We start from the raw sequence: 115,343 nt of genomic DNA, 5'->3' as shown, positions 1-115,343 counted from the left end.
AACCAGCTGGGCTCGGCCATCGTTTGGATCCGAAGTACGTGTAATGAGCCCCATGGTCTCAAGCTGCTTGACCATTCGAGAAATGGTGGCCTTGTCCAGTTCGAGGTGTTCGGCGAGGACACCTTGCTGCTGTGCATCGTGGTGAATCAAGAAGGACAGAATCCGGTAGCCCGGTGCCTGCAGCTCCGGATGGATCGCTCTGGCGCGTTCGCGGATTGTCTGGCGGGCGCGAAGCAGGGTGGTGGTGAACTCTTTTTCCACCTCGGAAAGCAGCTTTTCATCGTGCATGGTTACCATTCTAGGTATCTCCAGCCCGGTCATCGACTTTTAGCTCGCAAATAAGACCATGGTGCGGTTGCAGACACCGTGCGCAGGATGCGTTTCGCGGCGGGTGGTGCCATGGATAACAACGCTAATTACTTGAAGCTTCAATAAACTTGAGTGTATCCTTGTCTCATGACGCAGCCAGCAGAACTCCCTCCAGTCCTCTTCCTTAGCCACGGCGCACCGCCATTGGCCGATGATGCCCGATGGACCAGCGAATTAGCTGACTGGTCAGGCGCCATCGAAAAGCCCAAGGACATTCTGATGATCTCCGCGCACTGGGAAAATGCTCCGGTGACGCTGAGTGCCACGCAGCAGAAAAACGAACTTGTCTATGACTTCTGGGGCTTTCCGCGGAAGTACTATGACGTACGCTATGACGCGCCTATGGCACCAGAGCTGGCTGCCGAGGTTGAGCGGCTGACCGCAATACATGGCCACCATGTGGAACGCGATGAGACTCGCGGGCTCGACCATGGAGCCTATGTGCCGTTGAAGGAAATGTTTCCGGAGGCCGACGTTCCGGTGGTGCAAATGTCGATGCCGACCTTGGATCCAGCTGGCTTGTTCGAACTCGGAAAGTCACTGGCCCCGTTGCGCGACCGCGGAACGTTGATTGTCGGGTCGGGGTTCACCACCCACAATCTGCGTTGGTTCAATCCTGCTGCGGGAGCCGATTCCACTCCGCCGGCGGCCTCTAGCGAATTCGACCACTGGGCCGAAGAGGCGATGGCGCGCGGAGATGTGGACTCTATCCTAGATTTCATGCACAAGGCGCCGGCGGCACGCGAGGCTCATCCTCGCTCCGAGCACTGGGCGCCGCTGTACGTATCCCTCGGTGCCGCCTATGCATCCGGCGGTATCGACGCGAAGACGGCAATCGACGGCTTCTGGTACGGGCTGTCCAAGCGCTCCTGGACGCTGACCTAAGACTCTGCAAGGCCCCAAGCAGCAAAATAACGATCCCGCGGCCCCCTTGGGCCGCGGGATCGTTTTTGGTGCCAGATCAAAGGTGGCGTGACGAGCGGTTTGTGCGCCGTTTCTGTGACGGCAGGCCTATTCGGCTGGAAATATCGAGGCTAAATGTAACTGGATCCAGAGAGGCGGAGCTTGGGGTCCGCAGGTTTTCTGGTGAGGTCAGAACTTCAATGCCCCTTCCCCTCGCGGTCCTCTCGGCGGCTGTGGCACAATCCATTGCGTGACTACCCTCACAATTTATGTGAGAATAGGTTATGCTCTTATGGTCAGACCATAGTGGTCTGACCATAAGGTGATTGGTTTCTCGCACTAAGTGAAGCTGCCTGGACGCAGACTGGAACTCTGCGGAAGTATGGTCAGAGAGGATCAGAAATATGGACAACTTAGCTGTGCTCGCGTTGCTCGCGCTGGCGCCGATATTAGTGGTTGGAGTGTTGCTCGCAGGCTTCCGCTGGCCCGCGAAATTCGCGATGCCGGTCGGATATGTCGTTGCGGTGCTGGTAGCACTGTTCGTCTGGAAAATGGACTTCAGCGGTGTGCTTGCAGCCTCGATTGAGGGGCTCGTCGTCGCGGCAACCATGCTCTACATTGTGTTCGGCGCTCTGCTGTTGCTCGCGACGCTTACAGTTGGTGGCGCAATGTCCACCATCAGGGCTGGCTTCAACAACATTTCTCCTGACCGTCGCGTCCAAGCGGTGATCATCGGCTGGCTATTTGGCAGCTTCATCGAAGGGGCCTCGGGCTTCGGTACTCCCGCCGCCGTGGTCGCACCGTTGCTGCTGGCCTTGGGCTTCCCGGCTATGGCCGCGGTGATGGTGGGCCTGATCATCCAGAGCACGCCGGTGAGTTTCGGCGCGGTGGGCACCCCGATCCTGATTGGTGTCCAGCAGGGGCTCGGTGGCGATCCTGCGGTGGCAGAACGCATCAGCGTGCTGGGCGTGACCATGCCGGAGTTCGTGGGCTCAATCGGACTGCAAGTCGCAATAATCCACGCCATCGTCGGCTTGCTCATTCCCTTGATCATGGTCTGCATGCTCACCGGATTCTTCGGACCGGAACGCCGCTTCCGGGACGGTCTGGCCGTATGGCCCTTCGCCATCTACGCATCCCTCGCCATGACGGTCCCCTCCGTACTTACTGCCCGCTTCCTCGGTCCTGAATTCCCTTCGCTATTCGGCGGGCTGATCGGCCTCGCACTGGTCATGTTTACCTCCAGCCGTGGATTCCTGATGCCCAAGGAAGTCTTCGACTTCGGGCCCAAGGAGACCTGGTCCGAGCGTTGGATGGGCTCCCTCGAATCGGCCAAGGCCGTTGACCTTACCGGGCGCATGGGCGTGCTGCGCGCCTGGGCGCCCTATATTCTGATGGGCACTCTATTGGTCGCGACTCGAGTGATCCCGGATCTTAAAGCATTCCTGACGGGACTGGCGATTCCAGTAGCGGACATTCTCGGCACCGGAATCAGCACCAGTATCCAACCGTTCTACCTTCCCGGCTTCGTGCTTATCCTCGCTTCCGTCTTTGCCTTCGTCTTGCATAAGATGAACGGCGCCCAAATTGCGCGCGCATTCAAGGTGTCGGCAGGGCAGCTCTTTGGCACCGCCGTTGCATTGCTCTTCGCCGTTCCGCTGGTGCGCATCCTGATCCAATCGGGACCGGAACTGAATAATTCGGGGCTCTCCAGCATTCCGGTGACGTTGGCCGAAGGGGCCGCGGCGATTTCCGGGGGCTTCTGGCCGCTTATCGCGCCGTGGATCGGTGCGCTGGGAGCATTCGTGGCAGGCTCCAATACGATTTCGAACCTGACCTTCTCGCAGTTCCAATTTTCCACAGGGGCTCAGATCGGGGTTCCTCCGGAGTCCATTGTGGCGGCACAGGCCATCGGTGGTGCTGGTGGAAATCCAATTTCCATCCATAACATCGTGGCCGCCTCGGCGACTGTTGGATTGCTAGGGCGCGAAGGTGACTTGCTTCGCAAGACGATCCTCGTCACGATCTACTATTGCTTGGCTGGCGGCACACTTTCCTTCCTGTTCATTCACGGGTTGGGGCTGAATGCTGGCACAATCATGTTGGCGGTGCTGCTGATAGCCATCGCGCTGATTGTCCGGTGGATGCTCAAGCAAAAGCCATATGCCGCAGGCAAGCATCCCGGCGCCCATTCGCCGAAGTTCTCAGAATAGAAAAAGCGGAGCCCAGGCAAGCCGGCAATCATGCGGGCTTGCCTGGGCTCGCTCGTGTGCTCTGGGTTTTGCGAATCGACCGCGAACGGCGAGGCAGGAGGCTGCACGCTTTGTCGCTCCCCTTGGACAGGCATGAAAACGGCTGAAGCGCACTTTTCATCCGTGTCCAGCCCAGCCCAGCCCAGCCCAGCCTAGCCCAGCAGGAACGTTGCCAGCAGTACTACCGGGATGGTGAGCAAGGTGCTGGTCAGCACCACTTCTCGGGGCACAGCAACTGGCAGTTTGAACTGCTGGGAGAATAGCAGGACGTTTTGCGCGGTGGGCAGCGCCGCCATGATCACCACGCCGAGAAGCTCGATTCCAGCCAGGCCAAAGACGAATCGGGCCACGAGCCAGGCGAGCACCGGCATGAAAATCACCTTGAACGCGGTCGCCAGATAGATTTCGCCTCGCAGGTCCTTATCGGACAGCGGACGCTGGCCGTACAACGCCATGCCGAAGGCCATTAGCAAGAGGGGGATCGACGCGTCGCCGAGCATTTGCACCGGAGCGTGAATGACTTCGGGCAGCCGCAAGCCAAAGAACGAGAAGACCGCGCCGAGCAAGGTAGCAATGGTGACCGGATTGGCGATGGATTTGAGGATCGTCTTCGCGAGCGGCATATTGCCTGTGTCGCCGCGCGGAGCTCGGGAGACCACCGCAAACATGCACAGGTAGACCGGTGCAATGATGAGCAGCTGCGCAATGAGCACCGAGACCACAGGGTTGGTGCTCCCCACCGCGTACAGGGCCAGCGGCACCCCGATATTTCCGGCGTTTACGTAGCTCGTGGACATGGCCGCGGCGGGCAGGCGATGGGCCGGAGTCTTAAAAACCAGCCTTGCGACCATCGCATACAGCGCACCGGTCAGTACCGCGGTGATCAATGCTATCGGGGTGAATACTCCGATAACCGCATGCAGGTCCGTGCTTGCCAGCAGGGTGAACATCAGCGCGGGGTTGGTGATGTAGAAGATGAGTGGGGTCAGCCCCTGGGCAATTGCCACGCGTTTTCGCGGCAAGGCTATCGAGGTCACCAGGCCGATACCGATGAGGATCAGGACAATGGCAAATCCTTGCAATACTCCTTGCATGTTGCCCTTTCTCGCCCAAAGATGGTGCTGCCAGGTCCGAGGTTATTCACGGCCATGGACGGTAGGGATAAGTATGAAATTATCCCCACCGTCCATGGCACATTATTCAGATTCTACTGCTGCCCGCTAGCGAACCAGGGCGGGACTCTTCGCATCGAAGGTCCAGCCGGGGATCAGATATTGCATGGAGACCGCATCATCGCGTGAGCCCAGTCCGTGTTCGAGATACAGCTCGTGAGCTTCTTGCACCCGATCCATATTCAGCGCGACACCTAAACCTGCGCGCTGCGGAACCTTGATTTCGCCATCTCGAATCAGCAGCGAATCCTCGGTGAGTCCCTGGCCATCCTGCCAAATCCAGTGCGTATCCAGGGCAGTGATCTCGCCCGGCGCCGCGGCGCCGACCTGAGTGAACATGGCTAACGAAATATCGAAGTGGTTATTCGAATGCGACCCCCAAGTCAATCCGAATTCGTCGCAGAGCTGGGCGACGCGCACCGAACCGGACATGGTCCAGAAATGCGGGTCGGCTAGCGGGATATCCACCGCGTTGGTGCGCACCGCGTGAGCCATTTCCCGCCAGTCGGTGGCGATCATGTTCGTGGCGGTTTGCAGTCCGGTGGCCCGGCGGAACTCGCTCATCACCTCGCGTCCCGAGAAGCGCCCCTCCGGACCGCATGGGTCCTCGGCGTAGGCCACGACGCCGGCCATGCGCTTGCCCAAGCGGATCGCGTCCTTCAACAGCCATCCGCCATTGGGATCCAAGGTGATTCGAGCCTCGGGGAAACGCTGCTTCAGAGCGATGACGGCATCGACTTCGGCGTCACCATCCTGAACTCCTCCCTTCAGCTTGAAGTCCTTGAAACCGTAGCGTTGCTGGGCCGCCTCGGCCAAGCGGACAATGGCTTCGGGAGTCATGGCCTCTTCCCGGCGCACGCGCCCCCAGGCATCTGCGCCCTGTGGTTCGCGCAGGTACGGAAGGTCGGTCTGATCCGGGTTGCCCACATAGAACAGGTAGCCAAGCATTGGTACCGCATCGCGCTGCTGCCCGTCCCCTAGCAGCTCGGCCACCGGCACACCGAGGAACTGGCCATGCAGATCCAGCAAAGCGGATTCGAGGGCCGTCACCGCGTGCACGGTGGTGCGCAGGTCAAAGGTCTGCGCACCGCGTCCGCCGGAATCCCGGTCCGCGAAACGGGCAGCGACCTGGCGCAGCAGCGTACGGTATTTCGCGACCGGAGCACCGGTAAGCAGTACCCCGGCTTCCTCGATGGTTGACCGGATCGCTTCGCCGCCGGGAACCTCGCCCAGGCCGGTGCGGCCCTCGGAGTCGGTGATGATGGCGATATTGCGGGTAAAGAACGGGCCATGGGCGCCGGAGAGATTCAACAGCATCGAATCATGTCCGGCGACAGGAATGACCTGAATCGAGGCGATAGTTGGCTGGCTGCTCATCGACTACTCTCCGGTGGTTGTCAGGGTGCCGTCAATGCGTCGGGTCAGGTTCCAAGGGTTGTCCTTGGCGATCGGCCGTGGCAGCAGGGCATTGGGGAAATTCTGGTAGGCGACCGGGCGCAAGAAACGTTCGATGGCCAGCGTACCTACCGAGGTGGTCTGCGGATCGGAGGTGGCTGGGAACGGCCCGCCGTGCACCATTGCGTGGCCCACCTCAACGCCCGTTGGCCAGCCGTTGACCAGGATACGGCCAACCTTGGTTTCCAAGGTCGGGAGTACCGCGGCAGCGGTCTCGTGGTCAGCATCGGTGAGCTGCAAGGTCGCGGTGAGCTGGCCTTCCAACTTTGACAGCGCGGTGACCAGTTCGGCAGCAGAATCGTAGCGAATCACTAGCGAAGCCGCACCAAAGATTTCATCCTGAAGCACCGGATTTTCCAGCAGCTGTTCTACCGAGGAGGAGTAGATGGCAGGTGCCGGTGCATTCTGACCGGCTCCTTCGGTACCGCGACCCAACAGCTCGACGCCCGGCTGGCCGCCTAAGGCCTCGACACCCTGTATCCAGGAGTTGTAGATGCCCTCGGTCAGCATTGTCTGCCCCGCGGTATTCGGAGCCTGGCTGCTGATGGCCTGCGCAAAGGCGTCACCGCCAGCGCCGGTAGGCACGAAGACCAATCCAGGTGCGGTGCACAGCTGACCCGAGGAACCGGAGACAGAACCCAGGTAGGCTTTTGCCTGCGCGGCTGGATCTTCGGACAGCGCACCGGCAAAGAAGATCACTGGGTTGATGGAGCTCATCTCGGCGTAGACCGGAATCGGCTCTGGACGTGCGGCCGCGGTAGCCATTAGTGCCGTGCCGCCCGAACGCGAACCGGTAAATCCAACTGCCTTGATCACCGGATCCGCTACGAGGGCCTGGCCGATGGTCGCGCCCGGACCATAAACCAGCGAGAAGACGCCCGGGTGCAGGCCGAAGTCCGCAACGGCCTTGCTGATTGCCCGACCGACAATCTCGCTAGTGCCAGGATGAGCGTTGTGTGCCTTGAAAATAACCGGGCAGCCAGCGGCCAGCGCCGAGGCGGTGTCTCCGCCCGCGGTGGAGAATGCCAGCGGGAAGTTGGAGGCGCCGAAGACCGCAACCGGTCCCACGGCAATCTTGCGCTGGCGAATGTCAACGCGCGGGAGCGGGGCGCGATCGGGCAGTGCCGGATCAACGCGGACCCCATGCTGGTCGCCTTGGCGGATCACCTTAGCGAACAGCCGCAGCTGCCCGGTGGTGCGCCCGCGCTCGCCGGTCAGGCGCGCCTCGGGAAGCCCGGTTTCCGCCATGGCGCGTGCCGCCAGCTCGGCACCCACGGCTTCGATGTTCTCGGCAATCGCATCCAGAAAATCCGCGTGCTTCGCGGGCTCCAGCGAGCGGAAGGATTCGAAAGCCTCGGCCGCCGCCGCGGTGGCGATCTTCAGCTGATCCAGATCGATAAGCGAGTAAGCCGGCTCCAGCGGTTCATTGGTGGCAGGGTTGTAGCCGTGTACGGCGCGGCCGTTGCCGGTGGTAGCAGCACCCGCAAGGATTGATTGCCCGCTCAAATTCTGAGTATTGGTGGTCATGTTTACTCCTGATTCGACGTGTTGATTTGCCGGTGATGTACGCGGCTTGGCTTAGTGGGTGGCCTCGGCGGGCACAATGCCTGCCTGCTGGATCAGTGCGCTCAGATCCGCAAGGTCCTGCTCGGTGAGGTTCTGCAGCGGTGGGCGGACCGAACCCGAGTCGCGGCCGATGGCCTTCAACCCGCCCTTGACGATGGAGACACCGTAGCCCTTGACGCGGTCGCGGATATCCAGGTACGGCAATACGAATCGGTTGAGCTTTTCATTGACGGCCACGCGATCCTGGGCGCGCACGTCCTTGTAGAAGTCCAGGGCGAATTCCGGGACGAAGTTGTACATCGCCGAGGAGTAGGTGCTCATGCCCAGCTGCAGCAGTGGCAGCGCAAAAGTCTCGGCGGTGGGCAGGCCGCCGAGGTAGAACAAGCGGTCACCGTTCTTGGCATAGACCTTGGTCAGGTGCTCAATGTCCCCGTTGGCGTCCTTGAAGCCGATGAAGTTCTCGTGGTTCTCTGCCAGTCGGGCCACGGTGTCCGCCGAGTAGACGGCGTTGGCGCGGTTGTACACGATCACGCCGGTTTTGGTTGCGGAGCAGATCGAGGAGACATGCTGGTACAGGCCTTCCTGGTCGCACTCGGTCAGGTATGGAGGCAGCAGCAGCAACCCCTCGGCGCCTGCAGCTTCGGCGTCCTGGGCGTTCTGGATGGCTTGCTTGGTCGAACCGCCGGCCGAGGCGAGCACCGGAACTCGTGAGCCCGCTTCTTCCACAGCCATGCGAACAACCCTGGCCGCTTCCTCTGAGGTCAGGGCAAAGCCTTCGCCGGTGCCGCCGGCCGCGAACAGGCCTGCGACCTCGAAGCTCGACTGCCAATCCAGATGGCGGCGGTAGGTTGGCTCGTCGATTTCAAGGTCAGCATCAAACGCGGTGACCGGGAAGGAAAGCAGTCCGTCTTTGAGCTTGTCGGCGAGTTCGGCGGGAGTGTACTGAGCCATGGGGGATGGTCCTTTTCTTGATCCGTCGCAAGGTGCATCGACGGAAGGTGGGTGGATTGAATCCGTTGTCCCCAGCGTATGGAGCAAGCATGATGCCTGTCCAAGCCCATATTTATATTGTTTGATACCCTACGAGCATCATTAGCCGTGGAGTGATCCGCGCACAATCTCCACCAGGCGTTCGAGGGCCGGGTTGCGGGAGGTCTTGCTCCAGATGGCGTGCAATTGCACGGGATCGTCGGTGACCTCTCCTAGCCGCAGGTAGCTGACCCCGTGCACGCCCAGCAGCTTGGCGCTTTCCGGAACAATCGCGATACCGCGCCCGGCGGAGACCAAGGCGATCATGGTGAGGATCTGGCTGACGGTATGGCGCACGTTCTTGTGCTCGACATCCAGCCGGCGGACCACCAGATCGTAGAAGTAGCGCGCCTTGGTCGAAGAGTGCATGATCAATGGTTCTTCGCGGAGGTCATCAAAAATGAGTTCTCGCTGCAGCAGGTCAAGCCGATGCCCCGTAGGCACCGCGGCGAACAGGCCTTCGGAGAAGAGCAAGGTGGATTCGAAGAGCTTCTCGTCAAAGGGCGGCCGGGCGAGCCCCAGGTCCAGATCCCCGTCGAGCAGGGCGCCTACCTGCTCGCTAGTAACCATTTCCACGAGATCCAGATGGACCTCGGGCATTTGTTCGGTGATTTCGGCCAGCAGCGGACCTAAGAGGCTAAAGCCCGATGCGGCGGTAAACCCGATGCGAAGTTCACCGAGCTGGCCCGCTGCAATGCGCCGCGCGTTATCCGGCGCCCGTTCGGCGGCAACCACAAGCCGCCGGGCATCGGCGAGGAATGCGTGGCCGGCAGCGGTGAGTGACACTCGGCGGTTATCTCGTTCGAGCAGCTCAACTCCGACGGATCTTTCCAGTTTTTGAATCTGCCGACTCAGCGGAGGTTGCGTCATATTGAGACGTTCAGCGGCCCGTCCGAAATGCAGCTCTTCTGCTACCGCAACGAAGCTGCGGGCCTGATCCAGAGTGAACACTTGATACCTTTCGGGAATCATTCCATGCATAGTTGACCTTGGACATGCATCATATCTGTTTTCTAGGCTGTACCGGAGACCTAAATGGTGAGCTGACTCACGAGATCGGCTTTATTAGGACTCATACACTCGAAACCATAGGAGATCTTCCCGTGAAAAATCGCATGACCCGACGCACTCTCCTCTCAATCTCCGCAGCCGGCGCGGCTCTGGCTCTGACCGCATGTGGCGGCAACGTGGGCGGCGGCAGCTCTTCATCCGCTGAGTTCCCAAGCGGACCGGTAACGCTCACCGTGGGCCAGGCTCCTGGCGGTTCCACCGACCTGATTGCCCGCGCCGCCGCCGAAGGCATGGCCGAATCACTAGGCGTTGCTATGCCCGTCGTGAATAAGCCCGGTGCCAACGGCGCCTTGGCTACTCAGGAAGTAGCGGCCTTGGATGCCGATGGCCAGAACCTGATCCTGCTCAACGCGTCGCTGATCACCATCACTCCGCTGGCGGTTTCGGAAGAAGAAGCGGTCTCCCTCGACGACTTGGATGTCCTCATGGGGCTTTCCCAGGACGACTATGTGATGGTCGCCAGCACCGACTCGGGCGTGAAGAATCTGGATGATATTAAGAACAGCGACAAGAAGCTCTCCTTCGGCACCACGGGCGTTGGCACCGGTTCGCAGCTGGCCCAGGCGCTGCTCTTGGCACAGGCCGGCATCGAGGGAACCACGGTTCCCTTTGATTCGGGCTCCCCGGCTTTGACAGCAGTTATGGGCGATCAAGTTCAGGTTTCCACAGTTCAGCTCGGCGAAGCCAAGCCGCAGATCGACGCAGGTACCGTCACTCCAATCGTGGTCTTTTCCAAGGAGCGCAACGAATTCCTTCCGGATGTACCAACCGCCATCGAATCAGGTTATGAGGTGCCGGTGTCCCAGTACCGCGCCATCGCGGCACCGAAGGGCCTGGACGATGAGGCGAAGGAAACGCTCGTCGCCTCGATCAAGGACGCAGTGGGCACCGATAGCTACAAGAGTTTCAACGAACAGAACATGCTCTCCCCTCACGAGATTTCGGGCGAAGAGGTTGTCTCCGAATGGAACGAACTGGCTACCAAGTACAAGGATCTGACCGAAGAGCACGGCATCTCGCTGGCAGGTAAGTAGCCAAAAGCTACCGGCCCCAATCCGAAAGTGAGTACCAAAGGATGAAAGTAATGGACGCGAAAAAGGTCGCACAGGATCCAACGGATCTGCCGGCGAACGTCGAAGCAATGCAGCATGCCGATGAAGCAGATGCCCTCACGCCCGAGGAACTTGCGGCGCAGTGGGAAGCGGAAGCTCCGGAGCCGGCTGGACCAATCGCAAACCTGGTTTCCTCCCTGGTGGTTCTCGGACTGAGCCTTGCTGGACTGGGGCTGTCAATCGGGTTGGGGCTGGGCACCCCTGCGGCGCCGGCGGCAGGCATGTGGCCATTTATCATCACACTGATCGCAGCGGTGATGGCAATCGCGCAGATCATTGTCGGACGCTCCGGAGGCAAGGACGGCGAGAAATTCAGCGGTATGAGCTGGTATGCGGTCATCGGTTTCGGAACACTGATTCTGATGGTGGTGCTGATGCCGCTGATCGGCTTTGAAGTTCCGGCACTGCTGTTGTGCTTCGTCTGGATGCGTTGGCTAGGTGGTGAACGCTGGAGGTCGGCCACGATCTACTCGATCTTGATTGTCGCCGCCTTCTACGCGATCTTCATCGCCGCACTCGGCACCACCATTCCCCGACTGTTTTAAGTCGCAAGTAAAGGTATATGCGCATGGAATTCTTCGGACCGGTCCTCGACGGCTTCACCGTCGTCTTGGATCCCACAAACCTTCTCTACTGCCTGCTCGGTGTCGTCGTCGGTATGCTCATCGGCGTGCTGCCGGGCCTCGGCCCCGCCGCGACGATCGCGATTCTGCTGCCGATGACCTATGGCGTCGAGCCGGTCACTGCGATCATTATGCTCGCAGGAATTTTCTACGGTGCCCAGTACGGTGGCACCATCACCTCGGTACTGCTTCGCCTGCCCGGTGAAGCAAGCAGCGTGGTCACCGTCTTCGACGGATATGTCATGGCCAAGCAAGGTCGGGCAGGTACCGCACTGGGAATCGCGGCCATCGGCTCTTTCTTTGGCGCCACGGTCTCTATTATCGGGTTGACCTTCTTGGCCCCTCTGGTTGCAAGCTTTGCCTTGGACTTCGGACCACCGGAATACACCGCGCTGGCAATGCTCGGCATCCTGCTGGTTGCCACCATCTCCGGGGGCACGAAGATCAAGGCGATCATCGCCGCCGCGGTAGGCCTGTTCCTTGCCACCGTAGGCCGTGATGGATTCACCGGTGCCGAACGTTTCACCTTTGGAAACCTGTCGCTGGCCGACGGAATCGATTTCGTACCCATCGCCATGGGACTCTTCGGCGTCGGCGAGATCCTCTACAACCTTGAAGAACGCCACCGTGCAGCCACGGCTCCGATGAAGGTCTCTAATGTCTGGCCCAAGGCCAAAGACATCAAAGAGGCTTCGGGCGCTATTGGCCGCGGTTCGGTGCTCGGGTTCTTCCTGGGAATTCTGCCAGGCGGCGGTGCGACTATCTCTTCGCTTGCCTCCTACGCCATGGAAAAGAAAACCGCGAAGGACCCCTCGCGATTTGGCAAGGGAGCCATTGAAGGAGTTGCGGGCCCTGAAACGGCAAACAACGCCGCGGCGACCAGCTCGTTCATCCCCTTGCTGACCCTGGGCATCCCGGCGAACGCCACCATGGCAATCATCTTCGGTGCCCTGCTAATCCAGGGAATCACCCCTGGCCCGCAGCTGATTAGCAACGACCCCGAACTTTTCTGGGGCGTGGTGAACTCGATGTATATCGGAAATATCCTGCTGCTGATCATGTCCATTCCCCTGATCGGGGTGTTCGTCAGGATCCTGCGCATCCGTGCAGCGATCCTCGCTCCGATTACCGCATTGATCACCCTGCTGGGGGCCTACACGATTCGAAACTCGATGTTCGACGTGCTGCTGGTGGTGCTCTTCGGCGCCCTTGGCTACCTGATGAAGAAGTTCGGTTTTGAACCAGGCCCACTGGTCTTGGCCTTCGTCCTGGGAAGCCTGCTGGAATCCAACCTGCGCCGCTCACTGCTGGTGCTGGAAGGAGATCCCGCGGGGTTCTTCACCCGCCCAATCTCTGCAACGCTGCTGGCTCTGTTCATCTTCGTTGCGGTATGGCCAATGATTAAGTCAGCTATCGACAGGCGCAAAAACGGCTCGCTAGCCGACGCGGCCGCGAAGGAAAAGGAAAACACATGAGTATCATCGTCGGATACGTCCCCAGCAATGTCGGAGAGGCCGCGGTAGCCGCGGCAATCAAAGAATCGAAGTTGCGCCAGGAGGAGTTGCTGATCGTAAATTCCTCGCGCGAAGGTTCTTTGGTGGACAAGAACACCGCATCATCAGAAGATCTGGACAGAGTCCTGGAAGCCGCTACACAGGCGGGCATCGATGCTCGGGTGCTCGAATCGACATACCGTGATGATCTCACCGAAGAGTTCCTGGGATTGGCAGATGAGCACCAAGTGTCACTCATTGTCATTGGGCTTCGCCAGCGCTCGCAGGTGGGGAAGTTCATCATGGGTTCCCAAGCGCAACGCATCTTGCTCCAGGCCCAGCACCCGGTGCTAGCGGTGAAGGTAGAACAAGCGTAGCAAGCGCTTCTCCGCAGATAAATCAAGGCCGTAGTTACCCCGGAATATCCGGGGTAGCTACGGCCTTGATGCTGTTGCAGTGAGCACCTGTGCTGCCTAAATGCCAGTTAGTTGCCCTCGGGAATGCCAGATTCAAGGTCCAATCGGTGCAAGGAGTTCGCGAGGTGCAAGCGCATGGCGGCGCTGGCAGACAATTGGTTTCCCGAGGCAATGGCAGCTCGGATTGCTTCGTGTTCCTCGGCTACGCGTTCCAGGCGCGGGGCAAGCTTGCCATCAGGGATCTCGAACCGCTGACGCGGCATGGCGATCATTGCCGGTCCGAAGAGCTCTACGGCTTGCACGAAGTATGGGTTCGCGCTGGCGCGAGAGACCGCCAGATGGAATTCATAGTCACAGCTCATGGCTTGGGCAGCGTTGGGGCCGGCGGCGCGGAAAGCGGCCAGTGCCGAGTCCATGTCGGTGAGATTCGCTGAGGCAGACCGGCTTGCGGCACGAGCCGCCGCCTCGGATTCAATGCCCATGCGGAACTCGATCAGCTGACGGCGTTCGGCCAGGGTGCGCGGTACACGCGCCTGCGTCGAGGCATCCTCTGCCGGGGGAGTCAACGCGAAGCTGCCTGCGCCCCGGCGAGTATGCACCAGTCCCTCGGCCTGCAGCCGGGTGATGGCTTCACGGACCACTGTGCGCGAGACCCCGTGGTCGGCAATGAGCGTATTCTCGCTGGGAAGCTTGTCGCCGGGGGCGATTGCCCCAGAACTTATCCGCTCACGAAGGTGTTCGACCAGCGTGGTGGTCAGATTCGGTTTCATGCTCTCCATAGTTCAACAATAAGCGCCGGGACACCTCAACGAGGTGTCCCGGCGCTTATTAATGCTTCCTTAGGCCCGGCCGAACTCAACCGATTCGGTGGTCCAGGCGCGTGCCTGATCGCTGAAGCTGAATCCCAGACCTGGTCGATCTGGCACGATCATGCGGCCATCCTTGGTTTCCAGGCGTTCATTGAACAGCGGATCCAACCAGTCGAAATGCTCCACCCAGGGTTCGCGTGGGTAGGCGGCGGCCAGATGCAGATGGATTTCCATGGCGAAGTGCGGCGCCAGATCCAGTCCAGCCTGATCGGCTAGCGTCGCCAGACGCAGGAACTGGGTGATGCCGCCGACGCGTGGAGCGTCAGGCTGAATGATGTCGCACGCACGGGCGGAGATCAGCCGCTCGTGTTCGGCGACCGAGGCAAGCATCTCGCCGGTGGCGATGGGGGTATCCAGAGCAGCGGTCAACGCCGCATGGCCCTCGGCATCGTAGGCGTCCAGCGGCTCTTCGATCCATACCAGGTCGAACTCTTCGAGCTTGCGGCCCATGCGCAAGGCGGTAGCGCGGTCCCACTGCTGATTTGCATCCACCATCAGCGGGAAGTCCGCCCCGATGTGCTCGCGCACGGCGGCGACGCGGCGCAGGTCTTCGGCGCTGTCGGGCAGGCCGACCTTGATCTTGATGCCGCCGATGCCCTCGGCAATGGATTGGGTCGCGCGGTCCTTGACCTCTTCGATACTGGCGTTCAGGAATCCGCCGGAGGTGTTGTAGGTGCGAACCGAATCGCGGTGGGAGCCAAGGAACTTGGCCAAGGGAAGCCCCGCGCGCTTGGACTTCAGGTCGTAGAGCGCAATGTCCAAGGCGGCTAGTGCCTGGGTGGCCACCCCCGAACGTCCCACCGAGGCACCGGCCCACAGCAGCTTGGTATAGAGCTTGGCGATGTCGTTGGGGTCCTCGCCGATCATTGTCTGCGCGACTTCCTTGGCGTGTGCGTACTGCGCGGGGCCTCCGGCTCGCTTGGAGTAGGAGAAGCCAAGGCCCTGGTGGCCCTGTTCGGTGGTGATTTCCGCGAAGAGGAAGACCACTTCGGTCATCGGCTTCTGGCGTCCGGTGAACACCTTGGCATCCGAGATCGGCGTGGCTAGGGGGAGCCGTGCGGTGGAGAGTTTGACGTGGCGAATGGCATCGGGTGTGTAGCTCATGGGGTTTCGAACTCCTGCAGTGGATGTGCCCTGTGCGGGCCCTTCATGCAACTTATGCTACAAGTTCAAAACTTGTAACACAAGTAGTTTATCGGGGAATCCGAAACCGATTCTCACGGCACACCGAATCGCCTTCGCCGTGGTTAATGTGAAAGACCGCCCGGAAAATCCGAGCGGTCTTTCGTGGGGGAGGCCTGAACTAGCTGATGGCCTCGGGGATGGGGGTCGAGCCGTCGTAGAAATTAACTGTTCCGCGAGTCGCCGCTCCCGTAGCCAGCACGTGTGTGATGACCTCAGCGACGTTCTCACGAGAGGTGTTGGCTTGGTCATCTTGCGCGGCTTGACCCTGAATCTTGCCTTCTGCATCGGCCAAGACGATCTGCCCGGTTGCCGGGTCGAGGGTCAACACGCCCGGGCCGAGGATCGTGTAGTCCAGATCGGTGCCGCGCAGGTACTCATCCGCGTCATGCTTGGCCTTCGCGTAGCCAAAGAATGAATTCTCCGGATCGAGGGTATCCACGTCCACCGCGGCGCGTGAGTACGAAACCATCACAAAGCGCTTCACCCCGGCCTGCTGTGCCGCTTGCATGGTGCGCACGGCAGCCTGGTAATCCACCGCGAGCGTGCGTTCGGGATTGCCGCCGCCGGCACCGGCGGAGAAAACAACGGCCTTGGCGCCGGCAAACTGCCGAGCGAGGCTGTCCACGTCGGCCTGCTCGATGTCGAGCACGACCGGAGTCGCGCCAAGCGCGGTGATTTCTTCTGCATGGTCCGGATTGCGGATCACGGACTCGACGTCCATTCCCTGACGTGCGAGTTTGGGGGCAGCAAGAAGTGCGATCTTCCCGTGTCCGCCAATAATGACTACTCGATTTGTTTCGGCCATATTCTGCTCATTTCTCCTCGGTTGTCCTCTTTGGCACAACACCAAGTAGTGGCGCGATATTCCATACCCCGGTCTTCAGCTGCTGGCTTTGTGTCCTCGGCCGCTGGAGAGCATGTGGCCGAAAGCCATTTCCCGTGGCTGATCCCTCCGAAGCGGGACTAATTCCTGCAGGTTAAACCGGCACTTGATGCACCTAGCTGGCGGCCTTGCCGGCGCTGCATTACACGGCCTCCAGCAAGCCAGCGCGTAGCAGGCCAGATTGCGTTGCCTCATAGTGGCCTGCCAGATAGGTGAGTGGCGGGCGAAAGTGACAAGATGGTTCCAGACGTGTTCAACAACAAGGAGTCATCGTGAGCTACCAAGTCGGTCCCGCAGAACAGATTGCCAGAGGAGACGCATTGCTGGTCCCCGCCAGTGACAGCGGCGCCAGCGAAGACATTGCGATTTTCCATGCAGCAGACGGCAATTTTTATGCGTTGCAGGACGAATGCCCCCATGAGATCGCTTCGCTCTCCGACGGCTGGGTCGAAGGGTGCGAGGTTGAATGCCCCTTGCACGCATCCACCTTCGATTTGAAGAGCGGAAAGGTGCAGTGCCTTCCCGCCACCGATGACGCGCGCACCTACAAGGTTGCGGTAGTTGACGGGAATTTGGAGCTAGATATCTAAATGCCGTCCGTTCATATTGTCGGCGGTGGCGTTGCCGGATTTACCCTTGCGCGCGAATTGGTCAACAAGGGATATTCCGGAAGCATTAAGATCAGTGACCCCGAGGGGCTTCCCTATGACCGGCCACCGCTAAGCAAGTCGCTGCAGCGTGAGCACTTCGTTCCGCTTGCTTGGTTCGAGGAACATGGTGTGGGCCTTGTCCAGGAATCGGTCACCGAACTGAGCCTACCCACGGAGCCGGACGATTGGGTGGTGCTCGCCACGGGCACCACTCCCAACAAACTTCAGGTGCCAGGCGCAGAATACGCGCGCAGCCTGCACACCGGAGACGACGCCGCTTACCTGTCGTCGATGCTGGAAGAGGGAATATTCGGCCAACGAGTCCTCGTCATCGGCGCCGGGCTGGTCGGTGCGGAGTTCGCCGCCACCGCAAAAATGCTCGGTGCGCAGGTGACCCTCGTGTCCAGCTCTTCGGCACCACTGTCCAAAGTCTTGGGCACAGACATGGCAACGGCGTTGCATGCCGAGCATTCCCGCCGAGGGATTACCTCGATGACCGGTGCGGTGACCGAGCTCGGTCCGACGCACGCGATGGTTTCCGGTCGGCGGATCGACGCAGAAGTCATCGTTGCAGCAATCGGTGTCACCGCCGAAACCAAGCTCGCAGCAGAGCTGGGGCTGGAAATCAACGACGGGATTCTCGTCGATGAATCCCTGCGTGCCACCGGTCAGCGGCAAGTCCTTGCCATCGGGGACGCCGCGCGCATGGTTCAGCGGCCACGCGCGGTGCACTGGGAAGCAGCCATGGAAGACGCAGCCATCGCTGCCGCAACCATCATGGGCACCGAAGCAACCGCACACTCGGTTCCCTGGTTCTGGTCTGACCGCCACGACAGCCACGTCGAAACGGTGGGGGACTTCGGCAAGGCAAGTCGAACCATCTCGCGGTTCAACCGGAGAGGCCAGCTGCAAGTACTCTTTGGTTTGGACGAGTCTGGAAGCCTGATCGCCGCATCAATGGTCGATGGCGGGCTGATGTCCAAGGCAGTTAAACGACTTATAGCCCGAGGCGTCACCCCGAGCATTGAAGAACTACGAGACCCACTGGTCGGTCCTCGCGACCTTGGACGGCAGGACCGAGCATGATCACAGAACGTAGTTCGCAGTTGCCCGAAGCTCTTCGCGTTCCGACGAAGCGCGTAGGAGCCGGCTGGATAGCGGCGGTCGTCATTGTCCATATCGGCATCAATGTCGGCTTCTTCGCGCCGATTCAGGTGCTGCTCGGCCTGCACGCCGAACAGCTGGACGCCAGCCAGAAAAACGCCATTCTTTCGCTGGTCACCGGCGTGGGCGCAGCGGTATCGCTGGTTGCCAACCCGTTATTCGGTGCTTTGAGTGACCGGAGTACCTCGAAGTTTGGTCGACGCGTCCCGTGGGTGATGTGTGGAACCGTCTTTGCCGCGCTGGCATTGCTCTTGATGTCCACCGCGCAGACGGTGACCATGCTGGTGATCGGCTGGGCGTTGATGCAGGCCGCCGGCAACGCGGCACTGGCCGCGATCTTCGCGGCCATCCCGGATAAGGTGCCGGTGGAACAGCGTGGACTGGTCGGTGGACTGGTAGCACTGGGCCAGACCTGCGGTTCGCTTATTGGCGCGGTCATCGGCATGGTGGCCGCCTCGAACCTGGTTTTCGGCTATGCCATGGTCGCTACCGCGGTGGCGATCTGCGCCATCCCGTTCGTATTAATGCGCCAGGACGTGCCATTGCCCAAGGGCACGCTGGAACCGTTGAAACTCTTGGAATTCATCAAAAGCTTCTGGATCAATCCGGTGCGGTACACCGATTTCGGGTGGGCTTGGCTGACTCGATTCCTGCTGTATCTGGGCAGCCAACTGTGTTTGGTCTACCTGCTTTTCTTCCTGCAAGACGAACTGCATCATCCGGAGCCGGCTACCGGGGTGCTGGTGCTGACCGCCATCTACGCCTTCTGCGTAATCTTCTCCTCGGTGATCTCCGGACGGTTGTCAGATCGGGATGGGAAGCGCAAGAAGTATGTAATCATTTCCTCGGTCATCGTGGCCATTGCTGCCCTCACGCTGGCTTTCGCCTCGTCCTTCGGCACAGCAATCATTGCCGCGGTACTGCTGGGCATTGGTTTCGGAGCCTACCTGGCGGTGGATTTTGCCCTGCTGACCCAAGTGCTTCCGCATGAAGACTCGCGGGGCAAGGATCTGGGCATGATCAATATTGCGAACTCCCTGCCTCAGGTCGTAGCCCCGCTTGTCGCTTGGCTGTCGGTGACTTGGTTCGGCGGGTATTCAACCTTGTTCATCTGCTCCGCGGTGATCAGCCTCGTTGGTGCCGTACTGGTCACGAAGATTAAAAGTGTTCCGTAGTGGTAAATGACAATTGATTGGCTGGTGCATGACGCACCTTTCCTGGTGACCTTCACTTTCTTCTTTTGCACAGCGTTGCTTCGCGGCAACGCGACCTATTGGGTAGGCCGCGCAGTGGCACGCGGAGTGGAAAATACCCGGTATCAAAGAATCATGCACGGAATTATGTACCGGCGTGCCCAAAGATTCATTGCCCGGTGGGGAATGCTTGCGGTTCCATTGTGCTTCCTCACCGTCGGAATTCAGTCTGCGGTCAATGCCTCGGCCGGGGCTAGCCGGATGCCACTACGGCGCTACCTGCCTGCGGTGACAGTAGGAGCGCTGGCCTGGGCCTTGATCTATTCGACCATTGGCATGGCGGTGTTCTACGCCTGGCTCTTGCTGGATTGGCCGTTTATTGTTGCTGCACTATTGGTCATCGCGGTGATCGTGTATTTTTTCCTCCGCTACCACAAGCGCAATTCGGAACGGATTAGAGATGCCGCTTGCGATGAGACCATGCCTGATCAAGCATGAACTCACTATGATGTTGTTCTAGAGAATGCAAAGACGTCCAAGACAGCAAGGCCCGCAAATTTGGTAGTGAAAGCTGGTGCAAATAGATGCTCAATACCCCCGCGTCTGGCGAAAAAAGAACTGCCCAGCTCGATGAGCTAGACCGGCGGTTGTTGGCGCTGCTCTCGGAGAATTCGAGGAGAACCAACAACTCGTTGGCCGAGGAATTGGGAATCGCGGCATCCACCTGCTTGGCTCGACTCAATGCGCTACGCGACTCCGGAGTCATCTCCCGATTCACCATCGAGGTCGACCCGCAAGTACTTGGTCGGGAGCTCGAGGCGCTGATCTTCGTCAAAATACGCCCGGGTGCACGTCACCTCATGTCCAGCTTCGCTTCGGACATGCGCGCTAAGCCCGGAGTCCGCCAGCTGTTCTTCCTCGGCGGCGCCGACGACTTCGTCCTGCACGTTGCGGTCCGAAACTCTTCAGATGTGCGGCAGTTCGTCTTGGACAACCTGTCGGCAAATCCCGCGGTGGCCACCACCCAAACTTCTCTTGTCTTTGAACACAGCCACGGTACCGACGAATATTAGCGAACGGTTGCAACCAGGTTGGTACCCCGCGACGATACTGACGCGTGGAAAAGTGCGTATCGCCAGCTGTAGAACACAACAGAAGCGAAGCCATCCCACGAGCGCAGACTGATTCGTACTTCCTGACTATTATGTTTTGCATCGTTCGAATAAAAATGCTAAAATAATCGTTCACTTCTTAGGTGAGATGTGTTGAAGTCGCGAACGATCGCTGACGACACCTCAAATGAGGTGGGCCGCATCCGCAATTGAGTTTTGAGGAGGCCGAGAACTTAATGGGTATTGAGGTAACTGTACTGACCGCATTAGTCACACTTACGGTGCTTGCTGGTGCCAGTATCTATCTGGTCGCGAAATATAGGCGAACTCACGCGGCAAAGATTCGCGAGTCGCTGATTCGGCAGGCAAATAAGCATGGCGTCGCATCCCCGGAGAGCCTGGCGAATCAGGAGCTCATGGCACGCATTCACGAGGCCAAGCGCGACCGCAAGCAAGCGCAGATGAAGACCGCCTAGCGAGTCTGCGGAATCTGCGCTAAGCGATGGCGGTGAGAGGAACTTTTCGAGTTCGCTCACCGTCATCATTAATTTTCCCACTAGGGCGATTCGGATAACCCGTCGCTTTCGCCACCTGAGCGATGTTGAGTTAGACCATCGGGTAATAATTAGTTAAAGAATAAAGAACTTTCTGAATCAGGTTTACGCGTTGATTTATGGGCCTTTTGATAAATGGCGCAAGTCACCATCTCCGTGGCAACTTCGATCTATTTATGCGTATTGAATCACAGGGGACTGTGACGTTGTGAACGAATTAGACTGTTCCGTAAAAAGGGGAAAAATTATGGGCTTTACTGGAATTAAGATGTTGGCAAAAATATAGGAGCAGAACATGGGTGCGATCCCTCTTGGTGAAGACATACTCTTGGCCCGTCATGGCGCGAGTATCGTCAAATTTCGTCAGGATCGCAAAAACCGTGCAACCGTTGCCTATTTGCGTGGTGGCACGACGGATTCGGCGTCGAATCTGCTCAGTGCTCGAGCGCTTAGCCCGGCGGAATCGATTAGTCGCGGAGCGGTTTCCTACCTGGAAGATGAATCGGTTGTCAGTCGTCAGGAAGTTCGCTCGCTAGTAAAGATATCTCTCGGATTCAGTGCGGTGACGGGAATCGTCTTCGGCGGATTGCTGCTGGCCCTGTACAAGGTTGGAGGCAACGAGGCGATCGCATCGCTGTCGACCATGGGCGCCATGCCGTAACTCTATAATTTTCACGCAGCAAGGGCGAGAAACCTATTGGTTTCGCCCTTGCTGCGTCTGTGCTGCTGGTACCTCGCAAGTGCACGCATTTCGGTGCGCGCCTGACAAGTCTCGTAATTAAGAATTTCAGGGCATAAGATGGCGACAATCCCAGGGATTGGAGCACGACATGCGTTTCGTAATGGAAGTAAACTTCGACTCCGAGAGTATGAAGCTCAAGCCGCTCGAGGAGTTGCAGAAGATACTCGCGGACTGGTCGAGGAATATCGCCATCTACCCGATTGAGCCTGGCGCTCAGGGGGACATTCTCGACGCCGAGGGTGAAGAAGTTGGCGAGTGGGCGTTCCTTGACGACTAATCCCGATTCTTAGAGAAGCGTCCAATCACATAGCCTATGGCCAAGGTTGCGGAGAGTACGGCCCACAGCGGAGCGGCGGTATGGAAGAGCAGTAGTTCCACGCGCACGAATTGAAGGTTCTGCAGGATAAAGATCAGCGCAATGATTCCCAGAGCGATGGCTGCCCACTGTTTGAGCGAAAGCCGTGAACCCCCAGCAGGCGTTGGGTTTTGCCTCATAGCTGGTCTCGCGAAGCCAGCAAGCCGAGTACCAGCGCGCGGATTCCGCGTCTAAAGGAATCGTCGCTGGTATTGATTCCAGTCTCGCGCTGCGCGGCAACGGACTGAGTGAAGTTGGGGGTGGTGTCTTGGCGATTGCTCGTGTCAAAAATGTCATGTGGCGCTGCGGTATCCATGGCTGAGCCAAAGATGAATGACTCCAGGGCGACGATCGTCGGAATGATCTCGGATTCGGCGAGCCCGTGGTTTTTCAACGTCTTTGCCACATGCTCATACATGCCCAAGGTGCGTGGCGAATCGGCCACCGGGAGCACCGCGATAATCGGGATCAGCGGAATGTGCTTTGCGAAAATATCGCGATAGCTGGTTGCCCAGTGGATCAGCGCCTCGTGGATTTCTAGTTTTTCGAAGGCCGAAGTGTCCACCTCTGCCATCACCAATTCCTGGATCCATTGCAGCAGGTCTTGTTTGGAATCCACGTGGTTGTACAGCGCCGAAGGTGAAACCCCCAAGGACCTGGCCAGCTGCTGCATGGTCAGTGCGTCATAGCCATCCTGCGATACGAGACCCAGCGCGTGCTCGGTGATTCGGTCTCGGTTGAGTATCGCTGTGCGTGGTCGACCCGCCCGTCGGGCACCTTCGGTGGTCATTCCAATTTCCCCCTGACGTGGCATGCTTCACAAGCGCATGTTCGTACTCTATGCTATACGCAGAGGTAAATGAACCAAATTCATTTAGCGTTGAGGAGAATTACCATGAAACAACTTGAACGTGACGTCGTTGTGATCGGCGCTGGGCCATCCGGTCTCACGGCAGCCTTCGAACTGCAAAAATGCGGAAAGACGGTGGCGGTGCTCGAAGCGCGTGACCGCGTAGGCGGGCGCACCTGGAGCGAAGAAATGGACGGCGCCACCATTGAAATCGGTGGCCAGTGGATCAGCCCGGATCAGACCGGACTGTATTCGCTGATCGACGAGTTGGGCATCGAAACCTTCGAACGCTACAAAGCGGGCAAGAGCGTCTATCGAACCACCGATGGCGAGAGCATCGTCTATGAAGGCGCGGATTTCCCGGTCGCGGCAAGCACCGTAGTCGAAATGAACAAACTCATTGAGCTGATGAATGAGCTTGCGGCACAGATGAATCCAGACAAGCCATGGGAGCACCCGCGCGCCAAGGAGCTGGACATGGTCTCCTTCCATCATTTCTTGCGCGAACATTCGGCAGACAATCTCGCCTGCGAAAACGTGGGTCTATTTATCGCCGGTGGCATGCTGACCAAACCGGCGCATACCTTCTCGGCATTGCAAGCGGTGCTGATGGCATCCTCGGCAGGATCTTTCGACAACCTTGTTGATGAGGATTTCATCCTTGACCGACGCATCGTGGGCACCATGCAGGGAGTTTCCAAAACGGTGGCCGCGCGCCTCGGCGACGACGTGTTCCTGGAAAACCCGGTGTTGAAGCTCGAATGGTCTGAAGATGGGGTCATCGCCCACGGAGCCAACATCAGCGTGAAGGCCAAGAAGGCTGTCATTGCTGTTCCGCCGAACCTGTATTCGCGCATCAGCTATGTGCCGGCGCTTCCCCGCAAGCAGCTGATCACCCACCAGCACCACTCCATGGGTCTAGTGATCAAGGTCCATGCCGTGTACGAGACGCCCTTCTGGCGAGAAGCCGGACTATCCGGAACCTGTTTCGGCCCAAGCTCCTTGGTGCAGGAACTCTACGACAATACCTACACCGGAGAAAGCACCGGCACCCTGGTCGGCTTCATCTCGGACGTCAATGCCGATGCCATGTGGGAACTGAACGAAGAAGACCGCAAGGAGCAGATCCTGCAGGGGATCTGCGAATTCCTCGGCGAGAAAGCCTTGGAGCCAAAGGTCTTCTACCTTTCGGATTTCGGCGCCGAAGAATGGACCCGCGGGGCCTATGCCACCAGCTACGACCTGGGCGGGCTCTCGCGATTCGGCGCAACCCAAAATGACAACGTCGGACCGCTCTACTTCTCCTCCTCAGACCTCGCCGGAGAAGGATTCCAGCACGTGGATGGCGCGGTGCGAATGGGACGCCGCTCGGCCGCCCGAATCATCGCCGAGCTCGACGGGGCCAGCTACGACGAAAACTATGACGGCGTGGCTCCACTGAACAAGGTCACCGCCTAGCCATGAATTTGCTCGTAGGATACACCGCAGATCAACGCGGTGCCGAAGCCATAGAACTGGCCGCTGCCCTGGTGCAGGGCACCATGTCACCCAGCTTGGTGATCGGAATAGTGCTCCCTGCCAGTACCCCGTTTAGCGCGGTCTATCCCGGCGGGGACCACGGATTCGACTCGATTCTCTCGGCCAAGGTCGATGAATGGGCCGCCCACGCACTGAACCAGGTGCCGGCGGGAGTCACGGTTCGCGTGGTAGCCCGCTCGGTGCCCTCGGTGGCCGAAGGACTGATGGAGCTGGCCGAAGAAACCGGAGCCCACGGGATCGTTTTGGGCGGACGCAAACGCCACCGGGCGGGTTTCTTCATGCCCGGTGCCGTGGCGAACGCGCTCTTGCACGCCTCGAGCGTTTCGGTGATCATGTCCAGCCCGCAAGCGCTAGCATCGCTGCGCGCGGCCCAAGGAAGGATCACCCGCATGACAGCATTCGTGGGGGACCGACCCGGGGCACGCGAGGTGATCGCCAGCGCAGCTAAATTCGCCACAGCACGTGGCGTGGGATTGCGTGTGGCCACCCTCGTGGCGGACTCTGATGTGTCTGACCCGGCCACCGAGCTGAACCAACATCTGGTGCTCACCCGGAAGTTCCTCACCGAACTGACCGACTCCATGGGACTGCAGGCATCCGTTGAAGTCGTTTCAGGCCAAAGCCTGGATGCGGCCATCGAGTCACTGGAATGGATTGATGGCGAATTCGCAATTCTTGGCTCGGCGCGGCTTGCCACCACCCGGCGCCTATTCATAGGCCCCAAGGCACAACGAATTCTGCGCCAGCTCAATGTCCCCATGGCCGTGGTGCCTAACTAAAAATCCTTGGAGCGGGCCGTTGCCCGCGCCCTGGTCAGACGACGATGCCTGCCCAGAATGAACCCCAGAAGGTAATCACTATGTCGCAAGATCTCAGACGGGAAACCGTCCAGCAACCTGACACCGGCCTGCACTCCAAGGGCCTGTCCACCGGCACCGTAGGCGTACTGGGACTGGTCGTGATCGGTATTTCCTGTATTGCCCCGGCCTACACGTTGACCGCTGGACTAGGGGCTACGGTGGCCGAGGTCGGCACGCAACTTCCGGCCATCTTGCTGGCGGGTTTCATTCCGATGCTGCTGGTCGCATTGGGCTACCGCGAGCTCAACAACGCGATGCCGGACTCGGGGACTTCATTCACCTGGGCCACCCGCGCATTTGGACCGATGATCGGTTGGATGGGCGGCTGGGGACTGATCGCGGCCACGGTGATCGTCTTGTCGAATCTGGCGGCCGTAGCCGTGGATTTCTTCTATATCCTCGTCGCCCAGCTCACCGGCAATCAAGCGATTGCCGAGCTGACGGAGAACTTATGGATCAACATTCCCACCACACTGTTATTTATCGCCGCGGCAGCATACATTTCCTATCGCGGACTGAATGCAACCAAGGTGTTCCAGTACGTTTTGGTGGGTTTCCAAGTATCGGTGCTACTGCTCTTTGCCGTCATGGCCTTCACCAACAGCACGCCCTTTGACCGCACTCCAATAACCTTGGATATGTTCAACCCGGCGAGCGTGGATTCATTCTCGGCCTTTGCCGCGGGCATCTCGCTATCCATCTTCGTGTTCTGGGGATGGGATGTCACGCTGACCATGAACGAGGAAACCACCGATCCGAATAAGGTTCCCGGACGTGGCGCGACCTGGACAGTGCTCCTGATCATCGCCTTGTATCTAGCAGTTTCCTTGGGGGTCCTCTACTGGGCAGGTGTGGGTGAAACCGGGCTCGGGGCGGGCAATGAAGCGAACCAAGAATCGATTTTTGCGGTGCTTTCGGGGCCGATCATGGGGCCACTGGCCATCCTGATGTCATTGGCGATTCTCTCTTCCTCGGCGGCTTCGCTGCAGTCAACTATGGTGTCTCCGGCACGTACCTTGCTCGCCATGGGCTATTACAAGGCCTTGCCGCCGAGCTTCGCCAAGATTTCGCCACGCTTCATGTCACCCTCGGTAGCTACCATCGTCTCGGCAGCTGCCGCCGCGGTGTTCTATGTCGTGACCCGGCTGATCTCCGAAAATGCGTTGTGGGACACCATCACGGCGCTCGGGCTGATGATCTGCTTCTACTACGGTCTGACGGCACTGGCCTGCGTCTGGTATTTCCGCGGTGAGCTATTTAGCACCATGCGGAATTTCTTCTTCAAATTCTTGGCTCCTTTGGTCGGCGGCGTGGTGCTGCTGGTGATGTTCTTCAGCACCGCCGTCGAATCAATGAACCCCGATTACGGTTCCGGATCCGCGATCGGAAACTTGGGAATGGTCTTCATCCTCGGCGTTGGCGTGCTGCTGCTTGGCGTAGCAATCATGCTCTTCACCAGGATGCGGCATCCCGCTTTCTTCAAGGGAGAAACAATCAAAATGCGTTGAGCGCAGCCAAATTGTGCGCTCAACAAATATCATTGAACCACCCGCGAATGCCTTGTGGGTGGTTCAATGAGTTCATGGCTACTTCGGTTCTATTTATCTGCTCGCGCAATGCAGGCAAGTCGCAAATGGCTGCGGCCTTGATGGATCTTGTTTCTGGCGGCACAGTCACCAGCTATTCGGCAGGTACGAATCCTGGCACCGTGATCAATCACGAGGCGGTCGATTCTTTGGCCGAAACCGGTGCAGACATGTCCGCCGGAACTCCTAAGGCTATTGATGCGTCGGTCGTGGAGAAGGTGGACCGCGTAGTCATCTTAGGGAGCGAAGCCAACCCGAGCATTGACGAAGCGATCCCCACCGAACGCTGGATCACCTATGAACCGAGTGAAGACGGGGTCACCGGTGCGGAACGGATGAATATGATCCGTGACGAAATCGCAGATCGCGTTCGCGAACTGTTCCATGAACTGGAGAAGTAAGATCGCCACGAGCAAGACCAAGCAGAGCAAAAATTCGTGGTGGCTTCCGGGCATCTGTCTGGTCCTCACTGGCTGGTGCGCCAACCAGTACGTATCGCTTATCAGCTGGTACCAGCAGCACCGCGAGTTGAACGAAATTGAAGCGATGCTGGTGATGGGCAGCTATCTGCTCGGCATGATCCCCACTTTGCTCTTGGGTGGGCCTCTGGCCGACAAATTTGGCCGCAAGCCGTTCACGCTGCTGGCACTGACCGCGTCCACGCTGGGTTCGGTTGCCATGATGTTCGGCATGGTGAACGACTCCGGGTTGTATCTCGGACGTGTCTTCACTGGAATGGGGATGGGCCTGGCGATGGTCGCGGTGACCAGCTGGGTTAAAGTACTGAGCGTCGGTCCGGCAGGAGCCACTCGTGCGGCACTGTGCACCTCGGCCGGCTTTGCCTTGGGACCGATAATTTCCGGGGCAATAGTTGGCGCGAGCGCTAGTCCCGAACTGGCTTATGGAATTCACGCCGTAGCTGCTGTGTCTTGGCTGCTGCTGATCACGAGAGTCAAGGAAGAAAAAGCTCCCAAACTTCGAACTGCTGGAGGCAGCACCACGGCGGAGAATCTCGCCCGCTTCAGATTCGTAGTACTTCCAGCGGCTCCGTGGGTCTTTGGGCTGGCCGCTAGTGGCTTTGCCATAGTTCCCGCATTGAGCGCGGACGCTGGCCAGTCATCGCTGTTCTACACCACCGCCGCGGTTGCCATCACCATGGGCATGGGAGTGCTCATCCAGCCACTGGCCAAACGATACAACAACACCAGCAAGGTGAACCTCTTGCTTGCCGGGCTCACCCTGGCGGTCCTGGCTTTTCTCTTGATGATCGTGGTTTACATGACCGGCTCCGAGGCCTTGGGCGTCATTGCCTTTATTCTCTCGGGTTCGGCTAATGGCGTCTTGTTGGTGGCTGGATTGAGCCAGGTGCTTGACCTTGCCGGATCGGCGGAAATGGGCAAGCTCACCGGACGGTTCTATGCGGTGTGCTTTATCGGATTCAGCTTCCCGACGCTCTTCGCCATGTGGCGTCCGTTCGCGGACCCCATCTGGTTTATCGCGTTGCTGATCGGGCTTTGCGTGCTGAGCATGGTGTGCGTATTTGCCGCGCGTAGATATCTTCCGGCAAGGACATTGGATCTGGTGGCTAGCTAGTTCTTGGTTCCGCTGAGTTTCTTGAGCAATTCGGTGGTGCGGTAGGGGATCACGTCGCGCAGAATCATCGAGGTAGATGTGCGCGTGATGCCCGGGCATAGGCGGATCTCTTCGGAGACTCGATATAGATCATCTGGATCGGTGGCCGAGACGCGGATCATCAAGTCGGTTTCTCCGGCAGGAGCAACACATTCGAGTACCTCTGGAATGCCGCGCAGTGCTTCGATGGCTTCATTCAAACTTGACTGGTTGAGCTCTGCACTGACGAACGCGCTGACTCCGCGCCCCATCGAGCTTGGCAGGATCCGTGCGGTATTCGGACGCAACGCGCCAGAGTGGGCTAGCCGTTCCAACCGGGTCTGCACGGTGCCGCGGGCCAAACCCAGCTGCTGTGCCAGCATCATGATCGGCACTCGGGGATCGGCATCCAGAGCCAACAGGATTCGGCGGTCGGTCTCATCGAGCTGATACGTTTCCGAATGCATATGGAGTTTCTCCTGTGCTGGCAAGTTGGGTGGGCGGCGGCGTAAGTGCCTTCATAGGATTTTAGTCAAAATGACCAGCCGCACCCAAGTGTGTTGCACGGTCTGACCGGTTTTGTTGCGTCTAACTCATTATGTGTCATCGCCCGGATGCAGTCGAATCTTCGAATGCCGACTTATCCACAACCTGCCTATTTTCACACCAAATAACCGCAAATAACAGTAACCTTTCAAGTATGAGGTTTATGAGATTGGAAGACGTCGCCGAAGAGCTGAACGTCAAGCTTCCGCAGGTACGCGCACTGGTGAAAAGCGGCGAGCTTCCGGCGATACAGATTGGTGGACGCGGCATGTGGCGGGTAGAAAGGGTCGAATTGGAAAACTACATTCAGCACCGCTATGCCCAAGCCCGCGAGGAAATCAGCGACGGCAGCGAATAGCGCATGTGCAGGCGACAGCAGTAAATCCCGACCGAGGGACAGCCCCGGACGGGATTTACATCCAGGAGTTCAACTATTTCTGCATAAAACGTTCCAAAGATGCCTTCACGAAGGGAGCTTGGTCTTCGTAGTTCTTCGCGAATCGTTCATCGGCCACGTACATCTCGGCCAACCCCAATACATATTGTCTTAGCTGCGCTTCATCTCCCTCATGGCCCGGAGTTCCGGGGATGCTATTGAGCCAAGCTACATGCTCCGCAGCAATTTGTTGGGCTTGGTCACCGCTTGGGTCTATGCCCGAACGCCCAGCCTGTATCCACTTTTCATTTAGGTCCTTCACCAGCTGCAGCTGTGCGGCCTGTTGGCCCTTCGACTGTCCGCGCCACCACTGATCCGACTTTACGTAGCTCTCTTGGCTCCAACGGGCGACTACCTCGTCTTTGTATTGTTCGTTGAAGCCGTCGAAGGCTTGATCTACATTCATGCTCTCTCCTGATTTTAGCGATTGGATGGTGTGCCTCAGGGCGTTGATTTGCGCATCTAAGGCAGCGCGTTGGTTCCGCAACTCGGTGATATGGGTTTGGAGGGCAGAAATCTCATCTTGATGCTCGTCAATGATTTCGCCAATGGTTTCCAGCTTCAGGCCCAACTGACGCATTAAAAGAATGCGCTGCAGGCGCACCAACTCATGCCGTGTGTAAAAGCGGTACCCATTGTCTGCGGTCCAGCTCGGATGGAGCAGACCGATATGGTCGTAGTGGCGCAGGGTTCGACTACTCACACCTGCGGCCCGTGCCACTTCGCTGATCGAGTGCGCACCACCGGGATTGGTCGGCAGAAAATCGTTCATGGCTACCACGCTAAGGGTTGACGCAGCGTCAAGGTCAAGGCGTAGTGATGATTCTGCAGACAAAGTTGTCCTGCAAATACCAACCTTGTGTAGATTTACTATGAATGCCGATTTCGGCACCGACTGCACCCGCACCAGGAGCGGAATTGGCACCGACCATTACCCAACGCCGTTGGGCGCTGTATACGCTGTTTTTCCTTCCCGGGCTGACGATGTCCTCTTGGGTTACCCGAACACCGGCCATTCGCGATCTGCTCGAAGCTACCCCCGCCAAGATGGGGCTTGTGCTCTTCGGCTTGTCCGTAGGATCGATGCTTGGAATTATCTTCTCCGGAAAGCTCGTTGCGCGTTTCGCGGCCCGTCCGGTGATCCAAGCAGGCTCATCCGCCGTGATTATCTCTATGCCGCTGATTGGAATGAGCGCCCACTTCCAATTGGAATGGTGCGTCGCTGCGGGTCTATTCATTTTCGGCGCCGGAATGGGCAGTGCAGAAGTTGGCATGAACGTGGAAGGCGCCGAGGTGGAACGAATCACCAAGAAGCCATTCCTTGCCAGCCTGCATGGCTTCTTCTCGCTCGGTACCGTCATTGGGGCGAGCCTCGGGATAGTCTTCACTTCGCTGGCCTTCCCCGTAATTTGGCACTTGGTGCTCAGCGGCCTGCTTTCCCTCGCACTATTCTTCTGCGTCAATCGCTATCTTCCGCAGGGAACCGGCAAAATCGATATGCACAGGCAAGATGGAGAAGCGCCGCAGCGCACCGCGCGGTTGTGGCTGGATCCTCGCCTGTTGCTAATCGGCTTCATCGTCTTGGCGATGGCGCTCGCCGAAGGGTCCGCCAATGATTGGCTCCCGCTAGTCATGGTGGACGGCCACGGATTTGACCCGGCCGCGGGCTCCCTGATTTTCACCGGCTTCGCGCTGGCGATGACCATTGGCAGGTTCTGCGGCGGCTGGTTCATCGCACGTTTCGGCGCGAGCCGGACTTTTGCCGTGAGCGCCTTCCTCGGTGCGTCCGGCCTGTCCGGCGTCATCTTTCTCGAAAGCCCGGTTCTTGCAGGCAGCGCAGTCATTCTTTGGGGAATTGGCACCTCGCTCGCATTTCCGCTGGCAATTTCTGCCGCTGGAGCCTCGGGAAATGATCCTGCAGGACGAGTAGCTGTGGCAGCAACCATTGGATACATCGCATTCCTGGTCGGTCCGCCACTCCTCGGATTCGTGGGTGATGAATTTGGGCTGCGTCAGGCATTGATCCTGCCTTTGTGCTTTGTCATCGTGGCGATGTTCTTGTCCTCCGCAGTGTCCGAGCGAAAGATCAAGATTGAAAGAGTCCATAGCGAAACCGTTGAAGACAGTGACCCGCGACACTAAATTCAGCGCATTCGGCAGAATGTCGGCTCTAAGGTACCCCAAGGTACTAGGACTGATCATATTGATCACTCATCAATAGGTCGGTTGCACACAGTGATTGATTTGGTATTTACTGGTTTCAGTTGAAGTCATCGGGTTACCGCCTGGCATGGCTTACGCCGATCACCGCAAAGATCACCCATATCTTCGCTGGCGCATCTAGACACGGGACAAATACACCGTCGTCGGGCATCGAAAGGTCTGATCAAGAGACCCGTACACGCTTCCCCGTTTTGAGGAGAAACGTGGACGGGTCTCTTTGCCGTTGTACCGCAGGGCAGTGCAGCCCAAAACGATCCGGACCGCCGAAACCGTTGAGCTTGTCGACGCTGTGACACCGGTGGCCGACGCGCTGAAACAGCTCCTCGGGTCCTAGGATCAGACTCGCTCCTCTGACACAATGAGCCCGTGGGAGCACATACGTTGAACATGAGAAGCAGCCGGAACTTCTGGAGTCCCTGGTGGGCTCAGATCGTTGCGGGGTTATTCGTTGTACTGCTTGCCGTTGCTCCTTGGCTCTGGTTATGGCTTGGGCAACGAGACGAGTCACTGTTGCCTGCTCCGAATTCCGATGCAGCGGGCCTGATTATTGTTTTGTCTCTTGTCGCTTTACTCGGCGGTTGGTTTGCCCGAGTCATTGGGCGGAGTGCGACGAGCTTCGCGATTCTGACCGATGTGGGCATGATGCTCTCCCTCTTAGGACTTGCAGCGCAATGGATATTGGGCGGCGACCCGGATTTTCTGCAGGGAGGTGCCAGCCCCGAAACCCAAGGGGAACTATGGGTTTTCGGAACACTGCTGGTGATTTCCCAGGTCCTCTATTTTGTCATCGCAAAATTGCGGCTGAGCGTGGTGGCGCTGGTGGTCGCCTTGCTCGCATTCAGCGTGGGCCAATGGATACAAATGGTGGCGACTTATACTCCGGCAGATCCGAACATCTATTCCTCGCTGATTTACGCCGGCCCGTTGCTGCTCGGACTCGTGCTGGGATTCCTCGGTTTTCTCCGAGCCTGGCACCTGGTTCTCTGGATTGTTGCCTTGGCAATTCAATGGATCATGCCCGCGGTGATCTCAGCGGTAGTCACGATCCTGGAAAACCCTGTGGGGTCATGGGGCGAGTCCTTGAGCGAATTCGGCGGGCTGACCGTAGCTTCCGTGCGGCTATCCGACTGGATCATTCCGGCGTTGGTGACGCTTGCGACGGCGATGATGGTGAGCGTCATTCTGCTCATCGTCCGCAAGGTCAGGCGGCGCTCCTACTAGCCCCGCTGCGGCCAATGCGCTCGCAGCCTTGGAATGCAGGCAAATTCTGGAATACTCGAAGGAGATTGGACCTTCAGCACCGGGCACCACCTGACGTAAAGGAAGATTCGTGATGGACAAGGACGACACCAAGGTAGCAAGTACCCTGTTGGCTCAGGAATTGGGCGATCTTGAATTAGCGAATCCGATCAAGCCAGGGAGTTACTCGGCCCAGCGGATCAGTTCCGCTTCCGGCGCCACGCTCGTGCAGATCGCTTTTGACGCGGATGTCGAATTGGCCGAGCATAAGGCAGCGACTCCCATCATCGTGCAGGTTCTCGACGGGCAGGTGGACTTCAGCGTGGGTGATCAGACTCATCAGCTGAGCTATGGCGGAATGATCCGGTTGGAGGCAGGTGTGGTCCATGCCGTTTACGCGGAAAACCCTGCCCGCATTCTGATCACCTTCATCGACGCCTAGGGCTGTATCAGCTGGCCGTTCTCTCCTCCGAACAATTCTGCGCTGAGCTCCGCGACCGGAAGCGGCGCAGAGGCGGCAAGTGCCGAGACATGAGTGGCGGGCACCGGCAGCCAGCGCAGCTGGTATTCTGCCGGGTGCTTCACCTCGATCCAGCGCCCCTCACGCTCGGCACGAAGCGCACGCGCCGATAGCACCGGGACGGCGGACGGCTCTTGGCGCAGCCCCGTGCCCGAGGCTTTGAGCAGAGCCTCCTTCGCCGACCACGCGATGAGGCGCACCCGATCCGCGTTGGCCTCTCGACGAACCAGTCTGCGTTCCGCGGCGGTGAGCGCCACGTCATCAAAACCGGCAAAGACACCTTCGGGGGAAAAGCCGGGCCCCCGCTCGATGTCGACTCCAAGGTCGATCTGCTTCGGGCCAACTGCCGCAATGAACATTTTGCGGCTACGCGAAAGCGAGATCGAATGCTCTGGGGTTGCAGGTTTCCCATGCTCTACAGAGCCACACGAAGTGCAGCGACGTGAGATCCGCAGCTGCTCGGCCATCGCCAGATCGCCGTGCTGGACATGCGCCAGCAACAAGCGCAGCAGCGTGCGCGCCCCGAGGAAGGCCGCGCGGTCTTCGGCCTGCAGGAAGTCGGTGGCGCGCCTCGCCTCGGTGCCAAGAATCCGCTCTGGACCGCCGAATTTCTCCGCCGCCAGCTCGACCTCGCGGGCGGTAGCCACCGCGTAGTAAATCTGTGACTGAGAATTTTCGATGCCCATGTGCTTAAGCCTACGTGCTGGAATTCGGCAGGGGAGGAACCACGGGTCACGCCGGGTAGGGGCCAGTGGACCGCCTGATGCATCGGAAAAGTAAGCCAGCTTACGTCTGCGCGCGATAAGACGACAAACCGGGAAAATGATGTGCAAGCCGGGCCAGATTATGGAAAGGTGTTGCGTAGAAGTACTTTCGGTGGCGAGCTTGGGGCGGCTTTCCTGATGGGGTGGGTGCCGATTGAAAGAACTAGCACACGCCGCTCGGACATTGCCAGATTCCCTATGAACCGTGATGGATGAGCGCCGCCGACTGATAGCAAGTAGGGACTTATGAGGAATCCGGGACGCACCGCAGCACTGGCCTTGGCCGTGACCATGACAATCGGAACCGGCGCTCAGGCAGCCGCAGCGCCACCGGCATCCGCAGATGTGCCGAACTCATTGCCGACGGCGAAGCTCACCGTCCAAACGGCCAAATCGGCAACTATCAAGCGCACCACGGCAAACCTGCGGTTGCGCGAACGGGCCTCAACCTCCTCAGCCACGTTGCTGGTGATCCCGAAGGGCACCAAGCTCAGCGTGCTGGCGACCAGCAATGGTTGGAACAAGATCAAGTACGGCGGGAAAACCGGGTGGTCCGCTGGGTCATACCTGGAAAAGACTTCGTCCACCACGGATTCCAAGGGCGGTTCGGTCCGCTACACAACGGCGAACCTCAACCTGCGCACCGGGGCCGGGACCGGCTACCGTTCGCTCGGCGTGATCCCCCAGGGGGAGAAGGTCACCGTTTCGCAGACATCCAAGGGATGGGCCAAGGTGTCCTCGTCAAAGGGGACCGGCTGGTCCAGCGCCAGCTACCTGACCTCGAAGGGGTCTTCGTCGAAGCCAAGCAACCCGAAGACGGACTCCCCGGAGGGCTCGCGCTATACGACCGCGAACTTGAATCTGCGCACCGGGGCCGGAACCGGCTACCGCTCGCTTGGCGTGATCCCGGAGGGCGAAAAGGTCAATGTGCTGCGTACCTCGGGCAACTGGGCCCAGGTCTCCTCCTCGAAGGGGACCGGTTGGGTCAGCCGGACCTACCTGGGCGGTGGTGCCTCGAACACCGAACCAAAGACCCCGCCCACCGCCAAAAAGTCCGCGTACACCACGGCCAACCTGAACGTGCGCTCCGGGGCCGGAACCAGCCACCGTTCGCTCGGCGTGATCCCCAAGGGCGAGAAGGTCACCATCCACACGACCTCCAGCGGCTGGTCGCAGGTGAGCTCCTCCCAAGGCACCGGTTGGGCCAGCAGCGCGTACCTGTCCACGAGCGCCAAGAGCGACAGCCAGCCCAAGGGCGAGGACAAGGACGACAGCGTCCGCCCTATCGGGGGCAGCACCCAGTGGACCACCGCGAACCTCAACCTGCGCAGCGGGGCAGGTACTAGTCACCGTTCCCTCGGCGTGATCCCGAAGGGCGAAAAGCTCACCGTCCACCTGACTACGGCGGGCTGGTCGAAGGTGACCGCCTCCGAGGGCACCGGCTACGTCAGTGCCGACTACCTGAGCGACGAAAAGCCCTCCAGCGCGCAATACCGCTGGACAACCGGCAGCTTGCATCTGCGCACCGGCCCGGGGACCAGCTACGCCAGCAAGGGGATTCTCCCGGCCTATGGGCGCGTGCAGCTGATCAGCGCGCAGAACGGCTGGGCTAAGGTGACCAGCAGCGTCGGCACCGGATACGTCAGCTCCCGCTACTTGAGCACCGCAGAGCTGCACCCGGTGCGCAGCGATACCCAAGTGGTCATCAAGCAGCTGCGGCAGCTGTTCGCCGGTGACTTCACCTCGCTGGGCACGGTGCGTCCCGGATCCGTTGGCCACAGCTCCGGCAAAGCCGTGGACGCGATGATCGGCAACTACCAGAGCGCCGCCGGAATCGCCGCCGGAGACCGCATCTCCCAGTTCCTGCTGGATAACCGCAAGCAGCTGGGAGTCCACTACCTGATCTGGCAGGACAAGATCTGGTTGTCCGAGGCGAAGGGCTGGGAGCCGTACTCGACCTCTGGCAAGTACGGCACCCAATTCACCGACAACTGGAATGACACCACCCGGCATATGGACCACGTCCACGTGGAAACCTACGGAGATTCCGCCACCGGCGGCGCCCTGGATTACAGCGCGCTGAACGGCTAGCCAAGCAAACGGCCCCGTCCCCTGAGGGCAGGGACGGGGCCGTTTCGAGGTCATGCCACCACGCCGCGATTCATTGCGCGCGGGTTGACGGGCTACGCGCCGGTGAAAGCCTTGGGTGCTTCGTGGCTCATGGCACCCTTGAAACTCATCGAATTCAGCACCGCAGCGATGGTGCGCGGACCATCCTGGTGCAGGCAGGCACCGGCGACGAAACGGTCTGGACGCAGCAGCACCATCGGGGTGGGGCGGTCGTCAAACCACTTCTTCAAGCGTCCGGTCACGTCCGAAACGACGAGGACCTCTGGGCTCATATCGCGTTTGGCCCATTCGTACTGAGTCTCCGGGACTACCGCGACCAGCCGGGCACCCAGCGCCTGCAGGTCTTCGATGGTCTTCGCCGGCAGCACGTCGATTGGGTCATTGCCCCAGACGAGCAGCGTCCACCAGTTGCCGACGACATCATCGAGCTTGCCGATTCCCAGTTCGTCGGTGCGCACATTTGGCTGGATGAACTGGACGCCTACGGGGGAGACGCGGGTGTTGGCGGTGGCTACCGGGATCAGTTTGCTGCGCAGCGTAGCCTCGGCGCTGCCTGCCTGCGCGGTAGTGGGATCCGCGAGCACCCCTGCGGTGTAGCGCGGCATCGGCTTGAAGCGCATATCCGCGAAGTAGCTCTTGACCGAGGGGAAGAGGTTCAATACGCTGGCCGCGGTATCGCGCAGTACCACACCGGCAGGGTTGGTCATCTTGATGACCTTACCCATGGTCAGTGACAGCTCGACCATGGCCTTGGCATGCTGCTTGCGCTCGGCGGTGTAGGTATCGAGCAGTTCGTCGCCGGCCTGGCCGGCAAGGATCGAGGTGAGCTTCCAGCCGAGGTTTGTCGCATCGCGCATGCCCGAGTTCCACCCCTGGCCCATCCAGACGGGCATCAGGTGCGCCGCGTCTCCGGCGATGAGCTGGCGGCCCTTGCGGAAGTCGCCTGCCACACGGGCGTGGTGGGTGAAGACCCGGCGGCGAATATACTCAAGGGTCGTTGGGTCCGGCACATGATCGGCCAGCATTCGATTCACGAATTGAGGATCGGTGGCCATCTCTTCGGTTTCATCGTCAAGCAGCATGAACTCCCAGCGGCGAACCGCGTGCGGTAGGCCAATGGAAACGTAGGGACGCACCGGGTCGGCGCCGAGGAAGACATTCGGGGTGCCCAGCGGGTCGTTGTTGACATCGACCACCAGCCAGCGAGTCGCGGGCGATTCGCCCTCGAAGCTGACGCCCAGGCGTTTGCGGGTCGGGGACTTGCCGCCCTCGGCGCCAACGATGTACTTCGCCTCGAAGCTGCGTTCGGACTCATTGCCGTGCTCGTCGAGGACCTTGACCCGGGTGGTGACGGAGTCCGCGGTCTCGGTGACGTCGAGTACCTCGTGGCCGAACAGCACCTGGACGTTCTCGAAACGCGAGAGACCCTCAAAGAGGACGCGGTCCACCTCGGGCTGGATGAAGCCGTGCTTGCGTTCCCAGCCGAACTCGTCGGTCTGCGGATTGTTGATCAGGATGGTCTTGCCGCGGCCATTGACCAGGCGCATGATGTGCTGCGGGGTGGTATGCGGACGAACCTCATCCACCAGCCCCACGGTCTGGATGGTGCGCAGCGACTCGTCGTCCAGGCCTACCCCGCGTGGGTAATCGATGAGGGTATCGCGAGCCTCAAGGACGGTAACCGTCCGGCCATACATCCCAAGGATGTTGGCAAGCATCAGTCCGGTTGGTCCTGCACCGACGATAAGGACTTCGCTGGTAGTCGTTGACGACATCTAACCCTCACTTATTGTGTAAATAACGCACTGTAGTGAACTGCATATGCACTTAACCTGTGGTTCATCACACCATGAGGTGTGCTCTGGATCAAAGCAGGTGTTCTGCATGCCGGAACGTTTTGCCCCAACCCGGCATCGGGCCTATGCATCGAGGTCATCCAGCAACCGGGCGGCGGCAAGTTTGAGCGGTTCAATGCAATCAAGCGCGGACTGCTCGTGGAGAGTGATGGCATTCAGGCAGGCGGCGGGGCGCGCGCCCGCGCCAGGAAGCGGAATGGCCAGTCCATGCATGTTGGCCTCAACTTCGCCAAAGGTCTGCGCATAACCCTGCTCCCGGACCTGCTTGACCTGGTCGGAGTCTTCGGATGATGGCAGTTCAGCCGCGAGTAGAGCCAGTCCTGCAGCACCACGACTGACCGGATGCTGGGAGCCCTCGGTGAAGGCCACGTGGTAGGTGCCGGCGCGCGGAGAAACGACGGCCAACGAAATGGCTTTATTTTCTTCGCGAACCAGAAGAGCGACGGTAACCCCAAGTTCGTCGGCGGTTGTGCGCAGCCGGGGAGTCGCCACATTGCGAAGATGTTGATGGCCAGCGGCCGCCAAGGAAAGCAGGCCAGCGGCACCGCGGTAGCGATTGTCCTCGCCACGGTGCAATAGTTCCGCATGGCACAGCGTGTTGAGTATTCGGTAGGCGACTGTGCGATGGACATCTGAACGTTGTGCCACCTCGGTCGCGCTCAACCCATCGGAGGAGTCGGCGACCTGGCGCAAGATTGTCAGCCCGCGGGCAAGCGTTTGGGAACCAGCAGTTCGTGAGACGGTGCGTGCGACGCTCTTATCCATATGTAAATAGTGACACAAGGCATGCGTTATTCACGCGTGGGTGTTGCGCGGAATGGAACTTGCTGGGCGAAACGTGGCTTTCGGTTCCAAAAGTAGTTGTGTCTAGCTGAGTATCTTGTCTCTCACCAACAAGACTCACGGCGAACGGCCAGTGGAGTAGGCGCTCGGATCAACAATTGGGTGAACGCCATCAGATTTTGCGGCCAGGGACTCAAGCTGTGCTGTGTATTCAACCCAGATGCTCATGCTCTCTCAATCCAACGATTACAAGAGATCGGATAGGCATCAATGGTGCCCGAAGGCAGGAAAACGGCTTAATAGGTACACCGGTAATAAAGAGGAGCCGCATTGCAGAGGTAAATTGATTTCGGGTCAGAGCGCTACACGGGTTGTAATGCTGGCGTAGCAGCGCTCAATTATCAACGTCTTCCGTGAAACTTATGGAGGCATCCGGGCACCCCTCAAATTTCTGCTTTTCAGCATCCGGAATAGTACGTGGTCTTCGCCACAAATCCGTAGTTAGACTCTCTGGACTAGACGCTATAAAAATGGGTGACATGCCCTAGGCCGCCCTCGGCCAACCAACGTGCATAGGAAGGCAAAGCCAATGCGAATCTTTACCCCCAAATTAAAGAAACTCCAAGTAGTGGCCTGCTTGGCTGCGGTGGGACTACTAGCCACCGCATGCGGCGGGTCTGACACGGCAAGTTCGAACGGCGAGGAAGTTACGAAACTCGTCGTGGGAGCTGCCCCGAGTTTGTCAGGCATTGGTGTCTATGCTGGTGTAGCAGATGGATCGTTTAAAGAAGCTGGCCTGGACGTTAGCGCGGTTCCAAACAAATCCGCTAACGAAGCGATTCCACAACTACTCAACGGCGGTACCCAAATCGCGATGGTTGATGTCATTACCGCGATGCAGGCTCGTTCCCAGGGTCTGCCGGTTAAAATCGTGTCTCCTGCCGGAGTGCAGTCGACCAACGGCGAAAAGAAAGAAATGTCTGCGGCCAGCGTGATTGCAAAAGCCGACAGCAAGATCGACAGCCCTGCGGACCTAGAAGGCAAAAAAGTCGGAGTTCCTGCTCTGAAAACACAGACTTGGATGAATATCCGCGCTTCAATTGATGCCGATGGCGGCGATTCTTCAAAGGTGCAGTTCATCGAAGCTCCTCCTGCCCAGGCCGTTGATCTGGTTGTTCAAGGGGAGGTTGATGCCTCGACACCAAATGAGCCGCTGGCCTCTACGGCTATCAGCAACGGAAACGTCAAACTGGTGATGAACACCGATGCACCTGGCAATCAGGGCGCACCTACCTCGGTGTACATGGCAACTGAAGAATTCATCAACGCCAACCCAGAAACAATCAAGACGTTCGCAGACTCGATTCAGAGCGTATCCGCCAAGATCAATGATGACCGCAAGTTTGCCATCGATACGGCCGTATCCGAACTGAATTTCACCCCAGAACAGCTGACTAATGCCTTCGTTCAGGTTCTAGGCGAAGAACCGATCACAGAAGAGAACCTGAAGAAGGTTTCGGATCTAGCAACACACTATGAAGTCCTGACTGAAGTGCCAGAAGCATCTGATCTACTGGCAAACTTCGGACAGTAGAGGAATAAAGGTTCAAATGACAACGGACTCTAGGATTCAGCGTAAGGCACATGCCCCGCACGCTGAACAGAAGACAAGGCAGGCTCGTGAGCGATCTGCCAAAAAACGCAGTACACCGTGGTACTACAAAGCGCTGGCCATCGTAGCGGTGCTGGTGATTTGGCATTTGATCGCGATCAGTTCGTTGGTTGAACCTGGAAGCCTCCCTACTCCGGCCGCAGTCCTCTCAGCACTGTTTGACCTGATCCAAACTGGCACGTACTGGGGTGCCCTTGGCAAGACGGTTTCAGTGTGGGCGTTAGGCCTGGTGGTTTGCGCGGTCATCGGTATTCCGCTCGGCTTACTGATCGGAGCCTCGCTGGCAGCATCGCGCAGCACTCGGTGGATTATCGATTTTTTCCGGACCATTCCGACCATCGCGCTCCTTCCGCTGGTGCTCTTAATGTACGGCACGACGGTGCGCATGGAAATCATCATGATTGTACTGTCAGCTGTGTGGCCACTGATGATTCAGTCAATGTATGCGGTCAAGCAGATTGAGCCGCTGCATAAGTGGGTAGTGCGAGTATTCAGGCTAACCACCGTGCAGCGAATTAGATTCCTTTGGACGCCGAGCATCTCGTTGTTCATCTTGACCGGTCTACGTCTCTCGGCAACGATGGCGCTGCTGATGACCATCTCGGCAGAGTACATCGGTGGAGCCCCAGGGCTTGGCGCCGAATTGTCCGCCATGGAACAGGCTTACCGTCGACCAGAGGTATTTGCATACACCATCACAGCAGGTGTCTTAGGACTTGTCATCAACTCAATCGTTGTCTTGTTCCAACGCAAAGTCCTATGGTGGCACCCGATTATCCGAGGGGAACAAAAGGTATGAAACGCGCAAAAATCCTACTTTGGGAAATCTGGTTGCCAATAATTCTGGTACTACTCTGGTTGGTTCTATCGGCAAGTAGTACTTCAATATACTTCCCGCCACTGGCAGACATCCTTGAAAGAACCGGTGAAGTGTGGTTCTTCCAAGGCATCGTGGATAACTTGCTTCCTAGCCTTGGGCGTATCCTGGCCGGCTTGGGCTTCGCCGTAATCGTCGGCGTGGGCGGTGGCATATTACTGGGACTGTTGCCTCGCTTCGAGGAATCGATCAGGCCACTTCTTGAATTTCTTCGAGCAACACCCGGTGTTGCATTGCTGCCAATCGCAATCATTTTCCTGGGACTTGACGACAAGATGAAGATCTTCATGATCGCCCTCGCCTCGATGTGGCCGATTCTCCTGAACGCGATTGATGGAGTACGTTCCGTTGAACCGGTTCTTCTCCGCGTGGCAGAGTCCTATAGATTCTCCGTGATGGATCGCATCAGGTTCATCTACTTGCCCAACGCGGCCCCACAGATTTTTGCGGGCGCGAGGATCTCCGTCGCAATCGCCGCAGTCGTCATGGTGGTCACGGAAATGATAGGTTCCGCGAACGGGCTTGGATACTACATCCTGGATTCCCAGAGAACCTTCAACTTGTTGAACATGTGGTCGGGCATCATCATCCTCGGTCTGCTGGGCTACCTATTGAACTTCGCCTTCCGAGGTTTCGAAGGTGTGGCACTGAAGTGGCATCACCAGAAGAACGGTTAGCGAATCAATGCAAAATTCAGAAAGCGAAAAAACTATGGAACAGGTAAAAGCTCTGGGCAAGCTCGAAGTTGGTGCAGAGTTGCTTGGCATTGAGGCCCTAGGCAAGTCCTACGGAACACACGAAGTTCTGCGCAACTTGAACGTCAGCGTTCGGGCCGGGGAATTCATGTGCATCGTCGGCCCATCGGGCGCAGGAAAGACCACTTTGCTGCAGTGCCTTTCAGGCCTTTCGGCACCTAGCACCGGCGAGGTGCGATTGCATGGCAAGGTGGTGACCGAGCCGCCGGCGGAGATGGCAATCGTTTTCCAGGACTACTCTCGTTCGCTGATGCCGTGGATGAGCGTGTTGGACAATGTGATGCTCCCGCTTCGCAACAAGATCAAGTCGAAGTCCGAGCGCAAAACGAAGGCGATGACTGCACTAAACGAGGTCGGCTTGAAAAAGCATGTCTCGAAGTATCCGTGGCAACTTTCTGGTGGCATGCAGCAGCGCGTGGCCATCGCTCGAGCGCTGGCCTATGAGCCGGCAATTGTGCTGATGGATGAGCCCTTTGCATCGGTGGATGCCCAGACCCGCGCCGACTTGGAAGACCTCACGCTAAAGATCAAGAAGCATCTGGGGATCACGGTCCTGCTCGTTACGCACGATATCGACGAGGCGGTGTATCTCTCGGACCGGGTTCTTGTTCTGGGCGGTGTTCCTACGGGCGTAGTCGATTTGGTGGAAACCGGTCTCGGCGAAGACCGTGACCAGATCGAGACGAAGGCTACCCCGCGATTTGCCGAAATTCGCTCGAAGGTCTATCAGCAGATCCGGGCTAATACGATCAATGTCGCGTAATCGAATGCGGCTGTAGCCATCAGAAAGGGACGTGAGAATATCTCGCGTCCCTTTCTCGGCTATTCATGATCTGGAGTGCAAACTGGGTCTAATCCCATCTGTCCCCAAGAGACCATTTGATTTTGTGCGTCAAGCTTTGGGATCCCAGGGGGGATGCCACGTTAACGCTCCAACCTGTCGTAGACCGCTTGAACAGTGGTCTTGGTGCGTACCTTGGAGTCAGACTACGCTAAGCATCTATTGCACGGTGTTTCAACGTCCACCGAGATGCAAAATATCGAAGCCGTTCAAGAGCATTCTGGTCGATCATGCTGTGCACTTGTCTCAGACTCCGCTGGCTGACTGCTGGATCTTCCAGGCGGTGGGCACCATCGGTCGTTCAGGACGTTTCATGAGGTATCGAAATGTTCATATGGAACTAGGCTGTCGCTTTCACCGCTTGAGGCAACCTGCCAGTAGTGGAAGTTTTTGTCCTATGGAATCGTTTCTGGCCCCCACTGCAGACCTTGCATGTCAGGACTTGTCCCGCCGCTGCGTTCTCGAAATGTCTGTGTCTTCTCCCGGCATTACGAGCGCTCAAAAACCTGTACGGTGTTATGGCTGATTACCCTCTGAATTCCGAAATATACCGTTCTCACGCGTACGCGTGCACGTTCATCGAACAAACTCAAGACGTGGAAAACCCCCGACCGGTTCAAGTTTGAACCTGTCGGGGGTAGGGGCGCGCAAATACAAAATCAGGAGTTGCCGCTTGAACGCTGCAATTCATTCGAAATCTGGGAGGCAGCACGCACCAAAAGGGCCCGATGCTTCGGAAGATCGACTTCGTTGACGCCACCAGAGATACCGATGGATGCAACGGCTTTTCCTTCATGGAAGATTGGGCTCGCGATAGAGTACTGTCCCAAGGTGCTCTCTTCGTGTTCAGTGGCTAGTCGCGATGCTCGGACCTCTGCAAGCTGATTGAGCAGATCGCTAGGCCGGGTAATCGAATAACGTGTGCGGCGGGGTAGCCCTGTGGCGATTACCTTATGTATTTGTGGCTCCGGCTGGAACGCGAGCAAGGATTTTCCAAGTGCCGTGCAAACAGCTGAATAACGTCCGCCTACTGTGGCTCGTGCTGGTCGGCTTTGCAGGCTTGAGACCTTGTCTACCAGAAGAATCTGAGAGCCTTCCAGAACTGCAAGGTGAGTGGTGAGACGAGTGATTCCAAAAACTTCACCAAGGTATGGTCCTGCAATATTGCGCACCCCATGCGGACGGTTATAGGAAACCTGGTTACCGAGTTCGAACATGCGATCTGACAGACGATAGTCGGTGCCAATCCTGGATAGTAGTTCCCCCCGGACCAAGTGGGAGAGTAACCGGTGAGTTGTGGACGTAGGCAACCCGGCCAGTCGAGCAATTTCGCTGACACCGAGCAGTGAGTTGTCGCCTGTAAATACGTCAAGCAATTGCAAAGCACGCACAGTCGAAGCTGTGCCACTCGCGTCAGACTGACTAATTGTTGTGGTCATCGTCGCCCCATATCTGCGGAGTTACACATCATTTGACAGTGTGTTCTATTCCACTATTGTAGTGATTAGTATAGATACTATAGCGGTTAGTACAGTGTCGCAAGGGGGATTTTCACATTTGAGGCTTCCCTTCAATGAACGTTGAAAATTATGTGAAGTGCCGCCGATTAGGGCTTACTGATTCTGATGGAGGATCCATGAATGGCAGTCGACGTAATGCGCGAGGCGAATCAACTTTGCGTTCGATCCTCGCTGAGACCGCGGCACTGGTTAGCCAGTTTGGTTATGATGCGACCACCATTTCGAAGATCTCCAAATCGACAGGAAAACCTGCAAGTTCTCTTTATTGGTTCTTTGAGACAAAAGATGAATTAATTGCGGCTTCCTTGGAGTCCACTTATGAGCGAACAGTCGAGCGAATTCAAAAATGGGTGAAGTTCGAAGAAGGCCAAAACCTGCAAGAGCAGCTTGAAAGGATCATGGTTGATCAACTCAAGGGCGCCAAAACGGAGCGTCCGGTGCGTTTGGGCCTCATGGTGGCTTTGGAAGGCTCGGCTTATGAGAGCGTAGTTCAAGAGCCATTTCAAAATCGCCGTCGAGCTGTCAGAAGCTCGCTGCAGAAGTGGTGGCAAAACGTCGCAGAATTGCATGAATTGGATGATCCCAACGCCGTGGGAATCGAGATGATGCAGTTGACGGTAGCGTTCTTGGATGGGCATTACATTTCTGACACCGAACTAACCACAGTCAATCTCGAACAAAAGTCAGAATTCGTTGCCGCATGTCTGGTTGGAGCTTTTGCGGAGCCTAGCCGAGGAAAAAGATCAGTTGTACCTCAACAAAAAATAGTCGACCAATCTTCTAACGAAACGAAATTCGGCACCCACGAATTTTTGCTCAGTGCGACTCGGCAACTAGTTTCGGAACGTGGTTATGAGGGCGCAACACTGACTCGTATCTGTGAACGTTCTGGCATGCAACGTAGCTCCGTCTACTGGCGGTACAGCGATAAAGACCGCCTAGTGGAAGCCGCTGTGGCCGGGCCGTTCTTAAACATAATGGCGATGCCTCTTCCCGAGGATTTTGTTGGGGGACAAGAGACCATTTCGCATATTGCAACAGCACTCATTGATGGAGTGCGCGCCGGAATGCAAAATCGAGAAACTGTGCGCGCCGGACTATTGATGAAATTGCAGCACCGGACACCGCCGGCAGCGGCTAGTATCAGCATCCAAGAGGCCTTGGCAGAACAAGAAAACACGCTGGCACAATGGCTCACGGTTTCAGGTGGTTTGCCCAGCGCGCAAGCTACCAGTGCCGCTTGGGGACTCACGGTTCTGACCGAAGGGTTGATACTGGCTATCGCCTTCGGTCAGAACTATGACACGGATGTTTTGCTCCAGCGCGCCTCCGCGATGTTATCCACGGCGCTGCACCCCGCGGGAATGTCTTTGGAGCAATAAGCGCAAGCTTTCCGGATTAATAATCAAACGTTGGAACAGCACCAGTTTCGAGCTCAACTTGGAAGGTATTCATAACGCGACCAACCATCATGTAGAAACCGATGATTAACACCAATTCAACAATTTGTGAGTCACCAAAGTGCTCATACATGGGTTCAAAGAGCCGGTCAGGGGCGGTAGAAGTCCCCACCACGGCATCTACAAAGCCGATCAACTGCTCTTCGAATTGAGAAAGTTCATCCCTCTCATCGCCGAGCGGAAATTTGGCGACGGCTTCAATTTTTCGTTCGCTCAAACCGTTTCGAAGTGCAACTGCATGGTGTTCATGGGCTTGGTATTTGGCCTCGGTCAATGCTGCAACGCGGAGAATGACGATTTCCCGCAACACTGGATCCAGTGAGCTTCCTTTACTCATCTTGTGGCCTAGGTTGAAAACTTCTGCTGCTGCGTTATCTGACTGACCAATCAACTTGAAGATGTTGATCTGGCGACGTCCCTTCAATGCTTCTTTGATTGAATCCGAAGCGTCTTCGGAATTGAAATACGGAATGCGTGCCATGGAAGAACCTTCTAAAATCTAGCAGTTAGTGACTGTCACCGAGAGTACCTATGACAGAGTCCAAGAACGAGCACCCCTTCCATACTCTGGGAAATCGGGTGCGTCGCACTAATTCCAACATCTGGAAGACCCTATGTGCACGGTGAACGCGGAACTCCATACTGTGAATCAGTAGTAAATTTCCCACTGTTTTTTGAACCATCAACACACGACTCGTCCAGACTAAGGAGAATACCGTGACAACTAATTCCAAAGATATGAACGGTAGCTTCATTGAAGAGCAGAATGCCCCCCAGAACGACCCGCGAGCTTTTCGGCGGGCTCTGGGCCAATTCGCCACCGGAGTAACTGTGGTGACCACCGATACGCCGCAAGGCCCTGTTGGTATGGCAGTGAACTCCTTTGCGGCTGTATCCTTAGACCCGCCACTGGTGAGCTGGTCCATCCGCAATGAGTCGAAAAACTTAAAGGCCTTTGCCGAAGGAGAGCACTTTGCCGTCAGCGTTCTCGCCGATGACCAGGTAGACGCCTGCTCCGTATTCGGACGTCCTCAGGAAGGACAGTTCAGTGAAATCCCCTGGACCAAGTCCGCACATGGCGACCCTCTGCTAGACCAAGCTATCGCACATTTTGAGTGCACTCTTGAAGAAGCTCATCTGAGTGGAGACCACCATATTCTCATCGGTCGGGTGCATAGTTTCACGCGTTTTAGCGGAGACCCGTTGCTCTTCTCCCAAGGACAGTACAAAGTCGCAGTCGAACATCCCCAGCTGGCTAACACCGCGGCGTCAGGTTCTTCGAGCAACGGGGTTAGCAACACTACCGACGAGCCGCTGTTCGTCTCGTTGCTTAAATCCACGGAACAGTACCTCTCGGAGCAATTCGGGGAGTACCGCGATGAGCTGGGACTAGACGTTGCTGAAACCCGAGTCATTAACTTGTTGGATCTAAGTCCCTCAAACCCGGCTCAATTAGCCGCTGGTGCCTTGATGCGAGTGGATGCCATCGAAGATACCTTGTCGGATCTGGACGCTAAGGGAATCACTTCGAAGAACGCTTCAGGACTATATGAATTGACCGCGAAGGGGTGGCAAACCCGGGCCGCGCTGCTGGCTAGCGCGACGGGGTTCAACGACCGAATGCTGGAACTGGTTGATCCCAAAGATTTGGAGACTACACGTCAGGTACTCATGACGTTGTTAACGTCCTAAACCCTGAGAAATCTTAGCTACTGGTATTTACAACAAAATTTTAGGAGACAAAATGTCACGCTTATTAGGTGCTAAAAACGAACCGCTAGAAATCGACCATTCCGCTCGTGACCTTGACTGGTCAGAGTACCGGGCACGGGCTATTGCAGAGGGTGAGTCGTTCTTGGCAAAGGTTGATGGGGCTGTTGACTCGATTCGTTCGCGCCGCGGCGTGTCCGAGGAACAAGGACGCGTTTCAGACGAAACCGTGGAAGAAATGATCTCAACTGGTTTATTCCGTGCCTTGACCCCGTTGCGTTACGGGGGCTTGGAAATGGCTCCCGCCGCCTTCTTTGAAGGAGTGATGCGCATTGCAGAGGCCGATAGTTCTGCTGCGTGGATCGCAGGGCAGTTGCATTGCCATTCGTTCGAGATCGCGTTGATGAGCGAGAGGATGCAGGATGAGTTCTGGGCAGATGGTCCTGATACTCGTGCATCTAGTTCTTTTGCTCCGATTGGGCAGGTGACCGAGGTTGATGGTGGCTTTGTGCTCAACGGAACCTGGACATTCTCTTCGGGCGTTGACCACGCGCAGTGGGTGATCCTGGGTAACCGGGATAAAGCCCATGTGGTGCCGATTGAAGATGTAGCGATTGACCACAACAGTTGGGATGTCCAAGGCCTGAAAGGCACCGGCTCGAAGGCAGTGACCTTGGAGGACGTGTTTGTTCCCGAGTACCGCACCCACTTCTTCGAAGACAATTACAAAGATGAGAATCTGGGATGGCTGGTAAATAATACCCCATTGTACTGGTGCTCATTTATGTCGTTGTTCAATTCCACCCCGGCAAATACCGCGGTGGGTACTTCATTGAACGGCATCAAGACCTTCATTGAGCAGTCCAAGAAGCGACTGACCTCGCAGGGTACCGGGTCGCCAGTGGCACAGAATCCATTCCTGCATCTAAAGGTTGCCACCGCCTTGTCGACCGTGGAGGCTTTTCGGGATCGTCAGTTGAATTCGTGGCGCGAGCTATTCGACTTGGCTTGTAATGGTCAAGACGCAACACCGGAACGTCGTATGCGCTTGCGTTTTGAAACGGCAAATCTGATCGCGGTGAGTTTTGAACAATTTGCCGAATTATGGCCGGTCGCCGGTGCGGCTGCTACCTCGACGGCTAATCCATTGCAGCAGACTTTTAGGGACCTAATGGCTGCGCGTAATCATGGCTCAGCCGGTCGGGAGATGGCTGCAGGAGCATACGTAAAGGAAATGTTTGGACTGCCGGCAGCACCATTCAAGGACTTCGGAACCCTGGCCTATTACAAATAGAACTTGTGGTTTAGGCACCTAAAACCTGGCAGACGTGGGGCGCAATCTCACGTTTGCCAGGTTTTTGCTTTGCCCTCAGAACTTAGCCGGACAGTGAAGCAAGAACTTTCGTCATCCGAGTCTGCAAGGCTCGAGTAAGCCAAAGATCCCTGAGCTCAACAGCATGAAGTGCAGTGATGGTGCGGGTTCACTAATTGGGCAGTCGCGCTGCCAAAGCGATGTGTACTCGTAGTTCCCGGGAATGCTGACACAGCAGCTCTGCTGCTAGCCGGACTGTTGAGCGCGATGCAGAATCCGTAGGCCGCGCGCGTTGGTGTTGCAAGGAAAAAGTCAACCGCCGCGCTCCAGAATGACAACTTTGAACACTAGTCGCAGGCACGGATCTACCGCTTCGAACAAACGTATAACCAGGTTCCGACAGAGCACAAGAAAAATCCGGTTACAGGCCCTTTATAAGAGTCCTGTAACCGGAATATTGAGATGTAATTTAGCGAGTCACGTGGTTCGTGGCCGGTACCGATGAATTCAAATGGTTGGTCAGAAATTCAAGTACAAATTTGTGGAACAACTCTGGTTGTTCAAATTGCGGCCAATGATCGCAATTTGGCATCTCAACCAATTGCGCATTAGGAACAGTTCTTGCGATGGCGTAGGCGTTGTCCAAGAACATATTTGGTGCGTCAACCGATGCCACTACGAGCATCGGCTGTTCTACCGAGGCCCATTGTTGATCACTCAGGTGGTTACCGCCCAGACTGAATGCCAACAAGCGAGGCATTGCCTGTTTCATTTCTTCGAGCTGGTAGATGCCCAAACGAACAGCAACCAGGTCGTCAATCAAGTCCTCTTGATTGAGCATCAGTTTCTCCATGGCTGACGTGACAGAAGCCCATGAGGGTTCCGCCGCGGCAGCGCCGCGTCGTCTGCGTACATCCTCGCCGAACTTTTTCTCCATTTCAGCGTCGACAATGATGCCCGCCGGGGCCAGAGCGACCACTGCGCGGACCCGCCGAGGATGGTCAAGTGCCATCCGCGAGGCAACCCAGGAGCCCAGAGAGACACCAATGATGGCAGCATCGGCAATATCCTTGGCATCGAGAAAAGCTATGGCATGCTCGGCATAATCCGTGATTTGGTAGTCAAATTCAGGTTTATCCGTGTAGCCGCAGCCGAGCATATCAATGCCCAGCACGTGGTAGTTTTCTGCCAGGGTTTCGTAGTTGGCGCAAAAATTCTCAAGGCTTCCCGCTGTTCCATGGAGCAGCAGCAACGTGGGCCGAGTGGGATCGCCAGCTTCGATATACCGTGTGCGAACGTTGCCCGCCTGGATATATCCCAGAACGTGTTCAGTGCGGTTCAGATACGTCCAAATGCTTCGGAACCCCGAGTTCTCGGCGCTCATGAGGCTAGGGCGACGCGGGCTGCCTTGAGCTTGGCTTCCTGCTCCGCCATCCATTCGACGCGTGGGCGGGCGTTTGGATCCTGCTTGATCAATTCGTTGGTCTGACGGAGGATCTCTTCCTCTGAATCATCAAGATTCAGCGGCTCGCCCAATGGCTGGGTCGAGTACCACTCGGAGTGGGTGTAGATTTCCAGCATGTTGCCATCTGGATCGTCAATGTAGATGGACCAGGCGTTGCCATGGTTCTTGACGACCTGCACCGGAATGCCGGTTTTGACCACATGGCGCCAGAAGGCGCGCAGCTCATTGAGGTTTGGCACGAGGAAGGAAATCTGTGCGGTCGTTGGGGGAGTTCCCTCTTCGCGCCCTTCAATCAATGCCAACTGGTGGTGTTCGGTGGCGTCGCCAGTGAGGAAGGCGCCACGGCGCTGGATTCCAGCTTTGCCGGACTTGCCGAGGCCAGCATCGGAAATGATCATGCCAAATTCACGGCAGTAGAACTCGATCATTGCATCCAAGTCCTTGCAGAAAATACCAAGGTGAGCCAGACGCGGGTTGAATTCGGTGCGTGTTGCTGAATCGTTAGCAGCGGAATCGGTGACAGACATTTCAGTTCCTTTCGATGGTGATTGTTTTTGCTTAACTACCGAGGTTGTTAGGCGAAGGTTTTTTGAGGTTCGGTATTCTGCGTCGTGGTTGAGACTGTCAGTTGTTGCGACAGCTCGTTGACGTTCTGCACTGTCTCGAGATTATTGATGAGCTCCAGAGCCAGGATGCCCTGGTCCTCGGAGATCTGCTTGTTATAGCGAAGGTTGCGCCAATATTTGTTGACCACATCCGCATGGGTCACCGGGTTATCTAGCCAGCCGGTCGGATTATCACGGGAGAGTTCGACGACGCGGCCATCCTTGAGCGTGACGCGTAGGCGAATTGCGTGCAGCTTGCCTTCGGGCAGATTCGGCTCCAGCGTGACCCTGGTGGCCAGATCGAGTACCTTTGGATCGCGGATCCCGTCGGCATCGTAGTGTTCCAGTTCCGGCAAACCCCGGTAGAGCGCGTTTGCGACGCCGTAGGGAATGGTGAAGAGGAACTTCGGCTGATGATCATCGGCGGTCGGCGTTTGATTCAGGAAATGATCGATGCGTTTTGGATGTACATCGATGACCACCGAAACCACGTCATCACCTTCAAAGCCGTGTTCGTCTCGCAATGCTACGGAGCACTCGATGGGGTTGTGGTTTCCGTAGCACGAGGGATGCATTTTGTGCTGGCCGCGCACATAGTAGGTCTTGCCTAGGTCGGCCATCATGGATTCCTGCTGCGGGTCTTTGGCATACAAGTGGAAGTAGCCCAAGCGGCTTTCGAAGGCATCCTTGACACCGTTGAATCCGGCTTGCGACAGCTGGCAGCTGAGAATTCCGTTGTAGGCGGCCATAGCACCGGGAAGTTTGAACGAATCAGCGCCGTCCCAGATGCCTTGGTAAGAGCCCCCGAGCAGGTTCAACACGATGCCAAAAGCATTGCGCAGTTCATCGTGGGACAGCCCCATGAGGCGACCTGCGACTGCTACGGCGCCGAAAGCATTTGACGTGCCGCAGACTTCGAAGTCTGCATCAAAGTTAAAGGTGTTACCCACTGATACGCGGGCTGCCACGTCACCACCGAGGATGACGGCTGCCAGCATTTCTTTTCCGCTGGCGTTGACGAATTCGCCAACGTTCAGTGCCGTAGGTTCGGTGGTGCTGGCGACGTGGCCAACCATCTTGCCGGCGTTAATGCCTTCGGGTTCTGGTCCGCAAACTTCGAAGTCAAAACTACGAGTTTGCAGTGAGTTGAGCATGGCCGCGTAAGGCAAGGGCAGACGTTCGTTCGACCCGATAACGCTTGCTTGAGGTGCTCCCCCCATGGCGCGAATGACCGAGACAGCCGCATCGTTGCCAGGTGCTCCGGCGCCGGAAACAGTGCAGCTCAGCGCATCGATCAACCGCATTTTGGCAGCTTCGATAACATCAGCGCCGAAAGCCTCGAAGGGAGTGTCCAAGACATGCTGCACTAGCCTGTCGATGATCGATTGCATGTTACTCCTCAGTTGATCAACCCGTATCAGTGGAAGACGGTGAGATCAATCTATGAGTGTGCGTACGCCAGCAAAAGCACTCTTCCCAGTAGCTGGAATAATCAGTTCAAGATGCAGGTCTGAAATCCTTTGGGGCAGAGCCTGCAAGGTCTTGCATGAGGAAAAGCCACCGCCAGCAATGGTCAGGTGCACTTATTTCAGCTGCACCTGACGGTCAAGTATTTGGGATAGATCATTGGCTATACGGATCAGCAGTCCATGGGTCTGCGGTGATTCGAGCTGTGCGGGACTTCCCGAAAGACTGAGTGCAGCTATGGCCTTCCCAAACCGGAGCACGGGAGTAGCCACGCAAAATTCACCGAGGTAACTTTCTTCCCGGTTGAATGCCAGCCGCGTTTTACGGATCTCAGCCAGTGCGACTAGAAAATCTGCAGGGCGAGTCAGCGAATGCCGTGTCCGCCGAGGCAAGCCTTGGGCAATGATTCTTCGCGTCTCGGTTTCGTCCTCAAAAGCTAGCATGGACTTTCCCAGTGCCGTGCAGGTCGCTGTATACCGGGCGCCGACATGATATTTCGATTGATAGGTATGCAAACCGGAGATTTTATTGACCAGCAATAGCTGAGCCCGGTCAAGGACTGCCAAATGGACTGTGAGCCCCGTGGTTGCAAATAGCTCACCAAGAAATGGACCGGATACGTCCCGCAATCCTTGGGGGCGGGTGAATTCCAGTTGGTAACCCAACTCAAATAAGCGCCCAGAGAGTGAATAGTCCGGGCCATCCTTGGTCACCACTTCGCCGTCAACAAGATGAGACAACAGCCGATGGGTTGTTGAAGTAGGTAAGCCGGCCTGGCGGGCAATATCTGTTACACCCCATACCGTTCGGTCACCCATGAAGACATCAAGCAGTTGTAAAGCGCGGATGATAGATGTCTCTTTAGGCTCACGTACTGGTGGGACAGAGCTGGGATTGGGCAAACCTTCCACGACTGTCATCGGACTTCCTTGACTAGGGGTAAACGTAAGCTGCTGGATGGTTGTGGGATCGATATTTACGGGAAAGCTGCGCATCGAAAGAATATCGATTTGCTGTTCCGCAGAGCCGTTAACGTCTCGTCGCGGAGATGAATATAGCTGGATTGGCCATACCAATTTTTGGTTAGCAAATCATCGGTGGGAGTTCCGCAGAGTTCTCACGACTGAAAGTACGTGCTTTGGTGCGCAGATAAATAGCCTCATTCCACACTTCGGAATGTATCCGGAATTTCAAGTGACCGATTCCGAAATCCGGGAAAGCTAGAGACGAGCAGGCTTTCCCATTCACATACTGGTTTCAGAACCGAATTCCAGACACAGAATAAATCGGCGTCAGACAAGGAGCAGTTACGGTGAGTATTCAATCAGAACAAGAGCTGTCCAATATTGTTGAACAGGGCGACCCCTCGTTGGATTCTCGTGCATTCCGTCGGGCTCTAGGGCAGTTTGCTACCGGTGTCACCGTAGCAACAGCTATGACCAAGGAAGGGCCGGTCGGGCTAGCAGTCAACTCGTTTAGTGCAATCTCCCTTGATCCACCACTTATCAGCTGGTCTATCCGCAACGAGTCACGGAATCGAGGCGTTTTCACCGCCGGAGCGAATTTCGCAATCAGTGTGTTGGCCGAAGACCAGATGCAAGCTTGCGCCGTGTTCGCTAGTCCAGCAGACAATCAGTTTGACGCTGTCCAATGGCAACCTGGGACAAACGGCAGTCCTTTGCTTAACCAGGCGATCGCGCAGTTTGAATGCACCGTGGAAAACACGGTTTCTGCCGGAGACCACCAAATAATCGTGGGTCGGGTCAGTAGATTTGTCCGCTTGGCCGGAGAGCCGCTGGTGTTCTGCCAAGGCCAGTATCGGATTACGGAAGGTCATCCTCAGGTTGATGTGCCCGCCCAGTACGCGGGGAAAGAAGGGACCCTTGATGTCGATCCGATGTTCGTTTCCTTGTTGCGCACGACTGAACGCGCAATCTGGGATCGTTTTGAAGAACATCGCGAACAGCTAGGTTTAGGCGCAATTGAAACGCTGGCGCTTAATCTGTTGGCGGTTGAGCCACACAGTATCGAACAGCTAGCCTTCGGTGCCTTGGTGGGTACCGCGGCGGTTGAAGACACAGTCCGTGACCTGATATCGCGCGGTCTGGTTATGCCGGTAAGGGGCGGCTTCGGACTGAGCTACGAGGGACGAAAAAAGCGCAAGCTCTTGCAAGAACGGGCTAAGGACTTCAACGATGAACTAACCGCTGAGATCACTGCCGCTGATATGGCCGCCACTCGACGCGTGCTGCTGCAGCTCCTGACCGCATAAATCAATGATTCTGTTCTTGAACAAGCTGACCTAGGGGCAACCGTTCAAGAATTCGGATTTTCCGAATCTTACGGGCAACTAATGTACCGCTATTCGAAGCAACGACCCTGGGTTTTCTGATATCCCGCAAATTTTCACACAATTACCAACTCAAAGATTGGAAAACAGCATGTCCAAGCTCTCAGACGGATACGATCCAGGTCCACAGATTTCTCATGCCGGCGGAATCAACTTGGGTACCCAAGACATCGAAAAGTCCTTGTGGTTCTTCCGCGACATCCTCGGAATGGAAGAAGTCGAGCGTGAAGGCGACGTCGCCTACTTGCGTGCGTACCAAGAATTGGGGCACCACTCATTGGTGTTGCGCCAGCAGGAAGAGAGCGGAGTCAATTCGTTTAGTTTCCGCACCAAGCGACCTGAAGACGTGGAATTGTTTTACGAGAACCTTCAGCGTTTGGAAGTCGAAGCCCTTGAAATCCCGGCGGGAACCGAGACCGGGCGCGGAACAGCTGTGCGATTCCTGTTGCCAGGTGGAGAGCACCCATTCGAGCTGTACTATGACATGGACAAGCCCGAAGCCCCGGAGCACCTGCGCTCTCGGCTTCCGTCCAATAGTTCCACCCGTCGCGGATTGGGTGTCCGCCGATTGGACCACTTCAATGTCCAGACTTCTCCGTCGACTATTAACCAGGCCGAGAAATGGATGCGCGACCACCTCGGATTCAAACGGCGTGAATTCTCCAACCTGCCTGACAGCGACACCCTGCTCGCTTCGTGGGTCTCGGTGACTCCACAGGGCCATGATATTGCCATCGTTGCCAACCAGGAAGAGAAGAAGGGCCAGTCGCACCACTTTGCCTACAACCTCGAAAGTGCTTCTGATGCGCTAACCGCCGCAGACATCCTTCGCGACCTCGATGTCGAATATGGCTGGGGACCAGGCAAACACGGCATTGGCCAAGCAACGTACCTGCACGTGAACGATCCAGGCTCAGGACACCGAGTTGAGCTGTACGCCGGCGGGTTCCTCATCTTTGATGAAGATTGGGAAGCCATCGAATGGAAGCCTGTCGACTTCCCCGATGGCCTGGCCTGGTACGGAGAGCGTGCGAACGTCAATCCTGGAAGTCCCGATTTGCTGACTTCTGGCACTGCAGGATTAACTAATCCACTGATGCTCGCAAAGCAGTCCGTCTAGGTACTGCAACTTAGAAAAAATCACCAAGATGGCCGGTGGCGGGGGATAACGCCCGCCACCGGCCATTTCACGTCGAAGTTCTAGATAAAGGATGCTCAGTAAAATGTCTCAGCTACTCATTGATCGGCTAGTAAGCCACGTTCTGGAAACGCCGTTTGAGGCATTCAGCAGTGCAGATATCAACGCTGCAAAGATGAACCTCATCGATGCTTTGGGATGCAACCTCTCCGGCCGCGGTGCCGAAGGCAACGACGCCGTATCTCAGGTGTTAAGCAATATGGGAGGATTCCCGCAAGCAAGTATCTTGGCCAGCGACGAAAAGCTTCCGCTTGCCCATGCGGCGATGATCAACTCATTGCAAACTCGAAGTTTCGACTTTGAAGTTTGTGGACCCGAACCCGAGGGTGAAAACGCCGGAAAAATGGTGGGGCATGTCGCGAGCACCACGGTTCCGGTAGCGCTCAATGTTGGTGAGTTCGTGAACGCCACCGGCGAGCAGCTGCTGGCGGCAACGATTCTTGGCGGAGACCTGGCCGCCCGTATTTCGGTAAGCAATACGTTTAACTTCGATAAGGATTTCGAGGTGTGCGGTACTTCGAATGCCTTTGGTGCGGCTGCAATAACCGGACGGCTTTTGGGACTGACCCACGATGAATTGCGTAATGCCTTCGGTATCTTGATCAATCTCTTGTCGGGAACCTACCAAGGACTCTGGGATGGGGTGGCAAGTTTTAAGTTGCCCGGCGCCACGGCAGCTTACAACGGCATCCTCAGTTGCCAACTGTCACAGACTGGTTTCAAAGGGGTCGATGACGCGTTGGAAAGCCGCTTGGGTTTCTATCACCTTTACACGCCTGATCCACATCCAGAAGATGCGTTGATCGACCTGGGGCAAGTCTTCTACGTAAATGGCCAACACAAATTACATCCTTCCTGCTATGGAAACCACAACGCCATAAACTGCGCGACTGAGTTGCATGAAGAGCACGGACTGAATGCGGAGAACATCGAGTCGGTCACTCTCGAAGTCCATGCACCTCTCATGGACCATTTCCTCAACCAAGCGCCGACAAATGACGATGATCAAGCCAGATTCTTGTTCTCGCTGCCATACGCCTTAGCGAACTCGCTGCATCGTGGTAAGCCTGAGTTGGGTCACTTCACGGGAGAAGCGATTCGAGACCCACAGGTTGTGGAACTGTCTCAGCGGGTGGTCCTTGAACCAAACCTTCAGGATGGTTTCCTCTACGCCGCGAAAATCCGAGTTAAAACAACCGATGGCAAGGAGATTGAAAATACTGCATCTACCCCGCCTTCCGGATGGCTGGAAAACCCGGCGACCTACGCGGATATTGTCGAGAAATTCTGGAGGAACGTCGATTTCCGCCAAGACATCTCGAGAGAAAACGCCCAGCGGGCACTAGAGCTACTCGCTGAGCTCGAGAATGTTTCCGATGTGTCCGAATTGGCGCAGGTATTGAGCCTTGAAACTACAGAACCTGAACTAGTTGGGCAGCTCGCCGAAACAGCACAGAACTAGATCAAGAACTCATTCCAGCTTTATTGAACATACACCCTAGATTGGCTCCGACCTGGTTTCAGGTCGGAGCCAATCTGCTTTACCCGCGACTCCATGGGGCTCATTTGATGGATCAAGTCGCAGGCTGAAGGGGAATCAAGGACGGCAGGCTAAGGGCGCTCGGTGTGTCCGCGATGAGGCTGCTGCTCTCCGGGCGGGAGCTACATTGGACAGCATGCAACGGCGGACCAGCATTGCGGCCTAAGCCGAGAATGCCCTGTCACCGCACCGACCCTAACCCAAGCAGAAACAAAGCCGGATAACCACTGGGCTAGAGTGGCTATCCGGCTTACTATGTTTAGCGGGATCGCTGCGATCTTCACTGACAAAGACCGTTGAATGGGTGCGTGGTTAGCCTAGGTTAGCTAGGAGATCCTCAGGATTTGGTGCCTCATCAAGAATTCCATAGCGGACGGCAACCTCGGAGATTTTATCCAATTCAGCAGGTTTGATCGCTGACTCGCCTTGCCGTTGAACAAAGGCATTCTTGACCATTTTTGGATCGAATTTCAGTTCTTCCGTCGCTACTTTCAACGCAGCGTCACGATCTTCGTTAACGGTTTTTCCATTGGCGAGGATTGATTCGGAGAAGGAGCGAATCGCGTCCGGATGCTCCGAGATGAACTTTTCAGTTGCTACGTAAACAACTGTTGGAACACCCTTGTTTCCTGGTGCGTCGGTGTTCTGTACGAGCTTTACGCTGCCGCCCGCGATTGCACTTGAAGCCAAAGGCTCATTGGGAGTTGCTGCATCTACTTCTCCCTGGGTGACCAGCTCAATGGTTTGAGCTGGAGGGATTTCAATGAAATCAACCTTGCTTGAGTCTGCTCCGGACGCATCGATGGCTGCACGAATATTCATCCATGTCAGTGTCCCGAGCCCTGGAATTCCTACGCGCTTCCCTTCAAGATCCGCAGCAGATTTGAGGTCGCTGTCGGCGGCGGCGACCACGCTTGCCGCCGCCATGACGCCTGGCTCACCGTTGGTGTCTTGGACCGCTGCGGGCGCAATGATTTTGACCGGCAGGCCTTGCGCACGAGCCTGCATGAAGGTCACCGTATCGGTTACGGCGATCTGAATTCCGTCGTTGAGCAATTGCGGGATTGCTTCATTGGCTGATCGGTTTGCTGCTGTGCTGACCTTGATAACTTTGTCGTTGAACGCATCGGTTGCTACCGCGGTGTGTATCCCGATGCCAGACAGGCTGGGAGGGGCTCCCACGGTGATGGATGTAATCTCTGCGGGTGCAGCGTCGGAGGCCGCCGGAGCGGCGCATGAGGCGACAGACCCGATGAGAGCCAGCGTGCTGACGAGGCCCACTGCCTTTGCAAACTTTGAATTTGAACGCACCTGACGGCACTCCTTCGGTATTGGTTAGCGAGCGACTTCCAGCCGGAAGCGATACACAAACAAATTAGCTTCTTGTCTTCAGAGCATAGGCAGTAGCGTGTGACGGCGACCACAAGGATTCCGTATTTCGAAATCCGGTCGGTGATCCTTTAACGCACTAAGGCATTAGTGACGTTCCGTCCCATCTCAAAGTCAAAATCAGAGCATGAACGAGATCCAAAATATCAGCACTCATTGCCGTGGAAAATGGACTCTAAACATCTGGGCTCAGCCCGCCGACGTCGTGCATCTTCTTAAAAAGTAAGTCGCCGGTACCCTAAAGGGCCCGGCGACTTACCTCAGGGAAAAGCGGAATTACTTGGCTGTTGCCAGCTGTACTGCGACATCAACGATCATGTCTTCCTGGCCGCCCACGTAGCCGGCCTTACCGACCTCTTCGAGGATCTTGTAGGCAGGAACTCCGTAGCGCTCGGCGGCACGTTCAGCGTGGATCAGGAACGAGGAGTAGACCCCGGCATAACCCTGCATGATCGAGGCGCGGTCCATCACCGGCATGCGGGTGATGAATGGCTTCACAATATCTTCGGCGGCACCCATCAGACCCTGGATATCAACTCCGGTCTTGATATCCAAGCGGTCAAAGGCCGCGGCAAGGACCTCGGTAGGGGAGTTACCCGCGCCGGCACCCAGAGCCATCAGCGTGCCATCGATCTGCTTGGCCCCGGCACGCACCGCGAACACCGAGTTCGCTACGCCGAAGCTCATGTTCTGGTGGCCGTGGAAGCCAACCTGGGCATCGTTGCCCAGCTCCGAAACCAATGCCGAGACACGGTCTGACACATCATCAAGGATCAGTGCGCCGGCCGAATCGACCACGTAGACGCACTGGCAGCCGGCGTCGGCCATGATGCGTGCCTGCTTGGCCAATTCCTTCTAACTTTTCTTCGCAGTTCTGGGACCCGCTGGCACAAAAGACGCAATCAACTCTGATGCGGAGCACTACAGATCTGTCTGGGCCCTATAAATTTGAAAAATCCATTCGATCCTACTTTTTGGGGAGCCCCACCTTCATTCGTTTGCACCCTGATGACGAGATCGAAGAACTTGAGCATTTACTCTTCATTGGGGTTCAGTATCCGTTCCTTCGGTGGAGAAGACTATGGAGCTGGTGTTGCGTACAGTGGGACGCATTATGGAGTTGGAGTGCTTCATCATCGAAGATAGTTAGGACCGTTCCATTCCTGAGACGCGAATCGATAAAGGAGTCCAATAGTGGCTGACAGTTCTCGTTGGTGGCTACCCGTTGCTATCGCATTGACTCTTGTGGGATGGGGTGCCAATCAATTCGCGTCGATGCTGGTTTTCTACCGTGAAGATTACGGATTTTCACAGCTAGAGGTAACCTCCATGTTGGGGATTTATGTAGCCGGATTAATCCCTTCGCTTTTATTCGGTGGAAGAATCTCAGACCGGATAGGGCGCAAAAGCACCACGGTGGTCGCCTTACTTGTAACTGTTGCGGCTAGTTTTGCCATGATGTTTGGTGCACTTTGGGCCTTACCCATCTATCTAGGTCGTTTACTAGCGGGTGTGGCCACCGGAGCGGCGATGGCCGCAGGAACGAGTTGGATCAAAGAACTATCGCCTGCCACCTCAAATCCCACGGTTTCGAATGGTTCTGGCGCGCGTAGAGCTTCATTGTTTACCACCGCAGGTTTTTGTTTGGGACCCATAGCCAGTGGAATGATTGCGAACTTTGCTCCGCTCCCGGCAACTTTGCCCTACCTGGTACATATCGTGCTTTGCCTGCCCGTATTGCTGTTTTTGCTCCGCGTTCCAGGAACTAAACCCGAAGCACTGGCCGGCAATAACGCGGAGGCACGGATACAGCAGTATGCCTATGAGGGAGCTCAGCGACGTTTTCGCAGAGTTATCGTCCCTAGCGCTCCTTGGGTTTTTGGTGCCGGCACCATCGGGTTCGCGGTAGTTCCTAACCTGTTTGCCAACCTCGGCGAGCAAGCGCTCATCTATTCAACGGTTGCCGTCGCACTGACTTTGGGTAGCGGAGTTGCAGTCCAACCAATTGCGCGGCGACTTGATTCAACACGTTCGGCTCGTGCCATACTGGTTGCGCTGGGATTGAGCGTGGCCGGATTGTTGTTGGCTTTGATCTGTGGCTTATTCCAGACACCATGGCTTGCACTACTCGCTTGTTGCTGCCTGGGAGGAGGTTACGGCCTAATGATGGTTGCTGGTCTCCTTGAAACACAACGGTTGAGTACTCCGCAGCGCCTTGGAACGGCGACCGGCAAATTTTATATGTTGGCCTATGCGGGATTCTTAGCGCCCACTTTACTTGCGTATCTTGGCCAATGGTTCGGACTGATGGAGCTGCTGATTACGGTCACCGTTCTGGCATTGCTTTGTTTGGTCGTGATCGCCTTGAATTCGAAGCGGCATCTTTTACCGCTCGCTGGACATCCAACGGAAGTAGCACAAACCGGTACGGCACAAAAGCAATAGAATCGCCTGAGCTGCTGTCTACCAGTGGCGTACGAACACTCCTTGCTGCGAAGATGCTTAAACCCCTAGGATCCCAAATTCTAAGCCTCAAGGCAGACGGCTACGGATACAAGTGTCCGCTTACAATCACGTTCGCGAGGCAGCGGCGTTACTGCGCAGTGGAACGAAAGTTCTCTTCTGTTGTCGCAAATAGATAAAAATAACGTCGGAAAACTGAGCTGAGCTGATATTTGGCCATCAGTACTGATGGCTGATCCTTAGCCCAGTGTTTACCTATACGGCCCAACAAAAGCCAGAAGCGGGCAATGGTTCAGGGATAACGTATGAATGCCGGGGGATCAGATGATCACCCCGGCATTCAAAGAACTGCGGAAATACTTACTTAGCTGTTGCCAGCTGCACTGCCACGTCGACAATCATGTCTTCCTGACCGCCCACGTAGCCGGCCTTGCCGACCTCTTCGAGGATCTTGTAGGCAGGAACTCCGTAGCGCTCGGCTGCACGCTCGGCGTGGATCAAGAACGAGGAGTACACCCCGGCGTAACCCTGCATGATCGAGGCGCGGTCCATCACCGGCATGCGGGTGATGAATGGCTTCACAATATCTTCGGCGGCACCCATCAGACCCTGGATATCAACCCCGGTCTTGATGTCCAAGCGGTCAAAGGCCGCGGCAAGGACCTCGGTAGGGGAGTTACCCGCGCCGGCGCCCAGCGCCATCAGCGTGCCGTCGATCTGCTTGGCCCCGGCACGGACGGCGAACACGGAGTTCGCTACGCCGAAGCTCATATTCTGGTGGCCATGGAAGCCAACCTGGGCATCATTGCCAAGCTCGGAAACCAAAGCCGAGACACGGTCCGAGACATCATCAAGGATCAGTGCGCCAGCCGAATCGACCACGTAGACGCACTGGCAGCCGGCGTCGGCCATAATGCGTGCCTGCTTGGCCAATTCTTCGGGGGAGACCCGGTGGGACAGCATCAAGAAGCCCACGGTTTCCATGCCCAGCTTGCGTGCATGCTGGAAGTGCTGGATCGAGACATCTGCCTCGGTGCAGTGGGTGGCAATGCGGGCTACCGATGCACCCACCTCGTGGGCTTGGTTCAGGTCATGGATGGTGCCCAGACCCGGGAGCATCAGCACGGCAATCTTTGCCTGCTTGGCTTCGTCTACCGCGGCCTTGATCAGGTCTAGTTCCGGGGTCAGCGAGAATCCGTAGTTAAACGATGAGCCGCCCAGCCCGTCGCCGTGGGTGACTTCGATGACCTCAACGCGGGAGTCATCCAGTGCGCGGACTACCGAGCGGACGTGCTCTTCGGTGAATTTGTGGCTCATCGCGTGCGAGCCGTCGCGCAGGGTGGTGTCGGTCAGGCGGATGTCAAAGGTGGTGTCCATTGGTGCAGTCATGATGTGCGTCCCCAATTCCTAGTTCACCGACGCGGCGGAGCGCGCGGCGTCGATCTTCTCTGAGAGCAGGTCCGCGGTGCGGGTAGCTGCAGCGGTGATGATGTCCAAGTTGCCTGCGTATTCCGGCAGGTAGTCGGCGGCGCCGGCGACCTGGACCCAGATGCCCACACGGCCAAAGCCGCCCCAGTCTTCACGGGCTTCCTCAAACTGAGGTTCCATGCGAAGTTCATAACCTGGGACGTAGTCGCGGATATCGGCAGCTGCCTTGTCGATGGCTGCACGGATCTTGTCTTGGGTTTCGCCGGCAGCGGCTGCTTCGGCAGGGATCATCGCGTAGATGGTATTGCGCATCATCATCGGTGGTTCCACCGGGTTGATGATGATAATTGCCTTGCCTCGCTTGGCGCCGCCAACGACTTCCAATGCCTTCGCGGTGGTTTCGGTGAACTCGTCCACGTTGGCTCGAGTGCCCGGACCGGCAGATTTCGACGCGATTGAGGCAACGATTTCTGCATACTCCACCGGAACCACAGAGGAAACGGCAGCGACGATTGGCGTGGTGGCCTGACCGGCGCAGGTAATCATGTTCACGTTCATGGTGTCGGTCAATGAATCCAGGTTCACTACCGGTGCCAGGTACGGGCCAACAGCCGCGGGAGTCAGATCAATGGCGTGGATGCCGGCGGCCTTGTACTTCGGGGCGTTGGCCTCGTGCGCTTTCGCGGAGGTGCACTCAAAGACAAAGTCAGGCAGTTCGTCCTGCGCTAGTAACCAGTCCACACCTTCGGCAGAGGTGGTGATGCCCAGGCGCGCGGCGCGAGCCAATCCGTCCGAGGAAGGGTCGACACCAATCATGTATTTGACCTCGACGTTGGTCGAGCGGCGCATAATTTTGAACATCAGGTCGGAACCGATGTTTCCGGAACCGACAATGGCGGCTGTTTTCTTGGCCATGGGAAAGCTTCCTTAGCTACAGAGCAAAATGGATGGTGGGGTAACGCAGGGCGTTACTAGGAGAAATTGATCTTCAGCGAACCGAGCTCACCAAAATCTGCGGTTGCGGTCGAGTTCTTGACTACCGGCATAGCGCCGGTGAAGGAACCGGGCAGGATCAGCTGTCCGGCTTCAAGGGAGACTCCCTGTTCACCGAGCACGTTGGCTAGCCAAGCAAGCGGGGCAACCGGATCATTCATCACGGCACTGCCCTTGCCGGTAGCTACCTTTTCGCCATCGATAATGAGCGAGCATTCAACCTCAGCCAAGTCTTCGATGCGCACATCAAGTGGGGTGGTGCCCACAGCGATAGCGCCGCAGGAAGCATTATCGGCCACGGTGTCCACCAGCTTGATATTCCAGTCTTCGACTCGCGAATCGATGATTTCAATGGCTGCGTAAACTTCACCGATAGCGGCGGCTGCCTGTTCACGGGTGACACCGGGACCGGTCAAGGTTTCCTTAAGGATGAAACCGAATTCTGGTTCTACCTTGGGGGAGATGAACGAATCTGCGGGAATCTGTGCGTCTTCGTGGTGAACCATGTCGGCGAAGAAGTAGCCGAAGTCAGGTGAATCAACACCAAGCTGCTTCTGCATAGCAAGCGAGGTTAGACCGACCTTGCGTCCGGCAAGAACACGGCCCTTGGCCAAATGATGCTGCAACTGCGCATCTTGGATCTGGTACGAATCCTCTACGGTCATGTTCAGCACTCGGTCACGCAGTGGCGGAACTGGAACCAATGATTCGGTGGCGACAAGTAGTTCGTCTGCCAACCGCTTGATCAATTCGCTACGTGGAGCCTCGGAGGAATGGTTGCTTGCCCATTCCGCTGCGCCTGTCTGAGGAGCCTGTGTCATTACTTAATCACCGCTGTCGTTACGCCGAATCCGGCTATGTATTCTTTGATTGGTTTGTAGAACTCGTAGGTGACTTCGTAGTCACCGCAGGCCTTCAGTGCCGAGTAGGCTGCCACCCAGGTGCGTACCTCGTGCGAGGAGTGGCCTGCTACTGCGTCCATCTCATCCGCGTTGAGCGCATCAAAACCAGTCACATCCCCGGACTTGCAAATCTCAAGGAACGCGCGATCCCATTCGGGGTTCAAATCCATGATGTTTGCCTCGCCCTTGGCGAAGGCCAAAGCTGTATCGATGGTGCGCTGCTGGCGCGTTGCGCGGGCTTCCGGAGTTGGTTTGCGTCCGTCGGTGAGGAATGCGCGTTGCGCTTCGGTGGCTGTCGCGATCTGCGGCACTGGGGGATCATGGGACAGTCCGCCGGAACCGATGAACAGGACCTTCTTGTCGGAGTCCTTGAAGAACTCACCCACAGCCTGGCCGAATTTGCGCACGCGTGAAACCTTGCAGAAAGGAGGAGCGACGGAATTGACGAAGATGGGAATCATTGGCTTGTCAGCGAGGTTGCCGTACATGATTTCCATTGGCTGCACCGCACCGTGGTCGACTTCCATCTTGCGGCTGATTGCGGTGTCTATGTCCTGATCGATTACGTACTGAGCCAATTCTTCGGCGATGGACGTGGGGACGTTGATGGGCCCCTCCCACGAGTCATAGTCGCCGGTGCCCAAGGCTTCATAGCCAATGCAGAATGGCGGCATCAGGTCGTAGAAGAACCCGTTGTAGTGGTCCGGGCCGAAGTTGATGACCAGATCCGGATCGAAGTCCTTGACGAAGGCGCGGGCTTTTTCGAAGGCTGCCTCAACGGCTGCTTTGACCTCAGCTGGTGGGTTGACGTGTTCCAACAGTGGACTGTGGGACATACATAGCAATGCCTGGGGCATGATGTTCTCCTTGAACTGGCGGCAGACTTAAACGAGTCTCTGATGGCTTGTTATACATTTCACTCGGTAAGCAACCGCGAGGCTAGTTTGTGTTCCATCAGTCGGAACAGCGCACAATTATTTGACGACGCAGCTTAAAATTTCCATGGTGCAGTGGCTAGTGCGTTGCATTCTTTCGGGGGCCGAAGATGCGGTGCCCTAGAACGGTATGAGCGTTACTTGGGCACCGCCTCATCTTCTACAGCACGTTTTACATGTGGCGATTCAGGTACGCCGAGATCACCTGGTTGAATTCATCTGCGCGTTCGACCTGTGACCAGTGGCCGCACTGATTGAAAATGTGTGAATCGGCAGTAGGAATTACGCTTTGCAGTTCGTGGGTCCGGGTGACTGGAATGACGACGTCCTGCATGCCGTGGATCAGCAGTACTGGGATTTCCAGCTTGCTGAGTACTTCAAAATCCAGTGGCAGCGCGTCACGGTCACGGTCGCGTGCGGTGACAACATCAACCAGACGATCACTGGCAGTGTCGTTCAAGGCGGACTGGTAGCGCAGGGAGACGAGCTCGTCAGTGACTAGTGATTTATCGACAACGAACTGTTCAAGTGTCCGGCGGATGCCTGCTTCGGAGAGCTCTGGCTTGGAGTGCCCGGAGAGTGCAGCGGTTTTCTTCGCGCCGCCGGTGCCCATGGATACGATGCCTAGCAAGCGTTCAGGGAAATCGATGGCGAATTGCATGGCAACCCAGCCGCCGATGGAGTTGCCGACGATCCAGGTTTTCTCGATGCCCAATGCATCGAGAACTCGTACCGAGTGGCGGACCCATTCTTTGATGCCGTATTCGATTCCTTCTGGGACGACGGTCTGGCCGTAGCCGACGGAGTCGATGGCGATGCAACGGCCGGTCTGCGCTAGCTGCGGGAGATTGAGCCACCAATTGGCTGCGGCGGTGACGCCGGTGCCTGAGCCATGGAGGAAAAGCATCGGAGTGCCTTCACCCAGTTCGTGGTAATGGGTCAGCTCGCCCTCTGCGGTCTGTAGCCATTTGTCTTCGAGACCAAAGAACTCGTCTGTGGTGTATTCCGGGATTGCGGTCTGCGTCATTGAATTTTCCTTTGAATCGTTGGTGTTCTGTGAAGTGAGCAAATGAATCGAGTTTGGCTAACCAGCCGTGACAAGAGAGGCCAAAGTGGTTCCAAGGACCTGTTCCAGAGCCAGGGAAAGCTGCTTACCGGCTTCGCCTGCCTCCCAGGTATTTTTGATCTGGCGCCACGCAATGTATCCGTCGGGGCGTACCAGCAGGGCTCCGGCTTCCTCGATTTCACGGACACGGGCCCAGTAAGCGTACGGATCTTTGATTTGTTCTTCCCCAACAACCAGGGTGTCGAGGAACGGAAGATTAAGATCTTGAGCGGCGTCTTTCCATGCTTGTCCGGACAAACCAGTAATCAGGGTGAACCGACCCTTGCCCGTGACATCCAATGTAGAGATTCGTCGTCCGTTGGCGCCAACGAGCCATGCATGCGGTAACTTGGCACCGGGGCGCGTCGTGGCCTGCAGATGCAACTGAGGATCGAGCGCAAAGACTTCCACCTCGTGGGAATCCGAAAGGACTGCCGTGCTGGAATAGCGTTGGTTTAGTTCGACACCCAACGCATTAAACTCGGTGTTCTTCAGCTCCAGTGATGTGGCGAGCTTTTCTCGGAGGTCTGCGCCTTCCTGGGTCGGTGCCTGCAATCGCGCCAGTCCTGCTTCGATGGATTTTGTTCCATCTCCCATCTCGGTATTGAAGCACTCTCGAAGCGGCGCATAGTCCAAACGGGACTGGTTAGCGCGTGCAACGATCTGGGCACCGACAGGTGTTCGTTCGTCAGAGTAGGAATCCAGAAGAGATTCTCCGGCGTAGCCCTTGACAGAGTATGCCAATTTCCAGGCGAGGTTGTAAGCATCTTGCATGCAGGTGTTGGATCCCAATCCGCTGCTTGGCGGATGACGATGTGTTGCGTCTCCACCGCAGAATACGCGACCCTTCGACATGGACAACGCATGCTGTTGGTTCACGTACCAGGTAGACGTGCCTTGCAAGTCGATTTGCAGATCAGGATCACCCACCAGCGTTCTAATTTGGGAGATCACCCGTTCATCGCTGAGATCGGGTTCACCGTCATCCACGCTGAAACCCCAACCGGCAATCCATTCGTCCCATGGCCGGACTGCCCGGAGCAAGCCCATGCCGATCTCGCCGAAATCAGCCGCAGGGTTCATGATCCAATGCAGAATGCTGGGGCGATGGGCGACGTAGGAGGACAGATCTGCGTTGAATCGGACATACGCGGTGCCTGCTCGGGCGGTGTGGCCCTCGAACTCCAGTCCAAGTTCCTCGGCGATTTGGCTCTTGGCTCCATCTGCTCCTACCAAGTAGCGGGCGCGCAAACTATATTCTTGACCGGAGGCGCGATTGAGCAGGCGGACTGTCACGCCGTTGGCGTCTTGTTCATGGCCAAGATACTTAGTGGAGAAAAGGACCTTTGCCCCTCGTTCTGCCGCGTTCTTGACCAGAAGTGGTTCCATATAGGTCTGAGGTATGTCCAGCATGGTGCATGGACTGGCTTTGACATAGTCCCCTGAACGGAGATCTCCGGTACCCCAGGTTTCCAATCGAGCAATTTCTGGCCCGTTCAGTGAAGTAGTGAAGAGCGTATCGCCCATTTCTTTCCACGAGACGGCATATTTTTTCGCTTCTTCTTCTATCCCCAGATCCCTAAGAACCTCGACGGCTCGAAGATTCGTAATGTGGGCGCGCGGAGTGTTTGCCAGCCAAGACCATTGGGAAATCATTGTTGTCCGTACACCGTAGCTCGCCAACGCGAGAGCCGTCGTAGCGCCCATCGGTCCGGTTCCGACGATGAATACATCGGTGTCGAATTCGTTGTGGTCCGAAGAATTATCTAGGTGATCGGCAGCGCCGATGATGCTTGTGAAATTGTTCATTAGTCGTTTCCTTGGCTAGGTCGGGCGGCGGATGAGGAATTCTGATTGTTATTTCCTGATGGATAAGCCTTAGCTTTATATGAATGAGAATGTTTCTTGCCTTAGTAAGAAGTCCTCAGTGAGTGCCGTCACAATCATCCTAAACTAGTTAGCTGGTGAAGTAAATTGAATTCTGAAAAAGACTCCATTGACGAGGTTCAGCGACAGTGGACGCGAATCTTGCCTGCGCTTGATACTTCGCCAATGGTAATTACCGGGCGCATTAGATACCTTGCCCAGGCGATTCAGGCGGGTAGCGACGAGGTTCTGGCCCAACAAGGATTGACGCGAGCAGATTTCGACATCCTTTCGGTGCTGGTGCGCAGTGGACGAGCATTGAGTCCGACCGAAATTACGGTCCAATCTTTGATTAGCGCTCCGGGTACGACTAAAAGAATCAAGAAACTTGAGTCTGACGGCCTTGTTAATCGAATTTTGAACCCAAATGACAAGCGTGGATATCTTATAGAACCCACGAATCATGCATTGGAAATCTTCCAGCCCGTCGTGGAGTCCATCTCTGACTACGAGCGGACGCTGCTAGGCAAGTTGGAGCCCAGAGACGTTATTCAACTTACGGAAAGCTTGCGGGCTTTCGTGTCTGCGGTCCGAGAGTCAAAAACGGAATCTGACTAGGGCTGTGATGGTGGTTACGTCAGGGGCAGGGTGAGGAAGTGGAGAGAATTTGAAAAAAGTTATTTGCTAGTTAAGTAATTTCATGTGAGAGTAGTCACGAAGAACGATGTTGTGCCGACCAGATTCGGAATTGCGACATTGATTCCCGACCTTCCCTACAGCTCTCACTCTGGAGACCTCCTGTGTCTACTCATCAAAATGATCGGCGTACCGCCGGTCCCTTTAAAGTTGCGATGGCAAGCTTCATCGGCACGACTATCGAATATTACGATTTCTTCATTTATGGCACCGCAGCCGCGCTTGTCTTTCCCCGGCTATTCTTTCCCGAAGCCACACCAGTAATGGGAACCTTGTTGTCCTTCGCTACGTTCGGTGTCGGCTTCCTGGCACGTCCGCTCGGCGGCATCGTGTTCGGGCATTTTGGTGACCGCATTGGACGCAAGAAAATGCTCATCATCTCCCTCGTGGGAATGGGCTTGGCGACGATGCTCATGGGATTGCTCCCCGGGTATGCGCAAATTGGCATAGCCGCCCCGATCTTGCTCACGCTTCTGAGGCTGTTCCAGGGCTTCATGGTTGGAGGTGAATGGGGTGGTGCGACACTGATGGCTGTCGAGCATGCGCCTAAGGGCAAACGTGGATTCTACGGGGCATTCCCTCAAACTGGCGCTCCTGCCGGAACAGCTCTGGCCACCGTGGCGTTCCTCTCTGTTTCTCAGTTGCCGGACGAGGCTTTCTTCACATGGGGCTGGCGTCTGCCGTTCTTGGTAAGCGCTGTCTTGGTAGTGGTCGGCCTCATCATTCGTATGGCAGTTTCCGAGTCTCCGGCGTTCGCCGCCGCACGTTCGAAGGATGCGATCGTCAAGCTCCCGATTAAGGAGGCGTTCAAGCGCCACCCGAAGGAGATCTTCCTGATCGCGGGAACCTACATGTCCCAAGGTGTCTACGCGTACATCACCATGAGCTACCTGGTGAATTACGCGTCCAAGGTCGTTGATTTGGATAAGAGCACTGCACTGATGGGCGTCTTCATTGCAGCCGTCATTGCCACAGTGCTTTACCCGGTGTTTGGCGCGTTATCGGACACATACGGACGCAAAACCATGTACCTGATAGGTGTCCTCGCCATGGGTGTAGTTACCTGGCCGGCGTTCATGCTGATCAACACCGGAACCGCCTGGGGATTCACAACGGCTGTCGTCCTGCTCTTCGGCATTGCCATGCCACCTGCCGCAGGCGTCACCGGATCCTTGATGGCCATGGTGTTTTCCCGAGAAGTCCGCTACACCGGAGCATCGGTGGGGTACACGCTTGGCACTCTGGCCGGACCGGCCTTTGCGCCAACGATCGCGACCGCGTTGTTCGCAGCATACGGATCCTCTGATGCCGTAGCCATATACATGATCATTGTTTCTGTGATCTCCGTCGTCTCGGTTTCATTGCTCCCCGGTGGCTGGGGACGGAAGGAAGCGCTCTACAACGCCGAGTCCCAGGACCAAGCCATAGAGGCAAAGGTCAAGGCCGCAGCAAACTAGGAGTCGGGAGCGTCGCCGGGTCGATTTCGAGCGGCGCTCCCGTGCCAAAGCGAGCGGCCGAGAGGCAAGCTTCGCGGCCGTCCGTGAGGAACTCAGTTCCTCACGGACGCAGCCGGCCCCGACGATCTCCAAGGAATGATTACCCTGTCACAACTTACGCTCGAGCAAAAGATTCGGGCCTCTCTGGCCACACCGCTGACCTCCGATGATGTGCTTGATCCGGATCGAGAGTTGGCAAAGATTTTGTCCCTTGTGGGACTTGACGCAAAAGGCGGGGGAGGAACTGTGACCTTTTCCGGCAAGGACCCCATATTGAAGAGTCCTTGGCCGCTTGCAACCATGGGCGGAGTGGCGCTGATGGCCAAATCCGTCGCTGCGGCCGACCTATGGCGCCATCGCACGGGTACGGGACAAGACCTGTCCTTGGATCTGCGTCGGGTGCCGCATCGTCTGTGCCCCTTCTATGATCAGAAGTGGGAACTGCTCAACGGGTATCCACCTGTCAACGCGCATGATCCGACGAATCCGTTCTTTCCGTCATTCATGTACCCCACCCGAGACGGCCGCCTGATCCAGCTGCTTAACATCTACCCGAAAGCAAAAACCAGAGCCCTTGAATTCTTGGGCTGCGCAGATAACTATGACGCCATCGCCGAAGTCACCCGCGGGTGGGATTCCTTTGAACTAGAGAAGGAAGCTAATCGACGTGGCCTCCAAGCCACAGTGGTTCGCAGTACCGAAGAATTTCTCGAACACGAGCAGTTCCCGCACCTTGCCGGACTCCCACTGATTCAAATCGAGAAAATAGGAGAATCCGCACCCGAACCCTTTTCTGCGGAACCAGTATCACCGCTGGACGGCGTGCGAGCCCTAGGTTTGGGACATGTCATTGCCGGCGCAGGACTCGGTAGGACCCTGGCCTACCACGGTGCCGATGTTCTGAACATTTGGAGACCTTTCGACTTCGAAATGGATTCCATCTACAGCACCTCCAGCGTGGGCATGCGTTCGGCAACGCTGGAAATCGGGGAACCAGAAGGAATGAGTAGGATGCTCGACTTGGCTCGGGAATGTGATGTGTTCTTCGCGAATCGCCGGCCTGGCTATCTAAACCATTTCAACTTGACGGCAGAGCACCTCGCCGAGATCCGCCCCGGGATCATCCACGTAGAGATGTCCTTGTACGGTCCCACTGGCCCATGGGCTGACCGTACGGGATTTGATCAGAACGCTGGCGCGGTCACCGGGATCCTTTCCCGCGAGGGAACCAGTGAAAACCCCCAGCTGACGGAAATTTTTGTTATCAACGACTACGCTATGTCATGGCTTGCATCCATGGCCGTCATGGCCACGTTGAAACGCAGGTCGGTGGAAGGTGGCAGTTACAAGATCCACCTCTCGCTTGCGCGTCTTTCGCTGTGGCTGATAGAGCTCGGAATCTTCGACAAGAACTACGCCGCGAAGGTAGGCGCTACCGTCGGTGAACATGCATTCCTGGATCCCGAAGTGTTCCAAGCGCAAACCCCAAGTGGGCACTATCAAGGGGTCACCGATCAAGTAACAATGTCGGAAACCCCGGGACGATACGCCTTTCCGCTCGTTCCACGAGGATCCAGTGAAGCGCGGTGGCTACCCTAATCAAGGCTACAAGCCGAGATCTATGGCCGAGGACAAATTAACAGCGTCAAGCAGCGCCCCTGTTGATTGCCGTGGACAAGGTAGCCCTGGCAGAGATCGAGCCAGGGCTACTTTGGCAAGCTGTCGGAGTTTCCCCCTACCATTTTGCTGCGGCCTCACAGAATTTCAGCATGAACTTTTGACCACAAACTCCAATCGCTGACCAGTATCAGGAGCGCATCGAAGAACCGAAGAGTATCAACCTTGAACAACGAAGACTATGACAAAACCACTGAGCATACAGTTTTAGGCCGTACTTTGCGGACGCTGCCCGCAGATTGAGAACGGATATTATCGGTTTCGGGGTCTGGCTCCGGCCCCATACTCAATTCCGGACGACGAACCGATAGTCAAGATTGCTCGAAGCGATTGGACGTTCACCGAAGCGAACGAGCCTCTGAGATCTCTTGATGACCGCGGAAAAACGCAGGTCTCTTGGTGACCTATAGTTTCGTCGCTGGAGATGAGCTGTTGAAATAGGGCACAGTAGTCGGTGTGAAACAGTCACTCGTGAAGGACTTCGTTCAGTAGCCGGCGAGTATTCCAACTCCGAATGGTCGCGACTTTGGAGGAGCGAGCTGGGCTAAAGCTCGCTTCGACATCGTGTTGGCTCCCGAAGGCGCGTAGTCCAATGGTGTAAATGATTCCAACTGATCAAAATCAAAGAGATCCGGCCGACACAGGTGAACTGCGTCAGCCGGATCTCTTTGACTAGATACTTGAAATTTTAGGCGTGGCGCTTCAAGTAGGAAGAAACTACCTGATTAAATTCTTCGGCACGTTCAACCTGTGACCAGTGGCCGCACTGGCTGAAGATGTGAGCGTCCGCGTTCGGGATCAGATTCAGCAGTTCCCAGGTACGCGAAACCGGGATCACCACGTCCTGCACACCGTGAATCAGCAAGACCGGGATGTCCAGTTTGGCCAGAACATCAAAGTCCAAAGGAAGCTCGGTGCGGTCACGGTCTCGGGCAGCGACAACCTCAGCCAAGCGGTCGCTGGCGGTGTCATTCAACGCGGACTGGTAACGCAGGGAGACGAGTTCATCGGTCACCAAGGACTTGTCGACCACGAACATTTCCAAGGTCTTACGAATGCCTTCTTCGGTGAGCGTTGGATTTGAGTGGCCCTTGAGCGCACCCGTGAGCTTTGCTCCTCCGGTACCCATGGAAATCACCCCGAGCAGACGCTCTGGGTAGTCAATGGCGAATTGGAATGCAAGCCAGCCGCCGAGCGAGTTGCCTACGATCCAGGCCTTTTCAATACCGAGCGCGTCGAGTGTGCGAACCGCGTGACGGACCCATTCCTTGATGCCGTACTGGATATCCTCAGCAGCGATGGTCTGGCCGTAACCGACAGAATCGATAGCAATGCAGCGACCTGATTCGGCCAGCTGAGGAAGGTTGAGCCACCAGTTAGCTGCAGCTGTCACACCCGTTCCCGAACCGTGCAGGAAAAGAATCGGGGTGCCTTCTCCCAGCTCATGGTAGTGCGTGAGTTCTCCGTCAGCGGTCTGCAACCACTTGTCTTCGAGACCAAAGAACTTGTCGGTGGTGTATTCCGGGATTGTTGTTTTTGTCATGGGGTACTCCTTCATTTTGGTCACGAATGCCGTATATTGCTGGTCCGCAAAACGGCATAGATCCTAAACTCAACGATAGGAACTACGCGTAACTATTGCTTCCTAGCGTTCCATCTAATGGAACGCGAGCGGCTATTTACCTAGCTTGCGTTCCTTGATGACGTAGGTGAACGTCGCATGCATCAAGGCTTTATCTTCGGAATCTGCGACGGTGACCTCGGTGACAGCCACCGAGCCACCGCCACGAAGAATCTTTGCAGTAGCCACGACGTACTCGGTTTTGGAATTGCTCATGTAATTCTGATTCGACTGCACGGCAAGTGGAAACTGGCCCGAATCGGCGTATGCCGACATGGCGAGGAAGGTACCGGCAATATCGGCCGCGCCAAAGAGTGCTGCTGCCGAATACATGCCGTTGGCCTGCGCGATGGAATCCTGCAATGGCATGCGTAGGCTAATGGTTTCGCCATTGGCAGCATGCGGTACAAGCCCCAAGGTGGTCACTATGTCATCGAAGCCCAAACGTGAAAGGAACTTGCTGACTAGCTGATCTAAATCTTCAACATTGGCCGGAATAGTCATTGAAACTCCTAAAATGGTGGGATCGGTCTTGAAATTCACTCTATTCGCCACGGTCGCGAACTAGAACCTCAGGTTTCAAACGATGAAACGACCAGCGATGTCAAGTGCTCACACACAACATTGGAGCGCTCTGCGACGCAGAGCGCTCCAATGGCAAAACGGTCTTTGGCTGACGTTCTGCGGACAACGGCTTACCTAGCGGCCCAGAACCTGATCGTCGATGGATTCGTCGGCTCGCGAAGCAGCCCGCTCTGCACGTCCGCGAGTTTCCTTGGACAGTAGTACAGCCAGACCAGCGAGCACGATCAGCAAGATGAAGTACCAAGCGATGTTGCTGGTTCCACCACCATTGTCGAGGTTAACCAACCACGTAGCCATCAGTGGGGCAGTACCGGCACCGACGAGTGAGCCGAGCTGGAAAGTCAATGAAACACCAGTGTAACGATCCTGTGTTTCGAACTTCTCCGCCAAGAAAGCACCGATCGGTCCGTACATTGAAGCTTGGATGATTGGATTTCCAACCAGGAAGGCGAGTGCGATCAACCAGAAATTGCCGGAGTTGAAGAGCGCGAACATGGGGAAGACTAACGCTATGGAGATTCCTGCTCCTACCAGCATCACCGGGCGGCGTCCATAGCGGTCCGAGAGCATAGCGAAGAACGGAATCGCGAAGATATGCAAGAAGGAAGAAACTGTCAGCATCATCAGCGCTTCTTGACGAGTGACAACGCCGGTCTCCGCAACGTAAGGGACCATGAAGATGGCCAACAACGCCTGCATGAACAACGGGCCAGCGGCAGCAAGGATTCCGTACAGTGAGGACAGCGGGTATTTGGTCAGTACGCGCAGGATTGGTACACCTGTGTGCACTTCGCCTTTCGCTTGGGCAGCGACGAAGTCAGGCGATTCGGTGACGCGGTATCGCATGTACAGACCGATAACTACCAAAGCTGCCGAGAGCAAGAACGGGATGCGCCAGCCCCAAGCGAGGAACTGATCCTGTGGCAGGCCAGCGAACAAACCGAGCATCAAAGTAGCGAGTACCGAGCCGGTTGGACCGCCGGTGACGGCGATCGAAGCAGCAAGTCCTCGGTTCTTTTCTTGGACATGCTCGGCAGCCATCAAGGTGGCCCCCGCCCATTCGCCGCCAACGGCAAGTCCCTGGACTACACGCAGAAGCACAAGAATCAAAGGAGCCGCTACACCAATCGTGGCGTAGCCGGGCATCAAGCCGATGCAGACAGAAACAATGCCCATCATCATCAGCGTTATGAACAACATGTTTTTGCGACCGAAACGGTCGCCGAAGTGACCGAAGAGGATGCCACCGATGGGACGAGTGACATAGCCGGCCAACAAGATAACAAAGGACAAGGTCATGCCCAAAGTTGGATCCATCTCATCCGAGAAGAAGAGGTGTGGGAATACTAAACCTGCTGCGGCTCCATAAAGCAGGAAATCGTAGTATTCAACGGTGGATCCAAGGAAGCTGGACACGAGTGCCCGTTTGGTTTCCTTAGATGATTTAGGCTCTTGAGCCGAGGTAGTTGCTTGATCCATTGCGTGCTCCGAGTGTGGTGAATGGGTGAAGACAGGATGAGCGTGAGTCGAATGGCTAGCAAGACTACGCTGCTTCAAATAGTGTGAGTTGTATTACTCAGATCTTGCTAAACCTTGTTCCGTACATCGGAACGTTCTGCTGCATTACCGTCGAAATCGATCGAGGCTAAGTTCCAAAAACGGTAAGGACGAGTTGTTTTTCTTCTTAGCCCAGCCGAAGCGCGCCATCGAGACGCACAACCTCGCCGTTAACCATCGGATTAGTAGCAAGCGAAACTACTAGGTGCGAAAATTCGGTTGCCTTGCCTAGCCGACTTGGATGAGGAACTGAGTTGCCAACGGCGTTGCGAGCATCCTCCGAAAGTACATCCATAAACGGTGTATCAAAGACGCCTGGTGCAACGCCGAAAACTCTGATCTTATCCCGTGCGAGATCACGTGCTGCTGGCAAGATCATGGAGTTAATTCCACCTTTAGCTGCTGCATAGGCGACTTGTCCTCGCTGTGCTTCAAACCCGGCTACAGAGCTCGTCAATACGATCACACCTCGGCCGAGGGCTTCCTCGGGCTCATTTTCTGCCATGACTTGCGCAGCTAGTCGAAGCACATTGAACGAACCCACGAGATTGATCTGAATCTGACTTAAGAATGAGTCCAACTTATGTGGAGTTCCTCGATGGAGTGTTTTTTCCACAACTGCGCTCCCTGCTGCATTGACTACTGCACGCAGACCACGCGGGGCGGTGGCTGACAGCTCCAGGGCCGCCTGAATTGATTCTGGGACTATGACATCCACTGTACAAAAGTGGCCTTCTATTGATTTGGCAATCCTTTCGCCGGCTATGCTGTTTCGGCCAGCAACGGTAACTATTGCACCGGCTCGCGCGAATTCCCTCGCCGTTGCTTCTCCCAGCCCGGAGGTTCCTCCGACAACCAGTACGCCCGCGTTCTGCCACGTATCTGAATTTTCGATTGATGAGTCAGTCATTTTGCTTACGGTACCCAAAGAAAGTTGCGGCCTATCTACTCCGTGCCACCAGATGGAACACCGTGATCAGTGGTGTGAAAAGCAGATTTTAGTAAATGACCAGAGTTCAGGTTGTTGACAAGTTGCCCGGTCTTATGGTTCGGAACAGTGGCTGGTGTTCTGCATTACGTACGTGGATAAATGGTTACTAAGCAAGGTCGCCAGCAGTCGGCGGCACCAAAACAGAGCAAGGACGGTACGCAGATGGGCACCGCTGATAATTGTTCCTCTCAACCAGAGGCAAACGCTTCAATTGGCCGCATGGATCGACCAGCAGAGCTAACCCGTAATATCGATGTCAGTACCCTAGTCGATTCTGAGGGTGGTCTGATAGATCGTTCAATCTACACCGACCATACGATCTATGGGCAGGAGCAGCGACGCGTCTTTGCTCGAAGCTGGCTATTCTTGGCGCATACCAGCCAATTCAAAAAGCCCGGAGATTTCTTCACAACGTTTATGGGCGAAGATCCCGTCATTGTCACGATGGATAAGACCAGGAAGATCCGTGCTTACCTGAACTCCTGCCGTCACAGAGGCGTGCGTCTGTGCCGTGCCGATGCGGGCGCCACCAAGATGTTCACTTGCACGTACCACGGTTGGTCCTTTGACCTCGCTGGAGCGTTGAAGAGTGTCCCCAACGAGCAGGCTTATCCGGAAGACTTCGACCGGAAAAAGTGGAGTCTGATTGAAGTCCCAATGGTCCACGAGTATAAGGGACTTATCTTTGGCAACTGGGATCATAACGCTGAACCTCTAGAAGAGACACTTGGCGACATGCGCTACTACATGGATGCCATGTTGGATCGAGATCCTGAGGGCACCGAGGTTATGGGTGGCGTGATGAAGTGGGAATTGGAAGGTAACTGGAAGCTCGCTGCAGAGCAGTTCGCTACCGACTGGTATCACGTAAATATGTCTCATGCATCGGCACTGATGGTGCTATCCCCGACTGGGCGTGGACCAAAGCCGGAAATTGTTGCCACTCCGGGGCGTCAGTTTGTCAGCGAAAACGGTCACGGTGCAGGTTTTCCGACCCACCCGAAGTCACGCTTTGATGCGAAGCCAGTCCACGAATACTACGACTATGAATTGTTGCGTGAACGCCTCGGCGACGCGGCAGTCGAAGGTCCAATGACTACTGGTCATGCTACGGTTTTCCCGAACTTCTCCTACCTGCCAGTCAACGGTTCCATCCGAGTTTGGCACCCAAAGGGACCGGACAAGATCGAGGTCTGGGCTTGGGTATTGGTTGATAAGTCGATGCCTGATGACGTGAAGGACGCGCAGCGTCTTTACAACCTGCGAACCTTTGGCCCTTCAGGCATCTTCGAAGCTGATGACGGAGAAAACTGGTCTGAAATTCAGGCAATTTCCCGTGGTTTTGTCACGAACCAGGTGCCGCTGAACTTCCAGATGGGCATCGGATCGGAGAAGGACGACGGAACGTATCCGGGAAAGACCAGCGAACTGTATTCAGATGCTGCCGGACGCTCGTTCTATAAGCACTGGTCAAAATTGATGAACACCCCTGCGTGGCATGAAAAGAAGGAAGAAGCATGAGCAACTCACTGAACATCGGATCCGTTGATGACATTGATGAAGGCGAAGCAAAGGTTATTCCGGGCGATGAGAACGGCACCGGTAACGACATTGCCGTCTTCCATGCAGAAGACGGTAACTTCTATGCACTCGATGACACCTGCACCCACGAAGAAGCTTCGCTAGCGGACGGCTGGATTGAAGGTACCGAAGTGGAATGTCCGGTGCACTCGGCAAAGTTCTGCCTCAAGGCAGGCACTGCGCTTTGCATGCCAGCGACCATCGCCGCGCGTACCCACAAGGTTGAGGTTACCAATGAAGGCTTGGTGCTTTACCCGAATGTTGCAGCTAACGCTGACGCCTAAACGGTAATCACGAAAACGAATACGGACAGGAAAATCATGGCACTGGAATCAGTGATCATTGCAGGTGGTGGCATGGCAGGATTCACCGCGGCTCGCCAGTTGCGAGACCGTGGATATACCGGGAAGCTGACCATCATTGACCCCGAGGGTATGCCCTACGACCGTCCGCCGCTGAGCAAGGACTACTTGCTAGCCAAACGTGATGCAACACAAATTCTGCTAAGTGCCGCAGACTGGTTCAGCACCCACAACGTGCAGGTTATCACCGGTAAGGTCGTGGAACTGGACGTTGATACTCCCACGGTTACGCTCTTAGACGGTCAGCAGCTCGGTGCGGACAAGATTATTTTGGCTACCGGTGGCACCGCCCGACGCCTACCGATCCCTGGTGGTCAACTGCCGACGGTGCTCGAATTACGCACCATGAATGACGCGGACCACCTTCGTTCCGTACTTGGTGAGGGCGTTCGCATGGCGATTGTTGGGGCGGGGCTCATCGGTGCCGAGGTCGCTTCCTCAGCGTTGCAGCTCGGTGCCACCGTGACCTTAATTGATCCGGTGGACCCCCCGCTGGTTCCCGCGGTCGGTGAGGTTTTGGCGCGCCGTCTTCACCAAATGCATGATCAGCAGGGCGTCAGTGTGGTCACCGGTGTACCTACCGAGATCACCGTGGATGGCAGCGGAGTACACACCATTTCCTTGCAGGATGGCTCGGCCATCGAGGCAGACACGGTGCTTGTCGGTATCGGCATTGTGCCTGATACCGGGCTCGCCGCTACTAGCGGCCTAGACACAGACAATGGAATTCTGGTCGATGAATCCCAGCTCACTAGCCATCCAAATGTTTACGCAATCGGTGACACCGCACGCACACGATTAGCAGACGGAACGCTCTTGCGCCGCGCCGAACATTGGGAACACGCGATGAACACCGGGACCACGGTTGCCGCCGCCCTGCTTGGTGAAGAATTGCCGGTACACGGTGCCTCTTGGTTCTGGTCGGACCGACATGGGGTCCACGTTGAAGGCGTGGGATCGATGCTCGGCGAAGGAACGCAGGTAATTCGTGAGCTTGAAGGAATCCCCGTTGCTGCCTTCCGCATCGATGAGCAGGGAATGCTTGCAGGCTGTGCGGCGATTGATGGTGGGCTGATGGTACGTGCAGCGCGTCGCATTATTGACAAGCAAAAGCCAGTGAACGCAGAACAACTGGCTGACCCCACATTCGATCTGAAAAAGCTAGCCCGTTAGGGCCACAGAGAAGGAACGAGGATCTGTTCATGACACAGGATGCAACTGCAACTAGCGAGAGCGAAGAATTTGGGCTGGCAGGCCAACTTGTCGATTCCGAATTGTCTTACCGTATCGCCCAGTTTTACTTCCGTGAGGCAGAGCTGTTGGATGACGGACGCTTTGCCGACTGGTTGGAAATCTTTGAAGAGGACCTGTTCTATTTCGCACCGCTACGCACCAACAGGTTGCGTCGACAGGCTGCTCTTTCTATTGGTCGTGAAGGTGAAGCCGCTTACTTTGACGAAACCAAAGAGTCATTGGCTTGGCGAATCCGCCGATATGACTCGGGCATGGCGTGGGCTGAAGATCCGCCTTCGCGTACTCGTCACCTGATCTCAAATGTGACAGCCCACTGGGTGAGCAAAGACGAGCTGAGCGTGCGTTGTGCGTTCTTGGTTTATCGCAACCGGCTTCAGACCGAAACAGATATATATGCAGGTGGCCGAACCGACATTATCAGGTTGCGGGAAGACGGCAGTTTTGGCGTGGCTCGCCGCGAGCTACTTTTCGACGCAAATGTGCTTCAGGCAAAGAACCTAAGTACCTTCTTCTAACCACTACCCAAAAGAGTGTGTCCGTCCACGAAGGCGGCGGGTGGCTCTTCACAGATATTCAGGAGAACAGTCGTGAGCACAGCTAAATCAGCGAACGGATGGCTCGACGGGGACGTCGCACTCATCACCGGTGGTGGTTCGGGAATCGGACGCGCGGTAGCCGAACGATTCTTGGCTGAAGGTGCCAAAGTCGCAATTATCGGACGTAACCAAGACAAGCTGGAGCAGGTTGCGGAAGAGTCTTCCTACCCGGAAAACATACTGACGATTGCAGCTGACGTGCGTGACTCGCAGGCGTTGCATGTTGCCGTCAAGCATACGGTTGAACACTTTGGGAAATTGAATATCCTAGTTCCCAACGCAGGAATTTGGGACTTTAACCGTTCGGTTACACGCTTAGACGGACAGCAGCTCTCCGATTCATTCGATGAATTGTTCTCGATCAACGTCAAGGGCTATTTGCTCACCGTGGAAGCTGCTTGGCGTGAGCTGGTCGACAGCCGCGGGTCAATCGTCATGACCCTTTCGAATGCATCGTTTCATACGGCCGGCGGAGGTCCGGTGTACACCGCAAGTAAGTTTGCGGTGCGTGGACTGGTTAATCAGCTGGCATATGAACTTGCGCCGAAGGTACGAGTGAACGGTGTAGCAGTCGGTGGGATGAATACCGATCTGCGAGGGCCCGAATCTATCGGGCTAGCCGATCGATCGATCTCAGACTCCTTCGCCAAATCCTCGATCACCGGGAACAACCCACTGATTCCGTTACACGACGCCTCGACAGACCCAGTCGATTTCACCGGCTCATACGTGCTGCTGGCATCGAATAAAAATTCAAGTAATATCACCGGACAGATCATTCAGGCTGACGGCGGTATCGGCATTCGCGGTTTCGGTGACCGCGCCGCAGGAGGAGACCAACTGTGAAAGATATTAACATCAACGCGGTCAGCGGGGTGCTTCGCCAAGCAACCTTCTTTCCTTCCCAAGAAGCACTGGTCTATGGTGACGAAACCTGGACCTATGAACAGTTTGTGGCAAGGATTCGCGACTACGCAAAGGCCTTCGTAGCCAATGGCGTCAAAGAAAATGACCGGATTGCTTATCTTGGGCTTAACAGCGCGAATTTTTTGTTTATCAATCTCGCCGCTTGGTGGGTTGGGGCAGTCTTTGAGCCACTGAACTTTCGTCTGGCCCCGCTGGAAGTTGAAGATTTGCTTGAGCGTTCGCGGCCCAACGTGCTGTTCGTTGAGCATGATCACCAGGGAGTCGTAGAGACGATTTCCAGTATCGAAACTCTCGCGGCCAACACCAAGATGGTGATGATTGACAATGATGTTCAGGCACCGCTGAAAGCGACAATTCCGAACTTCTTTCAGTTGGCCACCGCGTATCTGGTTGCTGGGGAGAACACCAAACTTGGCGACCCAATTGAACGGTTCGATTCTGATTTAGGGATCTTGATGTTCACCTCCGGGACTACCGGCCGTCCCAAAGGCGTGCAGCTAAGCCACGGTAATATCTGGTGGAACTCGATGAACGTGGATTCGCTGGTCGACACTCGACGCGGTGATAGCAACCTTGCGGTTGCTCCGCTCTTTCATATTGGTGGTTTAAACGCGCTGACAATCCGGAGCATGGTGCGTGGCGGGCGCACCATTGTGAGACGCAACTTCGATCCGCGTAAAACTTTGCAGGACATCGAAAAGTACTCTATCAATCAGAGCTTCCTAGTACCTGCGATGCTTGCGGCTATGCAACAGACTGATGAGTTTGAAGAAGTCGATATTACGAGCATGCGTGCGTTAATCTGTGCGGGTGCACCGGTTCCGCCGGTGCTTCTCCAGCAGTACTTGGTCAAGGGCGTAGACGTGCAGCAAGCCTGGGGGCTTACCGAAACCGCTCCTTTCGCAACTTATCTACCAGCCGAGTTGACACACCAAAAACCCGGATCGTGTGGCATTCCGATGCCATACACCGAAATTCGCATTGTCGACCCGGCTACTGGAGAAGATGTTGAAAAGACCGGCGATACCGGCGAAATGTGGGTGAAGGGACCGAACGTCACTTCGGGGTATTGGGAGAACCCGGAAGCCACGGATTCAGCATTCTCTGAGGGTTGGTTCCGCTCCGGAGATATTGGGTACCGCGATGGAGAAGGGTATCTCTACATCGTTGACCGACTGAAAGACATGATCATCTCCGGCGGAGAAAACATCTACCCTGCAGAAGTAGAACGTGCTTTGGCCGGATTTCCGGGCTTACGAGACGTCGCGGTAGTTGGCATACCTGACGAACAGTGGGGCGAAAAAGTGGTCGCACTGATCAGCTGCAAGCCAGGAGTGGAGCCCACGATCGAGGAAGTTCGTGAATATGCGACCTCCCACGTTGCGCGCTACAAACTACCTAAAGAAATAATGCTGCTCGAAGATGTGCCGCGAAACGGTGCAGGTAAGCTCGATAAGTTCAAAATACGCACAATCGCCACGGGTAGGTAAACACACAAATGAGCCACGACGAAGTAGACCTAATTAAATGGCCTGACTCATTACCGGAAAGCTGGACATTGGTTGAGGTTGCGTCAGCAGAAGGCTTCGATATTGCATTCGAAGTATTCGACGCAAATCAGACCCGCGGTCGATGTGATGTAGTTCTTGCTTTGCATAGTGAACTTAGAGACGCCTATCCGGTATCGGCACACGATCGAGTGCTCAGTGTCTCTCCCAATGCTGTCGCGCAGAGCATTCAGCTGGTGTCCGAAGAACTCATGCGCCGCGATCCAGAATGTCGTCGCTTGGTGATCGCCACAGATGAATCCGATGTCGCGCAAATAGCGCGTGCAGAGGCGGCGGGCTACCGCTACGTCGTCGACGTCGATTTATATGATCGAGCGGTAAGTCTGATGACCGCGGAACCAGCCTGGGTCCTAGAAGAATCCCGCCGGATCGACGAAGTTCCAACGCGTTAATTCAAGATGCAAGGCAAAACCGGATGACTCACAATAATTCGTGAGTCATCCGGTTTAAGCGTTAAGTGACTATTGGTTACTACGTTCGTTGCGCGGCAGCGCTGACCGCTGCAGCTGCACGAGAGGCTTCGTATGTCACACGACGTAGAACCGAGGTCTGACTCTCAGGGTTGAAGCGTCCCGTCGGGCCAGAAATAGAGAGGGCCGCAACTGCTTGCCCGGTACCGTTGAACACGGGTGCGGCTACGCAATTTAGTCCCACCAAAACTTCGTCGCGGTCGTAACCCACATGATCTTTTCGGATATTGGTCAGTTCGAGGGACAATCTGTCGGCGTCGGTAATGGTGTTTTCGGTCCAGGCGTACATTTCTTTACTTAGTACGGTTTGGGCCGCATCTGGGTTGTACGCGAGAAGTACTTTGCCTACCGCGGTGCAGTAGGAAGGCAGCCGTCCGCCGATGCGCGAAGGGCTGCGTACCGCAAGCTGTCCATATAGTTTGTTTAAATACACCACGTCTGTGCCCTGGAGTATGGCTAAATGGACGGTTTGGCGAGTAGTTTCATACAGATTAACCATGAACGGCGTTAACGCGTCACGTAGTCGAGCATGGAGGTCAGATTCTTGCGTTGTACCCAAATTCTGGATCATCTTGCCTAACCGGTATGCATTACCAGCACGTTCCACTGCATCATTGGACTGAAGAGAAGCCAAGAGTCGAAAAGCCGTGGACTTCGAAAGTTCTGCACGACGTGCAAGTTCGCTGACGCCGACTCCAGTGGTAGCTTCTTCACCGAAGGCGCGTAGTAAAGCCATCGCCTTGTCTACGGCGGTGCGATTATCACGAGAAGACGCGGAATTTGATGACACGCAATACTCCTATTGGCAAAACGCCGGGGGGAAGACACTTCAACATGGTGACTTTTGAGCTTTACTTAATGGTCGCCCTCGCAAGAATTAATGTCAAACATGACTGACAATACGTAAATTATAAGTGACAATAATAGTGTGAAACACAATGAAATTATCGCGATAAACATCCGCAGGTTCCGCCGTGAGCGCGGACTTTCGTTGGGGGAGCTGTCAAAACGTACCGGTACTTCAAAACAGACGCTTTCCCGTATTGAATCCGGCGTCGGAAACCCCACCATTGAAACGCTTGAAGCGATCTGTCTGGGTTTGGGCACAAGTGTTCCAGCAATCCTGAGCGACTACGGAAGCAATATCCGATTGCAACGTGTAGCAGACGCACTAGTGCGTGAACACCGTGTGGGGTTCATCAGAGACCTCGACCGTATTTACGGAACAGGTTTCGTAGAAACGAGCATTATTCGTGTGTCTGTGCAAAAGGAAACTGTATTTAAAGCGCATGCACGAGGAACCTTACATCAGACCTATGTAATTTCTGGCGAGGTAGTCATCAGCGGAGAATTCGAGCGGGTCCAGCTATCTGAGGGAGATAGTTTTAGATTTCCAGGGGATATAACTCATGGGTACCGAGCCAGTGGTAACGAAGCCATTTTGCACATCACCACTACGGTTCCCCAGGTTGCTCAGTTTAGACCCATGGTTGACTAGCCACGATCTTCACGTGCGGCGTATTGCCCAGGCATAGTAATGACCGCCAAGGTACACCGCGAAATACACACCAGCTTGCCTTGCTCGTTACGAATATGAATCTGCCAAACATGAGCTTTGCGACCGAGATGGATAGCAGTTGCCTCACCATAAACGAATTCACCGGCAATGCCGGGTCGCAGGTGATTCGCGTTGATTTCCTGGCCGACCACGTGAAATTGCGAACTATCGATCACTAAGTAGCCAGCCCAAGAAGCCAAGGTTTCTGCGAAGGCCACCGAGGCTCCGCCATGAAGTACACCTGCGGGCTGTACAGTGCGCTCATCTACGGACATTCGGCCCTTCAAAGAATCATTGGTGATTTCTGTAATCTCAATGCCCAAATTGTGGTTGAGCGTACCTTCGGCTTTGGAATTCAGATCCGCAACTGAGGATGTTGCATGCCAGATGCTGTCGTTAGTTTTGCTCATTGATACACCAAAAAATTCTGCTAGGAAGTAGACCTTTCTCCTGCCTGACTGTATAAAGATTAGCCGCGCTTTCCTAGTAACCATTCCGGCTAACGGCACGTTTACTAGACATGTGGAAATGATGCACTGAAGACTCTATGAAGAGAAGAGCTTCGCCGTTTGCCGAAGCGACACAGCCATATTTCCTAGGAGCACAGAAAATGCGCGCAGCTGTTGCCATTTCCCAGAACCCAAACGATCCGTTATCAGGGCTATTGATCAAGGACGTGCCCGAGCCGCGGGTAGAACCAGGCTGGGTGAAAGTTCAAGTCAAAGCATCCTCGGTGAACATGCATGATCTGTGGACGCTGCGAGGTGTCGGTCATGATCCCAAAAACATTCCCATCATTCTTGGATGTGATGTCTCGGGTGTCACCGACGACGGTCGCGAAGTCATCATCCATCCGGTGATTGCTGACGCAGAAGCTGGTGAAGGTGATGAGACTTTGGATCCTAATCGTGCGCTATTATCCGAACGGCACGATGGCGGCTTCGCTGAATACATTGTTGTTCCCGAACGGTGTGTGCTGGACAAGCCGTCCACACTGAGCTTTGAAGAAGCGGCTTGCCTCCCGGTGGCGTGGTCTACCGCCTACCGAATGCTTTTTACCCAAGGCCAATTGCGCAAGGGGCAGAAAGTTCTCGTTCAGGGCGCTGGCGGGGGAGTTGCCAGTGCTGCAATCAGCCTAGCCAGTGCCGTTGGAGCGACGGTCTACGCGACTAGCCGGAGCGTGAAAAACCGAGAATTGGCGACCGCGATGGGTGCTGCTGAAGTCTTCGAATCTGGTGAACGGCTTCCAGAGCGTGTGGATCTAGTCATTGAAACCGTGGGCGAAGCCACCTGGGCGCACTCTTTGCGTTGCCTGAAGCCCGGTGGCGCAATCATCATCGCCGGTGCCACCAGTGGTACTAACCCGGAGGCGGACCTTGGGAGAATTTTCTACCAGCAACTTCGGGTCATCGGTTCAACAGGCTCTACGCAAGAAGAGACGGCTGCAATGCTGAAATTCGTAGAAAAGCACCAGTTGCACCCAACCATTGACCGTGTACTTCCGCTGGACCGGATCCATGAAGGATTCCAGGCCATGATTGATGGTGGCTTGTCGGGCAAAGTGGTCATCACAATACCGTAGCGCTATTTGATCAGTAAGAGTTTGCTGGTGATGCTGCGTTGGAATCAATGTACTTTGCGGCTATTGCCTCGGTATGGCGGGCAAGGATGGAAACGTCGGCTGCGACATTTACGAAATCGGCGCCTGCAGCCAGATACATCTGGGCCATCGGTTCGGCGAATGCGTTTACGCCGACAAACTTCCCTGCCTCTTTGCACGCCTTGATGGTAGACAGCACGGCTTCTACCACTCTCGGGTGATCCTGCTGACCGAGCAGCCCCATGGACGCCGAGAGGTCTGCGGGCCCAATAAAAACACCAGACACCCCATCGGTACCTGCAATCTCGGCTGCGTTACCCACGGCTGTCTCGGTTTCTATCTGCACTACGAGCGTGATGAGGGAGTCAGCCTTCTGCAGGTATTCATCCACCCTGTTCCAACGCGCAGACCTGCTCAGCGAGGCGCCGATGCCGCGGATTCCCAGAGGTGGATAGCGCACCGCAGCCACAGCAGCCTCTGCCTGGGCGCGATCGTTGACCATCGGAACGATCAGTGACTGTGCGCCGGCATCCAAGTACTGCTTAATGATTGTCGCGTCGTTTTGTGCAACTCGGACGATGGGAACCGTCGGATACGCGGCGATGGTGCGAAGTTGGCGCTGCACAGTTTCGAGCCCCATGGCACCGTGCTCTGCGTCGATCAACAAGAAATCCAGTCCGGCACCAGCACAAATTTCGGCTACAGTTTCGTCTCCGGAACATAAGAAGATCCCCACGCTTGGACGGTTATGCTGCGCAATGAGGTCTTTAAAAGTTGCTGGACGGTGCAATGCGATATTCATGTGATGGACTTTCTGAGAAATCTCTCCGTGGCGCTGGCGAAGCAAAGAGCGTTGGACTCAAGGGCATCTGACAATTTCTGGGATTAACCGCTCGCCGGTTGATTCGAAAGAGTGACCAACGAGCTGGGCGAAAATTGACTTCTTTGAGCTTCGATTGCCAATGCAATTCTAGGTTTCGGGATAAAATCCACCTTCGCACTGGCCGACGTGCTGGCTATCACAATATGCGAGAGGCGATAGCAGTGAAAGCCGGTTTTCCAGTAGTCGGAAATCTTTGCAAACGTCGTTCAATACCAGGAATGCGAATGGACGCTTACCTATGGTGAGCTAACCAAAGATCGTTGAGATCTGCATACACAATAGGATGGTCTGGTGAGTGAGCATACCGAACGAGAACCAGACGAGTTAGTGCAGCCCATCATCTTGCGGATCGATAAGGAAGACCCCTCCACCGAAGATGAGGGAATTTCGGCGGTCGCCCGAGCTGCGGTGATCGCGTACCTGCAGGACCCGCACAATGAGCAGTGGCAGATCTGGGCCAGCCAAGCGTTCGCTAAATCAGTACGCCGGGCTAACCCGAAAATGTTCGCCAAAGTGCTCGAACTCTTCCCCGAGCAAATGGTCAGCGAGGTGGGCAGTGCCCAAGCTGTCGGGTTGCCGCCGCTTCCCGCGGCCGCGCTGCCCAAACTAATTGCCAAGCTGCAGGTCTCCGGAACCGAGCTGCCCAAAAGTGATGAAGTGCTGGTAGCACCGGTGAACATTGTGCTCAATAAATCCTTGGAGATGTCCACCGGGAAAGCCGCGGCGCAAGCTGCCCATGCACTCTTCGCTTGGCTGACCGAAGCACAGCCAGAACTCATTGAAAACTGGCTCAAATCCCATGCGCCGGTGGGGATCAAGCAACTGCCGCGCACCGAGTTCGACAAGCTTTGCCCGCAGGCTTCCGGACCGGTGATTCAGGACGCTGGGCGTACCGAGATTGAGCCGGGATCCACCACCGCCTTTGTGCTCTTGACACAACAGTAGGTAGTTGCAGAACTCAGCATTTACCAAGCGCACAAATGCTGACATGTTTTTTCTGCACGCCGAATCCGTTGTTGAAGTCATCGTGGTGAAGCAACGGGCATGAACAAATCGGCGGATTATTGCGGAGTCGAAGCGAGATAGGTTTCAAGTGACTGCGCAGCGGTGCCGGTGATGGTCTCGACGGCTTCGCTAATAGGTGCCATGGTGTTGCTGGCTACCGCGGTATAGGTACTTACCCAGGCATCGACCTGCCACTCTGGGGCGCCGTAGCTGGCGCGCGAGGCATAGGCCTCTTCGATGCTTTCGTCGTAAAAGCTGATCTCGCGCCCGCGGACTCGGCCGATGGTCGCAGCGATCTCCGCGAAACTCAGTGCCTCCGGACCGGTAAGGTCATAGGTCTGCCCGATATGTGAGCCTGGGTCGCGCAGCACGGCCGAGGCGGTCCGCGCAATGTCTGCTCGTGCAATGATCGCGACTCGGCCGTTGCCGCCGGGACCGCGGATCACACCGTCTTCACCGACCATGGCTTCCATGAAGTCGATGTAAAAGCTGTCTCGCAGCATCGTCCAAGCCATCCCGGAAGCCTTGATGTATTCTTCGGTTTCGAAGTGGTCACGCGCGAGGGTAAAAATGGCGTCGGGTGCGGCACCGGCGAATGAGGTGTAGACGATGTGCTGCACGCCGGCTTTGGCTGCGGCATCGATGAACGAACGGTGCTGGTCCAGACGATCTGCAGATTCGGAAGCGGACACCATGAGGAGCGTCTGCACGCCTGTGAGAGCCTCGATAGCGGCGGTTTGGTCGCCGTAGCTGAAAGGGTGGACGGAGCTATGGGGCAACTGCGGCGCCTTTGCGGGCGTACGGGCCAGCAGCCGCTGTGCGACACCGTGGGCAGCAAGTTCGTTGGCGATATATCCGCCAAGGACACCTGTTACGCCGGTAACTGCGATACTCGCGCCGGTGGTGTTGTTCATGAACAAATCCTTTCCTACCCGGCCACTAATTGACCGTTCGCTATGGACGACACCGCCATCCTATCGGGTGCTATCTGTCCGGCGCGCGGGCAGTAGATAGCTCAGCGTACTCATCGATTACGGCGGCCGCACGGTGGTAGTTGGCCGGGGTGCTCTCAGGAGTTGACGCCGGTGACCATTTTTCCTGTTTCCTCGTCTGCATCTTTCGGCTTAATGCCAGTAAACTTTGATGAGCCATCAAGAAATGGCATCAAAATCTTTTCGCGAGAGTGAACAATAATATGGGCGTTAACCGTGTACTGGGTCTGGGGCTTACGTCTATTTTGACTCTCGGGCTTGGTGCTCCAGCTATAGCGGCTGCACCGCTACAGCCGGCCACCGTATTTGCAAGTACGGTGGCCACAGCAAAGATCATCAAAAAGACTAAGGCAAGCCTGACGATGCGTAAGACCGCGTCAAGCAGGGCAGCGTCGGTGCTCGTAATTCCCAAGAACACCACACTGAACGTTTCGCGGAGCAGCTCCGGCTGGGACCAAGTCAGCTACAAAAGCAAAATCGGGTGGGTCCCGGCTCAGCAACTGACACCAGTCAAAGCCCAGACGCAAGCAACGCCAAAAACCGTTGTCTATCGCTACCTCAAATCATTCCAGTCGTTGCGGCAGAAACCTTCGGCAGCGTCTGCCTCGCTGACCGGGGTCATCCGCAAAACTAAGGTTCAACGTCTAGGCTCCTCCGGATCATGGACGCGCATCAAGGTCGGACGAAGCATCGGATTTGTTCCCACAAATCAGCTATCCTCGGCGATGCCGGCGGCTGTCTACAAGTATTCGAAAGCCAAGCAGCCTCTATTCCAGAAGAACTCGAGCAATTCGAAGAGATTGGCTACTGTCGCCTCTGGCGCCAAAGTTGAATGGTTCCGCACTTCCGGTAGCTGGGCTCATGTCTCGGTGTCGGGGACAAAGGGATGGATCTCGGCTGCAAAGCTCAGTAGTACAAAGCCGGATACCACCAAGATCATCGGCTCACGCTGGCTCATCGCGGACACGGTGCTTCGTGAGGGAAATTGGAACAAGACCAAATCTTTGGGCACCATAAGGGCCGGAGAAAAACTCGGTCTGGTTCTCACCAAGGGGTCGTGGAGCAAGGTTCGGACAACTCGCGGCATCGGGTGGGTCCCAACAGCAAATCTGACAAGCAGAGCGTTCAAAGCAATCCCCGCCACCCCGCGATGGGTCGTGAAGAATACAACCCTGCGTACCGGAGCTTCCAGCAGCACGGCAAAAAAGGCAACGGTGCTTGCCCGCGAAAAGGTGACTTTGTACGGCACCTCAAATGGCTGGTCCCGCGTCAAAACCTCGAAGGGTCTTGGCTGGATTTCTTCGAAGGATCTCTCGGCGAACAAACCCGTGTCCGACGTGTTGAAGGGCAGCCGGTGGGCCATTAGTTCGGTAGCGGTCCGGGCCTCCACCTCGTCAACAGCAAAATCTTTAGGGACGATTCGCCCCGGCAGCAAAGTAGGGTTCTATCGCAGCAGCGGCTCTTGGTCAAAGATCAAAACCGGACAGGTTATCGGCTGGGTGCCGAGTTCTACGCTGATCGACAAGACCTATGCCCCACTGAATAACGTCAAACGCTGGGCAACTACCAACGTGAATCTGCGTGAAGGCGGATCCACCTCATACCGGTCTTTAGGCGTCATTCCCAAAAATCAGCAAGTCACCGCGCACGGAACAGCTAACGGGTGGACTCGAATCACCACTGCGCAAGGTGTCGGATGGGTCAGCTCTGCCTACGTGACGTCCAATCCTCCTAAAGCACCGGTTCCCGACAAGCAGCAGGTATTCCGGTGGACTACGGCGAACGTGAACCTACGAGCCGGTGGCGGAGTTGAGCACCGAAGCCTAGGCGTAGTGCCCATGGGCGAGAAGGTCACCTTCCTTAAGATGAGCAATGGCTGGTCGCAGATTAAATCTTCTCAAGGCACCGGGTGGGTCAGCGCCAAATACCTGGCTACTAAAGCGCCAGTGAGTCTGCATCCCGATGCGCAACGCGTGCTCAAGGCAATCGACCATCGTTTCGGTGACACCGTGAGCAATATCTATACCATCAGGAGCGGGTCGGTGGGGCACAGCGCAGGCAAGGCAGTTGACCTGATGATCCGGGATTACAAGAACAAGAACCGTATTGCCCAGGGCGACCAGATAGCCCAGTTCTTGCTCGATAACCGGGAACAGCTCGGCGTGTATTACCTCATCTGGCAGGACCAAATTTGGTTGCCAGGTTCGGGGTGGAACGAATACTCAGCTTCGGGTAAATACGGGACGCAGTTCACCAATAATTGGAATGACACCACCAAGCACATGGACCATATCCATGTTGAGGTCTATGGCGATTCCGGGTCCGATGGCCGGCTGGACCTGAGCGCACTGGGGCACTGAATTCGTCTGGAGGGCTAAGCCACGTGGGTGGCTGCCCTCGTGGGGTATCCGCGGTGCAGTGGGTTACCGGCTACTTTGGTGAGTCTATCCAGTGTGCACAACGGATGTTCTGGACTCGCACTTGCCCGCCTTTGGCTTCCCGGAGCTGGTGCGATGGCAGTCAAGGACATTCAATTCCCGCCCAAAAGAGCGGTAGTCCGAAATTTCGGACTGAATTGGCCCCGGGTGCTAGTGAGCAGGTCTTGGATCTGATCTGCTGGTGACATGGAGAAAAATGCGTCGCATGCCAAGGTACAGGTAGACCGGCCAGCTGCACCCTGGGGTGGTCGCATCGACGGGACCGGCGCCGAGCACCTGCGCTGGCACCAGCACGTTCACACCGGGGAGATTTCAGCTTTAGAGACCGGCGCCAGCCTCCGGCCGGCATCCCTGCTGGGGTTCGCCTCGGACGCAGGCGTACTTCGAAATCAGGGGCGGACCGGCGCAGCCAACGGCCCGCAGGCGTTGCGCGCAGCTTTAAGTTCGCTGGCGGTTCACCACCCACGTGCCGTGCATGATGCGGGTGACATTGTGGTGCTCGGTGACGAACTCGAATCAGGCCAGGTTCGACTGGCCCAGGCGGTGTCGGCGCTGCTGAACGCCGGCACGATGCCGGTAGTGCTTGGCGGAGGGCACGAGACAGCCTACGGATCGTTTAGCGGACTCTTTGATCATTTTCGCGCACAACCCGGCACGCGCATTGGAATCTTGAACTTGGACGCTCATTTTGACCTGCGTAGCGCACCGCGCCGGAGCAGCGGGACACCGTTCAAAGATATCGCCAATGATATGCAAGCGGCCGGACAAGATTTTAACTACGCCGTCATTGGCATCAGCGAAGCAAGTAATACCCCGGTGCTCTTCGACCAGGCTCAGGGGCTCGGGGTCCAATATCTTGTAGATGAGCAATGCGGCGCGGGGAATCTGGGAACGGTCATCGAGTTTGTTGATGGATTCCTGGATTCTGTTGACCAGCTGTATCTGACCATTGACCTTGATGTTCTGCCAGCCGCGACAGCCCCGGGGGTCAGTGCGCCGGCAGCCTACGGGGTGCCCTTGGAGGTTATTCACGCGGTGTGCCGCTACGTTGCGGACAGCGGAAAACTTGGACTTGTTGATGTGGTGGAGCTGAACCCGAGCTTTGATATCGACGGGCGTACCGCGCGTACCGCTGCCCGACTCATCAATACGTTGATCGGCACTTAGCAGGCGCACGCATTCCGCGCTGATTGCGACATCAACTTTGAATGTTTGACCCCTCAAACATTATGCTGTGTAAAAGCGGATTTCTCGCGGGCAGTCAAAGTGAAATGGTGTGAGCAACGGTGCAAGCAGCAAAAGGTCCACGGACCAGAACAACGCATTCTCGTGTTCTGGCGCTGGCCTGCGCAGTCACCTTGATCCTCAGTGGTTGCAGCGCGTCGAGCCAACCGGAGACGGTGTCACCCCAGGATGCTCGGCCGGTGGTGCTGACAACCTTCACGGTACTGGCCGATATTGCCCAAAACGTGGCAGGCGAACACCTGCGCGTGGAATCGGTGACCAAACGCGGGGCGGAAATCCATGGTTATGAACCCACCCCGGACGATTTGCGCAGGGCCTCCCATGCAGACCTCATCCTAGATAACGGGATGAACCTGGAAGCCTGGTTCGAACAGTTTGTGCACGATAACCCCGCACCCCATGCCACCGTCAGCAACCGGGTGGCGCCCATCAGCATCACCGGGGGCGCAGGCAAGGGAAAGCCCAATCCGCACGCGTGGATGAGCCCGCTGAACGTCAAGGCCTATGTCGATACGATGGTCCACGCATTCAGCGAGCTGGATCCGGCACATGCCGATGACTTCCGGAGCAATGGCACCATTTACAAACGCAAACTGCAGGCGGTTCAGGACTCGCTGGTGGCCGATCTTGCCCAGGTGCCCGAAAGCCAGCGCGTGCTGGTCTCCTGCGAAGGAGCCTTCAGCTATCTGGCCAGGGATGCCGGATTGCGCGAAAAGTACCTCTGGGCGGTGAATGCCGAGTCCATGGCCACCCCGCGCAAGGTGGCCGCAGCCATTGACTACGTGCGAGAGCATCAGGTTCCTGCGGTCTTCTGCGAATCAACCGTTTCAGATGCGGCCATGCAACGAGTCGTCGAATCCACCGATGCGCACTTCGGCGGAACACTCTACGTCGATTCGCTGTCCGGACCCGACGGTCCGGTGCCAACCTATCTGGATCTGATCACCCACGACGCTCAAACCATTACCCGCGCCCTCCGAGGAGAACTGCCATGACGCTCGCTATCGATGTTGCGCAAGCGACGGTCCACTATGGCCCGGTCCTTGCCCTGGACAAGGCCTCGATCCAATTGGAGCGCGGATCGGTCTGCGGACTGGTCGGCATGAACGGCTCGGGAAAATCCACGCTCTTCAAAACCATCATGGGGCTGGTCAAACCCGATACCGGCACGGTCCTGGTCAACGGGCTCAATCCACTGCAGGCACGCAAGTCAGGGGCAATCGGCTACGTTCCGCAAAACGAGGCAGTGGACTGGGACTTCCCGATTTCGGTGCGCGAGGTAGTGTTGACCGGACGCTACGGGCGCATGGGGATCACCAGAACACCTAGGAAAGCTGACCATGCAGCCGTGGAAGCAGCGCTGGAACGCGTAGAACTCACCGCGCAGGCGTCACGGCAGATCGGCCAGCTCTCCGGGGGCCAGAAGAAGCGCGCCTTCGTGGCACGCTGCATCGCCCAAGAAGCAAGCATCATGCTGCTCGATGAACCCTTCGCCGGGGTGGACAAGCGAAGCGAAGCAACAATTACCAAGCTGCTGCGCGAGGTCGCAGACCTCGGTGGAAGCGTGCTGGTCTCCACCCATGACCTGCACGCGCTTCCGACCTTGGCGGACCAGGCAATCCTCTTGATGCGCAAGGTCCTGATGCACGGAGCTCCGCAGGTGGTTCTGCAACCGGAAAATCTTGCCATGGCCTTTGGCCTGGATCCTATGAATCGAGGCGACAGCGCGTGAATCTGATCGAATTACTAGCCGAGCCGCTGGGCTATACCTTCATGGTGCGTGCGCTCGCCGTCACCGTGATCGCGGCGATTCTGTGCGCGGTGCTTTCCTGCTGGCTGGTGCTGATCGGTTGGTCGCTGATGGGGGACGCGGTATCCCATGCGGTATTGCCCGGGGTAGTGCTTGCCTATATCGTCGGTGCGCCTTTTGCCTTGGGGGCATTGGTCTTTGGATTCTTGGCCGTTGCGCTGATCGGGGCGGTGCGTGACACCTCCAGACTGAAGGAAGATGCGGCCATTGGGATCGTGTTCACTACGCTCTTTTCCTTTGGGCTGGTGCTGATCTCGGTCACCCCGAGCCACCTGGATTTGAACCACATTATCTTTGGAAATCTGCTCGGAGTTTCCGCAGCGGACCTGTGGCAAGTGATCATCCTGGGAGCGGTGACGTTCCTGATCCTGATCCTCAAGCGCAAAGACTTCACGCTATACGCTTTTGACTCGACCCATGCCCACGCACTGGGGATGAATCCGAAATTGATCGGGGCGGTGCTCTTGGGACTGCTGGCTATGACCTCGGTGGTGGCCTTGCAGGCCGTGGGAGTCATCCTGGTCGTGGCGATGCTGATCATCCCCGGGGCGAGCGCTTACCTGCTGACAAATAGCTTCGGCAAGATGCTGGTGATCGCCCCGGCGCTGGCAGCGCTGGCCGGGATCATCGGGGTGTATATCAGCTACTACCTGGATGCTTCCACCGGCGGCATGGTGGTGCTTTCGCAGGGTGCGATCTTTGTCCTGATCTATCTGTTCAGCCCGCGCCAAGGATTGATTGCGCATCGATTTGCGGTGGCGCGCCGACGCAAGAACCTGCAGCAAGCCTGATGATGTGAGCTATTGACCGCGTTTCGGCGCGCCTTATTTGCCGAGGACACCGCCGCGGCCAAGCCAAGGCGAGCTTGCAAAAACGCTGTGGATTCACAAGATGGAAGGTCTCATCGGCTTTATTGACCGAGCCGTGAGTTCGTAGCCCACACGCCGGTGCACCCTTGGGAAGTACGCTCAGTGTCCCCGTCTTAGCGCACGGAGTCCAGCAGCGAAACCCAGACCGCTTCGGTGGCTCGGGCCCCGAGGCGGATTACCGCCTCGTCGCCATGCACCGCTATTTCTACGGTGTCGGAAAACGGGGCGCCGGTGGTCACGGTGAGTTCGGCCCCGACAATAATTCCATTTTCCGAAAAGTACTGCAGCAATTCCGAATCCGAATCGGAGATCCGTTCCACGGTGACCTTCTGGCCCGGCTGTGCCTCGGCGAGCAGGATGGCGGCGGGAATTGTAATGGTGCCTTCTGCGGTGGGGATGGGATCCCCGTGCGGGTCGCGGCTCGGATGCCCGAGCAACTCGTCGATGCGTTGGATCATGAAGTCGGAGACCGCATGCTCAAGCTGTTCGGCTTCCTCATGCACCTGGTCCCAGCGGTAGCCGAGCATTTGGACCAGGAAGGTTTCGATCAGCCGGTGCCGGCGCACCATGGTGACCGCGTACTCGCGCCCCAAATCGGTCAAGGTGACCGCGCCGTAGGGGGCGTGGTCTAGCAGGCCCTGCTGGCGCAGCTTCGACATGGCTCCGGAGACGGTGGAAAGCTTAACCCCCGCCTTCTCCGCGATCACCGTAGGAGTCACCGCCTCAGTGGACCATTCGTTGAGACTGAAAATGATCTTGAGGTAGTTCTGCGCGCTATCTGAAAGTTGAGTTACCGACACATCACCCATCATAGACAAACTGCGCTGTGCGCGCCGTCGAGCACAACTCGTGGCCAGGAATAAATCTGAGTTATTTGGTGACCGCGCCGTGTTTGGCTAAAAAATCGAAAGTCATTGTGGTCTTTTCCAGGATTCGTCCGCGGCCTCCAATTTTGTCCATCCGTACCGTCTTGACTTGCAAAACTTGTTAGGGAAGACTGTGTAATCGATTCCATGGAATCGATTACATGAGTAAGCAAGGGAGCTTATCGGCCATGAACGCCGTCACCATCAAGGACGTTGCCAGCGCAGCAGGAGTATCTGTTGCCACCGCTTCGCGCGTCCTTTCAGGTCACCCGGCGACCTCGCCAGCTTCCCGGACCAAGGTTGAAAGCGCCGCGAAAGAACTGGGCTTCATGCCCAACGCGCAGGCCCGCTCACTGCGCTCCACCAAAACAGATTCCATCGCGTTGCTGATCTCTGACTTGCGCAACCCCTACTTCTCAGACCTGGCACATGCGGTGGAACAGCATGCGCGCACCGCCGGGCTGATGACCTTCATTGGCAATGCCAATGAAGATGCCGCACAACAAGATGATTTCCTGGCCACCATGCTTTCACGCCGTGTGGACGGGCTGGTCATCGTGCCGCAGGGACTGAATGAAGAATCAAACCAGCCCAGCGAAATGATGAATCGGGTGCTTTCCAGCGGCATTCCCACCATCTTCGTTGACCGGGCACTGCCTGGTGTCCAGGTTCCAGCCATCACCGCCAACAGCGCCCAAGCGCTGGATGAAGCGGTAGCAACACTGAAATCCCTGGGCCACCAGAACATTGCCTTTGTCGGCGGACCCAAGCACGCCTCCACCGCCCTTGAACGCTACAGCGCGTTCGAAACCGCATTGGCGAACAACGGGCTGGTTGGGGATGAAGCATTGCACTTTGTCGGTGACTTCCAGCCAGCCTCCGGCGCGCTGGCAGCTCAATGGCTGCTGGAAAACCCCGCTAAACCCAGTGCCGTGATCATTGCGGATGCTCCGATGTCCATCGGAGCGCTGCGCGTCTGGCGCGAACTGGGTGTCAGGGTCGGCGCCGACCTGTCGGTGACTACCTTCGACGAGGTCGATGCGATGCTCATCCACGATCCGCCGATTGCCACTATCGGCCATGACCTGAGCCAGATGGGAAAAATGGCAGTTCAGGCCCTGCGCGAAGTGATGGCCGGCCAGAAACCGGAACCCGAAGAACTGATTAGCAAATTTACGCTGCGCCCCTCGGTGGCGCCAGCCAAGGCAACACAAGTGATGGAAGGAAAGGTGCGCCCATGAGCAACGACGCTCTACTGGTCCTTGACCGGGTCTGCAAGTCGTTCGGCCCCGTCCAGGTAATCGATGAGGTTACCGTCGAGGTCCACGCCGGCAAGGTGTCGGTGCTGCTCGGCGAAAATGGTGCAGGCAAATCCACCTTGATCAAGATGATCGCCGGAGTGCACAGCGCCGATTCCGGACGCATCTTGATGGACGGCAAGGAAGTGCAGATCCCGGATACCAAGGCTTCCGAAGCCCTGGGCATCGCCACCATCCACCAGGAACTAAACCTGGTGCCCTCGATGACCATCGCGGAAAACATCACCCTGGGTCGGGTGCCGCGTCGCTTTGGCATTATCAACCGCCGCGAGATGCGGCGCATTGCCCGCGAAGCGCTGGACCAGCTGGGTCTGAACCTCGACGTCAACACCCCGGTAGGCGATTTAGGGCTAGCCGAGCAACAGCTGGTGGAGATCGCCAAGGCACTATCCTTGGACGCCCGGGTCCTGATCCTTGATGAACCAACTGCGGCCTTGACCAACGCCGAGATTGCAGGTCTCTTCGAGGTCGTCAACCAGCTCAAGACCAAGGGCGTGGGCATGGTCTTCATCAGCCACCACCTCGATGAGATTGCCGCCATTGGCGACTTCGTCAACGTGCTGCGTGATGGAAAGTTCATTGCCACCGTCCCGGCAGACACCGCCGAGAACGAATTGGTGCGCCTGATGGTGGGCCGTGACATCGACGCGCAATTCCCGCGCCAAGCTGCCATTCCCGGCGAGCAGAACCTGCTGAGCGTGGAAAATCTCAGCGTCGGAGCACTGCAGAATATTTCGCTGTCGGTTCGTCCCGGCGAGGTCGTGGCGCTGGCCGGATTGATGGGTGCTGGACGCACCGAACTGATCCGCGCGATCGCTGGAGCGGATAAATACACCTCGGGCACCGTAAAGGTTGCCGGCAAAAAACTGCCGCGCAATGACGTTGCCGCGGCCACCCGTGCAGGCTTAGGCCATGTGCCTGAAGACCGCAAAACGCAGGGACTGGTCCTGGACGCCTCGGTTGCCGAGAACATTGGCTACGCCACCATGGCATCCACCGCCAAAGCCGGACTGGTGGACCGCAAGGGGCAGCGTGAACGCGCCGAGAAGGTCGCCGCCCGCCTGCGGATCCGCATGGGGAATATCGACCAGCCGATTCGTTCGCTCTCCGGAGGCAACCAGCAAAAGGCGGTCTTTGGCCGCTGGTTCTCCGCCGGGGCCAAGGTGCTCTTGCTCGATGAACCAACCCGCGGCGTCGATGTCGGGGCCAAGGTTGAAATCTACGAATTGATCAATGAGATCACCGCCTCCGGAGGCTGCGTACTGATGGCCTCCAGCGAACTGCCCGAAGTGCTGGGTATGTCCGACCGCGTCCTGGTGATGAGCCAGGGCCGGATCGCCGGAGAATTAGCCACCAATGAAGCAACTCAAGACAGCATCATGGCCCTTGCCGTGAGCAATGTGCACCGCGAAGATGAAATGGGAAAGAAGTAATGAGCAGCGTAGCCACCACACCCAAGAAGGGCTTTGACTTCAAGGCATTCCTTGCAAACAACGGTGCCCTAGTCGGCCTGGTTGTTCTTTGCCTTGCCATGTTCATCGCGACCCCGCGCTTTTTGACCGGGCCGAACCTGATGAATATCGGCATCCAGGTTTCCACCATCGCGGTGATGGCCTTCGGCATGACCTTTGTGATCGTCGCCGCCGGTATCGACCTGTCCGTCGGTTCCATCGCAGCGATCTCCGCCATGACCTCCTCCTACTGGGTGACCACCGCCGGGCTGCCCGACGGACTATCGATCGTGGTTGGCCTGGCCATCGGCGGGTTGTGCGGCTGGGTCACCGGTGCCATGAGCGCCTACGGCAAACTACCGACCTTCATCGCCTCGCTAGCAATGCTCACCATTGTGCGCGGGCTGACCCTGGTCATCTCCGACGGTCGCCCCATCGCTACCGGCGATTCGGTGTCCTGGCTGGGCGGGGACCTGGGCTTCATGCCGGTGCCCATCCTGATTCTGATTGTCTCCGGGCTCATCGCAGCGTTCGTGCTGAACCGCACCATCATCGGCAAGAACGCCTTCGCCGTAGGCGGCAACACCGAAGCCGCACGTCTCTCGGGCATCCCGGTCAAGCGCGTCCTGGTGACCGTGTTTGTCATTTCCGGTATCTTCGCCGCACTGTCCGGCATGATTCTGGCAGGCCGGCTGGACTCGGCGCAGCCGACCTTGGCCAGCGGATACGAGCTGGACGCCATTGCGGCGGTGGTCATCGGCGGCGCGTCGCTTTCCGGCGGCGTGGGTCGTATTTCCGGAACGCTCATCGGTGCACTGGTCCTCGCGGTGATCCGCAATGGCCTGAACCTGCTCTCGGTCAGCGCCTTCTGGCAGCAGGTAGTGATCGGCTTGGTTATCGCGATCGCCGTGGGCTTCGACGTACTGCGCCGCAAGAACGTGCGCCACTAAAAGTTTTTTGCTTCACCGTTTCTGACACCATTTAGTTCAAGGGAGAACCCAATGAAAAACATCGTACGCAAGAGCGCCGCACTGAGCCTCGGTCTAGCACTGGTGCTGGGCGCCAGCGCCTGCGGCCGTGGCGAAGTAGCCGCCGAGGGCGGCAAGGCCACCTTGGCCGTCTCGACCCTGAACAACCCATTCTTCGTAGATCTGCGTGACGGCGCAGAAGCCGAGGCCAAGGCGCAGGGCATCGAGCTGTCGGTGGTCGACGCGCAGAACGACTCGGCCAGCCAGGCGAACCAGCTGGCCACCGCCGCCACCGACGGCAGCGCCGGGGTGATCATCAACGCGGTGGACACCGAAACCGCGGAAGCCGGCCTGGCTCCGGTAGTCGCGGCCGAGCTTCCGATCGTCGCCGTTGACCGCTCGGTGGGAGAGACCGAGGTCGCATCCTTCGTCGCCTCGGACAACGTGGCCGGCGGCGAGCAGGCAGCCAAGGCACTGGCGGAGTCCCTGGATGGCAAGGGCAAGATCATCATCCTTGAAGGCGTGCCGGGGGCCTCGGCCACCAACGAGCGCGGCGAGGGCTTCACCAAGGGTCTGGAGGAATTCGCAGGCATCGAGGTCGTTTCCAGCCAGACCGCCAACTTCGACCGTGCCGAGGCACTGGACGTGGTCACCAACCTGATGCAGTCCAACCCGGACGCCGCCGGCGTGCTGGCCATGAATGACGAAATGGCACTCGGCGCCATCCAGGCGCTGGGCAACAAGGCCGGCAAGGACGTCAAAGTGGTCGGCTTCGACGGCACCGAGGACGGCTTCAAGGCAGTCGAGGCCGGCACCCTGGTTGCCACCATCGCGCAGAACCCGGCCGAGCTGGGCAAGCAGTCGGTGCAGATCCTGGCCAAGGCCATGAAGGATGAAACCGTCGAGGAAAGCGTCCAGGTCGCGGTGGACACCGTTGACACCGAAAACGTCGCCGAATACATCACCAAGTAATTCCAGGCAGCACCCCTTTCGTCGGCCGAGAGCCATTGCGGCTGCAACAAGCTAAGGAAAAATCATGAAGGACAACGTACAGGTCACCATCGTTGGATCCAGCAACGTGGACATCACCGCACTGATGAACCGCCTGCCCGGCCCCGGTGAGACCGTGTTGGCCGATTCCTACCAGCTCTCGCCCGGCGGCAAAGGGGCCAACCAGGCGCTGGCCGCTGCGCTGGCCGGCGCCGCCACCGAATTCATCGGCGCCGTTGGCAACGACTCCCACGCCGAAATCGCTCTGGGGCAGCTCGAAGAGGCCGGGGTGAAGCTGGATCGCGTGGCCCGCGCCAGCGGGCCCACCGGTGTGGCGATCATCCAGGTGGATGCGGCCGCGGAGAATTCCATCGCGGTGGTTTCCGGAGCCAACTCGACGGTGACCGCGGACGCGGTCAGCGCGGCCGGCGAGTTGCACGGGATCCTGGTGCTGCAGGGCGAGATCCCTGCCTCCGGCATCAAGGCAGCCATGGATTCGGCCACCGACCGGGTTGTGCTCAACCTGGCGCCGGTGATCGAACTGGACCGCGAGTACCTGCTGAAGGCCAACCCGCTGGTGGTCAACGAGCATGAGGCCGAAGCCGTGCTGCAGCAGCTGAACCCGCACCCTGCCCGCCGCTTCGACAGCAAATATGAGCGCCTCGCCGGAATGCTGGTTGATGAGGGCATCGCCAGCGTGGTCATCACGCTCGGTGCCAACGGTTGCCTGGTCGCCGACCGGGTCCCAATAGAAAACGGCGGAGTCCAAGTTCGCGTGCTGCCAGCGGTCAAGGTCAAGGCCGTGGACACAACCGGTGCCGGCGACGCCTTTACCGGTGCGCTGGCCGCCCGCTTGGCCAACGGCGATAGCTTGGCTCAAGCCGCAGAATTTGCGGGCAAGTTCGCAGCCCTGACCGTGCAGGCGCACGGTGCCCAGGCCTCCTACCCGCGTTCGCTAGAGAACCTCTAAGACCATTTCGAGCAAGACCTAAGGAAGCCTTCGTGCTGAAATCCGAAATCCTCAACGCCCCGCTGCTTGGCGCACTGGCCAAGTGCGGGCACACCGACACCGTGGTGATCGCCGATTGCGGCCTGCCGATTCCGGAAGGTCCGGTGGTCATCGATCTGGCGCTGACTCCGGGTCTGCTCAGCTTCGAGCAGGTGCTTCAGGTGCTGAGCCGCAACATGGTGATTGAGCAAAGCACCCTGGCTGCAGAGGCCGAGGGCGGGGTGGTCCAGGAACTGTGCGTGTCGCGGGGGCTCGAGCCGGGGTTCATCTCCCATGAGGAGCTGAAAGCCGCATTGCCCCAGGCCAAGATCGTTGTGCGCACCGGGGAAGCGACCCCCTACGCAAACGTGATTCTGCACTGCGGCGTGGCTTTCTGATCGACCAGCTTCCAGTCGGTGCCAACAGCCTGCCGGCACCGGCTTTGCTGTCTGCCAGACAGAGAAATGCATTGGAACATCAACTGATCGGCAGTCCACGGCAAACCTAATTCGCGTGCACCCGGTAGCTCAGTAAGGGGATATGTGCTTGGTTCTCTTCTGGTGGGTTAGTCGAGACGAGCTGCTGTTGACGGGAGCTTGGATTAGCATCGCGCACAGCGCTTCACTCGCAAGCGCACCGGAATGAGCATGGTGTTAGCGTCATGCCGATCTTTTATGGAGGATAGCCAATGAAGATAGCTTTTTATGCAGCATTTGCTGCTATGGCGATCGGCGCGGCAACTGTGATCCTGACCGTGCCAGCACTATTCCATGAACCTAGCCAGTTGCAAGCAGGCTTGGTAATTTGGGCGGGAATAATATTCTTGGCTGGGCTTACCATCGTGAAGCTGCTGAAGTACGTGGCCACGAAAGAAGCTTGATGCTTCTGTTCCCAGATTCTGACAGGGCTTCCTCATGTTTGCCGGCTACGCGCGGGAAGCCCAGATAGTTGTTTCATGAGCTGGTCCCTAGAATTGGCCTCATGAAGCAACGCAAGAAGGCAGGACAACACGGTGAGGATTTTTCCCGTGTTGCGCCCGAAGCCGGGCTCTTGCTCGGTGCCGGACGTGCGATCCTGCTGCAGCTCGCTCACCCGCAGATTGGCTTGGCCATCGCCGAGCATTCTGATTTTGCTTCGAATCCGCTCAGCCGGCTGATCCATACCCTTGGCTATATTTACGCGCTGAGCAACGGGACGCCAGAACAGCAAAGAACCATCATCGACTACGTGAATACCGCGCATCAACCGGTGCACGGTACGCGTAACACCGACCAGGGAACTCCGGCCTATTCGGCGTTGGACCCAAAGTTACAGTTGTGGGTTGCCGCGACCCTCTATGACTCGGCACGGGTAATCGCCGCCGAAGTCCTCCCCACGGCTGTATCCAGCGACATTGAGGACCTGTACCGGCAGTACGCCGCTCTGGGTGACGCTCTGCAAATGCCGGCTCACTTCTGGCCGGACAGCCTTGGCGAATTTGATGAGTATTTCGACCGAACCCTCAACACGCTGAGCGTCACTCCACAGACTCGTCGCCTGGCCGATGAACTCTTTTTGGGTAGCAACGCCCCGTGGTGGATCCGCATTGGACTGCCCTTGATGCGCGATGTGACCATCGCCCAGCTTCCACCCACGGTGCGCGAACAATTCGGCTACGAGCTTTCCGCGAAGGCCGCCAAACGCAACGCGCGAGCCATCTCCTTCGTGCGGTTGGCCACGCGGATATTGCCCAAATTTGTCAGGCACGCGCCAATGCGATGGATGCTACGTCATGTGGACCGGATGGGCTAGCCGCCGGTCTTTGCTTGGCCAACATCTTGGAGTCTGCCTGGAAACAGGATGCGTGGCAAGGCAAGCAGCAAGAACAACGTCACCAGGATCAACGAGCCACCGATCCAAGCACCGGTTTCCCAGCCGAAGAATACCTGCAACACGAACCAGACGCAGCCAGAGACAAGCAATCCCACCCCGATACCCACGATTTTTAGCACGATATGGCCAAGGTTTACCGTTTTTTCCTTCAGCCGCTGGCCAAAGAAAAAGCGGTGAACGGCCACGGGGGTAATCAGTAGCAGGATCAGCAGGGTCGCAGCGACCAGCAAGACGACGTAAACAATTTCATCCTTGTGGGTGAGCACTTCAAATCTCGCCTGGAAAGGCAGGACCACCAAAAAAGCTGCCAGAATCTGCAGACCTGTCTGCATCACGCGCATTTCCTGGAGCAATTCGTTCCATTGGCGATGCGGGGCACCGTCGCTGGTATCTGGATGGGAACGCTTATTCATCACAGCTCTCCTCGATCTGAAGGCGACCGCCAGCGGAACAGGTTCGCCAGCTGAGGCTACGCCAATTTTCTTGAAACTAGACAAGACGTCGGGTTGCAGACTTTCCAAACTGTCGGCCTTCATGGGTAATTTGAGTATCCCAGTAGGAAAACTATAAGGGAGGTCATGATGAAACTCGAGAACGAAGCACGCATTCAGCCAGATATCTGGACCATGCCTGACAAAGGACTCTCGTGGTGCGATTGCGGCGCGGCGCATGAACTCAGCGCCGACATTGTGTACGGATTCGCCGAAGAGCTCGGGCTGGATACACGTGAGGCGATGACGCACCCCCAACTGGTTGAACTCACCATGGAGGTATGGAACTTTGAAGCGGTTTGTCGTTTCTTCCACCTCGCCTTGAACGAAGCGACACAATTTATACACGGCACCGTAGCCGAGGAATATCCGTTCGCCGAAGGGATCGATATCGTCGGATACTTCTCGAAAACCTGGCAAGGCTGCCCGGCGGCAGAGTGCCGTGGCGATGACTAGCCAGAGCGACCGGACAGGTTTGGGTAGCTAGCGTTCACAAGAGCCAATCGCACGGCGTGGAAATTGGGCGGTGAGGCTCGCGGCGCATACTGTGGAGAAGATGAAGAGCATTGCACCGAGCCAGGCGACGGCAAACCATGACGGATACATCCATGTGCGCGGCGCAAACGAGAATAACTTGGATAACGTGGAAGTGCGGATACCGCGCGACGCGATTGTGGCTTTCACCGGGGTCTCCGGCTCAGGAAAGTCTTCCTTGGCCTTTGGCACAATTTTCGCCGAATCCCAGCGGCGCTTCCTCGAATCTGTAGCGCCCTATGCGCGCCGATTGATCGCCCAAGGCCATGCCCCGAAGGTTGAATTCATCTCCGGTCTGCCGCCGGCGGTCGCCTTGCAGCAGCGTCGGGGGACCGCCAGCTCCCGGTCCAGCGTCGGGACGCTGACCACGTTGTCCAACTCGGTGCGGATGCTCTACTCACGTGCCGGGAATTACCCGCAAGGAGCGGCCCGGCTCGATTCGGATGCCTTCTCCACGAATACCGCTGTCGGCGCATGCCAACAATGCCATGGAGTGGGCACGGTGCACTCGGTCAGCGAGCAGTCGCTGGTTCCCGAACCATCGCTGAGCATCCGGGACGGCGCGATTGCCGCCTGGCCGGGAGCCTGGCAGGGTAAAAACCTGCGCGATATCACCACCCACCTCGGCCACGACATTGACGTTTCCTTCGGCAGCTTGCCGAAGGAAACGCGTGACTGGCTGCTCTTCACCGAGGAGCAACCGGTGGTCGAGGTGACCCCCGAACGAGATCGTGTAGCAAAACCATATAAGGGACGGTTCTGGAGCGCCGAACGCTATGTGCGCCATACCGTGGCGACCTCCAAGAGCGAGAATTTACGCGCCAAGGCGTTGGCCTTCATGCATTCGCAACCCTGCGCCGAGTGCTCCGGGACGGGGTTCCGCCGCGACTCGCTTCGGGTGAAGTTCGCCGAGCTGGACATTGCCGAATTCAACGCGCGCTCGTTGCAATCCTTGGCTGAGCTCTTGCGCCCCTTCGCGACCGTGACCGGTGGCGAGGCCCAAGCCGATGTGGTGAGCATGATCAGCACCGACCTGCTCGCCAGAATCGAAGTGCTCCTAGAACTCGGGCTGGGGTACCTGAGCCTAGACCGCAGTACTCCAACCCTTTCACCGGGGGAGATGCAGCGGCTACGCATTGCCACGCAGCTGCGTGCCGGATTATTTGGCGTCATCTATGTGCTGGACGAACCCTCGGCGGGGCTGCATCCGGCCGATGTGCAACCGCTGATCGAGGTGCTTTCCGCCTTGAAGGACGAGGGTAATTCGGTGTTCGTGGTGGAACACAATATGGATGTAGTCACCCGCGCCGAGTGGATCGTTGATGTGGGACCCGGGGCGGGCAGCGGTGGTGGCCAGGTGCTTTATAGCGGGGAGGTCGCCGGTCTGGCTCAGGTCGAAAAGTCGGTGACTCGCCGGTTCTTGGACGCTTCTCCGGCACCGGCGCGCAACCTGCGCAACGCCACCGACTGGCTGGAACTGCGCGGGGTGAACCTGCACAACCTGGTGGATGTCGACGCGAAATTCCCCTTGGGTGTTTTCTGCGCGGTGACCGGTGTATCAGGTTCGGGAAAATCCAGTCTGGTCTCCGGGGCGCTGGCCCAAGGCGCGGGCGGTTCGACCGTACCAGCCCAAGATGAACCCGAAGATGCACCGGTGCAGGCTGTCATCAAGGAAGTGACCGGGGCGGGTCAGATCAATCGGGTGGTGCTGATGGATCAGAAACCCATCGGACGTACCCCGCGTTCCAACGTGGCCACGTATACCGGCCTGTTCGACGCGGTCCGCAAGACCTTCGCCGACCAGCCACTGGCGCGTGAACGCAGTTACGGGGCAGGCCGGTTTTCCTTCAACGTCGCCGGCGGCCGCTGCGAGAACTGTCTGGGCGAGGGCTTCTTGGAGATCGAGTTGCTCTTCCTTCCCGGCACCTATGGACCATGTCCGCAGTGCCAGGGAACCCGGTACAACGAACAGACCTTGGAGGTCGAATACCAAGGGAAGAACATTGCGCAGGTGTTGGAGCTGAGCGTTGCTCAGGCAGAGGAATTCCTGGCCGGAATTCCGGCCGCGGCCCGTGCGCTGGCGACTTTGCGGGAGGTCGGGTTGGGCTACCTGTCATTGGGACAGCCGGCCACCGAAATGTCTGGTGGTGAGGCCCAGCGGATCAAGCTGGCCACCGAACTGCAACGCCAGCGCCGTGGTCATACCCTGTATCTGCTGGACGAGCCGACCACCGGGTTGCACCCTGCCGACGTGCAGCTGTTGGTGGCGCAACTGCACCAGCTGGTGGACCAAGGACATACCGTGATCGTGGTGGAACACCATATGGATGTCGTCGCAGCCAGCGATTGGGTGATCGATTTGGGGCCAGCCGGAGGGGACGGAGGCGGACGAATTATCGCCGCGGGAACACCGCACCAGGTGGCGCAGAACCAGGCCAGCCGGACCGCGCAATTCCTCGCACTTCGGCTGGCCGGAGACGACAGCTAACTAGTTGCCGCGAAGCTGCGCGTACGGCGGACTCTGCACGCCATCGGCAATTGCTTCGGCTGGGTCATCACCGAGATGGATCATCTTGTTTTGGCCATCCACGTGGACCACGCTTGGCACGTAGGCGCGGGCCTCGGCGTCCTGCATCTGCGCGTAGCTGATGATGATCACCAGGTCTCCCGGATGAACTAGGTGGGCGGCGGCACCGTTGATGCCGATCACGCCGCTGCCTGGCTCGCCGGCAATGGTGTAGGTTTCCAGACGTGCCCCATTGGTGACATCCACGATGCTGACTAGTTCGCCCGGCAGGATATCCGAGGCCGCAAGCAGTTCGGAATCGATGGTGATCGAGCCGACGTAGTGCAGGTCGGCCTGGGTGACGGTCGCCCGATGGATTTTGGACTTAAACATGGTGCGTTGCATGGAACGAGTTCCCAATCTAAAAGAAGGTTTGCCGTGCCAGTTTACTACCCGGCACGGCAAACTTCCTGTGGGCTATCGTCCCTGTGCGCGATGCAAGGCCTGGAGTACCGTTCCGTCGGCTACCAATCCGTAGGCCGCTTCGAGCTCTGCGGAGAGGAACCGATCCTCGCCGGGGCCGGCAACTTTGGTGCGCAAAACGTCGTGCACGGCTCCGGTGACCGGTGCCGGGGTCAGCGGCTGGCGCAGGTCCAAGGCCCGCGCGGCAACCACTAATTCGATGCTCAGCACTCGGCGCAGATTGTCTACCGCGGTGCGCAGCTTGCGGGCCGCGTGCCAACCCAAAGACACGTGGTCTTCCTGCATGGCAGAAGACGGAATCGAATCAACGCTCGCTGGCACAGCCAATCGCTTATTCTCCGCAACCAGTCCGGCCTGCGTGTACTGTGCGATCATCATGCCCGAATCAACTCCGGGATCATCGGCGAGGAATGCTGGCAAGTCCCGCGAACGTGCCGGATCAAGCATTCGGTCGGTGCGGCGTTCGGCGATGGACCCTAGATCGGCCACGGCGATTGCCAGGAAATCCAGTACGTAGGCAACCGGGGCACCGTGGAAGTTTCCGTTGGAGGAAACCTCACCGGTGGACAGCACCACGGGATTGTCGATGGCGGCGGCCAATTCGCGGGTGGCGACCATGCGGGCGTGGGTAATGGTGTCGCGGACGGCCCCGGTGACTTGCGGAGAACAGCGCAACGAATAGGCATCCTGCACCCGGCCATCGCCCTCGCGGTGCGAGGCGACGAGCTCGGAGCCGTCCAGCGCGGCAAACATGTTGGCGGCGCTCACAGCCTGACCGGGGTGCGGTCGCAGCGGTTCGTGGAGCTCGGGACGGTACACCTGATCGGTGCCGAACTGGGCCTCGACGCTCATTGCGGCACTGAGATCCGCAATGTCAGCCAAATCCTCCAAATCGGCCAAGGCCATCAGCAACATGCCCAACATTCCGTCGGTGCCGTTGACCAGCGCGAGACCTTCTTTTTCTGCAAGTTCCAAAGGGGTGATGCCCGCTTCGGCAAGAAGTTCGGGAACCGGACGGACCTCTCCATGCTTATCGGCGGCTTCACCTTCACCCATCAACACCAACGCACAGTGCGACAGCGGCGCGAGGTCGCCAGAGCAACCCAGCGAACCGTATTCGCGCACCAACGGGGTGATTCCGGCATTAAGCAGCGCCACCATGGTCTCTAGAACTATCGGGCGCACACCGGTGTGGCCGCTCGCCAGGGTTTTGGCGCGTAGGAACATCAAGGCACGAACCACTTCGCGTTCCACCGGTGCACCCATGCCAGCAGCGTGCGAACGAATCAGCGAGCGTTGCAGCTTGGCACGGTCTTCCGGAGCGATGTGCCGGGTGGCCAGTGCGCCAAACCCAGTGGAGATTCCGTATACCGGAGTTTCGGATGCAGCCAAGGCATCGATATGTGCGCGAACCTCTGCTAATTTCTCGCTGACTTCAGCGGAAATATCAACGTGGATATCCTGACGGGCCACGCGCAATACATCCTGTGCGGTGGCGTTCGATAGGTGAAGTGTTACCGAAGATTGGTTGGAATTCATGGATGCTCTTCCGTTCGTTCTTGAAGTTGTCTCTGTCATCCATTCTTCGCCAGAAATTCCTCAGATTCTCGCACTCGACAACGCATCTGTCTGGAATTTCGGACAAGGTGGCCGAGTGGATTCTAGATTTATAAATTTCAAAAATGTTCATCTCGTTGTCGCAAATCAATTCCCTAATTTCGTATATTTCATTCTGCGACAGAAAGGGAGAGCGATAGTTACGAGAATTTCGTGAATTGGCTTCATGAATACCAAAACTAAGATGAAGTTGACGTAGGCTCTGGAGATCAAGGCACAAAGACGTGGCATGGCCTTGTTAACAAACCGGTTAACGAGGCAACGAAGAACGAGCGAAGGACCGGCAACCGTGAGCGCAAGGTTGACCACAATGAAGAATCAAGTAACAGCAACACCAGAAAGCGCTTGGCGAAAGCGCAAGGATGCATGGGAGCACCTGGGATATGTACTTGGCGAGATCATTCGCGGTATCGACGACAAGGTCTCCGGCGAGCTGCATGAGCACGAGGCTACGCAACTACTGAGCCTTCTTTCTGCCATCGAACCCTACTGGGCCACGCCGGGCTTAGACTACTTCAACGAAGTTGAAACGTTGATGCACGATGGCCACTTCCGCGACGCGCTGAGCAAGGTATATCTGGCGAACCAGTCCTTCCGGACGCAGACCCAATACATCGATGGCGAAAGCAACGACAGCGATGCGGAGGAAGCCGAAGCTGCTGCCCAAAGCAACGAGCTCGGCGGTGGTGAGCCTCGATCAATCCATCGGAAATTCGTCCCCAGGGTTGAAATTCTCTTGGTGGACAACGGCCCCTCCGACGAGATCGAGCGATTCAAAATCGAGATGCTCGAACAGCGTCAGCGAACCGACTCATTCAACTACAGCTTCGTGGTCGTGCCCAGCGTCGAGGACGCGCTGGCCGCGATTGTCATCAACCCGACCATTCAAGCGGTTGTACTCACAGCCCGCTTCGAATTGGACACGCGTCGCCGCCTGAGCTCCACCCTGGGAAAGTACGTATCACGGCATACGGCCGGACACTTTTCCACGGCAAGGCAAATCGACCGGATCTTGGATCTGGAAGAGATCATCGATCTGCTCCGCCCAGAGATCCCGGTCTACCTGATCGCCGGTGTTGCCCTTGAGTCCATCGCGCATGAGATTACCGGTCGCTTCAAGCGCATCTTCTCACGTAACGATGGAATGGATCTGCATCTGTCGATCATTGCCGAGGTGCTCGAACGCTACAACACTCCGTTCTTCCACGCGCTGCAGAAGTACGCCAAACGCCCCGGCGGAGTATTCCACGCGATGCCAATTTCTCGCGGCGGTTCGGTGCAGAACTCCCCATGGGCACGAGACTTGGTGGACTTCTACGGGAAGAACCTGCTGTTGGCGGAAACGTCTGCCACCTCCGGAGGACTGGATTCCCTGTTGGATCCGCAGAGCTCCATCAAGGAAGCCCATGAGCTGGCGGCCCGCGCCTTCAACAGCCACCGCACCTACTTCGTCACCAACGGCACCTCCACCGCGAACAAGATCGTGCACCAGTCGATCCTTGCACCCGGTGACATCGTGCTGGTTGACCGCAACTGCCATAAATCGCACCATTATTCCCTGGTGCTTGCCGGCGCAAGCGTCAGCTATCTGGAGGCCTACCCGCTGAACGAGCACTCCATGTATGGTGCTGTGTCGCTGGAAGAAATCAAGGGACGGCTACTGGAGTTGCGCCGCCAGGGCCTGCTGCACAAGGTCAAAATGCTCACGCTGACCAACTGCACCTTCGACGGGATTATTTACGATCCGCGCCGGGTGATGGAAGAGTGCTTGGCCATCAAGCCCGATCTGGTCTTCCTCTGGGATGAAGCATGGTTCGCTTTCGCCGGGTTCCATCCCGTCTACCGTCAGCGCACCGGTATGTCCGCGGCCCAACGCATGCAGACCGCGTTTGAGACGTCTGAATATCGTGAGCGTTTCGCCGCGCAGCGAGCCGAACTGCCCGAACCGGGAACCCCGGATGACCCGGCAAACGACGAGGTCTGGTTGAAGACGCGACTGCTTGCCGATCCAGCAAAGACCCGCTTGCGCGTGTATTCGACGCAGTCCACGCATAAGACGCTGACCTCGCTGCGCCAGGGGTCAATGATTCACATTCACGATCAAGACTTCGCAGAACGTAACCGCAATACGTTCCGCGAGGCCTATATGACGCACACTTCGACCTCGCCGAACTATCAGATCCTCGCCTCGCTTGATATCGGGCGTCGCCAGGCCGAGCTTGAGGGCTATGCGTTGGTGCAGCGCCAGGTTGACTTGGCGCAATCGATCGTCCGGGCGATGTCACGTAATAAGCTGCTCAGCAAGTACTTCCAGGTACTCGATACGAGGGACCTGATCCCGCAGAAATACCGTTGCAGCGACACCGGCAACCCGGTTCGCGACGGGCTGGAAGTTTGGGACAGGTCTTGGTCCGAAGATGAATTCGTCGTGGACCCATCACGGCTGACCTTGGACATCAGCCGCACAGGAGTGGATGGAGACACGTTCAAGCACACCTATCTGATGGACGGCCACGCGATCCAGGTGAATAAGACCAGTCGCACCTCGGTCCTGTTGATGACCAACATCGGCACTAACCGTTCGGCGGTGGCCCACCTGATCGAGGTGCTGGTCAAGATCGCCGAAGAGCTGGAGCATAAACGCCGATTGGATGGCCGGGCGCTAGCGGACGGGAAGAAGGTTCCTCCGACGCAGATCCCGATGCCTGATTTCAGCTATTTCGCCGACGAGTTCAGCGGTGGTGGCGGCAGTGGCGATATGCGTTCGGCCTACTATCTGACCTATAAGGATCCGGCCACGCACTTCATTTTCTCACCCGAGATTCGTCAAAAAATTCAAAGTGGTGAACAGGTAGTCTCAGCGGCGTTTGTCACTCCCTACCCACCAGGGTTCCCGGTATTAGTTCCGGGGCAAGTCGTGTCGACCGAGATTCTCGATTACATGGATGTGCTCGATACCCGAGAAATCCACGGATATCACCGTGACTACGGGTATCAGGTCTTTACCCGTGAAGCATTGGCCGAGGTGGCAGCGAAGAAGTCGTGATTGTTCGTATGGGCGGGAATCTCAATTGAGATTCCCGCCCATACGTTTACCCACCGCCATGCAGGCAGTTCCTAGTAACTGCCGCTGACAACTGTGAAATTAGTCAGAAGGACGTGTGAGTATTTGGTCTGAGCTGGCTTCATTGGCTCGTTGCGGGTAGCGTCCGTAACGAGGGCTCGGCCCCGCTGGCTGAGTCAGATGCACGGTAACTTCACTGTAAAAGGAGAAGGATCTATGGCAAAAACCAAGAACACCCCGGCAAGCAAAACCTCAAAGGAGAACGCTGAAGGTGGTTTCGTTGCCACTGCTGCCCTCGGAGATGCCTTGCAGTCCGTGTTGGTGCAACTGCTGGACTTGCAGCTTGTTGGCAAGCAGATCCATTGGAATGTTGTCGGCCCAAACTTCCGTGACCTGCACCAGAACCTCGATGAGATCGTGGATATCGCGCGTCGCGGCTCGGACGAGATCGCAGAGCGTATGCGCGCTATGCACATCACTCCGGATGGCCTGGCCGGCACCGTAGGTAAATACAGCGAACTAGAGCAACCAAACAATGGCGAGATTCTGACAACCAAGGCCGTGGATATGGTGGTCAAAGCCCTGCAGAGCACCGTCGGAGTCATCCGAGATGTACATGACGCAGTCGATGAGGAAGACCCGACCAGCGCTGACATTCTGCACGAGTACATTGCAGGCCTTGAACAGCAGGCGTGGTTCATTAGCGCCGAAAATCGCAAACCATAGCATCACTGATTTAGGGGGAGCCGGGGCAACTGTTGCGTCGGCTCCCTCGCCGTTTTCGGGTGCCGTTCGAAAACTCGAAAACCCCTAGAATCTGCAGCACGAAGAGCCTACCGTTGAAGATAGACGACGTGTTCTCGCGACGTCTACACGTCAATTGAGAGGTGACTCATCTATGGCTATGGACAACGGGTCAAACCCAGTTAAGGACGAAGAACTCTACGAGAAATTGCGGGAGGAAGGAAACTCCAAGCAAAAGTCTGCGCGCATTGCCAATGCAGCCGCCCGGGACGGCCGATCGAGCGTCGGGAAACGCGGAGGCGAGTCTGGCAATTACGAGGACTGGACGGTCGAAGAGCTCAAGCTCCGGTCGAAAGAGATCGGTCTGGCGGGCTACTCCGACAAGCGAAAGGCCGATTTGATCCAGGCCCTTCGAAACTCCTAGTGAACTAAGGACGTCGCGCCGTGAATAACAACGACATCATCGGAGGCCAATCCGAGCCGGAAGAGGGAGAGGAACTCAAGGAGCAGTATGTTGCCCGTCGAGGTCCGATTCACCACCCATCGGTCCAGGAGCTAGCCCAGATTTTTCATGAGGTCTTTGACGGTCACCGAAATCCGATACCCAGGATTCCCGGTGGCCGTTACTGATTCTTCCCACGCCAAAGAGCGCCGAAACACCAGCGCTGGGTGCCAGGCTCCACCTACCTGGACTGAAATGATCTT

At 57.0% G+C, this 115,343-nt stretch carries 108 protein-coding genes (1 of these 108 running past the window's edge); 66 read left to right on the top strand and 42 right to left on the bottom strand.

What is annotated here, in order from left to right:
• On the bottom strand, positions 1-288 hold the 5' portion of the coding sequence (locus CIK76_RS02295; protein ID WP_176484056.1) for a MarR family transcriptional regulator. Its footprint begins 156 nt before the window's first position; 288 of the gene's 444 nt are visible here — the first part of the coding sequence; its start codon is at positions 286-288; the stop codon falls past the left edge of the window.
• A gap of 168 nt (positions 289-456) precedes the next feature.
• Between CIK76_RS02295 and CIK76_RS02290 the strand changes: the two genes are divergently transcribed.
• Positions 457-1,254 carry a class III extradiol ring-cleavage dioxygenase gene (locus tag CIK76_RS02290; RefSeq protein ID WP_096283182.1) on the top strand — a complete coding sequence of 266 codons (798 nt, stop codon included), beginning with the start codon at positions 457-459 and terminating at the stop codon, positions 1,252-1,254.
• A gap of 422 nt (positions 1,255-1,676) precedes the next feature.
• Positions 1,677-3,485, top strand: a complete 1,809-nt coding sequence (locus CIK76_RS02285) for an L-lactate permease (protein WP_096283181.1) — start codon at positions 1,677-1,679, stop codon at positions 3,483-3,485.
• 191 nt (positions 3,486-3,676) lie between these two features.
• On the opposite strand, the gene CIK76_RS02280 is transcribed toward CIK76_RS02285, so the two are convergent.
• The 5 genes from CIK76_RS02280 to CIK76_RS02260 form a co-directional block, all read right to left on the bottom strand.
• Complete coding sequence (locus CIK76_RS02280; protein ID WP_096283180.1) at positions 3,677-4,618, bottom strand: AEC family transporter; 942 nt, start codon at positions 4,616-4,618, stop codon at positions 3,677-3,679.
• Between the two features lie 126 nt (positions 4,619-4,744).
• Positions 4,745-6,073, bottom strand: coding sequence for an enolase C-terminal domain-like protein (locus tag CIK76_RS02275; RefSeq protein ID WP_096283179.1), 1,329 nt, complete (start codon positions 6,071-6,073; stop codon positions 4,745-4,747).
• A 3-nt stretch (positions 6,074-6,076) separates the two neighbouring features.
• Positions 6,077-7,678: an aldehyde dehydrogenase (NADP(+)) gene (locus CIK76_RS02270; RefSeq protein WP_096283178.1), complete on the bottom strand. Its 1,602-nt coding sequence runs from the start codon at positions 7,676-7,678 to the stop codon at positions 6,077-6,079.
• 51 nt (positions 7,679-7,729) lie between these two features.
• Complete coding sequence (gene kdgD / locus CIK76_RS02265; RefSeq protein WP_096283177.1) at positions 7,730-8,668, bottom strand: 5-dehydro-4-deoxyglucarate dehydratase; 939 nt, start codon at positions 8,666-8,668, stop codon at positions 7,730-7,732.
• Positions 8,669-8,809: 141 nt separating this feature from the next.
• Positions 8,810-9,697 carry a LysR family transcriptional regulator gene (locus CIK76_RS02260; protein WP_096283176.1) on the bottom strand — a complete coding sequence of 296 codons (888 nt, stop codon included), beginning with the start codon at positions 9,695-9,697 and terminating at the stop codon, positions 8,810-8,812.
• A gap of 152 nt (positions 9,698-9,849) precedes the next feature.
• On the opposite strand from CIK76_RS02260, the gene CIK76_RS02255 reads away from it, so the two are divergent.
• Genes CIK76_RS02255 through CIK76_RS02240 form a run of 4 tightly spaced genes read left to right on the top strand, consistent with a single transcriptional unit; the run spans position 9,850 to position 13,422 of the window.
• Complete coding sequence (locus CIK76_RS02255) at positions 9,850-10,851, top strand: tripartite tricarboxylate transporter substrate binding protein (RefSeq protein ID WP_255248317.1); 1,002 nt, start codon at positions 9,850-9,852, stop codon at positions 10,849-10,851.
• Positions 10,852-10,901: 50 nt separating this feature from the next.
• Complete coding sequence (locus tag CIK76_RS02250) at positions 10,902-11,474, top strand: tripartite tricarboxylate transporter TctB family protein (protein ID WP_096283174.1); 573 nt, start codon at positions 10,902-10,904, stop codon at positions 11,472-11,474.
• A 23-nt stretch (positions 11,475-11,497) separates the two neighbouring features.
• A complete protein-coding gene (locus CIK76_RS02245; protein ID WP_096283173.1) occupies positions 11,498-13,027 on the top strand; it encodes a tripartite tricarboxylate transporter permease in 1,530 nt (509 codons plus the stop codon).
• Entirely contained in the window at positions 13,024-13,422 is a 399-nt protein-coding gene (locus CIK76_RS02240) for a universal stress protein (RefSeq protein WP_096283172.1), read from the top strand. Before CIK76_RS02245 ends, CIK76_RS02240 begins: the two co-directional genes overlap by 4 nt.
• A gap of 107 nt (positions 13,423-13,529) precedes the next feature.
• Here the strand turns inward: CIK76_RS02240 and CIK76_RS02235 are convergent, their stop codons facing one another.
• From CIK76_RS02235 to CIK76_RS02225, 3 genes are all read right to left on the bottom strand, one after another.
• Positions 13,530-14,240, bottom strand: a complete 711-nt coding sequence (locus CIK76_RS02235; RefSeq protein ID WP_343252101.1) for a GntR family transcriptional regulator — start codon at positions 14,238-14,240, stop codon at positions 13,530-13,532.
• A gap of 60 nt (positions 14,241-14,300) precedes the next feature.
• On the bottom strand, positions 14,301-15,434 hold the full coding sequence (locus CIK76_RS02230) for a mandelate racemase/muconate lactonizing enzyme family protein (protein ID WP_096283170.1): 1,134 nt from the start codon (positions 15,432-15,434) through the stop codon (positions 14,301-14,303).
• A gap of 199 nt (positions 15,435-15,633) precedes the next feature.
• Entirely contained in the window at positions 15,634-16,320 is a 687-nt protein-coding gene (locus tag CIK76_RS02225) for an SDR family oxidoreductase (RefSeq protein ID WP_096283169.1), read from the bottom strand.
• A 350-nt stretch (positions 16,321-16,670) separates the two neighbouring features.
• Between CIK76_RS02225 and CIK76_RS02220 the strand changes: the two genes are divergently transcribed.
• From CIK76_RS02220 to CIK76_RS02185, 8 genes are all read left to right on the top strand, one after another.
• Positions 16,671-16,988: a non-heme iron oxygenase ferredoxin subunit gene (locus CIK76_RS02220; RefSeq protein ID WP_096283168.1), complete on the top strand. Its 318-nt coding sequence runs from the start codon at positions 16,671-16,673 to the stop codon at positions 16,986-16,988.
• The gene (locus CIK76_RS02215; RefSeq protein ID WP_096283167.1) at positions 16,989-18,134 is read left to right on the top strand and encodes an FAD-dependent oxidoreductase; all 1,146 of its coding nucleotides are present in this window, start codon (positions 16,989-16,991) and stop codon (positions 18,132-18,134) included.
• The gene (locus CIK76_RS02210) at positions 18,131-19,387 is read left to right on the top strand and encodes an MFS transporter (protein WP_096283166.1); all 1,257 of its coding nucleotides are present in this window, start codon (positions 18,131-18,133) and stop codon (positions 19,385-19,387) included. Before CIK76_RS02215 ends, CIK76_RS02210 begins: the two co-directional genes overlap by 4 nt.
• Positions 19,388-19,393: 6 nt before the next feature.
• A complete protein-coding gene (locus tag CIK76_RS02205) occupies positions 19,394-19,903 on the top strand; it encodes a VTT domain-containing protein (RefSeq protein WP_096283165.1) in 510 nt (169 codons plus the stop codon).
• Between the two features lie 86 nt (positions 19,904-19,989).
• Entirely contained in the window at positions 19,990-20,478 is a 489-nt protein-coding gene (locus CIK76_RS02200; RefSeq protein ID WP_096283164.1) for an Lrp/AsnC family transcriptional regulator, read from the top strand.
• A gap of 275 nt (positions 20,479-20,753) precedes the next feature.
• Positions 20,754-20,993, top strand: a complete 240-nt coding sequence (locus CIK76_RS02195) for a hypothetical protein (RefSeq protein ID WP_096283163.1) — start codon at positions 20,754-20,756, stop codon at positions 20,991-20,993.
• 373 nt (positions 20,994-21,366) lie between these two features.
• Positions 21,367-21,732: a hypothetical protein gene (locus CIK76_RS02190; RefSeq protein ID WP_096283162.1), complete on the top strand. Its 366-nt coding sequence runs from the start codon at positions 21,367-21,369 to the stop codon at positions 21,730-21,732.
• Between the two features lie 169 nt (positions 21,733-21,901).
• Complete coding sequence (locus tag CIK76_RS02185) at positions 21,902-22,090, top strand: hypothetical protein (RefSeq protein ID WP_096283161.1); 189 nt, start codon at positions 21,902-21,904, stop codon at positions 22,088-22,090.
• On the opposite strand, the gene CIK76_RS02180 is transcribed toward CIK76_RS02185, so the two are convergent.
• The gene (locus CIK76_RS02180) at positions 22,087-22,308 is read right to left on the bottom strand and encodes a hypothetical protein (protein ID WP_096283160.1); all 222 of its coding nucleotides are present in this window, start codon (positions 22,306-22,308) and stop codon (positions 22,087-22,089) included. The genes CIK76_RS02185 and CIK76_RS02180 overlap by 4 nt on opposite strands.
• Complete coding sequence (locus CIK76_RS02175) at positions 22,305-22,958, bottom strand: TetR/AcrR family transcriptional regulator (RefSeq protein ID WP_096283159.1); 654 nt, start codon at positions 22,956-22,958, stop codon at positions 22,305-22,307. Before CIK76_RS02175 ends, CIK76_RS02180 begins: the two co-directional genes overlap by 4 nt.
• A 105-nt stretch (positions 22,959-23,063) precedes the next feature.
• On the opposite strand from CIK76_RS02175, the gene CIK76_RS02170 reads away from it, so the two are divergent.
• From CIK76_RS02170 to CIK76_RS02150, 5 genes are all read left to right on the top strand, one after another.
• On the top strand, positions 23,064-24,476 hold the full coding sequence (locus CIK76_RS02170; protein ID WP_096283158.1) for an NAD(P)/FAD-dependent oxidoreductase: 1,413 nt from the start codon (positions 23,064-23,066) through the stop codon (positions 24,474-24,476).
• A 2-nt stretch (positions 24,477-24,478) separates the two neighbouring features.
• Positions 24,479-25,336, top strand: coding sequence for a universal stress protein (locus tag CIK76_RS02165; protein ID WP_096283157.1), 858 nt, complete (start codon positions 24,479-24,481; stop codon positions 25,334-25,336).
• Between the two features lie 80 nt (positions 25,337-25,416).
• Positions 25,417-26,925, top strand: a complete 1,509-nt coding sequence (locus tag CIK76_RS02160; RefSeq protein WP_096283156.1) for an APC family permease — start codon at positions 25,417-25,419, stop codon at positions 26,923-26,925.
• A 74-nt stretch (positions 26,926-26,999) separates the two neighbouring features.
• Complete coding sequence (locus tag CIK76_RS02155; protein WP_096283155.1) at positions 27,000-27,404, top strand: low molecular weight phosphatase family protein; 405 nt, start codon at positions 27,000-27,002, stop codon at positions 27,402-27,404.
• A complete protein-coding gene (locus tag CIK76_RS02150) occupies positions 27,388-28,596 on the top strand; it encodes an MFS transporter (protein ID WP_096283154.1) in 1,209 nt (402 codons plus the stop codon). Before CIK76_RS02155 ends, CIK76_RS02150 begins: the two co-directional genes overlap by 17 nt.
• Here CIK76_RS02150 and CIK76_RS02145 read toward each other — a convergent pair.
• Positions 28,593-29,081: an Lrp/AsnC family transcriptional regulator gene (locus CIK76_RS02145; RefSeq protein ID WP_096283153.1), complete on the bottom strand. Its 489-nt coding sequence runs from the start codon at positions 29,079-29,081 to the stop codon at positions 28,593-28,595. The two genes, CIK76_RS02150 and CIK76_RS02145, sit on opposite strands and share 4 nt — an antisense overlap.
• Before the next feature lie 242 nt (positions 29,082-29,323).
• Between CIK76_RS02145 and CIK76_RS02140 the strand changes: the two genes are divergently transcribed.
• A complete protein-coding gene (locus CIK76_RS02140; protein WP_096283152.1) occupies positions 29,324-29,518 on the top strand; it encodes a helix-turn-helix domain-containing protein in 195 nt (64 codons plus the stop codon).
• Positions 29,519-29,591: 73 nt separating this feature from the next.
• On the opposite strand, the gene CIK76_RS02135 is transcribed toward CIK76_RS02140, so the two are convergent.
• Complete coding sequence (locus CIK76_RS02135) at positions 29,592-30,368, bottom strand: MerR family transcriptional regulator (protein ID WP_096283151.1); 777 nt, start codon at positions 30,366-30,368, stop codon at positions 29,592-29,594.
• Between the two features lie 146 nt (positions 30,369-30,514).
• Here CIK76_RS02135 and CIK76_RS02130 point away from each other — a divergent pair, with 146 nt between their 5' ends.
• The 3 genes from CIK76_RS02130 to CIK76_RS02120 all read left to right on the top strand — a co-directional run bounded on the left by CIK76_RS02130 (position 30,515) and on the right by CIK76_RS02120 (position 33,500).
• Positions 30,515-31,738, top strand: coding sequence for an MFS transporter (locus tag CIK76_RS02130; protein ID WP_255248316.1), 1,224 nt, complete (start codon positions 30,515-30,517; stop codon positions 31,736-31,738).
• Between the two features lie 468 nt (positions 31,739-32,206).
• A complete protein-coding gene (locus tag CIK76_RS02125) occupies positions 32,207-33,040 on the top strand; it encodes a hypothetical protein (protein WP_141393438.1) in 834 nt (277 codons plus the stop codon).
• Positions 33,041-33,152: 112 nt separating this feature from the next.
• Positions 33,153-33,500: a cupin domain-containing protein gene (locus CIK76_RS02120; RefSeq protein ID WP_096283148.1), complete on the top strand. Its 348-nt coding sequence runs from the start codon at positions 33,153-33,155 to the stop codon at positions 33,498-33,500.
• Here the strand turns inward: CIK76_RS02120 and CIK76_RS02115 are convergent.
• On the bottom strand, positions 33,497-34,264 hold the full coding sequence (locus CIK76_RS02115) for a 4'-phosphopantetheinyl transferase family protein (RefSeq protein WP_096283147.1): 768 nt from the start codon (positions 34,262-34,264) through the stop codon (positions 33,497-33,499). The two genes, CIK76_RS02120 and CIK76_RS02115, sit on opposite strands and share 4 nt — an antisense overlap.
• A 324-nt stretch (positions 34,265-34,588) precedes the next feature.
• On the opposite strand from CIK76_RS02115, the gene CIK76_RS02110 reads away from it, so the two are divergent.
• Entirely contained in the window at positions 34,589-36,433 is a 1,845-nt protein-coding gene (locus CIK76_RS02110) for an SH3 domain-containing protein (protein WP_096283146.1), read from the top strand.
• A gap of 92 nt (positions 36,434-36,525) precedes the next feature.
• On the opposite strand, the gene CIK76_RS02105 is transcribed toward CIK76_RS02110, so the two are convergent.
• Positions 36,526-38,247, bottom strand: a complete 1,722-nt coding sequence (locus CIK76_RS02105; RefSeq protein ID WP_096283145.1) for a bifunctional 3-(3-hydroxy-phenyl)propionate/3-hydroxycinnamic acid hydroxylase — start codon at positions 38,245-38,247, stop codon at positions 36,526-36,528.
• A 144-nt stretch (positions 38,248-38,391) separates the two neighbouring features.
• A complete protein-coding gene (locus CIK76_RS02100) occupies positions 38,392-39,093 on the bottom strand; it encodes a helix-turn-helix domain-containing protein (protein WP_096283144.1) in 702 nt (233 codons plus the stop codon).
• A 607-nt stretch (positions 39,094-39,700) separates the two neighbouring features.
• Between CIK76_RS02100 and CIK76_RS02095 the strand changes: the two genes are divergently transcribed.
• Genes CIK76_RS02095 through CIK76_RS02080 form a run of 4 tightly spaced genes read left to right on the top strand, consistent with a single transcriptional unit; the run spans position 39,701 to position 43,178 of the window.
• On the top strand, positions 39,701-40,705 hold the full coding sequence (locus CIK76_RS02095; RefSeq protein WP_096283143.1) for an ABC transporter substrate-binding protein: 1,005 nt from the start codon (positions 39,701-39,703) through the stop codon (positions 40,703-40,705).
• 16 nt (positions 40,706-40,721) lie between these two features.
• Entirely contained in the window at positions 40,722-41,582 is an 861-nt protein-coding gene (locus tag CIK76_RS02090) for an ABC transporter permease (protein ID WP_096283142.1), read from the top strand.
• On the top strand, positions 41,543-42,337 hold the full coding sequence (locus CIK76_RS02085) for an ABC transporter permease subunit (RefSeq protein ID WP_217990329.1): 795 nt from the start codon (positions 41,543-41,545) through the stop codon (positions 42,335-42,337). The genes CIK76_RS02090 and CIK76_RS02085 overlap by 40 nt, the downstream gene beginning before the upstream one ends.
• 34 nt (positions 42,338-42,371) lie before the next feature.
• Entirely contained in the window at positions 42,372-43,178 is an 807-nt protein-coding gene (locus tag CIK76_RS02080; protein WP_096283140.1) for an ABC transporter ATP-binding protein, read from the top strand.
• 737 nt (positions 43,179-43,915) lie between these two features.
• Here the strand turns inward: CIK76_RS02080 and CIK76_RS02075 are convergent.
• The gene (locus CIK76_RS02075) at positions 43,916-44,695 is read right to left on the bottom strand and encodes an IclR family transcriptional regulator (RefSeq protein WP_096283139.1); all 780 of its coding nucleotides are present in this window, start codon (positions 44,693-44,695) and stop codon (positions 43,916-43,918) included.
• Positions 44,696-44,829: 134 nt separating this feature from the next.
• On the opposite strand from CIK76_RS02075, the gene CIK76_RS02070 reads away from it, so the two are divergent.
• Entirely contained in the window at positions 44,830-46,158 is a 1,329-nt protein-coding gene (locus tag CIK76_RS02070; protein WP_096283138.1) for a TetR/AcrR family transcriptional regulator, read from the top strand.
• 16 nt (positions 46,159-46,174) lie between these two features.
• On the opposite strand, the gene CIK76_RS02065 is transcribed toward CIK76_RS02070, so the two are convergent.
• Positions 46,175-46,717: a carboxymuconolactone decarboxylase family protein gene (locus CIK76_RS02065; protein WP_096283137.1), complete on the bottom strand. Its 543-nt coding sequence runs from the start codon at positions 46,715-46,717 to the stop codon at positions 46,175-46,177.
• A gap of 236 nt (positions 46,718-46,953) precedes the next feature.
• Between CIK76_RS02065 and CIK76_RS02060 the strand changes: the two genes are divergently transcribed.
• A complete protein-coding gene (locus CIK76_RS02060; protein WP_141393437.1) occupies positions 46,954-47,928 on the top strand; it encodes a flavin reductase family protein in 975 nt (324 codons plus the stop codon).
• Between the two features lie 52 nt (positions 47,929-47,980).
• On the top strand, positions 47,981-49,240 hold the full coding sequence (locus CIK76_RS02055) for an acyl-CoA dehydrogenase (protein ID WP_096283135.1): 1,260 nt from the start codon (positions 47,981-47,983) through the stop codon (positions 49,238-49,240).
• 487 nt (positions 49,241-49,727) lie between these two features.
• On the opposite strand, the gene CIK76_RS02050 is transcribed toward CIK76_RS02055, so the two are convergent.
• The 4 genes from CIK76_RS02050 to CIK76_RS02035 all read right to left on the bottom strand — a co-directional run bounded on the left by CIK76_RS02050 (position 49,728) and on the right by CIK76_RS02035 (position 53,715).
• Positions 49,728-50,642 carry an alpha/beta hydrolase gene (locus CIK76_RS02050; protein ID WP_096283134.1) on the bottom strand — a complete coding sequence of 305 codons (915 nt, stop codon included), beginning with the start codon at positions 50,640-50,642 and terminating at the stop codon, positions 49,728-49,730.
• Positions 50,639-51,250, bottom strand: a complete 612-nt coding sequence (locus tag CIK76_RS02045) for a VOC family protein (RefSeq protein ID WP_096283133.1) — start codon at positions 51,248-51,250, stop codon at positions 50,639-50,641. Before CIK76_RS02045 ends, CIK76_RS02050 begins: the two co-directional genes overlap by 4 nt.
• A 47-nt stretch (positions 51,251-51,297) precedes the next feature.
• Entirely contained in the window at positions 51,298-52,719 is a 1,422-nt protein-coding gene (locus tag CIK76_RS02040; protein WP_096283132.1) for an MmgE/PrpD family protein, read from the bottom strand.
• A 192-nt stretch (positions 52,720-52,911) separates the two neighbouring features.
• Entirely contained in the window at positions 52,912-53,715 is an 804-nt protein-coding gene (locus CIK76_RS02035) for an IclR family transcriptional regulator (protein WP_176484055.1), read from the bottom strand.
• A 392-nt stretch (positions 53,716-54,107) separates the two neighbouring features.
• Here CIK76_RS02035 and CIK76_RS02030 point away from each other — a divergent pair, with 392 nt between their 5' ends.
• The 3 genes from CIK76_RS02030 to CIK76_RS02020 all read left to right on the top strand — a co-directional run bounded on the left by CIK76_RS02030 (position 54,108) and on the right by CIK76_RS02020 (position 57,805).
• On the top strand, positions 54,108-55,067 hold the full coding sequence (locus CIK76_RS02030) for a flavin reductase family protein (RefSeq protein ID WP_096283130.1): 960 nt from the start codon (positions 54,108-54,110) through the stop codon (positions 55,065-55,067).
• A 169-nt stretch (positions 55,068-55,236) separates the two neighbouring features.
• Positions 55,237-56,265 carry a VOC family protein gene (locus CIK76_RS02025; protein ID WP_096283129.1) on the top strand — a complete coding sequence of 343 codons (1,029 nt, stop codon included), beginning with the start codon at positions 55,237-55,239 and terminating at the stop codon, positions 56,263-56,265.
• A 103-nt stretch (positions 56,266-56,368) separates the two neighbouring features.
• Positions 56,369-57,805: an MmgE/PrpD family protein gene (locus CIK76_RS02020; RefSeq protein WP_176484054.1), complete on the top strand. Its 1,437-nt coding sequence runs from the start codon at positions 56,369-56,371 to the stop codon at positions 57,803-57,805.
• 390 nt (positions 57,806-58,195) lie between these two features.
• On the opposite strand, the gene CIK76_RS02015 is transcribed toward CIK76_RS02020, so the two are convergent.
• The gene (locus tag CIK76_RS02015; RefSeq protein WP_176484053.1) at positions 58,196-59,194 is read right to left on the bottom strand and encodes an ABC transporter substrate-binding protein; all 999 of its coding nucleotides are present in this window, start codon (positions 59,192-59,194) and stop codon (positions 58,196-58,198) included.
• Positions 59,195-59,548: 354 nt separating this feature from the next.
• Entirely contained in the window at positions 59,549-60,121 is a 573-nt protein-coding gene (locus CIK76_RS02010; protein ID WP_255248315.1) for a hypothetical protein, read from the bottom strand.
• Between the two features lie 345 nt (positions 60,122-60,466).
• On the opposite strand from CIK76_RS02010, the gene CIK76_RS02005 reads away from it, so the two are divergent.
• Positions 60,467-61,717, top strand: a complete 1,251-nt coding sequence (locus CIK76_RS02005; protein WP_096283126.1) for an MFS transporter — start codon at positions 60,467-60,469, stop codon at positions 61,715-61,717.
• A 378-nt stretch (positions 61,718-62,095) separates the two neighbouring features.
• Here the strand turns inward: CIK76_RS02005 and dmpG are convergent, their stop codons facing one another.
• The 6 genes from dmpG to CIK76_RS01975 all read right to left on the bottom strand — a co-directional run bounded on the left by dmpG (position 62,096) and on the right by CIK76_RS01975 (position 68,907).
• Positions 62,096-63,124 carry a 4-hydroxy-2-oxovalerate aldolase gene (dmpG, locus tag CIK76_RS02000; RefSeq protein WP_096283125.1) on the bottom strand — a complete coding sequence of 343 codons (1,029 nt, stop codon included), beginning with the start codon at positions 63,122-63,124 and terminating at the stop codon, positions 62,096-62,098.
• Between the two features lie 18 nt (positions 63,125-63,142).
• On the bottom strand, positions 63,143-64,078 hold the full coding sequence (locus tag CIK76_RS01995) for an acetaldehyde dehydrogenase (acetylating) (protein ID WP_096283124.1): 936 nt from the start codon (positions 64,076-64,078) through the stop codon (positions 63,143-63,145).
• Between the two features lie 56 nt (positions 64,079-64,134).
• Positions 64,135-64,977, bottom strand: coding sequence for a fumarylacetoacetate hydrolase family protein (locus CIK76_RS01990; protein ID WP_096283123.1), 843 nt, complete (start codon positions 64,975-64,977; stop codon positions 64,135-64,137).
• Positions 64,977-65,915: a 3-carboxyethylcatechol 2,3-dioxygenase gene (locus CIK76_RS01985; RefSeq protein WP_096283122.1), complete on the bottom strand. Its 939-nt coding sequence runs from the start codon at positions 65,913-65,915 to the stop codon at positions 64,977-64,979. The genes CIK76_RS01990 and CIK76_RS01985 overlap by 1 nt, the downstream gene beginning before the upstream one ends.
• A 250-nt stretch (positions 65,916-66,165) precedes the next feature.
• Positions 66,166-67,020 carry an alpha/beta hydrolase gene (locus CIK76_RS01980; RefSeq protein WP_096283121.1) on the bottom strand — a complete coding sequence of 285 codons (855 nt, stop codon included), beginning with the start codon at positions 67,018-67,020 and terminating at the stop codon, positions 66,166-66,168.
• Positions 67,021-67,077: 57 nt separating this feature from the next.
• Positions 67,078-68,907 carry an FAD-dependent monooxygenase gene (locus CIK76_RS01975; RefSeq protein ID WP_096283120.1) on the bottom strand — a complete coding sequence of 610 codons (1,830 nt, stop codon included), beginning with the start codon at positions 68,905-68,907 and terminating at the stop codon, positions 67,078-67,080.
• A 165-nt stretch (positions 68,908-69,072) separates the two neighbouring features.
• On the opposite strand from CIK76_RS01975, the gene CIK76_RS01970 reads away from it, so the two are divergent.
• From CIK76_RS01970 to CIK76_RS01960, 3 genes are all read left to right on the top strand, one after another.
• Positions 69,073-69,582 (top strand): MarR family transcriptional regulator, encoded by a 510-nt coding sequence (locus CIK76_RS01970; RefSeq protein ID WP_096283119.1) that lies wholly within the window; start codon positions 69,073-69,075, stop codon positions 69,580-69,582.
• 182 nt (positions 69,583-69,764) lie between these two features.
• Positions 69,765-71,117, top strand: a complete 1,353-nt coding sequence (locus CIK76_RS01965; protein ID WP_217990328.1) for an MFS transporter — start codon at positions 69,765-69,767, stop codon at positions 71,115-71,117.
• 285 nt (positions 71,118-71,402) lie between these two features.
• Positions 71,403-72,755: a CoA transferase gene (locus tag CIK76_RS01960; protein WP_217990327.1), complete on the top strand. Its 1,353-nt coding sequence runs from the start codon at positions 71,403-71,405 to the stop codon at positions 72,753-72,755.
• Positions 72,756-73,521: 766 nt separating this feature from the next.
• Here CIK76_RS01960 and CIK76_RS01955 read toward each other — a convergent pair.
• The 4 genes from CIK76_RS01955 to CIK76_RS01940 all read right to left on the bottom strand — a co-directional run bounded on the left by CIK76_RS01955 (position 73,522) and on the right by CIK76_RS01940 (position 77,506).
• The gene (locus CIK76_RS01955) at positions 73,522-74,376 is read right to left on the bottom strand and encodes an alpha/beta fold hydrolase (RefSeq protein ID WP_096283116.1); all 855 of its coding nucleotides are present in this window, start codon (positions 74,374-74,376) and stop codon (positions 73,522-73,524) included.
• A 132-nt stretch (positions 74,377-74,508) separates the two neighbouring features.
• Positions 74,509-74,958 (bottom strand): PaaI family thioesterase, encoded by a 450-nt coding sequence (locus CIK76_RS01950; RefSeq protein ID WP_096283115.1) that lies wholly within the window; start codon positions 74,956-74,958, stop codon positions 74,509-74,511.
• A gap of 195 nt (positions 74,959-75,153) precedes the next feature.
• A complete protein-coding gene (locus CIK76_RS01945) occupies positions 75,154-76,518 on the bottom strand; it encodes an MFS transporter (RefSeq protein ID WP_096283114.1) in 1,365 nt (454 codons plus the stop codon).
• Between the two features lie 205 nt (positions 76,519-76,723).
• Positions 76,724-77,506: an SDR family NAD(P)-dependent oxidoreductase gene (locus CIK76_RS01940; protein ID WP_096283113.1), complete on the bottom strand. Its 783-nt coding sequence runs from the start codon at positions 77,504-77,506 to the stop codon at positions 76,724-76,726.
• A gap of 180 nt (positions 77,507-77,686) precedes the next feature.
• Here CIK76_RS01940 and CIK76_RS01935 point away from each other — a divergent pair, with 180 nt between their 5' ends.
• From CIK76_RS01935 to CIK76_RS01905, 7 genes are all read left to right on the top strand, one after another.
• Positions 77,687-79,108, top strand: coding sequence for an aromatic ring-hydroxylating dioxygenase subunit alpha (locus tag CIK76_RS01935; RefSeq protein WP_255248314.1), 1,422 nt, complete (start codon positions 77,687-77,689; stop codon positions 79,106-79,108).
• Entirely contained in the window at positions 79,105-79,452 is a 348-nt protein-coding gene (locus CIK76_RS01930; protein ID WP_096283112.1) for a non-heme iron oxygenase ferredoxin subunit, read from the top strand. Before CIK76_RS01935 ends, CIK76_RS01930 begins: the two co-directional genes overlap by 4 nt.
• Positions 79,453-79,488: 36 nt before the next feature.
• A complete protein-coding gene (locus CIK76_RS01925) occupies positions 79,489-80,703 on the top strand; it encodes an FAD-dependent oxidoreductase (RefSeq protein ID WP_096283111.1) in 1,215 nt (404 codons plus the stop codon).
• Between the two features lie 29 nt (positions 80,704-80,732).
• Positions 80,733-81,299 carry a 3-phenylpropionate/cinnamic acid dioxygenase subunit beta gene (locus CIK76_RS01920; protein WP_096283110.1) on the top strand — a complete coding sequence of 189 codons (567 nt, stop codon included), beginning with the start codon at positions 80,733-80,735 and terminating at the stop codon, positions 81,297-81,299.
• 72 nt (positions 81,300-81,371) lie between these two features.
• A complete protein-coding gene (gene hcaB / locus CIK76_RS01915; protein ID WP_096283109.1) occupies positions 81,372-82,226 on the top strand; it encodes a 3-(cis-5,6-dihydroxycyclohexa-1,3-dien-1-yl)propanoate dehydrogenase in 855 nt (284 codons plus the stop codon).
• A complete protein-coding gene (locus CIK76_RS01910; RefSeq protein ID WP_096283108.1) occupies positions 82,223-83,797 on the top strand; it encodes a long-chain fatty acid--CoA ligase in 1,575 nt (524 codons plus the stop codon). Before hcaB ends, CIK76_RS01910 begins: the two co-directional genes overlap by 4 nt.
• Before the next feature lie 8 nt (positions 83,798-83,805).
• A complete protein-coding gene (locus CIK76_RS01905) occupies positions 83,806-84,267 on the top strand; it encodes a hypothetical protein (RefSeq protein WP_141393435.1) in 462 nt (153 codons plus the stop codon).
• A gap of 79 nt (positions 84,268-84,346) precedes the next feature.
• On the opposite strand, the gene CIK76_RS01900 is transcribed toward CIK76_RS01905, so the two are convergent.
• Positions 84,347-85,135, bottom strand: coding sequence for an IclR family transcriptional regulator (locus tag CIK76_RS01900; protein ID WP_255248313.1), 789 nt, complete (start codon positions 85,133-85,135; stop codon positions 84,347-84,349).
• Positions 85,136-85,273: 138 nt separating this feature from the next.
• On the opposite strand from CIK76_RS01900, the gene CIK76_RS01895 reads away from it, so the two are divergent.
• A complete protein-coding gene (locus CIK76_RS01895; protein ID WP_096283105.1) occupies positions 85,274-85,843 on the top strand; it encodes a helix-turn-helix domain-containing protein in 570 nt (189 codons plus the stop codon).
• Here CIK76_RS01895 and CIK76_RS01890 read toward each other — a convergent pair.
• Positions 85,840-86,313 (bottom strand): hotdog fold thioesterase, encoded by a 474-nt coding sequence (locus CIK76_RS01890; RefSeq protein ID WP_096283104.1) that lies wholly within the window; start codon positions 86,311-86,313, stop codon positions 85,840-85,842. The two genes, CIK76_RS01895 and CIK76_RS01890, sit on opposite strands and share 4 nt — an antisense overlap.
• Positions 86,314-86,513: 200 nt before the next feature.
• On the opposite strand from CIK76_RS01890, the gene CIK76_RS01885 reads away from it, so the two are divergent.
• Entirely contained in the window at positions 86,514-87,485 is a 972-nt protein-coding gene (locus CIK76_RS01885) for a zinc-binding dehydrogenase (RefSeq protein WP_096283103.1), read from the top strand.
• 10 nt (positions 87,486-87,495) lie between these two features.
• Here the strand turns inward: CIK76_RS01885 and CIK76_RS01880 are convergent, their stop codons facing one another.
• Entirely contained in the window at positions 87,496-88,305 is an 810-nt protein-coding gene (locus tag CIK76_RS01880) for an aldolase/citrate lyase family protein (RefSeq protein WP_096283102.1), read from the bottom strand.
• Between the two features lie 372 nt (positions 88,306-88,677).
• Between CIK76_RS01880 and CIK76_RS01875 the strand changes: the two genes are divergently transcribed.
• A complete protein-coding gene (locus CIK76_RS01875; protein WP_096283101.1) occupies positions 88,678-89,331 on the top strand; it encodes a peptidyl-tRNA hydrolase in 654 nt (217 codons plus the stop codon).
• A gap of 116 nt (positions 89,332-89,447) precedes the next feature.
• Here the strand turns inward: CIK76_RS01875 and CIK76_RS01870 are convergent, their stop codons facing one another.
• Positions 89,448-90,305: an SDR family oxidoreductase gene (locus CIK76_RS01870; protein WP_096283100.1), complete on the bottom strand. Its 858-nt coding sequence runs from the start codon at positions 90,303-90,305 to the stop codon at positions 89,448-89,450.
• Positions 90,306-90,745: 440 nt separating this feature from the next.
• Between CIK76_RS01870 and CIK76_RS01865 the strand changes: the two genes are divergently transcribed.
• The 5 genes from CIK76_RS01865 to CIK76_RS01845 all read left to right on the top strand — a co-directional run bounded on the left by CIK76_RS01865 (position 90,746) and on the right by CIK76_RS01845 (position 96,667).
• Positions 90,746-92,743, top strand: coding sequence for an SH3 domain-containing protein (locus CIK76_RS01865; protein WP_176484052.1), 1,998 nt, complete (start codon positions 90,746-90,748; stop codon positions 92,741-92,743).
• A gap of 264 nt (positions 92,744-93,007) precedes the next feature.
• Positions 93,008-93,988 (top strand): formimidoylglutamase, encoded by a 981-nt coding sequence (gene hutG / locus CIK76_RS01860; RefSeq protein ID WP_096283098.1) that lies wholly within the window; start codon positions 93,008-93,010, stop codon positions 93,986-93,988.
• Between the two features lie 191 nt (positions 93,989-94,179).
• Entirely contained in the window at positions 94,180-95,061 is an 882-nt protein-coding gene (locus tag CIK76_RS01855) for a metal ABC transporter substrate-binding protein (protein ID WP_255248320.1), read from the top strand.
• Positions 95,058-95,798 carry a metal ABC transporter ATP-binding protein gene (locus CIK76_RS01850; RefSeq protein WP_096283097.1) on the top strand — a complete coding sequence of 247 codons (741 nt, stop codon included), beginning with the start codon at positions 95,058-95,060 and terminating at the stop codon, positions 95,796-95,798. The genes CIK76_RS01855 and CIK76_RS01850 overlap by 4 nt, the downstream gene beginning before the upstream one ends.
• Complete coding sequence (locus CIK76_RS01845; protein ID WP_096283096.1) at positions 95,795-96,667, top strand: metal ABC transporter permease; 873 nt, start codon at positions 95,795-95,797, stop codon at positions 96,665-96,667. Before CIK76_RS01850 ends, CIK76_RS01845 begins: the two co-directional genes overlap by 4 nt.
• 191 nt (positions 96,668-96,858) lie before the next feature.
• On the opposite strand, the gene CIK76_RS01840 is transcribed toward CIK76_RS01845, so the two are convergent.
• Positions 96,859-97,545 (bottom strand): metal-dependent transcriptional regulator, encoded by a 687-nt coding sequence (locus CIK76_RS01840; RefSeq protein ID WP_096283205.1) that lies wholly within the window; start codon positions 97,543-97,545, stop codon positions 96,859-96,861.
• A 254-nt stretch (positions 97,546-97,799) separates the two neighbouring features.
• Here CIK76_RS01840 and CIK76_RS01835 point away from each other — a divergent pair, with 254 nt between their 5' ends.
• From CIK76_RS01835 to CIK76_RS01800, 8 genes are all read left to right on the top strand, one after another.
• Positions 97,800-98,852: a LacI family DNA-binding transcriptional regulator gene (locus CIK76_RS01835; protein ID WP_176484051.1), complete on the top strand. Its 1,053-nt coding sequence runs from the start codon at positions 97,800-97,802 to the stop codon at positions 98,850-98,852.
• Positions 98,849-100,363, top strand: a complete 1,515-nt coding sequence (locus CIK76_RS01830; protein WP_096283094.1) for a sugar ABC transporter ATP-binding protein — start codon at positions 98,849-98,851, stop codon at positions 100,361-100,363. Before CIK76_RS01835 ends, CIK76_RS01830 begins: the two co-directional genes overlap by 4 nt.
• The gene (locus CIK76_RS01825; protein ID WP_096283093.1) at positions 100,363-101,331 is read left to right on the top strand and encodes an ABC transporter permease; all 969 of its coding nucleotides are present in this window, start codon (positions 100,363-100,365) and stop codon (positions 101,329-101,331) included. Before CIK76_RS01830 ends, CIK76_RS01825 begins: the two co-directional genes overlap by 1 nt.
• 51 nt (positions 101,332-101,382) lie before the next feature.
• On the top strand, positions 101,383-102,321 hold the full coding sequence (locus tag CIK76_RS01820) for a substrate-binding domain-containing protein (protein WP_096283092.1): 939 nt from the start codon (positions 101,383-101,385) through the stop codon (positions 102,319-102,321).
• Between the two features lie 64 nt (positions 102,322-102,385).
• Positions 102,386-103,309: a ribokinase gene (locus tag CIK76_RS01815; protein ID WP_096283091.1), complete on the top strand. Its 924-nt coding sequence runs from the start codon at positions 102,386-102,388 to the stop codon at positions 103,307-103,309.
• Positions 103,310-103,341: 32 nt separating this feature from the next.
• The gene (rbsD, locus tag CIK76_RS01810; RefSeq protein WP_096283090.1) at positions 103,342-103,725 is read left to right on the top strand and encodes a D-ribose pyranase; all 384 of its coding nucleotides are present in this window, start codon (positions 103,342-103,344) and stop codon (positions 103,723-103,725) included.
• Positions 103,726-104,015: 290 nt separating this feature from the next.
• Positions 104,016-104,207, top strand: a complete 192-nt coding sequence (locus CIK76_RS01805; RefSeq protein ID WP_096283089.1) for a hypothetical protein — start codon at positions 104,016-104,018, stop codon at positions 104,205-104,207.
• A 101-nt stretch (positions 104,208-104,308) separates the two neighbouring features.
• Positions 104,309-105,118, top strand: coding sequence for an oxygenase MpaB family protein (locus CIK76_RS01800; protein WP_096283088.1), 810 nt, complete (start codon positions 104,309-104,311; stop codon positions 105,116-105,118).
• Here the strand turns inward: CIK76_RS01800 and CIK76_RS01795 are convergent.
• Complete coding sequence (locus CIK76_RS01795) at positions 105,115-105,735, bottom strand: DUF6328 family protein (protein ID WP_255248312.1); 621 nt, start codon at positions 105,733-105,735, stop codon at positions 105,115-105,117. The genes CIK76_RS01800 and CIK76_RS01795 overlap by 4 nt on opposite strands.
• A gap of 42 nt (positions 105,736-105,777) precedes the next feature.
• Between CIK76_RS01795 and CIK76_RS01790 the strand changes: the two genes are divergently transcribed.
• Positions 105,778-106,146: a hypothetical protein gene (locus CIK76_RS01790; RefSeq protein WP_096283086.1), complete on the top strand. Its 369-nt coding sequence runs from the start codon at positions 105,778-105,780 to the stop codon at positions 106,144-106,146.
• Between the two features lie 100 nt (positions 106,147-106,246).
• Complete coding sequence (locus tag CIK76_RS01785) at positions 106,247-108,712, top strand: excinuclease ABC subunit UvrA (RefSeq protein ID WP_096283204.1); 2,466 nt, start codon at positions 106,247-106,249, stop codon at positions 108,710-108,712.
• Here the strand turns inward: CIK76_RS01785 and panD are convergent, their stop codons facing one another.
• Positions 108,713-109,135, bottom strand: a complete 423-nt coding sequence (gene panD / locus CIK76_RS01780; protein ID WP_096283085.1) for an aspartate 1-decarboxylase — start codon at positions 109,133-109,135, stop codon at positions 108,713-108,715.
• Positions 109,136-109,207: 72 nt separating this feature from the next.
• A complete protein-coding gene (hutH, locus tag CIK76_RS01775; RefSeq protein WP_176484050.1) occupies positions 109,208-110,752 on the bottom strand; it encodes a histidine ammonia-lyase in 1,545 nt (514 codons plus the stop codon).
• Positions 110,753-111,140: 388 nt separating this feature from the next.
• Here hutH and CIK76_RS01770 point away from each other — a divergent pair, with 388 nt between their 5' ends.
• The 3 genes from CIK76_RS01770 (at position 111,141) to CIK76_RS01760 (ending at position 115,062) form a co-directional block, all read left to right on the top strand.
• Positions 111,141-113,876: an ornithine decarboxylase gene (locus CIK76_RS01770; RefSeq protein WP_255248311.1), complete on the top strand. Its 2,736-nt coding sequence runs from the start codon at positions 111,141-111,143 to the stop codon at positions 113,874-113,876.
• 234 nt (positions 113,877-114,110) lie between these two features.
• Positions 114,111-114,620: a DNA starvation/stationary phase protection protein gene (locus CIK76_RS01765; RefSeq protein WP_096283082.1), complete on the top strand. Its 510-nt coding sequence runs from the start codon at positions 114,111-114,113 to the stop codon at positions 114,618-114,620.
• Between the two features lie 172 nt (positions 114,621-114,792).
• Positions 114,793-115,062 (top strand): Rho termination factor, encoded by a 270-nt coding sequence (locus tag CIK76_RS01760; RefSeq protein ID WP_255248310.1) that lies wholly within the window; start codon positions 114,793-114,795, stop codon positions 115,060-115,062.
• Positions 115,063-115,343 lie beyond the last annotated feature (281 nt).

Source organism: Glutamicibacter sp. BW80 (assembly GCF_002332385.1).
GTDB lineage: Bacteria > Actinomycetota > Actinomycetes > Actinomycetales > Micrococcaceae > Glutamicibacter.
This window is presented reverse-complemented; position numbering and strand designations above follow the sequence as displayed.

Coding starts and splice junctions, on each gene's coding strand:
- CIK76_RS02290 (WP_096283182.1), top strand. CDS start 457: ATGACGCAGCCAGCAGAACTCCCTCCAGTCCTCTTCCTTAGCCACGGC.
- CIK76_RS02285 (WP_096283181.1), top strand. CDS start 1,677: ATGGACAACTTAGCTGTGCTCGCGTTGCTCGCGCTGGCGCCGATATTA.
- CIK76_RS02280 (WP_096283180.1), bottom strand. CDS start 4,618: ATGCAAGGAGTATTGCAAGGATTTGCCATTGTCCTGATCCTCATCGGT.
- CIK76_RS02275 (WP_096283179.1), bottom strand. CDS start 6,073: ATGAGCAGCCAGCCAACTATCGCCTCGATTCAGGTCATTCCTGTCGCC.
- CIK76_RS02270 (WP_096283178.1), bottom strand. CDS start 7,678: ATGACCACCAATACTCAGAATTTGAGCGGGCAATCAATCCTTGCGGGT.
- kdgD (WP_096283177.1), bottom strand. CDS start 8,668: ATGGCTCAGTACACTCCCGCCGAACTCGCCGACAAGCTCAAAGACGGA.
- CIK76_RS02250 (WP_096283174.1), top strand. CDS start 10,902: ATGGACGCGAAAAAGGTCGCACAGGATCCAACGGATCTGCCGGCGAAC.
- CIK76_RS02245 (WP_096283173.1), top strand. CDS start 11,498: ATGGAATTCTTCGGACCGGTCCTCGACGGCTTCACCGTCGTCTTGGAT.
- CIK76_RS02240 (WP_096283172.1), top strand. CDS start 13,024: ATGAGTATCATCGTCGGATACGTCCCCAGCAATGTCGGAGAGGCCGCG.
- CIK76_RS02235 (WP_343252101.1), bottom strand. CDS start 14,240: ATGGAGAGCATGAAACCGAATCTGACCACCACGCTGGTCGAACACCTT.
- CIK76_RS02230 (WP_096283170.1), bottom strand. CDS start 15,434: ATGAGCTACACACCCGATGCCATTCGCCACGTCAAACTCTCCACCGCA.
- CIK76_RS02225 (WP_096283169.1), bottom strand. CDS start 16,320: ATGGCCGAAACAAATCGAGTAGTCATTATTGGCGGACACGGGAAGATC.
- CIK76_RS02215 (WP_096283167.1), top strand. CDS start 16,989: ATGCCGTCCGTTCATATTGTCGGCGGTGGCGTTGCCGGATTTACCCTT.
- CIK76_RS02210 (WP_096283166.1), top strand. CDS start 18,131: ATGATCACAGAACGTAGTTCGCAGTTGCCCGAAGCTCTTCGCGTTCCG.
- CIK76_RS02205 (WP_096283165.1), top strand. CDS start 19,394: ATGACAATTGATTGGCTGGTGCATGACGCACCTTTCCTGGTGACCTTC.
- CIK76_RS02200 (WP_096283164.1), top strand. CDS start 19,990: ATGCTCAATACCCCCGCGTCTGGCGAAAAAAGAACTGCCCAGCTCGAT.
- CIK76_RS02195 (WP_096283163.1), top strand. CDS start 20,754: ATGGGTATTGAGGTAACTGTACTGACCGCATTAGTCACACTTACGGTG.
- CIK76_RS02190 (WP_096283162.1), top strand. CDS start 21,367: ATGGGTGCGATCCCTCTTGGTGAAGACATACTCTTGGCCCGTCATGGC.
- CIK76_RS02185 (WP_096283161.1), top strand. CDS start 21,902: ATGCGTTTCGTAATGGAAGTAAACTTCGACTCCGAGAGTATGAAGCTC.
- CIK76_RS02180 (WP_096283160.1), bottom strand. CDS start 22,308: ATGAGGCAAAACCCAACGCCTGCTGGGGGTTCACGGCTTTCGCTCAAA.
- CIK76_RS02175 (WP_096283159.1), bottom strand. CDS start 22,958: ATGACCACCGAAGGTGCCCGACGGGCGGGTCGACCACGCACAGCGATA.
- CIK76_RS02170 (WP_096283158.1), top strand. CDS start 23,064: ATGAAACAACTTGAACGTGACGTCGTTGTGATCGGCGCTGGGCCATCC.
- CIK76_RS02165 (WP_096283157.1), top strand. CDS start 24,479: ATGAATTTGCTCGTAGGATACACCGCAGATCAACGCGGTGCCGAAGCC.
- CIK76_RS02160 (WP_096283156.1), top strand. CDS start 25,417: ATGTCGCAAGATCTCAGACGGGAAACCGTCCAGCAACCTGACACCGGC.
- CIK76_RS02155 (WP_096283155.1), top strand. CDS start 27,000: ATGGCTACTTCGGTTCTATTTATCTGCTCGCGCAATGCAGGCAAGTCG.
- CIK76_RS02150 (WP_096283154.1), top strand. CDS start 27,388: ATGAACTGGAGAAGTAAGATCGCCACGAGCAAGACCAAGCAGAGCAAA.
- CIK76_RS02145 (WP_096283153.1), bottom strand. CDS start 29,081: ATGCATTCGGAAACGTATCAGCTCGATGAGACCGACCGCCGAATCCTG.
- CIK76_RS02140 (WP_096283152.1), top strand. CDS start 29,324: ATGAGATTGGAAGACGTCGCCGAAGAGCTGAACGTCAAGCTTCCGCAG.
- CIK76_RS02135 (WP_096283151.1), bottom strand. CDS start 30,368: ATGAACGATTTTCTGCCGACCAATCCCGGTGGTGCGCACTCGATCAGC.
- CIK76_RS02125 (WP_141393438.1), top strand. CDS start 32,207: ATGAGAAGCAGCCGGAACTTCTGGAGTCCCTGGTGGGCTCAGATCGTT.
- CIK76_RS02120 (WP_096283148.1), top strand. CDS start 33,153: ATGGACAAGGACGACACCAAGGTAGCAAGTACCCTGTTGGCTCAGGAA.
- CIK76_RS02115 (WP_096283147.1), bottom strand. CDS start 34,264: ATGGGCATCGAAAATTCTCAGTCACAGATTTACTACGCGGTGGCTACC.
- CIK76_RS02110 (WP_096283146.1), top strand. CDS start 34,589: ATGAGGAATCCGGGACGCACCGCAGCACTGGCCTTGGCCGTGACCATG.
- CIK76_RS02105 (WP_096283145.1), bottom strand. CDS start 38,247: ATGTCGTCAACGACTACCAGCGAAGTCCTTATCGTCGGTGCAGGACCA.
- CIK76_RS02100 (WP_096283144.1), bottom strand. CDS start 39,093: ATGGATAAGAGCGTCGCACGCACCGTCTCACGAACTGCTGGTTCCCAA.
- CIK76_RS02095 (WP_096283143.1), top strand. CDS start 39,701: ATGCGAATCTTTACCCCCAAATTAAAGAAACTCCAAGTAGTGGCCTGC.
- CIK76_RS02090 (WP_096283142.1), top strand. CDS start 40,722: ATGACAACGGACTCTAGGATTCAGCGTAAGGCACATGCCCCGCACGCT.
- CIK76_RS02085 (WP_217990329.1), top strand. CDS start 41,543: ATGGTGGCACCCGATTATCCGAGGGGAACAAAAGGTATGAAACGCGCA.
- CIK76_RS02080 (WP_096283140.1), top strand. CDS start 42,372: ATGGAACAGGTAAAAGCTCTGGGCAAGCTCGAAGTTGGTGCAGAGTTG.
- CIK76_RS02075 (WP_096283139.1), bottom strand. CDS start 44,695: ATGACCACAACAATTAGTCAGTCTGACGCGAGTGGCACAGCTTCGACT.
- CIK76_RS02070 (WP_096283138.1), top strand. CDS start 44,830: ATGAACGTTGAAAATTATGTGAAGTGCCGCCGATTAGGGCTTACTGAT.
- CIK76_RS02065 (WP_096283137.1), bottom strand. CDS start 46,717: ATGGCACGCATTCCGTATTTCAATTCCGAAGACGCTTCGGATTCAATC.
- CIK76_RS02055 (WP_096283135.1), top strand. CDS start 47,981: ATGTCACGCTTATTAGGTGCTAAAAACGAACCGCTAGAAATCGACCAT.
- CIK76_RS02050 (WP_096283134.1), bottom strand. CDS start 50,642: ATGAGCGCCGAGAACTCGGGGTTCCGAAGCATTTGGACGTATCTGAAC.
- CIK76_RS02045 (WP_096283133.1), bottom strand. CDS start 51,250: ATGTCTGTCACCGATTCCGCTGCTAACGATTCAGCAACACGCACCGAA.
- CIK76_RS02040 (WP_096283132.1), bottom strand. CDS start 52,719: ATGCAATCGATCATCGACAGGCTAGTGCAGCATGTCTTGGACACTCCC.
- CIK76_RS02035 (WP_176484055.1), bottom strand. CDS start 53,715: ATGACAGTCGTGGAAGGTTTGCCCAATCCCAGCTCTGTCCCACCAGTA.
- CIK76_RS02025 (WP_096283129.1), top strand. CDS start 55,237: ATGTCCAAGCTCTCAGACGGATACGATCCAGGTCCACAGATTTCTCAT.
- CIK76_RS02020 (WP_176484054.1), top strand. CDS start 56,369: ATGTCTCAGCTACTCATTGATCGGCTAGTAAGCCACGTTCTGGAAACG.
- dmpG (WP_096283125.1), bottom strand. CDS start 63,124: ATGACTGCACCAATGGACACCACCTTTGACATCCGCCTGACCGACACC.
- CIK76_RS01995 (WP_096283124.1), bottom strand. CDS start 64,078: ATGGCCAAGAAAACAGCCGCCATTGTCGGTTCCGGAAACATCGGTTCC.
- CIK76_RS01990 (WP_096283123.1), bottom strand. CDS start 64,977: ATGACACAGGCTCCTCAGACAGGCGCAGCGGAATGGGCAAGCAACCAT.
- CIK76_RS01985 (WP_096283122.1), bottom strand. CDS start 65,915: ATGCCCCAGGCATTGCTATGTATGTCCCACAGTCCACTGTTGGAACAC.
- CIK76_RS01980 (WP_096283121.1), bottom strand. CDS start 67,020: ATGACGCAGACCGCAATCCCGGAATACACCACAGACGAGTTCTTTGGT.
- CIK76_RS01975 (WP_096283120.1), bottom strand. CDS start 68,907: ATGAACAATTTCACAAGCATCATCGGCGCTGCCGATCACCTAGATAAT.
- CIK76_RS01955 (WP_096283116.1), bottom strand. CDS start 74,376: ATGACAAAAACAACAATCCCGGAATACACCACCGACAAGTTCTTTGGT.
- CIK76_RS01950 (WP_096283115.1), bottom strand. CDS start 74,958: ATGACTATTCCGGCCAATGTTGAAGATTTAGATCAGCTAGTCAGCAAG.
- CIK76_RS01945 (WP_096283114.1), bottom strand. CDS start 76,518: ATGGATCAAGCAACTACCTCGGCTCAAGAGCCTAAATCATCTAAGGAA.
- CIK76_RS01940 (WP_096283113.1), bottom strand. CDS start 77,506: ATGACTGACTCATCAATCGAAAATTCAGATACGTGGCAGAACGCGGGC.
- CIK76_RS01935 (WP_255248314.1), top strand. CDS start 77,687: ATGGTTACTAAGCAAGGTCGCCAGCAGTCGGCGGCACCAAAACAGAGC.
- CIK76_RS01930 (WP_096283112.1), top strand. CDS start 79,105: ATGAGCAACTCACTGAACATCGGATCCGTTGATGACATTGATGAAGGC.
- CIK76_RS01925 (WP_096283111.1), top strand. CDS start 79,489: ATGGCACTGGAATCAGTGATCATTGCAGGTGGTGGCATGGCAGGATTC.
- CIK76_RS01920 (WP_096283110.1), top strand. CDS start 80,733: ATGACACAGGATGCAACTGCAACTAGCGAGAGCGAAGAATTTGGGCTG.
- CIK76_RS01905 (WP_141393435.1), top strand. CDS start 83,806: ATGAGCCACGACGAAGTAGACCTAATTAAATGGCCTGACTCATTACCG.
- CIK76_RS01890 (WP_096283104.1), bottom strand. CDS start 86,313: ATGAGCAAAACTAACGACAGCATCTGGCATGCAACATCCTCAGTTGCG.
- CIK76_RS01885 (WP_096283103.1), top strand. CDS start 86,514: ATGCGCGCAGCTGTTGCCATTTCCCAGAACCCAAACGATCCGTTATCA.
- CIK76_RS01880 (WP_096283102.1), bottom strand. CDS start 88,305: ATGAATATCGCATTGCACCGTCCAGCAACTTTTAAAGACCTCATTGCG.
- CIK76_RS01870 (WP_096283100.1), bottom strand. CDS start 90,305: ATGAACAACACCACCGGCGCGAGTATCGCAGTTACCGGCGTAACAGGT.
- CIK76_RS01865 (WP_176484052.1), top strand. CDS start 90,746: ATGCGTAAGACCGCGTCAAGCAGGGCAGCGTCGGTGCTCGTAATTCCC.
- hutG (WP_096283098.1), top strand. CDS start 93,008: ATGGAGAAAAATGCGTCGCATGCCAAGGTACAGGTAGACCGGCCAGCT.
- CIK76_RS01850 (WP_096283097.1), top strand. CDS start 95,058: ATGACGCTCGCTATCGATGTTGCGCAAGCGACGGTCCACTATGGCCCG.
- CIK76_RS01835 (WP_176484051.1), top strand. CDS start 97,800: ATGAACGCCGTCACCATCAAGGACGTTGCCAGCGCAGCAGGAGTATCT.
- CIK76_RS01830 (WP_096283094.1), top strand. CDS start 98,849: ATGAGCAACGACGCTCTACTGGTCCTTGACCGGGTCTGCAAGTCGTTC.
- CIK76_RS01825 (WP_096283093.1), top strand. CDS start 100,363: ATGAGCAGCGTAGCCACCACACCCAAGAAGGGCTTTGACTTCAAGGCA.
- CIK76_RS01820 (WP_096283092.1), top strand. CDS start 101,383: ATGAAAAACATCGTACGCAAGAGCGCCGCACTGAGCCTCGGTCTAGCA.
- CIK76_RS01815 (WP_096283091.1), top strand. CDS start 102,386: ATGAAGGACAACGTACAGGTCACCATCGTTGGATCCAGCAACGTGGAC.
- CIK76_RS01805 (WP_096283089.1), top strand. CDS start 104,016: ATGAAGATAGCTTTTTATGCAGCATTTGCTGCTATGGCGATCGGCGCG.
- CIK76_RS01800 (WP_096283088.1), top strand. CDS start 104,309: ATGAAGCAACGCAAGAAGGCAGGACAACACGGTGAGGATTTTTCCCGT.
- CIK76_RS01795 (WP_255248312.1), bottom strand. CDS start 105,735: ATGAAGGCCGACAGTTTGGAAAGTCTGCAACCCGACGTCTTGTCTAGT.
- CIK76_RS01790 (WP_096283086.1), top strand. CDS start 105,778: ATGATGAAACTCGAGAACGAAGCACGCATTCAGCCAGATATCTGGACC.
- CIK76_RS01785 (WP_096283204.1), top strand. CDS start 106,247: ATGAAGAGCATTGCACCGAGCCAGGCGACGGCAAACCATGACGGATAC.
- panD (WP_096283085.1), bottom strand. CDS start 109,135: ATGCAACGCACCATGTTTAAGTCCAAAATCCATCGGGCGACCGTCACC.
- hutH (WP_176484050.1), bottom strand. CDS start 110,752: ATGAATTCCAACCAATCTTCGGTAACACTTCACCTATCGAACGCCACC.
- CIK76_RS01770 (WP_255248311.1), top strand. CDS start 111,141: ATGAAGAATCAAGTAACAGCAACACCAGAAAGCGCTTGGCGAAAGCGC.
- CIK76_RS01765 (WP_096283082.1), top strand. CDS start 114,111: ATGGCAAAAACCAAGAACACCCCGGCAAGCAAAACCTCAAAGGAGAAC.
- CIK76_RS01760 (WP_255248310.1), top strand. CDS start 114,793: ATGGCTATGGACAACGGGTCAAACCCAGTTAAGGACGAAGAACTCTAC.